This window comes from Clostridium sp. TF11-13AC, from assembly GCF_003481065.1.
GTDB classification, from domain to species: Bacteria; Bacillota; Clostridia; order Lachnospirales; family Lachnospiraceae; genus Otoolea; species Otoolea fessa.
Genome location: NZ_QUKJ01000001.1, coordinates 461371 through 576713, shown reverse-complemented (window position 1 = coordinate 576713; position 115343 = coordinate 461371). Strand labels below are relative to the sequence as shown.

The following is a 115343-nucleotide window of genomic DNA, read 5'->3' as shown; positions in this document are numbered from 1 at the left end:
AGCGGGCTGATGAGGTAACCCACCATACGGTCGAGCATACGTCTCGCCTGCTGTGCATCCACCAGATTTTCATCGATGGCACGCGGCTCTTTTAAAGATGCCTTGACGGCGTTTTTTGTAATCTCATTGAAACTGATACGGTAAACCTTTTTATCTTTCTGTTCATCCAGCTTTAATGCTTTCATCAGGTGCCAGGAGATCGCCTCTCCCTCGCGGTCCGGGTCAGTTGCAAGATAAATCTTATCTGCTTTTTTAACCTCTTTCCGCAGACGCGCCAACACATCGCCCTTTCCCCGGATGGTGATATACTTCGGCTCATATCCATGCTCTACGTCCACTCCCAGCGTACTCTTAGGGAGGTCGCGCACATGACCGCCGGAGGCGTCCACCTCATAGTTGGAACCCAAAAATTTTTTAATTGTCTTGACTTTCGCCGGAGACTCTACAATAACCAGATTTTTTGCCATAACAGACCTCTATACAATCTTCCTAACGTAATATTGATTCATTGGCTGCAGGATCAATCCCTGCATTTCCAGATTCAAAAGCGCAGTCATGCATTCCCCTGCTGTCACCCCACAGCTTTTCATGACCGCTTCCAGATGTTTCGGTTGTGAATCTAGGCAACTATACACCATTTTTTCCGACTTGGCAAGTGCATTTACTGATTTTATTGTTTTTTTACAAGAATTTTTACATTTTATATGGAATAAATCCAACACATCCTCCGGTTTCGTCACGATCCCCGCTCCCTGTGCAATCAGCCGGTTGCAGCCCTCACTGAGCGGATCGATGCGCCGTCCCGGCAGCGCAAATACCTCTTTTCCCTGCTCCAGCGCCAGATCCGCTGTAATCAGGGAGCCGCTTCTTTTTCGTGCTTCCACGACCAGCACCAGGTCGGAAAGTCCGCTGATGATCCGGTTCCGGATTGGAAAATGGGATGCCGTCGGCGGTACACCCGGTCCATATTCTGACAATATGCCGCCTTGTTCACGGATGCGCGCATGCAGCCGGATGCCGGATGGCGGATAACAGGTGTCAATCCCACAGCCCATCACGGCATACGTCAGTCCACCGCCATCCATCGCGCCCTTATGCCCCGCCTGATCGATCCCCAGCGCCATGCCGCTCACTACCTGCACGCCATTTTCTGCCAGAATCCGACCGAAATACTCTGCCTCCTGTCGTCCATACGGCGTACAGCTGCGCGCCCCGATGACTGCCGCGGATGGTTTCGCATCTTCTGGAAGCATTCCACGCACAAACAGCCACATCGGTTTATCATAGATATGCATCAGGCGCTTCGGATATGCCGCCTCACCGCACAGAATGAAACGTACCCCCTGTTCCTCCAGCCTATCGTATTCTTCCACGCGCTGTTTGAAGAGCAGAACCGCTTCCTCCAGCCCCTTTTTCACAGCTTTTCCGAGAAAGGAACATATAAACGGATCCAGTTTCTTCCTATTATATAAAACCCGCTCATAGATTCCCTCAAAACTGCCGCACGATTCATATAATTTAGCCGCCGTCACCGCGCCGATTCCATCCACTCGCGATAGCCAGTAGGCATGGATGCGCTCACGGTCGGAATACTGCATATTTTCTGTCAGAGGCACATTTTTATGCGGCGGTTCCTGTGTTTTTCCATATGGTTCCCGCATAGAAAGCTGAGCATTCTGTACATTGCTCTCTTCTTTTCCTATTTCCATATCTTTCCCCCTATATATGTCAGATCGGCTGCCTTTTACCTTCAAGAATGCCTCGGCATTCTTGCTGCGAGATGCGCGTCATGCAAAGCATGACATACTTCTTTTGCGCATCTTAAGCAATCCTGCCGGAGGCTATATCAGATGGGGGATTGGCTCCCACCACTGATACTAATTTGCTTCTCGCCACCTGAAGAGGTGGGAGTCATCTCACATCTGATATAACAATTACAACCCTTGTTAAACTTTTTATTCTTTCAATCTTTTAGACATGCTTCTTTTCAGAGGCTCCCCCAATATTTTTTTTCAAAACTCCGGAATCCAATCGCCTCCGCCAACTGCGTCCGCCCGATCTCCGCCTGTCCATCCAGATCGGCAAGTGTGCGCGCTACTTTTAAAATCTTTCCGTGTCCCCTGGCACTGATTCCCTGCTGCCGTTCGACCTTTTCCAGAAATACCGCATCTTCCCCGGATAGACGACAATACTCTTCGATCTGGCGGCGGGTCATCTGGCTGTTGTAGGAGATAGATTCGTCTGCAAACCTCTTTTCCTGTCGAGCGCGCGCCTCCATGACGCGGGCGCGCATGACAGCGGAGGAATTCCTCTGCTCTGTCTGTGGAAAACTCCCCTCATCTATACTCTTCTCTGCAGCCATCATCCCCAAATCCTGCCGCGGTACTTCCACCCCAATATCGATCCGATCTAAAAATGGTCCCGAAACGCGGTTCAAATACCGGCGAATCTGGGTTGGAGTACAACGGCATTTTCCCAAATCTGGGAAAAAACCGCATTTGCAGGGATTCATCGCCGCCGCAATCATCGTTTTTGCCGGAAATACAACCGTCTGGTTGAGACGGGAAACCGTGATGCTTCCTTCCTCCATCGGCTGACGCAGCAGATCCAAAATTTTCGGCTGAAACTCCGTTAACTCATCTAAAAAGAGGGTTCCATAACTAGCGAGTGAGATCTCCCCGGGCTTCGGATTTCGTCCTCCGCCCGCCATCGCCTGGGCGGTCGTGCTGTGATGCGGGCTGCGGAACGGACGCTGCAAAACCAGCGGTGTGTCTGGCTTCAGGAGACCGCAGATACTGTATATCTTCGAAACTTCAATGCTTTCCTCCAGCGTAAGCGGCGGCAAAATTGTCGGAATACGCCGAGCTGCCATCGTTTTTCCCGTTCCAGCCGGTCCGATATAGAGAATGTTGTGACGCCCCGCTGCTGCCGCCTCGGTTGCCTGCCGCACCAGCGGAAGTCCGACGATCTCATCAAAATCGACGTCAAATTCTTCCTGTCCCGCCTGAAACAGATCTGGTGTGAACCATTGTCCGTGAATCTGTTCCGGATGCTGCAGGCAAGCCGTCAGCGCTTTCACATCCCGGACTCCGACGATCTCGATTCCATCCACAGCCCGTCCCTCCTGTACATTCTCTTCGGATAGAAAAACCCGTTTCATTCCGCAGCGGCGCGCTTCATAGACCATCGAAAGAACACCGGTCAACGGCTTGATGCTGCCGTCCAAACCCAGTTCACCGATAAACGCCCATTGGTCCCAATCCGGTGCAGAATTATTCTCCTCATCTTCCATCCCATCCATTTCCGGGCAGGTTTCATCCGTCTTTCTTATTTTTGCCTTTTCACCCTGTTCCCACAAGCACCTCAAAATTCCTGCCGCGATCGCCAGATCACACCCCGTTCCCTCTTTCCGCACCCCGGCTGGCGATAAATTGACCGTGATCCGCTTCGGCGGCAGGCAAAACCCCGCATTCCGAAGTGCGGTCCGAACGCGCTCCTGCGCCTCCCGCACCTCCTCCGCCAGGTAGCCCACCATGACAAAACTCGGCAATCCGTTGCTCACATCAACTTCCACCGTGATCCGGTAGCCATCGATGCCACGGGTGCTGAAACTGTTTATTTTACTGAACATATATTTCCCCCTATTACTGATTTTTTTACCTTGCCTTGCATTTTTCATATCATACAGATTTAAAATTTGAATACTTTTAACGATATTTTGAATTTTTAGAATTAAACATTTATTAAAACAAACTTATCTTCTCTGAAATTGATATCATCCAAAAGAGATGGGAGTCTTCTTAACTGAGATAAAAGAAATTCTACTTGAATTTGATTTGAAATTAAGTGACTGTGAAGGTACTGAACAGTTACGAAATTAAAATAAATAGATTTGAATCATGAAATCAGATTTACCAGACCTAAAATAGATATTCACTCTTTCATTATATATAGACCTGCGGCAGAATGCAAGCCAAAACAGCTTAGAACTATGACACTAATTAATTGACATTGTGCGTACACAAAAACAAAACGCTGCCGCAAAATGCTAACATATAACATTCTGCTGCAGCTTTTTGTTTTTAATCTATCTCTTTAAATAAAATCTTCTCCCAGCTTCTCTGCCGCCGCGCGTGCAATCTGCTCCGGCGTGATCGGAAGCTCATAGAATCGTTTTCCGACTGCATTGTACACCGCATCAGCAATCGCCGGAAGCGGCGTGTTGATAACAATCTCGCCGATCGACTTTGCTCCGAACGGACCAGATGGCTCATAACTGCTCTCAAACTCAACGTTTAAATGTCCATAGTCAATCCGGGTCGGAATCTTATACTGCATCAGGGAATTTTCACGCACACCACCCTGTGCATTGCGGGTAATATTTTCCGTCAGCGCCATGCCGATTCCCTGCATCAGACCGCCCTCAACCTGCAGGCGGGACAGATTCGGATTGATCGGTGTACCGCAGTCTACCGCTGCCGCATAATTAATAACGCTGGTTTCGCCTGTCTCCATATCAATCTCAAGCTCAACCGCACCTGCCATAAACGGAGGCGGGGAAATGTGGGCGGTTCTCGACTCGGTTACCTCCAGCGGAATTTCATGCCCGTACATGGATGCCGTTGCGATATCAGCCAGAGCGATCTTCTTCGTCTCATCCCCGGCTTTTTCGGTTGTGAATACCTCTTTTCCGTCAAATTCCACTGCATCCGCCGGGACGCCCAGAAGCTCTGCGCCCAGTTTACAGATCTGCTCGCGCAGGCGCAGCGCACACCGTTCGGTCGCTTTTCCGGTCAGATAGGTCGTACTCGATGCATAAGAGCCCGAGTCATACGGGGATGAATCCGTGTCCGCGCCCAACACCGTGATTGCGTCAATTGGGCATTCCAGCACTTCCGCCGCAATCTGCGCCAAGATCGTGTCACAGCCGGTTCCCATATCTGCCGCTCCGAGCGACAATGTATAGAACCCTTCGTCGTTGACTTTGAGACGGGCACTTCCGACATCCATCGCCGTGATTGCCGATCCCTGCATCGCCATACCCATGCCGACGCTGCGGACCTTACCATTGCCCATGTCACGCACCGGATATTTGTCTTCCCAGCCGATCATCTCACGCACTTTTTTTACACAACGGTCGAGTGCGCAGCTTGTATTAACCTGATTATAATATGCTGGCATCAGATCGCCCTCTTTAACCATGTTTTTCAGGCGGATCTCAAAGCGATCCATCTGAATCTGGTCTGCCAGCTCATTGACCGCCGACTCGATCGCGAAAAGTCCCTGTGTCGCACCATAGCCACGGTACGCGCCTGCCGACATGATATTCGTATAGACAACATCGCTGATAAAGCGGAATGCTTCAACACTTCCATACAACGGGATCGATTTGTGTCCTGACAGTCCAACGGTTGTCGGTCCATGCTCGCCGTAAGCACCGGTATTGGACAATGTGTAAAGATCGATGCCGCGGATCGTGCCGTCCTTCATCGCGCCCAGACGCACATGCATCTCCATCTCATGGCGCGGCGAAGACGCCGTCTGTGCCTCCATCCGGCTATAAATCAGCTTCGACGGTTTTTTCGTCATCCAGGTAACGAATGCCGGATAGACTTCACAGACCGCCGTCTGCTTCGCACCAAAACCCCCGCCGATTCTCGGCTTGCTCACGCGCACCATCGACTTCGGGATATGAAGCGCATTTGCCACGATTCTGCGGCAGTGGAACACGATCTGCGTGGAACTTAAAATATTTAATCTTCCGTAGGTATCGATCGAACAATAGGTACGGAATGTCTCCATCATCGTCTGCTGGCACGGCTTTGTGTGGTATACATGGTCAATCACGATGTCGCAGTCCTTTAAAACCGCCTCGACATCCCCGTTGCCGCACTCATCGTGCGCGCAGAGGTTGCGCTTGTTGTCTGCGCCGACCGGAGCAAGACTCTCCCAGTTGTCCTCTGGGTGAACCAGGATCGGGTTGTCCTTTGACGTATGGAAATCCAGAACCGGCTCTAAGACTTCGTACTGTACCTTGATCAGGCGGAGTGCTTTATCGACACATTTTTCATCTTTTCCTGCTACAATCGCCACGATATCGCCCTGAAAACGGACATGGCGGTCGATCAGGAGACGGTCATACGGGCTCGCCTCCGGGTATGTCTGCCCCGCCTGTGTGTAGCGCTTTGCATCCTGCGGCACATCCTCCCAGGTATAAATTGCCTCGATGCCCGGAACTTTCATTGCGATCGCGGTGTTGATCGTTTTTACCATCGCATTCGCATACGGGGAACGCAGAAGTTTGACGATCAGGCAGTCCTGCGGCGCCAGATCATCCACGTAAACCGGCTGTCCGGTTACCAGCTGCATCGCATCTTTTTTTCGTACAGAAGTATTGACTACTCTCATTCTGCCGCCTCCTTCTGTTTTTCTCTCTTCCAGTCTAAAAATGCCAGAATGCCGCGAAGCTGTCCTTCATAACCGGAACAGCGGCACAGGTTTCCTGCCAGATATTCGCGGATTTCATCCTCCTCCGGGAACTCTTTTTCCCGGAACAGCGCCAGCGCATTCATGATAAAGCCCGGATTACAGAAGCCGCACTGTTCGGCTCCCTGATCGGCAATGAATGCGCCAAATTCTTTTGCCTCCTCCTGGAGTCCTTCCAGCGTCGTCACGCTGTGACCGTCCGCCCGCGCCGCCAGCACGGAACAGGAAAGCACTGGTTTTTCATCCAGAAATACGGTACAGAGTCCGCAGTTTGCCGTCTCGCAGCCGCGCTTGACACTGTAACAGCCCTGACTGCGTACCAGATCAATCAGAAGCGTATCCGGTTCAATCTCCGGGGAAATATTCGTTCCATTTAGAGTAATCGTTATCTGCATCATATGTGAATCTCCTATTATTCATACTGTTATACGGTCATTTTTTGTTTCATAGGAAATTACGTCCTATGAAACAAAAAACGCTCCGCGAGGATGCGCACTCGCGCGAAGCAGAAACATGTCGCAAGCGACCGCGCTCGGCGCGAGAATGTGCCAATGCACATTCTTTTTCATCCTATTTCGTTTAGCAGTCTTCCAGTACACGCACCGCCCGCTTTATCAGTACACCGGTTAAATGTTTCCGGTATTCGGCGCTGCCGCGCATATTTGAAGATGTCTGAACCTGATCACGGACCCACTTTGCAAGACAGGCTGCTTTCTTCCCGGTCTGCGCCTTGTCCTGATTTTCTCTGATATTGGCATCCGCATCTGCTTTTGTTTCAGCCTTTTGCTTTTCCTCTATAAGCGTCTGTATTGTCTCCGCTGATGCCTCGAACAACACCGCACGCCCCGGACGCGCACCGATGATAAAACGATATGCTCCATCCGCCCGTTTTGCCGCCGCACAGGTCAGCACCGGAAAATCAGTCTGCGTATTCCGCACGGACTGGTAATGATACACGGCTTTGTCTTTATGGACAATTAATTTGACTAAAATGTCCCGCCCACCGATCTGTTTTGCAAATTCCGCCAACGGCATCCGTCCGGCTTTGTAAAGTTCCACTTCGGTGTCCATCGCCAGAAACATCGTCAGGACATCTGAAAATCCAAACCTGCCATAGATACTGCCTCCGACTGTCGCCAGGTTTCGAAGCTGCACGCCAACGATATGGCGCACTGACTCGCGCATGGCACCGTCTGTGTATGCCGCCAGTCCCGGATGTTCTTCCAGCTGGCGAAGGGTAACCATCGCGCCGATCTTAAATGCATCCTCTGTCTCCTCTATCTGATCCAATCCCAGCCCTGAAATATCAATCGCGGTTCCTACATTGCCCCGGCTCATCTTCAGCCAGATCATACCGCCTATCACCCGGTTCGCTTTTTTCTGATTCAGCTCCCAGGCTTCCTCCAGGCTTTCTACCCGTTTATATTCTCGAATCATCATCATAGGTTTTTCCTCTTTTTCATCTACTTCTTACACTTCTTAAACAACAAAATTATCCATCTTTTATTATAGCACAAAACATGGTATAATTCCGTTGTTATTTTTAAAATACAACGAGGTTCCTTTTTCCAGAAAAGATTAGGAGGATTTGATAAAAACTATGAAACCATTCATCCGTACATACCTCTGCAACGACGAAAATCAGCGTTTCTTTGGCGAAGGTCCTCGTCAGCTTCTTCATGCCATCGAAGAAACCGGCTCGCTCCGCTCTGCCACCCTGTCCATGAATATGGCGTATACAAAGGCACTTCGGATTATCCGCGATGCCGAAACCACACTTGGATTTCCGCTGACCGTCCGCACCACCGGCGGAAAAGGCGGCGGAGGCAGCCAGATAACGGCGGAGGCGAGGGAGTTTCTGGCTAAGTATGAGGCATATCGGGATGCGTGTACGGAGAGTGGACAACAGTTATATGAAGATTTTTTTTGCAGGCGGAAATCTGTTTTTTTCTCTTGCGGAACACAAACGCCCTCTTTCACTTGTTTGCAAAATTCAAACGAGGTCCGTCTCGCCTGCATCATCATGGCTTCCGGTCTTGGAAAACGTTTCGGCTCAAACAAGCTCATGGCTTCGTTCAACGGCTCTCCGCTCATCCACTCGATTCTGGATGTGACCGGTTCTGTTCCTTTTTTTGCCCATCGTCTCGTTGTGACGCGCTCCCAGGAGGTTCACGATTATTGTCAGTCATTTGGGGTTCCTGTGCTTCTTCATGCACTCCCTAACCGGAACGAGGCACTTCGCCTGGGACTTACGCACCTGCTGGAAAAATGCCCTGATTTATCGGGATGTCTTTTTGCCCTAGGAGATCAGCCACTTCTGCGTCCACGGACATTGGAACGGATGTGCAGGCGCTATCTCGAATGTAAGGCACCTATTGTACAGCTCTGCAGCGTCCAAATGACGGCTTCTCCCGAACCTTCCGTCTCAACCACCGTCGGAAGCCCGATTCTCTTCGACCGGGCATATTTTGACGAACTGCTCCATCTGCCGGAAAAAGCTGGCGGAAGCCATGTTCTCCGCCAGCATCCGGACGTTGTCCAGTATGTGACTGCCGAAGTGCCGGAGGAATTGATGGATGTAGACACGCCGGAGGAGCTCAAACGCCTGGAGAATCTGGTAACAATCGAATAAAACTATAAGGACTGACATCACACATGCAGCATGATGCCAGTCCCTTTTTATCAATCTACGTATCACTTTCAGCCATACATTCCATATTTTATAGATGGATCTTATATTTTTATGTACCTATAACCTTTTTCTAATCTTCCTATTTCTTACGCCTCATCCTTCGGCAGCAGCACATTCAGGATAATCGCCATGAAAGCTGCCGGAACGATACCGGATCCGCCGAATACAAGCTGAATTGCCTCCGGCATCTTGGAAAGAATGGTTGCGTGTGCACCCATGCCGTAACCAACACCCAGTGCAACAGAGACGATGGTCAGGTTGCGTGGAGTCATCTTCTCTCTCGTGATAAGCTGAATACCGCTAACTACGATCGAGGAGAACATCATAACCGCTGCGCCTCCCAGTACCGACTGCGGCATGATCGAAACGATTGCACCCAGCTTCGGAATCAGACCGCACAGAATCAGGAATACCGCGCCGGTTGCAAGTGCCATGCGGTTGACTACCTTTGTCATCGTAACCAGACCTACGTTCTGGCTGAACGAAGTGTTCGGAAGAACACCGAACAGCGCCGCAATACTGGAACCAAGTCCATCGCAGATAACGCCGCCGGAAAGCTCTTTATCGGTCGCCTCACGGTCCATACCGCCCTCAACGACACCGGAAATATCTCCGACCGTCTCAACAGCGGTTACAATAAACATGATAAGAACCGGCAAAATTGCGCGCATATCAAAGACAATTTTAACCGGGACGATCGGCGGAATGCTGATCCAGCTCGCCTGTGCTACCTTATCCCAGTTTAATACCCATGCTTTGGTATATTCGGTTCCGTCCGCTGCAATGCCCGTGTGCGGAAGCACCAGACCCATGATGAATGCTACAGCATAACCGGCAATAATTCCGACCAGAATCGAGGAAGAACTTAAATATCCCTTCGTTCCGTGCTTCACTGCCAGAATCACAATCAGGACAAAAATAGCAAGCAGCATATTTTCCATGGAACCAAAGTCCTGCGCCGAGCTGCCGCCGCCGAAGGAATTGACGCCGACCCCGATCAATGACAGACCAATCGAAAGAACGACCGTACCTGTTACGACCGACGGGAAAAATCGGCGAAGCGGCTTTAAGAAGCATCCAAGCACACTCTCGAACAGACCGCCGATGATCGAAGCACCCATAATGGCGCCGTACGCTAAAATACCGCCGCCCATCGTAGCCGCCACGCTGTTGAATACACCGATGAAACCAGAGCTGGTTCCCATGATAATCGGAACCTTGCCGCCGACCGGACCAACCGAAAATAACTGCAGCAGCGTGATCAGTCCCGCCACCAGCATCGCATTCTGCAGAAGCTCGATCTGCAGCTGTGCCAGATCGTTTCCGCCCGTGATACCACAGGCGCCTGTGATGATCAGAAGTGGTGTCAAGTTACCGACAAACATCGCAAGCACGTGCTGCAGTCCCAGCGGAATCGCCTGTTTTAACGGCATCTTCGCCTCAAACTCATAGGCAGGTCCCGTAAATTTCTTTTCATTTTCCATAGATTTTCTCTCCCTGTACCCAATTTAAAACTACCTTTTTACACAGTTTCCAAAACATTCTCAATTATAAAAAAAAGCATATGAACTGTAAAGATTGTTTTTTCATTTGTATATTATTTTTCATTAAGTAAGTTATAAGTATTACTTATAATTTACTTACCCAGTCCACAATATCACCAAATACCTCTTCCCGGTTGATCTCATGAAACAGTTCATGCCTTGCCCCCGGATAAAGTTGCATCGCCACATTGGTACATCCGGTTTCTTGCAGATCTTCCATCGCGCGCCGCACACCGCGTCCGCCTTCTCCGACCGGGTCCTCCTCTCCCGATATCAGCAGAATCGGCAGATTTTTCGGAATTCCATCAAAGCCTCTCTTCCGCTTCAAATCCAGCATGACCTGGAAAAAATCGACGAATGCCCCATCGGTAAATAAAAACTGGCAGTATGGATCCGCCTCGTATTTTTCATCCTCCTCCGTCACGCGCGACAGCCATTGATGTTCCGTTTTTCCTTTTTCAAAATAGCGGTTATAGCTTCCAAGAACCAGCTGGTGTAGCCGCTCATTTCGTCCATTTCTTCCTTCCAGCCACGCTGCCGCTGCCACGACGGTTCCGCCCAGCCACAAAAGTGGTTCCGGCTGGCTTCCGATTCCCATGAAAATTGCGCCGTCCAGCCATTCTCCATAATGCGTGATAAAACGGCGTCCAAAAAACGAACCCATGCTGTGCCCCAGAAGAATATGCGGAATGCCCTGAAACTTGTGTTTCGCAAAACGTGCCACCTGCGCCATCGCACCGTTCACGCGGCGGACACCATTTTTCTCCGCGAACTCGCCCAATTCCCCTGGTTTTGCTGTCCGTCCATGTCCCGGATGATCGTGCCCGATGACCGCAATCCCCGCCCGGTTCATCGCCTGTGCAAATTCTTCGTATCTGCCAATGTGCTCGATCATACCGTGCGCCACCTGAATGACCGCCCACGGTGTTTCCTCCGGCTCCCAGCAAATGCCATGGATTCTGCCGCTCCCATCCTGAAATGGAATATAAAAATCTTTGCCCTGTGCCATCCTGATTTCCCCGCTTTCTAAATGCTATATCGAATTATCTCTTTCAACATTGCCTGAAATATTTTTTATTTTCCTGTTTTATTGAAGCATATAATTTTCAGATCCTTTTCATATACAGGATACCACAAAAACACTCTATTATACGATTTTCCCCCTTAAAAAAAGAATGTGCCTTGTTGTGTAATAGGGAATTCCAAGGAATTTCCTATTACACAACAAAAGCTCCATCTTTCGACGGAGCTTCTGCAGTCATACGTTTTATATATCGTATGTCATATATTCATGAATCAGTGATTCATTAGTTGTTTGTATACAGAGTAACGAGCTTGTTCAGGTACTGGTATCTAGCCTTTGCCTCTTCCTCGTTCTTTGCATCCAGCGCGCCGGCTCTATCCGGATTCTTCAGAGCCAGAGATGCGTAACGAACCTCACCCTTTAAGAATGCCTGGTAGTCACCTGTCGGTGCCTTGCTGTCCAGAGTGAACTTCTTGTCCTCTGCAGCCGGATTGTAACGGAAGTTGTGCCAGTAACCGCACTCTACCGCCAGTTTCTCCTCGGTCTGAGCCTTGTCCATACCTTTCTTGATACCGTGGTTGATACACGGAGCATATGCAATGACTAAGGACGGACCCGGATATGCCTCTGCCTCAGCGATTGCCTTAACAGTCTGAGCATAATCAGCACCCATGGAGATCTGGGCAACGTATACATAGCCGTAACTCATAGCGATGGAAGCAAGATCTTTCTTCTTCACATCTTTACCGCCTGCAGCGAACTGAGCAACCGCACCGGTCGGAGTAGCCTTGGAGGACTGTCCGCCTGTGTTGGAGTAAACCTCAGTATCGTAAACCATGATGTTGATATCCTTACCGGATGCCAGTACGTGGTCTACACCGCCGAAGCCGATATCGTAAGCCCATCCGTCACCACCGAATACCCACTGGGATTTCTTGGAGAGGAAGTCTTTATTCTTAACAATGTCTTTGCAGATATCGCAGTCGATACCTTCCAGAGCTGCTACCAGTTTATCGGTAGCTGCGCCGTTCAGAGCACCGATTCCGAACGTATCGAGCCATTCTTTGCAAGCAGCCTTAACTTCTGCAGAAGCCTGGTCAGCAGCCATAACAGCCTCAACCTTGCCCTTTAAGCCGTCACGGATAGCATTCTGTGCCAGAAGCATACCATAACCGAACTCAGCGTTATCCTCGAACAGGGAGTTATCCCAAGCCGGACCCTTTCCTTCTTTGTTCATGGTGTATGGTGTGGACGGTGAAGAGTTACCCCAGATAGAGGAGCATCCGGTTGCGTTAGCAATGTACATACGATCGCCGAACAGCTGAGTGATCAGTTTTGCGTACGGAGTCTCACCACAACCTGCACAAGCACCGGAGAACTCAAGCAGCGGCTGTTTGAACTGGCTTCCCTTAACGGTGGTCTCTTTATATTTATCAATAACATCCTGTTTGATCGGAAGTGTCTGACCGTAATCAAAGCCCTTCTGAGCTTCTACGTTCTTCTCAAGGCTTACCATGGTAAGAGCTTTCTCACCCTTCTTGCCCGGGCAAACGTTAGCACAGGAACCACATCCGGTACAATCCAGTGCGGAGACGGTCATAACGAACTTGTACTCCGGCATACCGGTTAACGGCAGAGTCTTTGTTCCTTCCGGAGCTGCTGCTGCCTCAGCCTCTGTCATAGCGATCGGACGGATAGCTGCGTGCGGGCAGACATAAGAACAGAAGTTACACTGGATACAGTTATCCGGATTCCATACCGGTACGTTAACTGCGATACCACGTTTCTCGTAAGCTGCAGAACCGGACGGAGTTGTACCATCTACATAATCGGTGAATGCAGATACCGGCAGATTGTTGCCTTCCTGAGCATTAACAGCAGCTTGAACGGTATTTACAAACTTAACAACGTCAGCTCTTCCCTCTGTTGCGTGAGTCATATCAAGACCCTCGTCAACGCCGCTCTTCCAGCTTTCCGGAACCTGAACCTCTACAACGTGCTGAGCACCTGCATCGATAGCAGCCCAGTTCTTCATAACAACGTCTTCACCCTTACGACCGTAGGTTGCCTTTGCAGCAGCCTTCATCAGTTCGATCGCTCTCTCCTCCGGAATAATATTTGCCAACTTGAAGAATGCGGACTGAAGGATGGTATTGATACGGGTCGGACCCATACCGGTCTCGATACCCAGTTTAACACCGTCGATGGTGTAGAATTTAATCTTGTGGTCAGCGATGAACTTCTTAACCTGTCCCGGTAAGTGCTGCTCCAGCTCTTCCATGTTCCACGGGCAGTTTAACAGGAATGTACCGCCGTCAACCAGTTCCTGAACCATGTTGTACTTACGGATGTAAGCCGGGTTGTGACAGGCAACGAAGTTTGCCTTGTGGATCAGGTAGGTGGATTTGATCGGTTTATGACCGAAACGAAGGTGGGACATTGTAACACCACCAGATTTCTTGGAGTCATAATCGAAGTAAGCCTGTGCGTACATATCGGTATTATCGCCGATGATCTTGATAGAGTTCTTGTTTGCACCTACAGTACCGTCGGCACCAAGACCCCAGAACTTACAGTTTACAGTTCCTTCCGGAGTGGTAACAAGCGGTGCGCCAAGCTCCAGGGAAAGGTTGGTAACATCATCTACGATACCGATGGTGAACTGCTTCTTGGTTGTGTTCTCATATACAGCTACGATCTGAGCCGGTGTGGTATCCTTGGAACCAAGTCCGTAACGACCTGTGAAGATCGGAGTCTGATCGAATTTTGTACCCTTTAATGCTGCTACTACATCAAGGTAAAGCGGCTCGCCAAGGGAACCTGGCTCTTTGGTGCGGTCTAATACGGAAATCTGCTTAACTGTATCCGGAATAGCGTCTACCAGTGCACTGGCTACGAACGGACGGTACAGGCGAACCTTTACAACGCCGACTTTCTTTCCAGCTGCTACGAGGTAATCGATCGTCTCCTCGATGGTATCGTTGACAGAACCCATTGCGATGATAACATGCTCTGCATCCGGAGCGCCATAGTAGTTGAACAGCTTGTAGTCTGTGCCAATCTTCTCATTGACCTTGTCCATGTATTCCTGAACAATCGCCGGAAGTGCATCGTAGTACGGGTTGCAAGCCTCTCTTACCTGGAAGAAGATATCCGGGTTCTGAGCAGAACCGCGCTGACACGGGTGGTTCGGGTTCAGTGCATTCTTACGGAATGCATCGATTGCATCCATATCTGCCATATCTTTCAGATCTTCATAATCCCAGGTCTCGATCTTCTGAATCTCATGGGATGTACGGAAACCATCAAAGAAGTTAATGAACGGAATCTTGCCCTTGATGGATGCCAGATGTGCAACCGGGGTTAAATCCATAACTTCCTGTACGCTGGATTCACACAGCATCGCGCAGCCTGTCTGACGGCACGCATAAATATCAGAATGGTCACCAAAGATGGATAACGCATGGCTGGCCAGTGCACGAGCAGAAACATTAAATACGCCCGGAAGCTGCTCACCTGCAATCTTGTATAAGTTCGGGATCATCAGAAGCAGACCCTGGGAAGCGGTGTACGTGGTTGTCAGCGCACCTGCTGCCAGAGATCCGTGTACTGCACCTGCTGCACCTGCCTCAGACTGCATCTCTGTAATCTGAACTGTGTGGCCGAAAATATTGGTTCTTCCGTCTGTTGCCCATTCATCGGTAGCCTCAGCCATCGGAGAAGAAGGGGTAATCGGATAGATAGCTGCCACGTCGGTGTATGCGTAAGAAGCATGCGCTGCTGCGTGGTTTCCATCCATGGTTTTCATCTTTCTTGCCATAATGAATATTCCTCCTATTGATAGTGAATGTATTCAGTAATAAATCTCCCCAAATAGATTGTCCTGGAAATTTACCTGATAATATTATAACAAATTCTCGTCAAAATGCAAATAAATTTGATTTATATCCGGTATTATTTTTCGAACAATTACAAAAAAGCTGTCTACTGTTTTTTCAGATAGTCGATAAAACCATAAAATATGAAAAAAAGCGCCGCCAGATGAAGAAAGACTCTCCATCCAGCGGTGCTTTTCATTCAAATGCCGCTTGAATGCCCTTTTATCATTCATTTTTGCAATCTATCTTACAGCACTTTCTATATTTCATCTTAGTTTTGCCTTGATTTTAATTGCTTCCAGGTCCATTTGCTTCCACAACCGGGTTCGTTTCCTCTGGCTCTGGAGTTGTCTCCTGTGGTCCTTCGTTGGATGCCGCCGCTGTCGTGGTCGGAGCTTTTGTCTCGCCGTCAGGGCTGGACGGTGCCGCTGTGGTTGTCTCATGTGCCGCTGTGCTCTCATTAGCTGCATTTGTCTCAGCTGCGGTGCTCTCTGCTGCCGCCGTTGTCTCCGTTGCGTTGGTCGCTACAGTAGCGGAACTGTTACGTTTGATTTGCGCTGCCTTTCCACGATAGCTGCTATTGTGAAAAAATTCACGACTCACTTCTTTATCATTCTCATAGGTAACCAGATCCGTGGACCAGCGGCTGCCCGGAGTCGCTGCCTTTGTCTGCACTTCCTGACCCGGCTGCAGGGAACCATCCTCGGTATAAACCGCAGACGGCGGATCAATCTCGCCTGTCTTCTCAGAAGACATACGAATCTTGACACCCTCTTTCAGAATCGGAACTCCATACAGTGCGATCGTCAGTTTTCGATCCGATGCGCTGAAGCTTGCCTTGATAGCCAGCGGATATTCCGAGTTGTTGACGAACTTGAAGTCCGGTCCGCCGTAGCTGACTGCCGCATCCTCGCCCGGTGTAACGTAGGACGGCTCGTAGCTGTGTGCGTGGCGCTCCGTACTTTTAAGCCCCGCAAATACAACCGCGTTATATAAGGTCGAAGATACCTGGCAGACGCCGCCGCCTGGCTCCTGGACAACCTCGCCATTTAAGTATGCGGTTGCCGGCTTGTAGCCTTTTTCTTCGGTTCTCGCACCGGTCGTATTGTTAAAGGAAAATTCCTGTCCTGGTTTGACAATCGTTCCGTTTAACGCTGCGACCGCCAGACGGATATTCTCGTTTCGGTTGCTGTTGGAGGTCGTCGTGGTTGTGTAGGTGGACATTGTCTTGTACTTATCCTGTACCGACGAATCCGCTGCGACTTCCTTCGTCTCTGCGGTCAGAACGGCATCAAACTCTTTCTTGTCAATCGCATCGACCATCGCCTGTGCCAGCTTGTCCTGATCGATGACAAGTCCCTTGGTGCCCTCGCTGAACTCAAACTTGCCCGTTTCCTTATTGTAACCGGAGATACCGCCGCTCTTGGCTGCCATGTTCCAGTTTCCGGCAATCAGTGCTGCCTCTGCCTTGGCATCCTCGATCATATTTTCCGTGTTGACTTCATATGTCTCACCCGGTTTCAGATCACTTGCATAGATCTCCTCGAGAAGCTGATCAACTTTATCCGCCATCAGATTGGTGACGTCGGCCTCTTTGTCCTCGTATTTGACCTTCATCTTCCAGTCAAATGAATCAAGGATCGCCTTGCGCGCCTCCTCCTGCGTCATTCCGTAAATATTGACGCCGTTGACGGTCACCGCTCCATCTGCCACGGTACTCTCCTGTACGGCATCCGATTCGGTCGCCCCGCCTGCCGCGCTGCCCCCACCGCACCCGCGGGAGGCAATCGCCGCTATCAGGATAACCGCCAGGACACCGATCACGATCAAAAGGATCTGTGTAATATCCAGACGGTTTCTTCTCTTCTTTTTATAACGCCCGGAAGTATGCCCACTCCGACCGGCTGCCGCCCGGTTCATCGCAGTATCCCGGCGTCCCGTGCTTGTGTGCGCAGCTGTACTTTTTGTATGGCTGGATGTTCCGGACGACGAACGATGCCCGGTACTGCTGTACGAACTCAGCGTTCCGCCCTCCAATCCTCTATGTTCAAAATTCCTTCCTCCTGAAGAATTTCTGTTGTACTCACTCATTTTCCATCACCTGTCCGTCTTTTCCATGAAATTTTATTATATGTGTTTATTTGAAAATATCCCTGCTACAGTATAGCACAATTCCAGGAAAAGAAAATAACATTATTCTTAAATTAACTTATAAATTTTTTTGATCCCCACAACCTTTTCCTGGTACAAATTTCCACAGCCGCTCTGTTTTTTGTATAACGCTTCTTCTTTCAAATATATCTGATGTAAACAATCATTTTTGTTCCCGTTTACACACTGGCAAACTGCAGCGGGTATCTGCCGCATACTTGACTTTTCCATCTAATGCGGGTAGTCTTACAGCAGAAGGAGGTCTGCATCTATGCAGTTAATTGATTTACACGTTCATTCTACTGCTTCGGACGGCACACTCACGCCCACCGAAGTGACAAAGCTGGCGCTCCAATGCGGTCTGACCGCCTATGCGCTGACGGATCATGATACAGTTGACGGCGTTGCGGAAGCCATGCAGGCAGCCGAGAACACCTCCCTGACTGTCATTCCCGGTGCCGAATTTTCCAGTCCTTATGAAGGAAAAGAAATCCATATTCTGGGGCTCTATCTGAACCCGCACTGCCCGGAACTTTTATCTGCACTGCGGCAGGTCCGCGAGATCCGCAACCGGCGCAATGAAGAGCTTCTCGCTTTATTTCACGCAGATGGATTTCCCATTAAATATGAAGATTTAATTCACGGAAATGAACACACTGTCATCACCCGTGCCCATTTTGCACGCGCACTGCTTGAAAAAGGCTGTGTCACTTCGGTCAGCCAGGCATTTGATAAATACCTCGGGGACGGCAAAAAATATTACCGCCCGAAGCAGATGATTGAGCCGGAGGAAGCGATCCGCCTGATCCGTGTAGCTGGCGGTTTACCAGCGCTCGCACATCCTCTCCAGTATAAACTTGGCTGGAAAAAGACCGAGCAGCTTCTCTCCTATTTAAAAGAAGCCGGAATGATGGGCATCGAGGTTTATTATTCCTCACACTCTCAATCCGACAGTCTTCATTTACGTGAAATAGCTTCCCGTCTCGGTCTGGTCTCCACCGGCGGTTCCGATTTTCACGGTGCCAACAAACCAGATATCCATCTTGGAAGCGGCTACGGCGGTCTGCGGGTTTCTGCACTGCTGCTGGACAACATAAAAGCCCGGTTACAGCAGAAAAACAGCTAAAATGCTGATTTACCCGCTCACGCTTCTATCGGTTCCGTATGTTCAGGCATTTACAATCTATATAAAAACTTCTTCATGAACCTGCTGAACAGACGTCTGTTTATATGTTTACATATGATAGAGCGCCTGCTCAATCCCTTCTTCCGAGACGGACTCCGCCAGTACAGCTTTCATTCCCGCCGCGCTGGCGGTTTTTTCTGTCTTTTCTCCGATACAGACGGCTGTAAATCCGTTCAATGTCTCCTTATCCGGCTGTAAAATATCCAGGAATCCCTGTACCGTCGATCCGCTCGTAAACGTGGCCGCATCGATCGCGCCCTCTTTTAGGAGTTCACGGATGCGCTCTGCAAGCGGCGATTCCTCCGGCGTGATCGTATCGTAAAGTGTCACATCCATATAGGATATTCCGGCAGCTTCAAATGCCTGCGTCAGTTCCGGCGAACCATGTCTGGCGCGCAGGATGCATACGCGTTCGTTCTGCTTCACCTGTTTTGCCAGCCCTTTTCCGAGATCTGCCGCATAAAAGCGCTCCGGAATATAATCTGGGTAAATGCCGTGTTCCCGGCAGACGGACGCGGTTCCCTCACCGATCACAGCAAAACGCAGATGGGAGAGGCTCCTGAAATCTTTCTGCATCCAATTCAAAAGCTCAAAGAAATATTGTGCCCCTGCCGGACTTGTGAGCACCAGCCAGTGATACGATTCCAGATTCCGAACCAGTTCATACAGTTTTTCTTTATCCGCTGTGCCAGCATCCGCTTTTTCTGATTTTTTCCAGACCGGTTTTAACTCAATCGTCGGAAATTCCAGCACCTCCGCTCCGGCATCGCGCAGATGTTCCGCCAGCTTCTGGCTGCGCTCCTTCGGGCGGGTAATCACGATCCGTTTTCCTGCCAACGGCTTTTCTTCTCTCCATGCACACGTATCAGCAAGCGCACAGACCTCCCCGATCACAAGGATGGCAGGCGCCTTGACGCCCTGACGCACACCCTCTTCCGGAAGTGTCTGCAGGGTTGCGCGGATCATTCTCTGGGACGCAAGGGTTCCGTTCATCAGAAATGCCGCCGGCGTCTCCGGTTTCATTCCCGCATTCAGAAGCCCCTCACAGATCCTCGGCGCATTCGCAACACTCATCAGAAAAATTAAGGTGCCGCCGACCCGAGCAAGTGCCTCAAAATCCAGAGCCGGCATGCCCTCCATACGATGTCCGGTAATCACATGAAACGATCCCGCCAATCCGCGGTGCGTCACCGGGATGCCAAAATATGCCGGAACTGCCAGGCTGGAGCTGATACCTGGAACCACCTCAAACGGGATCTGATGTTTCTTTAAAAATTCAGCTTCTTCGCCGCCGCGTCCAAAGACGAACGGATCCCCGCCCTTGAGGCGCACGATCGTTCCGCCCTTTTTCGCTTCCTCTAATAAAATTTCTAAGATTTCTTCCTGCTTCTTCGAATGGCGTCCACTCCGTTTACCAACGTCAATTTTCCGCGTATGCTCCGGAATCCAGCCCAGTACCGCGTCGCCTGCCAAAGCGTCGTAGACGACGGCATCCGCCTGCTCCAGAAGTTCTCTGCCGCGCAGGGTAAAAAGCCCTGCATCGCCAGGGCCCGAGCCGATAAGGTAGACTTTCCCCAGCGGAGACAGTGCAGGCTTTCCCGATAACTGTTCCGCCAATTTTCTTCCAAGCTCCGCTGCTTTCTCTGCATCGCCCTCAATGGAACCAATACGGACTTCTCCCGTTTCTTCCTTATAATAAAGACCACGTAGCTTGATTTTTCCATTTTCAAGCACCGCCGAAGCTGCCGTCGGCGACGAACATCCGCCTCCAAGCGTGGCGACAAAGCCCTGTTCTGCCCTGGTTAAAACCGCAGACTCCTCAGAGTGAACCATTTTCACAAAAGGGATCTCCCGGTCACGCCGTCCCTGGATTGCCAGAATGCCCTGTCCTGCTGACGGGATCATTTCCTCCACAGAAAAATAACGGCTGATGCGATCTGCAAATCCCAGACGAATCAGCCCCGCCGCTGCCAGAATCAGCGCATCATATCCGCTAGAATCGAGCTTTCGCAAACGCGTGTTCAGGTTGCCTCGGATCCCCTTAAATTCTGCATCCGGGAATAATCTCTGCCCCTGTAGGACGCGGCGGCGGCTGGAAGTTCCGATTACCGGGTGTGCCGGAAGCTCGGATAAGCCTTCACGCAGAACCAGCACATCGCGGCAATCTTCGCGCTCTAAAAGCGCCAGCACCGGCAGCTCCTCCGGCGGACAGAGCGGCATATCTTTTAAGGAATGAACTGTCAGCTCGCACCGCCCTTCATAAAGCGCCTGATCCAGCTCTTTTACAAACAATCCCCTGCCGCCAACCGCATCAAGTGGACGGTCAAGCACCTTGTCTCCCGTCGTTTTCATCGTGATCAATTCAAATCCTGTCTCCGGACAGACATTCTGCATCGCTGCGATCGCCATCTTTGACTGAACAACTGCCAGCGCACTGTCGCGGCTGCCTACGCGGATCCTATTTTTATCTGTCAATTTTTAATCTCCTCTATAAAATATATTAAGTATCTTCTACCTCTGCCTCCGCCAGCACGCGGCGTACTTCTTTTGCCACACGATGCGTCAATCCCGGATCCGCTCCGCCAGAAATCAATCCGGCTGTCAGTTCTCTGCCCTGGGCGATCGCCGGGAAATAAAACTCTGACTGACTTTTATCGGAAGCCATATTAAACCAGACGGAATGGTTCGACGCATCCTCCTTGATCCGTGCATCCGCCCCCGTCTGCCCGGTCGCTGCCAGCGCCATAAAAAATTTTTTTTCCTGCCAGATCGTATCACGAACTTCCTCATAGGTTTGTTCAATCAGACGGATTTTCCGTGAATCCGCCAGCTTCCGTATCTCTTCCGAAGTGTTCGGTGCAATCACCGTGATCGCTGCGCCAAATTTTTCCAGCACGCCGACCCGCCTCGATGCCACACTTCCAGCTCCCACAACCAGCACCTGCCGATCTGTCATATCTATAAAAATCGGAAAATAGGACATTTCTCTTCTCCCACTATTTTCGTTTGGTAACTGTTCAGTGCCTTCACAGTCACGCGCAATAAATCCGCAGACCTACTGAACAGTTACTTCGTTTGTTTCTATGCCACCGGAATTGAGTTCATCTCTTCAAAACCGTATTTCCGTATTATTATAAGGTTTCACGTTTTATAAATCAAGCATGAGGCAGACCTATTTTTCATTTTAGAACCTCTTTTGTTTCTGTTCACGGGTAGGCACTTTTGGAACCGAAAGTGCCGTAAGAAAACGTGGTGGCAGCAGGAATTTGCCGTATTTAAATGCGAAGCCACGGCAAATTCCGTTACTTTTTACGTATGCGTGTACAGTAACCCTCTTTTATTAATACCCGTATACGTAAAAAGTAATCCTTGTTTTGTCTTGCCAGAACGGTGCAGATTTTGTATACTTATAACACATTTAAATTCAATACAATGAGTATAAAAAGATTGACTAATACCAATAAAGGAGTTACAACGATGGAAGAATTTTACAAAGCAATCGAAGACAAGATCAAAGCTTCCGGCTATCCGGGCGAGGTAAACGGTGAGGATATCTACAACGACATCTGCGATCAGATGGAGGAAAAAGAAAATGGAACCTACCTGTTTCTCTCCAAAAAAGACAATGGCGTCGTATTTGAATACAAGGTAGACATTCTGGATGAGTCCTTCAATCTCTCCTATGTTCATATTACCGCAAATAACGACACGTTTCATATTGATTTTGACAATTAATAGACAATCTTTTCTTGGACATCCCTGTATTTTTGACATACAGGGATATTTTTTTAAGGATTTTTTTGGAAAATGTGAGCATTGCGCCCTTTATAGAGGTCTGTTATAATTATCATTGTTAAAAGATTGACGAAATTATAAACTGCACACAGGGTTGTGTGCCAATCCATGAAGGAGGGCTAACTATGAAAATCCAGAACATTTCCGATGTAAACACATTTTTTAAAGTAATTGATTCCTGCAAAGGAACCGTCGAGCTGGTTTCCCCGGAGGGCGACCGCATCAACCTGAAATCCAAGCTGTCCCAGTATCTGTCGATGGCAAATATTTTTTCCAATGGCTATATCAAAGAGCTGGAGCTGGTCGCTTATGAGAAAGAGGACTTAGACCGACTGATTAAATTTATGTATCAGGGAGAGTAAGCTCTCTTCTGAGGTGTACACGGTATGTACGTTGCCGTTGTATAAAAAAATGTTTGAATGATGCGATAGAAACTGTATAAAAAAGCTTTCTGGCTGCATGGCAGATTGGCTCTGCTGCACAGAAAGCTTTTTTCCGTTTTATGAATCTAAGTCAAACCGTTTCTCATACTTCACGCAGTAAACACGCAAACCTTCTAAACAGCTACGCTTCTATCCGCTCCAGCTCTTGAAAGACTTTTTCAATTTCTTCCCGCGACGCCCGGAATGTTCCCTGCACCATCTGGGTGCTCCCGCCGCCGCGTCCCTGCAGACGGGCGTTTAATTCTTTTCCGAATGCACGCATATCACGGCCGAGGCTTCCGGCTGTGTAGTTATAACCTGACGCATCATCGCCAGAGCACACCAGCACGGTCTCTCCTTTTTCCTGTTCCAATAGCAGATTTGCAAACTGACGCACCAGAACTGGCGTCATGCCCTGCTCAAATACAGTCAGCGCTTTCTGCCCCTGCGGATAGACGTCTGCCTGCATGGTGAGAATGCGCTGCCAGAGGCGGTTGATCTCACCGTCCTTGCGCCCGCTCTCCTCTTTCAGATGGCTGACCGCCTCCGCCGCCTTCTCCGGTTTTGCGGAAAGCAGGTTAGAGATCGTCTGCATCTGCTCCGTCTTCGCCTCAAAATTCTCCAGCGCACGGTCACCACAGAGCATGGAGAAACGCACGCCGCCCTTGTAATTCATCAGGGAAAGCACCTTGATCACGCCGATCTCTCCCGTGTAATCCACGTGTGTGCCGCAGCAGGCACAGATATCCGCCCCCGGAATCTCTACAATGCGGACCTGACCGGTCAGCTCTTTCTTGCTGCGGTAATCGATCGTTTTCAATTCCTCCTCACCCGGATATGTCACCTGTACCGGAAGATTCGCCCAGACAACCGCATTTGCCTTCTTCTCGATTTCCTTTAACTGTTCCCAGTTAAGCGGACCATTCAGATCGACCGTCACTTCATCGTGTCCCATATGAAATCCGACATTATCATATCCGTATGCGGCATGAATCAGCCCCGATATGATATGTTCTCCCGTATGTTGCTGCATGTTGGAAAAACGCTGTTCCCAGTCGATGGCCGCGTGAACGGTGCTTCCCACCTCCAGCGGAGCGTCCGTCTCATGAACAACCACGCCATGTTTCTCCTCCACATGTGTCACGTGCACTTCCCCGATCCGTCCGGTGTCCGACGGCTGTCCGCCGCCCTCCGGGTAAAATCCGGTCTGGGAAAGTTCCACCTCAAATCCGTGCTTTGCCGGACGGCAGGCGGTGACGATGGCATCAAATTCTTTTACATACGGTGTCTGATAATATAACGGTTCCATTTTCATTCCTCTTTTCATTTCGTTGTACAATGTTCTGTGACAAATCGTTATGGATAAACATCCATGTCGATCCGCCCGGTTATCTCGGTTATCTCGATTATTTCAACAAAAAATTTATAGTAAAATATTTCCGTCCTAATTTTCCTGATTTATGGAAACTGTGGCAAGCTGCCCCTCATATGATGAAGTGTATAGAAAATCTCGGAGGACATAACCATGAGTGATTTAGCGGCTACCAACTGCGGTTGCGGATGTGATAACAACGGAGGAAGCTGCGGCTGTAATTGTGGCTGTGGATGCGGCGGTTTCGGCAACAACAACTGTCTCTTCCTGATTCTGATTCTGCTGTGCTGCGGCGGATGTGGCGGCGGATGCTTTGACCACGGATGCGGCGGCAACAACTGCGACTGCCTGATCTGGATCCTGCTTCTGTGCTGCTGCTGTGGCGGCGGTGGCTTTGGCTGCTGATAAACATCCGACCATATCCAGCATATCTTTTGAGAATGCATCCATGTACATTTTAATACCGCAGATTTAACACCATCACATCTTATTTGCGCGTCAACTGATAAATCAATGCATTGCAGATCGCGGCGGCTACATTGCTGCCGCCTTTTCTGCCTCTTGCCACAATATAAGGAGTGTCCGGCAGGGATATAATCAATTCCTTGGACGGCACGACATTGACAAAGCCGACCGGCACGCCGATGATGAGCTTCGGGTGTATTTTTCCCTCCTGAATCAACTCGTACAGACGCACCAGCGCGGTCGGTGCATTCCCAACTGCAAAAATACAGTCTTTTCCCATTTCTGCCGCCTTATCCATGCTGGCAACCGCACGGGTGGTCCCGGACGCTGCCGCTTTCTTCGCGACATCCTCGTCCGCCATAAAACAGTAGACCTCACCGCCCAGCGACGCAAGCGCGCGCTTGTTGATGCCGGATTTTCCCATATTCGTATCAGTCACGATGCACGCCCCATTTTTCAGGGCTTCCAACGCCTTATCGACTGCGCCCGGTGAAAATACAAGCGAATCTGCGTACTCAAAGTCAGCTGTCGTGTGAATCACGCGTTTCACAATTGGTGCTTCTTTCTCCGGAAATGTCCGTTCCCCCAGCTCCTCGGTGATAATCTCAAAACTTTTCGCCTCGATCTCCGACGGCAATACCTGACTGAGTTCTTTCATTTTTTCATCCATCTATCTACACTCCCTTTTCCAGAATCCGGTAAATTGCTTCCATATCCAAGTACTTCCGCATCGTGTCTGCCAGCCGGTTGTACTGCTCTTCCCGGTATTTCTCATAATCAAACGATAATCCGCCGACTTCCGGCTCCATTCCTTTTTCTTTCATCAGCGCACAGACAATCGTCTCCGCCACCTCTGCCTTGTCAAAAATGCCGTGGACGTAAGTGCCGTAGAGATTGTCCCGGCAGCAGCCATCCTGTTTTTCAGTGTGGTTTCCCGCCTGTTCTTCCCTAAGTTTCAATAAACTATGATTTACGGCTTTTTCCTGCTCCTTGATCACGTTCTTAACAATATCACCGCCGACAGATGATGTCTCTCCCATATGTATTTCATATCCTTCCGCCTCCATCCCCGAAAGCCCGGAAAAGATACCGCTGACCGTCCCGAAACATCCCTTGACCTGCGTCCTGGTCTTTTCTTCCTGAAACTGTGTCTGTAACGGCAGAAGTCCCATACCGGAGATCGTACGCCCAGGCACACCCGCCTCGGTTCCTTCCTGATCTGACAGCGTCTGTCCCATCATCTGATAGCCGCCGCAGATGCCCCAGATCGGCGTTCCTCCGGCTGCTTTCTTTAAAACTGCCGCTTCCAGACCATTCTGCCGCATCCAGAGCAGATCCTCGATCGTATTCTTCGTTCCCGGAAGAACAATCAGATCCGGTCGTCCCAGCTCAGACAGGCGGCTCACATAACGCACCGAAACGCCGGGGATCGGGTCAAAGACGTTCAAGTCAGTGAAATTGGATAAACGCGGAAAGCGGATGGCTGCAATGTCGATCCATGCCTCTACATGTTTTTCAGATGACTCGTTTTCCTGTTTAAGGGTATTATTCCGCCCTGTGGATGAAAGGCGGCTGCTTAAGCTATCCTCGTCCTCGATATCCACATCCATGTACGGAACGACGCCGACCACCGGAATCTTGCATAATTTCTCGATCATCTCAACACCTGGATCCAGGATCGTCTTATCGCCGCGGAATTTGTTGATGATAAGCCCCTTTACCATCGCCTGTTCATCCGGTTCCAGAAGCGCTACCGTTCCATAGAGCTGTGCAAACACACCGCCCCGGTCGATGTCCCCGGCAAGCAGCACCGGCGCACCCGCCATGCGCGCCATTCCCATGTTCACGATATCATCCGATTTTAAGTTGATCTCCGCCGGGCTGCCGGCGCCCTCGATCACGATGATATCGTACTGTTCGGACAAGTGCTGAAACGCTTTCTTGATTTCCGGGATTAGCTGCTTTTTATACTTGAAATATTCCTTCGCGGGCATTGTGCCGATCGGGACACCGCGCACGATCACCTGAGAACCGACATCGCTGGATGGCTTTAAGAGAATCGGATTCATGTCCACCGATGGCTCACAGCCCGCCGCCTGCGCCTGCACTACCTGTGCGCGTCCCATTTCCAATCCCTCGCTGGTAATATAGGAGTTCAGCGCCATATTCTGCGATTTAAACGGCGCCACGCGGTAGCCGTCCTGCTTGAAAATCCGGCAGAGTCCCGCCGCCAGCAGGCTTTTTCCCGCATTGGACATCGTTCCCTGTATCATGATTGCTTTTGCCACGGTGAAATCCTCCTTATTTTTGAGTGTCTTACTAAATAATGGTTGCTCAGAGCTACTTAATTCGAAGCTATTTTGTGCTTAACCGAAACTATTTTTCTGCCATTTGTCCTTTCAAATGACAGAGGCTATTTTATGGGTTCGTGTAACTGTTCAGTACCTTCACAGTCACGCGCAAAAATCCATTAAAAATTGCCTACGGCAATGGGATTTTTGCCTGCTGGCCCATGTTTTCGTACGGTCAGCGCAGTAAATGCGCAGACCTACTGAACAGTTACGGGTTCGTTTTATATTACAAATTCACATTGTGTTTTTCTTCAGATTGTACCTCTTTCAAAATATTTATCAACCTTTCATTTTCTCCCCGGTTCCGCACCGCCACCCGGTAATAATGACGGTTCAGCCCTTCAAAATTCTCACAGGCGCGAATCAAAATGCCATGCTCTAAACATCCCTGTTTGTAATCGCGCGAATCCTCATCCGGCGAACGAAACAACAGATAATTTGTCTGGGACGGATAAACGATAAATCCCAGTTCTTCCAGTTTTTCCGCCAGCCGCGGACGTTCCGCCTGCAAAAATTTAACCGTCCATTCCAGCAAGTTTCCTTCTGAATGATCCGCCAGTTCCGCAAATGCCGCCACCCCGCCCGCCTGCGCTGGAGCCGAGACACTCCACGGCTGGCGGAACTTCTCGAGACATTCCCGGAGTCCGGCGTTAGGAATGATTCCATAACCCAGGCGCAGGCCTGCCATTGAGCAGATTTTTGTCAGGGCATTTAAGAGGATAACGTGATCTCCAACACCATTTAACAAATTTCCAACAAACGAACCTTCTCTCCGTGTATCCAAAAACCACTGAAAACACTCGTCCAGCATAAGCCAGGTATGTGTTTCCCGGCAGACCTCCGCCAACCTTTCCAGCTCGGTGGCTGAAATAGCGCGCCCTGTCGGGTTATTGGGATTTCCGAGAATCAAAATTTTTTCCCAGACGTTTTCACGTTTAGAGGATAAAGTTGGGACCGAATCTATCTTCGATGCATACCCGGAGCCATCGAAAAGCATGGCATACAATTCTTCCCTCGCACTCTCCAGGGAAAATCCATTTTCTTCCTTTAAATGAAGCCACCGGATCTCGCAGCCGCACATCCGAAGCGCCTGCTCATACTCCGAAAATCCCGGTGCCAGCAAAATCGCCTGTTTGGGCCGAATCGCTGAGACAACTGCATATAAAATATCCGAAGCACCATTTCCAAACACGAGCCAGTCCTCCGGAATCGGCGTGCCATCTGTCTCATAAAAAGCAGCCGCTGCACGCCGCAGCTTCCGGCATAAAGCATCCGGATATTGTTCCCAAGCAGCCGCCGATGCCATCACAGCATCACGGACAGCCTGCGGCATTCCAAGACGATTTGTATTGACTGAAAAATCTAACTCTACGGCTGCATCACCGTAAATATCGCCGCCGTGCGTGTATGGCATAGATGCTTCCTCCCTGTTGTTCCCTCTTTTTTGTGTATTCTTTATCTGGTTACTCTTTCCTTCGTTCGTTCTGTTTTTGATATTTTTATCTGTTTGATTGTTTCATTATTTGGATTTTTTTCCTTTTTTATATTCTTCTTTGTTAAAATCCCCTTATCAAAACAAAATCACGGCCCGCATCACCAGTGCCAGAAGTCCCATGATTCCCGCCGCTCCATACATCAGGCGGTTGACACGGCGGATGTCCTGCGGTTCAATCGGGTGTATCTCATCACCGATATATGGCTTCGGAACTAACTTGCCGAAATACCAGGCATCGCCCGCCAGTCGCAAGCCCAGCGCGCCGGCGCATGCCGACTCGGTCTGCGCGGAATTGGGGCTTTTGTGGTTCCGGCGATCACGCCGCCAAATACGGTAAGCATTCTTTCCGTCATATCGTAAAAGGTATGCAGATACTATCAATAAAAGCGCTGCCAGACGCGACGGAATCAGGTTTACCAGATCGTCCAGCTTTGCTGCCGCGCGTCCAAAATGCAGATATTTGTCATTTTTATATCCGACCATCGAATCCATCGTGTTGACTGCCTTGTACAGCCAGCCAAGAAGCGGACCTCCGATCGCCAGATAAAACAAAGGCGCAATCACTCCATCCGACGCATTTTCCGCTACCGTCTCAACTGCCGCCCGTGCGATCCCCGCCTCTGAAAGAGGTTTCGTATCGCGCCCGACAATCATCGACACTGCATAGCGGGCTCCCTCGGTATCTCCCGCCTCCAGCTTCCGGCAGACCGCCATGCTCTCATCCCGCAGGGAGCGCGCCGCCAGCAGATAGTAAGTCATGACCGCCTCGACTACTGTCTGAATCCAGATGCCGCCCAGATGGGAAATCCAGAGGATTGCGCCTGCCACACTGCCTGTCACAAGCAGCACCAGACACACAAAAAGAACGCCCGCGCGGCGTTCCCCCCGTTCCGTTGCATGCTTTTTTCCAGCTGGACGCAAATATTTTTCCAGCCACACAATCAGATTTCCGATCGCCCGGACCGGATGCGGCATCGAATGCGGATCACCCAGGCACAGATCCAGAAGATAACCTGCCAGAATCGCAGCTAAGTGATATCCGACCATTCTACCTTCTATCATTCCTGTCAATACTTTACTGATTGCTGTCATTTTGTCTACTCCCAACTATTCTTTTATTTGATCCGCATTCCCAGACCGCAGATAACCCGGTGCACTTCCTCCGAATATGCGGCGATCCGCTGGCAAATGCGCCCGTCTGTCTCCCGGTAATCGCGCTCAAATGCTTCCATCGGCACAATGCCGCAGCCGATTTCATCCGCCGTCACGAATGCATCCGGATTTTCCTGCATCAGGCGTTCTGCAAACACGTATGGATCGCGCCCGGCTTCCATCTCACGCCTCACAAACAGTTCAAAATGCGTGATCAGATCCGCCTGCATGATCGTCTGTTTGTCCGTTTCTAATCTCCCATCCGCGATGCGTGCCGTAACTCTACACGCTTCTGGATTTTTCGATCGATTCAGAACGGTGGATAAGTCTTTTGTTTTCCTCCGTTCCAAAGTACGTTTTTCCCACAATTTCATCGCATACGCTGTCTTTCCTTGTTCCCTGCCGCCAATTATAAAAATCATTCTGCTTTTCCTCGCTTAAAAATTCAAAAACCGCAGGCACGTACCTGCCAGCCGCATCGCCGCCAGCACCAGCACCACATTCCGCTCGCAGCTCTGCAGAAAATGCCCTGCCAGATCGCCGTTGATGCCGCCAAATTCCCGCATGGAAAAACGATAATAACAAACGAAAGTCGCAAGTACTGTTAAGGCTGCCAGAGCGCCGCGCAGATGTCCCCAGTAAATCATCCAGCTGATCGCCAACACTGCTAAAACTGCCATACTCACGCGAACAACCTTTGTCTCGGCACTTCTGGAAAATTCAGCGGCAAGCCCGTCCTTTTTCGCCTTTGGAAATGCCACCACCGAATAGCCGCTGCAGGCGCGTTCCAGCATAAGCGCCCCCGGCAGCAGCCACACATCTGCTCCCACAAGCTCAGAAACTGCCCCCGCATAGAGAAGCAGGTACAGCCCCAGACCGATGATCGCAAACGCCCCCGTATGTGGATCTTTTAAAATCGCCAGCTTTTTTTCCCGCTCGCCGTAGGAATGGCGCGCATCCGTCACATCGAGATACCCGTCCATATGGATTCCACCGGTAATCAATAGTGGAACTGCCGTCAACAGGCAGGTCTGGAACAGAACTCCAGCACCCAAAATTTCACAGAGCGCAAACGTGGCTATCTCTACCGCCCCGATCACCGCCCCGATCAGCGGAAAAAAACAAAGCGCATAGCGCATCCGCTCTTCCGTCCAGTCCATGCGCGGCATCGGAATGCGTGAATACATGGAAAATGCAATGACAAAACTTCCTATCAGATTCAATCTTCGATCCCCCTGACTCTATTCTGGCAACCATAACTTTAGCAGGCATTCCGCTCTGTTCCACTCACTGACTACCCTACATCTTTTGTCCTTTCATCGGCTGCAAAAACAGGTGTTGACACCGCAATCGGAATTCCATACACCACTTCCGTCACCGAATCCGCCATCTGTCCCAGTTCCCGGTTGATCCGTCCCAGAAGCTCTATGTACCGCTCCGATTCCAGATCATACGTCACACCGTCCGAAAAGATCTCATTCGTTACAATGATAAGGTCATGGCACTGGTTTTGCAAGCGTTTTATTCCTTGCAGAATCCGCTCTTGCGCACCATTTTCCTGAGCATAAAATTCATTGAGGACAAGATTGGACATACATTCAAGGAGAAGCACTGGTTTTTGTGCCACTCGGCAGGACTCCCAGCGCTTCAAACTATCGTTTTCCTGTTCAGCGTCCACACCAGCCGAATTGGACTCTTCGAATCTCTCCTCTAATTCTAATGTTTCTAACCCCGTATACCGCTCAATCGTCTCAAACCCTTTTGCCGCGCGCATCCGCCGATGGCGCTCCACCCGTTTTCTGCCTTCATCATCCCAAATCCGCATCGTCGCCAGATACCAGAGTGTCCCACCGTTCCTGTTCCGGCACTGCACGGCAGTCTGTTCGGCATATTCGGACTTACCGCTGCCACTGCCGCCTGTAACTATATATAACATCGTTCATTTATCCTCTTTTTCACCGAATTGCAGCAGTTTCCATGCTTTAAAAACATACGCAAAAAATGTTTTAATCCGTATATCTCATCACACCAGCGGCTTATATTCCTCTATTTCCATCTCCGCAAACGTATCCATATCCCGGTAAATGGACAGCGCCATATCCAGCAGTGGAAACAGCGCCAGCGCCCCTGTACCTTCTCCGAGTCGAAGTCCCGCCTGGATAGCCGGAGTTACTCCTATCAAATCAAGCAGCCAGATAGACGCCGGTTCCGCCGATACATGGGCTGCCAGCATATAATCCGTCGCTGCCGATGCAATTCTTCCAGCAGCTGCCGCCGCAGCTGCCGCGATAACCCCGTCAATCACAACCGGAACATGATAGATGGCACCGCCCAAAAAAGCACCTGCCATCGCCGCCAGATCGAATCCGCCTACCTTTTGCAATACCTCCATGCCATCCATGGGATCCGGGTGATGCAGTCCGATTCCACGCCGGATTGCCTCCGTTTTCCGTTTCAATCCAGCCGAATCTAAACCCGCCCCAGCTCCAGTGACAAGTTCTGGATCCTTTTGCAGCAGAACCGATGCGACCGCACTGCTGGTCGTCGTATTGCCGATCCCCATTTCACCCACTGCAGACAAGCGGTACCCCTGCTCCTTCAGCACACGCACCGCATCGATTCCCGTCAAAATGGCTGTCAACACCTCCTGGCGCGTCATCGCTGCTGCTTTTGTAAAATTGGAAGTTCCACGGCGGATTTTCCGTTCCGTTAGGGGATGAAGTTCTCCCCGATGTTCTACCTCACAGGCAATTCCCATATCGATCGGAAACACATCTGTCTCTGCCTTTTCTGCCATCAGGCAGGAACAGCTCCTCCCGCGTGTCATATTCGAAACAACTGCCGCCGTAACCTCCTGCCCGGTCTGTGATACTCCTTCTTCGACTACCCCATTATCTGCGCAAAAAATTAAAAGTGCACGCTTGGAGAAGTCTGGCACTTCCTCCCCCTGCGCTGCCGCCGCCCGCACAATATCTTCCTCCAGGACTCCCAGACTGCCAAGCGGTTTTGCCACATGCCCCCAATGCTTTTCTGCCTGCTCCCGGATTGTCTTGTCCGCTGGTACAATCTGTTTCTTAAGCTGGTCAAACCGTATTTCCAGCTCTTTTTCCGAAAAATGCCGAAAATCTTCCAGAGATTCCAATGTCTTCATATTCTCCTGCTGCATCTATATGTTCCTCCCGTTTTCGTTTCCGGCCTTTTCCATGGGTCCGTGAACGGGCGTACCCTTTCAGTCTATCGTTTACCGGTTCAAAATTCCGCCTATGATTGTACCATTGACCGGAACAATACGCAAATACAAATTTGTTCTCACACCGAAAGTACGAAAACAGTAACAAAACGACACCCCCATCCGGGCAGTGCCGTTTTTTTCAAACCCATCTTATAAAATTCTATTCCACATATCCATACAAAAAATTATACAATCTCAGGAAGCGCAATCACACTCTTCTCACGCAACCCCTTTCAACATCCACTCATACGCATCATACGCCGTCCGCAGGGAAATCTCGGCAGTCTCTAGTTCTGCTTTTTTCTGCAGATAAGACGCCTCACCCTGTAAATACGTTGCTTTATTAATCGCACCGGACTGATACTTAATCTGGGTGGCGCCGTATGTTTTTTCGGCAGACTGGTAGGCTGCCTGCGCCGCGTCGCGTTCTAGGCTTAATGCCGCTATCTCAGCGTACTGCTCATCCGCTGAGGCGCTTGCGGCGCTCTCGGCTTCCTTGATCTGCTGGTGGCGCAGCTTGCGCGCCGCATCTCCAGTTGCGGAGGATCGTCTGGCTGATTTGACACTGGAACTTGCAACGACAGCTGCCGCGCGGTCCGCATCCAGATTCATAGAAGCCAGTTCCGTTGCCGATACGGCTGGAATTTCCCCCAGCGTAATAGAAGTTCCGCTCTTTCCAAGTAAAATGGCAAGCTGGCGCAGCGCCTTATTTGCCTGATCGGTCGTGGATTGTAATGCTGTCTGGGCGCTTAACAGGTTTTTCTGAGCCTGCAGCAGATCCGTCTCCGTGCAAAGCCCCGCTGCCAGTTCCCGCTCTTTGCGATCTGCCTGCGCCTGATAGTTCTCTGCCGTCTTGGCAGCCGCCTCCACCTCGTCCTGAAGCTGCCGGCAGGTGCCCCACTGCATCTGTGCGGTCTTTACGACCTGCCAGACCGTCCGGTTTCTGGACGCACGGCTTGACGCCGAATTTAAGGAAGTGAGCGACTTTTTATACTGCTTCGCTGCCATCGACAGCGTTTGTGCATTTCGCTCATAGGTGCCGATCAGTGCCTCATCTCCGCCCGCATCTTCGAGCTCATCTGCTTTATAGTTCATATCCCGGGCACCGGAAATCATCGCATCGTAGGCTTCCTGGTAGACGGCAAGGCTGTCCTGATAACTGTAATCGGCGCTGACAGCCGTTCCATTGCCGCGCCGCACCAGCGCCTCCAGTTCCCCGTACTCTATCACAGAATCCGCGAGCTGTTCCTCCGTATAGGAGCCGGACTGGCTGGCGATCGTGTTGTCTGCGCTGTTTTCGGTTATGGTGCCATCTTCCAGCGCCGGACCATCTGCCTCGCTGTCTGAATCACTTTCTGTGCCGGAAATCAAAGGGGTTTTCGCCGCCTGCGCCGGGTTCGATACAAGAATACAAGCCGCCAGGGCAATTCCGATCGAACGACCCAATCTGCTTTTTCCGATTCGTTTCACATTATGACCGTCCAGATGCACATCCAAAGCACTTGCACCGCTTCGGTCTCTTTCTTGCCCCTTGCGCATCTTTTGCTCTGTCCCAGCTTCCGCGTTCATCCATTTTCCTTTCAGATTTCGCATCATCCGCCCACCCCTTTCTACTGCGTGGACGCCAGGCCGTCCACCGCCCACTGGTAAGCGAACTGCGCCTGGAGAAGCGACATCGTTGCCGTCTCTTTTGCCACGGATGCCGATTCATAGGAATAGGTTGCGCTCTGGTATGCGTTCTGGCTGATAAGTCCGGCTGCCAGCTTGCGGTCGTTGGTCTGTTTCGTCTTTTCTTCTAATTCAAGGCTGCGTTTTGCCTGTTCATACTGTGCCTCAGACAACTTCAGATTCTGATAAACCGACTGGACATTCGACTTGACTGCCTCCTTCCCGCTGGTCAGAGTTGTCTGGTACTGCTCTTTAAGGGTGCTTGTCATCGCATTGTTGACCTGACGTGCCAGAATCTTTAACTGATAATTATTTTCCTGTGCTTTCGCAATGTCCTCTTCGAGGTTGACCAATGCACTCATCTGTTCCTGCGGGTCCGGTAATGCACAGATTTCTACTGATGCGCCATATTTCCATCCAAGCATCTGGCACAGGGATTCCTTCGTCGATGCAATATTGCTTTCTGCCGTGGTGACAGAGGCCTGCGCCTTTAAAAGAGTCTCCTTGGCATCCAGCACATCCGTCTGGGTCGCGCTTCCGGATGAAAGCTTTAAGTTTGCCGTCTCATAGTCTTTTTCTGCCTTGGACACCTGGTTCTGCACACTCTTTAAGTTTTCCTGGGCATTCCAGTACTGGATCATCAGGTTCTGCGCCTGCTGTACCAACGATTTCTCGGTCTGCGTATACCCCCACGCCTTAACATTCGCATCATCGACGTTATTATCGCCCTGCTCGCGCATCTGAGTCGCGGAAGCCTCGCTTCTCTGTTCTGCTGCCAGTGCGGAACCATAATTCGCATCATCTGAATCCGGGTACTCGATACTGCTCTCGATCTCATCTGCCGCGTCATAATATTCCTGCGCGATCTCATTGCTGTCTTTGCCTTGATAATCCTTGTACTCGATCCGGTTCTTCTCCACTGTGCTGTTGTACTCATGGATCCGATCAGCAATCTCGTCAAATTCGAGCTTATCATCCTGCAGCGAAGCCCATTTTTCTGTGGAATATGCAAATTGCGGGCTGGCTGCCAATACCTGGACCGGCGCACCTGCCGCCAGAAAAAGCCCCAGTGAGCAGGCTACTGCACCGGCCGCCATCCGATGCTTCAGACATATTTTTTTATTTCGATTCATGTATGTCACTCCATTCCGATATATCTGATTTTAACAATTATCCTATTCTGTTTCCAATTAATCTATGTCCGGTATCTCTTCCTTCGGTTTCCGGCTCAGCAGTGCGTAATATACTGGAACCATGAAGAGCGCGACCATCACACCTGCGGTCAGACCGCCGATATCTACGATCGCCAGACCCTGTGTCGTGGAACCGCTGCTTCCGATTGCCAGTGCCATCGGAATCATCGAGAGGATGGTTGTCATACTTGTCATCAGAATCGGTCGGATACGGGTCGCACCTGCCTCGATGAGCGCTGTCCGCAGATCCATCGTGGAGCGATACTGGTTGACCGTATCCACGTAGAGAATACCGTTATTTACAACAGTTCCGACCAGAATCAGGAAGCCGAGCAGGGACGTCATACTGATGCTGACGCCGGTCAGCTTCAGTAATCCGAAGGAACCAACCAAACTGAACGGGATGGTCGTCATAACCATGATGGAAAACTTCACAGACTCAAACTGTGCCGCCATGACAACGAATACCAGGAAGACTGCAATCGCAATCGCGCGGTACAGGGAGCTGAACTCACTCTTCATCATACGGTCACGGCTGTTCTGCCCAATGCTGATTGTACCGCTTAAGTTCGGAGTAATTACCTCACTGTTGATTTGCTGCTGTACATTATCACCGGTGTAATCAGCAGAGATTGTGATCTCATATGCACCGTCGGTTCTGGAAATCGAAGCCGGACTGTCCTCAAATACGACATTTGCCACATCGGTCAGTGCCACCTTCTGTCCGTTTGTTCCCGTCAAAATAATATCTTTTATGTTATCAACTGTCTCGTACTCGCCCTCCGGATACTCAACCGTTACCGTAATGTCCTCGCCGTCAATTTTAAGTGTCGTCGCGTCGATACCACTCAACATCTGGTTGATCGTCGTTCCGATACTGGAAGCCGTGAGTCCATACGCCTTTGCCATGACTGGATCAATCTTCAGGGTAATGATCGGTGCATTATTCTCAATACTGGAATGGATGTTGATGACATCCGTTCTTGCTGTCATTTCCTTGACAATCTTATCACTAACTTCTTTTAATTCATCATACTGCGTGCCGTGAAGAATCACTTCATAGCCGCGCTGTCTTCCCATGAAGCTCATGGAAGTCGATGCCGATACGTCGATCGTACAGTTTGCAATGTTATCCATCTCTTTCTGCCACTGATCGGCTACATCGTCTGTTTTCATGGTACGGTCATCTTTCAGATAGGCACTGATCTCGCCGCTGTCTCCGTCGTAACGCAGCATGTACGAATCAATCTGGTCGCTCGCGGAAACAATCGCCTCCGCTTCTGCCAGCGCCTCCTCGATCTTTTCCTGTTTCAGCCCCGGACGCGTCTCTATGCTGACACTGACTGTACCGGTATCATCCGATGTCATCAGCTCCGTCTGCATTCCGCTCGCCAGAATTACCGTCAGTACAAGTACCAGAACCGAAAATCCCATAACCATCGCCTTGTGGTTTAACAGACGGTCCATGATGCCGCGGTACCATTTCTGTAAACGTTCAATCGGACGTCCCATCAGGGCGCGCTTCGCCTCGCTCGGTTTATAGAACAGATAACACAGCGGAACCACCGTCATCGCAGACAGCAGGGACGCTGACATACAGAACACGATCGTAAATCCCAGCGGCTTGAACATCTGTCCGGTCATACCGTTTAAGAATGCCAGCGGCAGGAATACGACACAGGTCGTAATCGTCGAACCGATGATCGAGTTAATGACAATGCCGGTTCCGTGAAGCGCTGCTGAAAAATAGCCAAGCGCCCCCTTGTCTTCCTGCTCCGCCGTTGCACGGAAACAGCTCTCCAGTACAACGATCGAGTTATCGACCATCATGCCGACGCCGAGTACCAGCGCACTCATCGTGATAACGTTCAACGAAAATCCTGCCATCGTGATCGCAATCAAGGACATCAAAATCGAAGTCGGAATGGAACTTCCGACGATCAGAGACGCCTTATAATCGCCAAAGAACAGGAAAATGATAAACATGGAGATGATAACCGCCAGAACCATTGTCTCTGCTACGTCTTTTAAGGAATCAAGAATCGTGTCAGATGTATCATTTGCAACCGTGATCGTCAGATCCGAATCATCTGCCATCAATTCTTCAATTTTCTCTTTTACAGCCGAGGACACTTCCATATCTGTGCTGTCCTGCTGCTTCTGAATCGAAACGGAGATCGTCTCCTGACCGTTGTAACGGGAAATGCCGCCCCGGTCTTTCGTTGCCTCATACACATTTGCCACATCCGACAGAGAAATAATCTGTCCTGCCGGCGTCTTGATTGGAATATCCTGCAGCTCATTTACCTGTTCTGTTTTTAAGGAGGTAGTAACGGAAAGCTCCAGGTTTCCGGCATCTGCCTCACCCGACGGGGATGCCACGTTCGCATCGTTAATCGCACTCGCAACATCCTGCATGGTCAGATTGTACTGATCCATTTTTTCAGACTGTAATTCAATGCTGACGTACTTAGAAGAACCGCCTCGCGTCTCAATGTTTGCAATTGAAGAAATTCGCTCTAATTCAGGTACTATCTTCTGATCCACATAATCGTAAAGGTTTGTCTGCGTCTTATGTGCAATCGAAAGCATCATACTGTCTCCTTGATTGGAGTTCATCGACATAACGCTCGGTTCCACATCATCCGGCAGCTCCCGCTGGATATTGTCCAGTTTCTGCTTTAAGTTGTCATACGCCTCATCCATATCGGTGCCGTAATCGTACTGAAGCATGATCATCGAACGTCCATCGCTCGATTCGGAGGTAACCGTGTCCACACCTTCCAGCGTACCGATCGCATCCTCGATCGGTTCGGTTACCAGCTCGCTGATATCCTCCGGTCCTGCGCCTGAATAATTTGCCATGATAATCAGCATTGGCGTCTCCATATCCGGCATCTGCTCCAGCTTTGCCGAAAAGACCGATGAAATACCGAATACAACCAGACACAACAGAGCCATGACAGTAGTAACCGGATGTTTCAGGATATATTTCGTTACTCCCATGTCTTACATTCCTCCTGTCCTACTGTTTCTGTCCATTTTTTGCATCTTTCGGAGCACCTGCATCACCCGCAGGCTGATCGTTTCCGCCATCTGCCGAAGCGCCCGCTTTCTGTCCATTTTCAGACCCTGCCAGGGCATCAGCTTTCTGGTTTCCAGCTTCATCCGCTGCTGCCGCATCTGTTTCTTCACCCTTTAAGTTAACGGTTGAACCCTCATAAAGCTGGGAACTCCATGTACTAATGACGAGATCATCGGCCGTCAGCCCGGACTTGATTTCCGCCAGCTCCGTATTATAAAGCCCCACTTCGACTTCCACTTTATGTACCGTTCCATCCTGGTAAACATAGACATTTCCAACGCCGTTATCATAGTAGATTGCATCTACCGGCACGGTCATGACATTCTCTGCATGCTCAGAAGTTACTGTTACCTTGACATTACTTCCCGTTGAAAGGCTGTTCGCCTCCGGCAGCTCTGCCTTTATCTTAAACAGACCGTTGCTCTCGTCCGCCATGCTGCTGACATCGGTAATCACACCATCATAAGTCGTTCCATCTTTTACAATCGTCATCGCGTCGCCCTGATTTAAGTTGCTCATAACACGCTCGGATACGTAGAACGATACCCGTTTATCTCCCTCACCGGAGATAACGCAGAGCTGCGTCTGCTGGTTGACATGATCATATACATCAATATCCATCGTCTCAATCTTGCCGGAGATCGGTGCGGTCACGGAACTGTATTCCACCTGACGGTCGTAGTTTAATTTTGCCGATTCATAATTTAACTGTGCCGTCTTCGCCTGGTTCTGATACTGCTCCCATTCCTGATCAGAAATATCTCCTCCCTGATAAAGAAGCTGCATACGGCTTAAATTGCTCTGTGCCTCGGTCAGGTTAACAGAGGCGGAGTCCATCGCATTTTTCGCCGTCTCAACCTGTTCGGTATTGATCGTACAGAGAAGCTGACCCGCTGTCACCATATCACCGACGCTGACGTTGACACCCGTCACATCGCCGGATGCCTTCGCATAGACATAGACAACGTCCGATGCCTCGACAGTACCGGATGTGCTGGTTGTCCGCTCAATCGTTCCGCTCTTTGGATTCTCAGCCGCAACCGTCGCCACATTGTCCATCTGCGTGTCCTGCATACCGCCTGGACCGCCCGGACCGCCGCCGGAACCTCCTTTGCTGCCACCCTTGAAACGCATAAAAAGCGCCGCAAGTACGATCAGCACCACCACCGCAATGATGGCTGTTTTCTTTTTATTCTGCTTTACCGTTTCCATCAGAGAAGATAGTTTACTCATTTCGCATATTCCTTTCTGGTTTTTCCTAATTGTCCCTAGTATAACATCCCATTTTTAAACGAGTTTCAACTAAATATAAACTGAATGTAAACGAACCGTGAAAAAAATGTGTTGCACCGTTCACAATCAGTTTAAACTTATGTGGTATAATATGAGCACTTAGTGAGGTCTTTTCGAACTTAGTGCGAGTCATACCTAAGTCCTTAATGAAGCCGAGCCGAAGGTGAGAGCTGAATTTAGTACTTATGGTATACTATGAGTATTTATGATATTACATCTTTTTAATTGAATTATAGGGAGGATTTACGGATATGTTTCACATTCTCGTGGTAGAAGATGATGCGAAACTGCGTTCCCTGTTCTGCACGGTACTCACCAACAATGGTTATCTGGCGCTTCCGGCAGAAAGCGGCGAAAAAGCATTATCTCTTTTAGATTCTGAATATGTAGATCTCATTATTTCGGATATTATGATGTCCGGAATGGACGGATATGAACTGATTGATCACCTGCGGACGAGTGGATTTACGATGCCGATCCTGATTATCACCGCCAAAGAGCGCTTCGAAGACAAGCAGCGCGGCTTTCAGGCAGGCACGGATGACTACATGGTGAAGCCGATCGATGTCAATGAGATGGTTCTGCGGGTTGGCGCCCTGCTCAAACGCGCCAAGATCGCGACGGAGCATCGGATTGTCTGCCAAAATACGATTCTCGACTACGATGCACTGACGGTCACGGCCAACGGGCAGGAGACACTTCTGCCGCAGAAAGAATTTTACCTTCTATATAAATTACTTTCTTATCCAAATAAGATTTTCACGAGGCAGCAGCTCATGGACGAAATCTGGGGGCTTGACTCGACAACCGACGAACGGACGGTCGATGTGCATGTCAACCGGCTGCGCGAACGGTTTAAAAACTGCGATGATTTTATCATCATGACCGTGCGGGGTCTCGGCTATAAGGCGGTGAAAACAGAAGTATGATCAGCAAAAACTTTACCAAATATTTCCAGATTCCACTCTACTGGCTGACCCTCCTGGTCTTTTTCTTCCTGGTGTCCTCGTTGATGCCGATGCTGACCGGATATTTTGTCTCGCTGCTCACAAGCGGAACAGATAAACACGAAGTTTTTCGGATTTTCGGTCCGAATTTTCCGAGTCTGATGTCATTTTTGAGCAGCCTTGCATTCAGTATCGCGCTGTCGCTGTTCCTCTGGTCGAAAATTCTCTGCCCCATCGGTTCCATAAGCCTTGCCGCTAAGCAGGTAGCAGACGGAGACTTTTCTGTTCATGTGCCAGATTCGAAGTCTTTGCAGGCGATCTGTGAACTAACCTACAATTTTAACCGTATGGTGCAGGAGTTAAACAGCATCGAATCGCTGCGAAATGATTTTGTGACCACGGTTTCCCATGAGTTCAAGACACCGCTCGCCGCCATCGAGGGCTATGCGACATTGCTGCAGGATCCATCTCTCTCAGAGGCGGACCGGAATGAATACACGCGCATCATCATCGACAGCACGCGCCAGCTCACCACGATGACCGGCAACATTCTTCTGCTTTCCCGCCTGGAAAAGCAGGAGATCGTGACCGGCCGCACGACGTTCAGCCTCGACGAACAAATCCGGCAGGCGATTCTTCTGCTGGAACCGCTCTGGGAGAAAAAGCATCTGAATCTCGACATTGATTTGACGGCGTGCAAATTTTACGGCAACTGTGAGATGCTGCAGCAGGTCTGGATCAATCTCCTGCAAAATGCCATCAAATTCACCCCGGCTGGCGGTATGCTTTCTGCCAAACTCGTTATCACAGGAGATAAGGTGCGTGTCTCCATCCGCGATACCGGCGTCGGCATGGATGACGCCACGATGAAACGGATCTTTGAAAAATTTTACAGCAGGAACTCGGATCCCAATGAAAAGGGCAACGGGCTGGGACTTTCCATCACGAAACGGATCATCGACCTGATGCACGGTACCATCGAGGTATCCAGCCAGGTGGACGAGGGTAGCTGCTTTACAGTGATTCTGCCACTTGAAAAAGCATAGAATCTCATCGGCAAAACATATTGTACCCGACAATCATCAGAGAAATGGCGATGCTGACCCATAGAAAATTCTTTGGGAAAATGAGCACCAGGGTCATGCCAAATCCCATTGAAAAAAGGACTAAACCAAATAAACGCTTCATAGAATGATACCTCTCTGAAATGTCTGTTTTCAAAAGAAGTTAAATAGCAGGCGATCATTGCCAGAGACATCTGACATTCGATCGTGTGCTATGATCATTCTATGAAGCGTTTTGATTTTAATTTCTTTATTTCTTCTCTTCCATCTCGCCCGCCATTTTCTCAGCTGTCTGCATCGTCTCCGCATCGATCGGTCCGGTGCTTCCGCCGACAAATTTATTGACGAGATCCGGTGCCATGTCGAGAACCTTGGTCAATGCATCCTGATGCTTGATATTGACCACTTTCGTCATGCCATTCTGAATGACCAGCACCGCGCTCGGCGTCATCTTGGCGCTCATGCCGCCCGCATTCTTCTCTTTCGCCGACTGACCAAACGCGCCCGCCGCCATGCCGCAGGTTACATCCACGAGTGGAAGTATAATCGCATCGCCAACTGTCACCGGCTCTCCCACGACTGTCTTCGTCGTGACGAACTCATCCATACCCTGAAATAATGCACCGATTGTCGATGCAAACTGATTGTCTGCCATATTATCTTCCTCCTCGGTTTCTATATTTATAAACCTGTGTCCGTACATTCTTATCCATCCAGATCCGAAGCGCCATCAATGCCAGCACGCCAATCTGGACTCTGCCCCGGAACGAAAGCTCCCCGTCCAGCGCATTTGCATCCATGACCGGAGTCAAATCAATCTTCTTTCCGTAAACTGGATACAAAAAAGCCGCCACACTCAAAATTTGTCCCATCAAATAAGGATCCTCCACGCCAAACGTAACCTGCCCGGACAGCTTTCTGGGAAATATATGCCGCAGAACTCGCATGAGCTGGCGTTTGATCAGGCGAAATGACTTCTGATTTTCTTCATTTTCTATAAATGCAAGGACGGATTGGCGTTTGTGCTCCAGGTTGTTGATTCGGGTAAGCAGCTTTGAGAGGGATTGCCGCAGGGCGCTCCATTTTTGTTTGAACCAGCTAATGATTCTATGAAGGAACGATTCACGCTTTTCCTGGCTGGGATTTGATTTTAATTCATTCTTTGCCCGATGCGTTTTTCCTTCTGCCTCTGACACTCCCGCCTCCTTCACATCTGGAAATGCATCTGCATTCTTCACAGCTTGAGACATTTCCGCCTCCCTCTGCGCACTCCGTCTCTTCACCGCCTCCTCCAGCAGCCTGGCAGTTTCCTCCGCTTTCTCGATCGCGGCGTCTGTCTTCTCCGATGCTGCTTCCGCCCGCAAAATCAGTTCACCGGTGTCTAAATCATCATCCTCTGTTTTCTCCTGCGCATTTACAAATTCCAGCTCATCCGAATCCGCTGCCTGCGTGCCTTCCCGCACACTCCTAGATTCCGTATCTTTCTCTTCACTCTCACTCCCGAAAATCCGGAATCCAAACAACTTAACCGTATATCGAAGCCCATTTTCATAAGCAATCCGCAACGACACCGCATGAAGCAGCCAATGGATATGCAGATGCACACAAAAATCCTTGATACTGTGGTAGCTTCCGTTCCCCCGGTATCGAATCGGGACAAATAAAACCGCCATCAGGCACAGAAACAACAGTCCCAGAATGACAAGAAGCAGGATTCCGAGTATTTTCAAGATTATGAACAAAATATGCAGCAATCCATCCCCTCCCACTTCTTATTCTTTCATTGACAAATTCATGTATCAGCTCCGTATCATATGATGTTGGGGTCAAAAGACATTTTCAGTCCAAAAAATCTTCATCAAAGGCTACAAAATACTTACCTCTTTTTCCTCAGCCTGTCTTCCTTCTCTCTCAGATACGTCTTCACATCAAATCCACCCGTCTCGCGGTACGTTTCATCCACAATCCGCCCCACCGTCTCCACGGCATCCTGGTAGCTCGCGCCGACCCCTACGATCAGCAGATCCGCCTGCTCCCGGTAATAATTCTGCCGGAGCACATAGGCAGGCTGGATATCAAGCAGGTTGTGTCCGCCTGAGGCAGGCGTGATCACGTGAACGCCCGGCTGTAGCTTTCCGAGGCGGAGTTTCTGTAGAATCGAAAAACGATGCTTTTTAGCAGTTTCTCCCAGATACAGATATTTATACCAAATCATCGTCCCCGCCTCCTAAAAAAGGAGAGCCTGATCCATGGCGCTCTAAAAACAGCACGTTTCCGGCTATTTCTCCCCGCCTGTCAGCTCTCCCTCCTTTACATGATCAATCTTTTTTATAATTCTTAATAATCGACCGTCTCAGCAGATCCAGCGCCTGAATCACCGTCTGCTCACGCACCTTCTCGCGGTTTCCGCGGAAATGGTATTCCTCTACTTTGACTTTATCCTTCATATAACATGCGATATAGACGAGTCCCACCGGTTTCTCCTCGGTTCCGCCGTCCGGTCCGGCGATGCCGGTCACAGCGATACAGGCATCCGCATCCGTCGTAAATACACCGCCTGCAGCCATCTCACGCGCCGTCTGTTCGCTGACCGCGCCGTATTTTTTCAGGGTCGCCTTACTGACGCCCAGGATCTTTTTCTTTGCCTTGTTGGAATACGTCACGTATCCCTCGTTAAAGACCTCTGAGGCCCCCGGCACGTTGACGATGCGTCCGGCGATCAGACCGCCTGTGCAGGACTCTGCGGTTGTCACAGTCAGGTCGTATTTCTTTAAGAGGCGAACAACGACATCCTCCAGATTCTCATGCTCATCCGTCGTGTAAACCGCATTACCGAACCGTTTCTTAATCTCTTTGATAACCGGTTTTAACAGCTGTTTTGCCGCGTCTTCGCTCTCGGCTCTCGCGGTCACGCGCAAATGTACTTCTTTCGTCTTTGCATAGGTCGCAATCGTCGGGTTCGTCTGCTGGTCGATGAGGTCGAGAAGCATCTCCTCCACCTTGCTCTCCCCGTATCCGCAGATTTTGAGCATCTGGGAATAGATCACACAGTCAGATCGTTTCTGAATATAAGCACAAACCTGATCTTCCACCATCGGATACAGTTCGTTCGGCGGTCCCGGAAGAAGAATCGCGGTCTTACCGTTTTTCTCCAGGGCAAGTCCTGGAGCTGTGCCGTTTGTGTTGGAAAATACCACCGCGCCCTCCGGCACCAGCGCCTGACGCCAGTTGCTATCCGGAATATCGGTGCGCTTGCGCTGCCGGTACCAGTCCTCCAGATGTGCCCGCACCTCCGGATCCTCGACTAACGGCATTCCCATCAGCTCCGCGCAGACATCCTTCGTGATATCATCCTCCGTCGGTCCCAGACCGCCGCCGATGATAACGAGATCGGCTCTTGAGAGCGCCGTCCGGAAGACTTCTGTCATGCGCTCCCGGTTGTCCCCTACCGTCGTCTGGTAATAGACGTTAAGCCCCAGCTTTGCACACGTTTCCGATAAATACTGCGCATTGGTATTGACGATATTGCCAAGCAGCAGCTCTGTTCCTACCGAGATCAGTTCGACTATCATATCAGATACTCCCTTCTGTCAGTATTTTATGATTCTTGTAAATATAATCAACAAGTGACACAATCGTCAGCAGCAGCGCGATCCAGACACAGATCGTCGTGACAAACGCAAGCGCCGGAATATCCAGAATCAATAACACCACCGATACCATCTGAAACGTCGTCTTAAATTTGCCCCAATAGCTGGCGGCGATGACAACTCCGTTGTCCGAGGCGATCAGACGGAATCCGCTGATGATAAACTCCCGGCTGATGATGACGATAACCATCCAGGCTGGAAGCGCGTTCAGCTCGATCAGACAGATGAGCGCCGAGCACACTAAGAGCTTGTCCGCGAGCGGATCCATAAATTTTCCAAAGTTCGTAACCAGATTGTACTTTCTGGCAATCTTTCCATCCAGAAGATCGGTCAGGCTGGCTATGATAAACAGTGCCAGTGCAATCATACGGAAGGTACGGTTTTCACCATTCTGCCAGAGAAGAAAAAACACAAAAAACGGAATCATGATGACGCGAAGCGTCGTAAGCTTATTCGGTAAATTCATCAGCCAACTCTCCTATCAAATCATATTCGAGTGCTCCCGTTACGCGGACACGGCAGAAATCGCCGGACATCAGCGGAACATCCGCATTGACAAAAATCAAACCATCTACGTTCGGCGCGTCCTTATAGGTACGTCCCACGAAAGCATTCTCGTCTGCCACTTTTCCCTCGATCATAACCTCAAGCACACGGTCTTTCATATCCTCGGCTTTCTCAAAGGCAATCTCCTGCTGCAGCTCCATGATCTCGTCGCGGCGGTCTTCCTTGACCTCCTGCGGTACCTGATCCGGATATCCGGCTGCCGGTGTGTCCTCTTCTGCAGAGTATGCAAACACGCCCAAGCGGTCAAATTCCATCTCATCGACGAACCGCATCAGTTCCTCATGATCCTCCTGTGTCTCACCCGGGAAACCGGAAATTAAGGTCGTGCGGAGTGCAATATCTGGGATCTCTTCCCGCAGATGCGCGATCCGCTCCCGAAGCTCCGCCTGATTCGTGCGGCGTCCCATCCGCTTGAGAACGGCATCGCTCGCGTGCTGGATCGGAATATCCAGGTAATGACAGACTTTTTCTTCCGTCTTGATCGCCTGAATCAACTCCTCGGTGATCTCCTCCGGATAACAGTACTGGATACGGATCCATTCGATTCCATCGATCTGTGCCAGTTCATGTAAAAGTTTCGGCAGGGTCTTCTCTCCATACAAATCCACGCCGTAAAGCGTCGTCTCCTGTGCGACAAGAATCAGTTCCTTCACACCCTGATCCGCAAGCTCCTTTGCCTCTGCGAGAAGCTGCTCCATCGGCACACTGCGGTACGGTCCACGCAGGGACGGGATAATACAATAGGTACACCGTTTGTTACAGCCCTCGGAAATCTTTAAAAAAGCATAATGTCCGCCGGTCGTCACCAGACGTTTGCTCCGCATCTTCGTCTCCGGAAGTTCGGACAAATCGTGGAAATCAGATACCCTCTCACCCTTCAGCGCCTCCGCCAGCACCTTGCTGACCTCATCATAGCTGGTCGTACCGAGAATACCGTCCACCTCCGGCACCTCCTGCAGGATCTCTTCCTTGTAACGCTGTGCCATACAGCCGCTGACTAAGAGCGCCTTGCAGGTTCCGCTCTTTTTGTACTCTGCCATCTCTAAGATGGTGTTGACACTCTCCTCCTTGGCATCGTTGATAAAGCAGCAGGTATTGACCAGAATGACATCTGCCTCCTGCTCGTCATCGGTAAACGTGTACCCGTCCTGGCTCAGCGAACCCAGCATACGCTCTGCATCAACCAGGTTTTTATCGCAGCCAAGGGATATACAAAGTAATTTCATTCAATTCTCTCCTAATACCATATTTAAAAAATTTCTGTAACCATAATCGATTTGAACCGTCACAAAAATTCTATATCGTAACTGTTCAGTACCTTCACAGTCACGCGCAAAAATCCATTAAAAATTGCCTACGGCAATGGGATTTTTGCCTGCTGGCCCATGTTTTCGTACGGTCAGCGCAGTAAATGCGCAGACCTACTGAACAGTTACTCTATATCTAAGAAAAGACCATCTCCATGTACATAATGAACACGGGACGGTCTTCTGTCACCTTTTAGACCTCTTCCTCCGGGGAATCGTTCTCTGCTACAATTTTAACCTTAGAATGGTACAGCTCGTCGATCGCGATCGAAAGCGGTTTTCTTCCATTCTCAATGACCAGTGCCTCATCACCGGCGATCAGCTGTCTTGCACGCTTTGCAGTCGCAATTACGATGGAGTAACGGCTCTGAATCAGCGGTTCTTTCCCCGGCTCAGCCTCTTTGTTTACAACATTAATTAAGTCAAGATATGACGGACGCAGCATCATAATACATCTTTCTCCTTTCAGAATTGCTTCATCTCTTCTTTTATTTTTTCAATCAAAGTCTTGTGATTTTCTGTTCTGGCATGCATCGCCTGAATCAGTGCGTGCATTTCTTCTACACAGCGGTCTACCTCATCATTCACCAGAATGAAATCGTAGTCATCCATCTGCTTGGACTCCTCTGCTGCTCTCGAAAGCCGTGCGGCAATCTTCTCCGGTGTCTCGGTTCCACGACCTGCCAGCCGGTTTCTAAGCTCCCCGGCACTCGGCGGCGTGACAAAAATGAGAACTGCCTCCGGGAATTTCTTCTTGATTTTCAGGGCACCCTGAATCTCAATCTCCAAAAGAACATCCTTGCCCGCTTTCAGGTTGGAAAACACATACTCCTTCGGTGTGCCGTAATAGTTTCCGACATACTGGGCGTATTCGACCAGCTCATCGTGTTCGATCATCTGTTCGAACTCTTCCCGGGTCTTAAAGAAATACTCTCTTCCATCAACCTCGCCCTCGCGCGGTGCGCGGGTGGTCGCGGAGATGGAAAGGGCATAATTGTCATACCGCTCCAGCAATGCACGCATCAATGTTCCCTTGCCTGCCCCTGAAAATCCGGATATAACTGCCAGTACTCCCTGATTATCCATATATTTCGCCTGCTTTCTAAATTCTATCTATTATTACAATATTTCATATTCTCCGTATTTTCACCGCCAACGGCAGCTTTCCGTGAATACCTCTTCCAGCATGATCGGCTATTCAATATTCTGAATCTGCTCTCTGACTTTCTCGATCTCTGTCTTGAGTGCAATCGCACAATCGGAAACCTCCAGATCGTTTGCCTTGGAAAGAATCGTATTCGCCTCGCGGTTCATCTCCTGTGCAATGAAATCCAGCTTACGTCCAACGCTTCCGCCCGCCGTCAGCTCCTTGCGGGTCGCCTCAATGTGGCTTCTCAGGCGGACCGTCTCCTCATCGGTGCAGATCTTATCTGCAAAAATCACAACCTCTGCCGCAATCCGGCCTTCATCGACGCTGCTTCCTTCCAGAAGCTCTTTCACCTTATCTTCCAGTTTCGCCCGGTATTCTTCCACGATCTTCGGGGAACGTTCTTCAATCTGATCGACCAGCGTTACCATATAGTCCAGCTTGCCAAGCAGATCCTGCTTCAGATTCTCACCCTCGCGTGTGCGTGTCTCGACAAATTTCTCTGCCGCCTCGCCGATCGCCTTTTCGAGAATCTGCCACATATGCTCCTCGTCCTCCGGCGCCTGCTCCATCGTAAAGACCTCCGGACACCGTGCAAGACGCATCACCGTCGCGTCATTCGGAATTCCAAGCTCGTCCGCCATCTGACGGAAATAATCCATATACTCGCCGGCCAGGGAACGATTGTACTTTAAGGACATCTTCTCATCCGTATAATCTTCATAGGAAATAAAGACATCTACCTTTCCCCGCTGAATGTATTTCTTGAGCTGCGCGCGAATCGCCGCCTCAAAGTAATTAAATTTCTTCGGCATCTTAATGCTGAGATCCAGGTAACGGTGGTTTACCGCCTTCATCTCCACAGAAATCTTATATTCATCCGTTGCCATCTCGCATCGGCCAAATCCAGTCATACTTTTAAGCATAGTGACGCCTCTCTCTTTCATCCATAGATAATGGTATTATAATGCAAATCGCCGCAAGCGTCAACCGAATTTAAAAGTGATTGTTTTTCGTGTCTTCTTTCATTATAATAGTAGATACTACACAAATAAAGGAGCACCAAAACCATGGCATTTGACGGAATTGTAATCGCAAACCTGGTTAAGGAGTTTAGTGACGCGCTTACCGGCGGCAAGATCGCAAAGATCACGCAGACCGAGCGCGATGAACTTCTTTTTACCATAAAGAACTTCCGGGAGACGAAACGACTTCTTCTCTCGGTCAACGCAAGTCTTCCGCTGGCATATCTGACGGATACCAACAAGCAGGGACCGATGACTGCCCCGAATTTCTGCATGCTGCTTCGCAAGCACATCGGAAGCGGACGCATCGTGTCGGTCAGCCAGCCGGGTCTGGAACGCTGTATTCATTTTGAGATCGAACATCTGGACGAGATGGGTGACCTCTGCCGCAAGCTGCTTATCGTCGAACTGATGGGAAAATACAGCAATATCATTTTCTGCAGCCCTGACGGCACGATCCTCGACAGTATCAAACATATCTCCGTGCAGGTCAGCTCCGTGCGCGAGGTTCTGCCGGGACGGCAATATTTCCTCCCGCAGACGGTCGCGAAGCAGGATCCGCTGACTGCATCTGCCGATGATTTCGCCTCCATTCTGGCACAGTCACCGGCACCGGCAGGAAAAGCCATTTACACGAATTTCACCGGTATCAGCCCGGTCATGGCAGAAGAATTCTGCTATGAGGCATCGATCGATGCCGACCGCCCCGCATCGGAACTGAATGAGCTGGAGCGCACGCACCTCGGGCACACGCTGGAACTGGCAATGGAATCCATCAAAAATGGACAGTTCTCGCCCTGCATCGTATACCGTGAAGATGAACCAATGGAATTTGCCGCTCTCCCATTGGCCTCGTTCCCGCCGGAATATCAGGTCGAACACTTTGATTCGATCAGTAAAGTGCTGGAGACCTACTATGCGTCCAAGAACGTCATCACACGAATCCGCCAGAAATCCTCGGATCTGCGCCGGATCGTCCAGACTGCCCTGGAGCGCAATTATAAAAAATACGATTTGCAGCAGAAACAGTTAAAGGACACCGAAAAACGGGATAAATACAAGCTCTACGGCGAGCTGTTAAACACCTACGGTTATGAGCTGACCGGCGGCGAAAAAGAACTTGTCTGCACGAACTACTACACAGGAAAAGAGGTCAAGATCCCGCTTGACCCGCAGCTGACCGCCCGCGAAAATTCGCAGAAGTATTTTGACAAATATGGAAAACTCAAACGTACTTTCGAGGCTCAGAGCCAGCTCATTGAGGAGACGAAGCAGGAGATCGAGCACCTCGAATCCATCAGTACCTCCCTCGATATTGCCTTAAAGGAGGAAGATCTGACCCAGATCAAGCAGGAGCTGACGGAATATGGCTTCATCAAAAAGCACGGTCCGGCTGGAAAGAAAGTGAAAATCACAAGCCGCCCATTCCACTACCTTTCCTCCGACGGATTCCATATCTACGTCGGCAAAAACAACTACCAGAATGAGGAGCTGACCTTCAAGATCGCGACTGGAAATGACTGGTGGTTCCACGCAAAAGGAATCCCGGGTTCCCATGTCATTGTGAAATCCGAAGGAAAAGAGCTTCCGGACCGCACCTTCGAGGAAGCTGCCGGGCTGGCTGCCTACTATTCCAAGGGACGGGAAAATGAAAAAGTTGAGATCGATTATGTACAGAAAAAGCAGGTCAAAAAAGTAGCGGGCGCTGCTCCGGGATTTGTGATTTATCATACGAATTATTCGATGATGGCGACGCCGTCGAATCAGCTGGAAGAACTGCCATCATAATGCCGCCTGAAAAAAGACAATGTCTATATTTCTGCAATTCACAATGAGTCCAGTAAAAAACGCCACAGGCACACAACCCATGGCGTTTTTTTACTGGACTCAAATGAACTTAGCGAATCTCGCTCTTACCACCCATATACGGACGCAAAACCTCCGGAATGCGGACAGAACCGTCTGCCTGCAGGTTGTTCTCTAAGAATGCGATCAGCATACGCGGCGGAGCTACTACAGTGTTGTTCAAGGTGTGTGCAAAGTATTTGCCGTCTTTGCCGTTGACACGGATCTTCAGACGTCTTGCCTGTGCATCACCTAAGTTGGAGCAGCTTCCAACCTCGAAATATTTCTTCTGACGCGGGGACCATGCCTCTACATCAACGGATTTTACTTTCAGATCAGCCAGGTCTCCGGAGCAGCACTCCAGAGTACGAACCGGAATATCCATGGAACGGAACAGGTCCACGGTGTTCTTCCACAGTTTGTCATACCACATCTTGCTGTCTTCCGGTTTGCAGACTACGATCATTTCCTGTTTCTCAAACTGGTGGATGCGGTATACGCCTCTCTCCTCGATGCCGTGAGCGCCCTTCTCTTTACGGAAACACGGAGAATAGCTGGTCAGTGTCTTCGGAAGCTCTTCCTCTGGAACTACGGTATCAATGAATTTACCGATCATAGAGTGCTCGCTGGTACCGATCAGGTAGAGATCCTCGCCCTCGATCTTGTACATCATCGCATCCATCTCATCGAAACTCATAACGCCGGTTACAACATTGCTGCGGATCATGAACGGCGGGATACAGTAGGTAAATCCACGGTCAATCATGAAATCTCTTGCATATGCGATAACAGCAGAATGAAGTCTTGCGATATCGCCCATCAGGTAATAGAAACCATTTCCAGCTACCTTTCTGGCACTGTCCAGATCGATGCCGTTAAATTTCTCCATAATCTCGGTGTGGTACGGGATCTCAAAATCCGGTACAACCGGCTCGCCGAAGCGCTCGATCTCTACGTTCTCGCTGTCGTCTTTACCGATCGGAACACTCGGATCAATGATGTTCGGGATGGTCATCATAATCTTTAAGATGCGCTCGCCAAGATCCTTCTCCTGCTCTTCCAGCTCAGACAGGCGGGCAGACTGCTCTGCTACCTGTTTCTTCAGCTCTTCTGCTTCCTCTTTCTTTCCCTGCCCCATCAGAGCACCGATCTGTTTTGCAATCTTGTTCTTGTTCGCACGCAGATCATCTGCTTCCTTCTTCGCTGCACGGTTCTTGGCATCCAGCTCAATTACCTCATCTACCAGCGGAAGTTTCTTGTCCTGGAACTTATTTTTAATATTCTGCTTTACAATGTCAGGATTTTCTCTGACGAATTTAAGATCTAACATATCTTCCTCCTACTGTTATGCAATTAACTGCACGAAAACTAGTTATAATTATACTACAACTTTGTACGAATGAAAAGCCCTGTTTCAAGAGTTCCTCTGTTCGTTACTGTTCACGCATACGTGAACAGTAACGGAATTTGCCGTGGCTTCGCATTTAAATACGGCAAATTCCTGCTGCCACCACGTTTTCTTACGGCACTTTCGGTTCCAAAAGTGCCTACCCGTGAACTGTAACCTCTGTTCTTCTTGATACAAAACAGGATAGACTGCCCATTATATTTAACTCAACTTCGTCAAATAGGACAGACACGCCTCCAGGCACAGTCCGTCCTGCTCCGGGGCACCAAGTTCTTCTGTCTTTTCCACACATTTTTTTGTAAAAGCTGCCGCCCGTCTGACGGCTTCCTCCATCGGCACACCTCGCACCATGCTGGCACCGATGACTGCTGCAAAGACATCCCCGGTTCCGTGGTAATTGCCCGCCACAAATTTAGTTGCATGAAAGACCGGATCCTTGCCGCGCTCATGGATCACGTTGAGGATCTGTTTGCCCTTGACCACGCCTGTCAAAATGACTGACCGCGCGCCCAAAAGGTGAAGCTTCCAGGTCAGATCTGAGAGCTTGCGCTTACTCCATCCATTTTCCTGATACAGCGTGTCCGTCAGGGCACAGGCCTCAGTCAGATTTGGCGTGACAACGTCCGCATACTGCATCAGCTCCCGCATCGCCTCGATCAGCTCCTCGTCACAGACGCTGTAGAGATGTCCGTGGTCGCCCATCGTCGGATCTACCAAAACCTGCGTATTTTCCCGTTTGAAATCCCGGATAAAATCTGCCACGATCGACGCCTGTCTGGCAGAACCTAAGAATCCAGTCATGATTCCGTCCATCTCAAATCCCATCTTCCGCCACGGCTCCAGGTATGCCTCCATCCGATCGGTATAATCATCCATATAGCATTCCGGATATCCCGCGTGATTGGACAGCACCGCCGTCACCACCGGACAGCACTGTACCTTGAGGGCGCTGATAACCGGCATCGCCGCCGTCAGCGAACAGCGCCCGTAGCCTGACAGGTCATTTAAAACCGCTATTTTCTTCTGAATTCCTTCCATGTATAATTTTTCCTCATTTTCTTAATTTTATGATACCAGGGTCAAAAGGTCAGAAGTTCGACGCAAGCTTGCTTGCAGGAGCATTTTTGACCTTGGAACCCGCCAAAAATATGAGTAAGTAGCCATTTTTCAAAGAAAAATGAGCGAATTACGAATGTTTTTGAAGATTGCGGGAGCATATAGTGCGGAGCAATCTGGTATCAGAGGGGTCAAAACGTCTTTTGACCCCAACATCATTTTAAGCAACTTTATAATCTAACATATTCTCGCGGCAGATACGACTGCCTGCAGCATGATTCTGGTTTCTACAAGCGTGTATCTATACATTTGTGTTTCATAAGCCGCACACTCCAATGACGCAACAAGGAGACTGCGCCCGGACAGATGTTTTTCCCATTCTGCCCAACCACAGTCTCCTGTATGTATTTCATTTTAATTCTTCTCGACTGAGATAAATTGCCTTATGCTCTCGCTTCTACAGACAATGCATCCAGAAAACCTGCCTTGCGGAGTGCCGGACGAACTGCCATATATATAACAACAGACGCAATCGTAGATGTCACCGCATTGATCGAAGTCGCTGCGATATTCCATGCAAGTGTGAGCTCTGCCGCCGGTTTACCAATGATCCAGAGTTTATAATAATATCCGATCAGCGGATCTGCAATGACGTTGAATAAAAGACCTGCCACCGCTGCTGCAATCGTAAAACCAAGGATGTGGTTCTTATCGGTGCTCCGGTCAATCTTGCCCAGACGATGTGCTACGAATCCGGCGATCAGTCCGATGCAGAGTTTGCAGATAAATGTCTTCGGTGCATATACAATATAAACCGGATCGAGAAGGTCACCTATCGTCATGCCGATAGCACCTCCCAAACCGCCGTAAAAGCCGCCGACTAAGAGTGCCCCGATGACACAGACTGCATTTCCCAGATGAATGGAAGTTGCATCGCCGCCCGGAAGTGTGATCTTCACCTGTCCGTATGTAAATACGACATAGGAGAGAGCTGCCAGCAGACCGACCATCGCGATCTTGTAAGCCTGATTTGATTTGTTTGCCATGATGTTTCATCCTCCCTTGTTATTGGACTCATCATAGCACAATCTTGTCCCCTGAAAAACATACAGTTTTTATCATTTTAAACAGGTCAGTTTTAACTTGCCACTTTTTTATCCGAATTAATCATGTGCCTCCACGCACAAAAGGACGCCTCTCTCCAGCTCCAGAATGCCCTCTTCCCGTTTGAGTTCATTGCTGATGCAGAGACTCGTCCCCAGCCCGATCGTCCGCCGCTGGAGCGGGTATTTAAATCCCCGCAGCGTCAGTCCCTCGACAGTCTCGGTCATCGGCAGGAACGAAATGTATTTTCCATACACCTCTTCCCGGTGAAATACCTTATGCCCGCCCAGAAGATACAGGCGGTTGCGGGCATCATAAATATTCACTTCCATTCCCTGGCAGAAAAACTGATACATCAGCTGGATATTGCCGATGGCGTGATCCATACGGCCGCCCAGCGCCCCCAGGATATCAACTGCCTCACAGCCCTGGCGCGCCGCCGTCAAAAGCGCCAGCTCCGTATCCGTCTCATCCTTCTCCGGTTTATGGATCTCAAATTCGATGTCCGGCTGGTTCTGATATTCTTCCAGAACCTTTTTATCCACCGTGTCCAGATCGCCGACCACCGCATTCGGAGAAATATGCAGCGGGCGCAGAACCTCCAGCCCCGCATCTGCCGCAATTACATAGTCATACGAGCGCTGTGAGAGAAAATCTTTCGCAAACGCAATATCAATCGTTCCGCCTGTCACAATCAAACAACGCTTCATCTTCATCATCCCTGTTCAAATTCCTGAAAAATATTTAAAAATGTTTTTACATTCCCAGCCGGGTTTCCCTTAAATACGGCGCTTCCCGCCACAATCACATCGGCTCCTGCCTCTAATACCGTCCGCACATTGTCCGGCGTGATTCCTCCGTCCACCTCAATGCGGGTGGAAAGTCCCCTCTCGCTGCACATTGCGCGCAGCTTCTTGATTTTTTCTACCGTATATGGAATAAATTTCTGACCGCCAAATCCCGGGTTGACCGTCATCAGAAGAACCATGTCCACCTCCGGCAAAATAACATCCAGTGTCTCGACCGGGGTCGCCGGATTTAACGCTACACCTGTTTGCAGCCCTGCCTCACGGATCTGCGCGATCGTGCGGTCCAGATGAAGACAGGCTTCCTGATGCACACAGATCAGATCCGCCCCCGCTTTTTTGATATCCTCTACATAACGTCCCGGTTCTTCCACCATCATGTGTACGTCAAACACACGATCCGTCACCGGGCGCAGGCTCTTAATTACCGGCATTCCAAAGGAGATACTCGGCACAAACGCGCCATCCATCACATCCAGATGGATGTACTGTGCGCCTGCCTTGTCCACCTCAGCGACCTGCTCTCCCAGCTTCGTAAAATCTGCCCCCAGAATCGAAGGTGATAATATAATCATGGTTCTTTCCTCCCATTTTTTGTATAATATCCTCAACGGCTGCTTCTGCCGTATTTCTTTTTCTCTTTTAATTCCTGATACATCAAACGGTAATTGTCATACCGGCTCTGCCCGATCTTATGCTCCTGCACCGCCGTCTTGACGCCGCATTCGCGCTCGCCAATGTGGACACAGCCTAAGAAACGGCATTCATCCTCATATGCCTCAAATTCCGGGAAAAAGTCCTTGAGCGCCTCCGGCTCCAGATCCTCGATATAGAGAGAACTGAATCCCGGCGTATCCATCATATAGGTGCTCTCTTCCACGAAAAACAGTTCTGAATGGCGCGTCGTATGTTTGCCCCGGCGGATCTTCTCACTGATACCGCCCGTTTCCATCTGTGCCTCCGGCTGGATAAAGTTCGTGATCGACGATTTTCCGACACCCGAAGGTCCTGCTAAGACCGTTGTTTTCCCAATGATCAACCGATGAAACTCCTCCAGCCCTGATTTTTCGTAGGTGCTGATAAAATGCACCGGATAGCCCGCCGGTTCATAGATCGCACGCAGCTTCTCCTGCTCGGCTGCATCGACCAGATCGATCTTGTTGAAACAGATGCTGACCGGAACTTCCTGCCGTTCCATCATGACAAGGAAGCGGTCGAGAAGGTTTAAATTTGGCATCGGATCGGTGATGGCAAAAACCACCACCGCCTGATCAACATTTGAAACCGCCGGGCGGATCAGACGGTTTTTACGAGGAAGGATCTCATCGAGATTGCCTGTCGCCTTCTCCTCATCGAGAACACTGATCTCCACGTCATCGCCTACCAGCGGCTTGATGCCGCGATTTCGGAAAATTCCCTTTGCACGGCATTCATATACCTTTCCAATACCGTCGTGTACATAATAGAAACCGCCGATCCCTTTAATTATCTTTCCCTGCATACCTGTACCTTACAACTACCTCTTATTAATTATCTGAAACTTCCACAAATTCAAGCTGATACGTTTTTAGAACCCGATCGTTCGTCAGATCGAGGATCTGCAGCTCGCCTGTCTGCACACCGTCCGCTCCCTCGATATTATAATGAATCGGAAGCGTGATATCGCCGCCGATCTCCCTCGGTTCCATGACCGTCTTAGTCACAGTATTGCCGGCAATCGTCTGCTTCATCACAATACTGACGCGGATATGCGTATCTCCGGAACTTGGTCCAAACAGTTCACTCATCTGGAATTCATCGTTGATCGCCGCCACATAGCGGGTTCCTTTTCCCAGACTGACTGTATAGCCAATGGCACTTCCCTCCGGTGTATCTGTTTTCTCCAGGACATCCTGACTGATGATCTTGCCCTTTGCCACTTCTGAACTCTTCGCTTCCTTGCGCTCGCCAAGCCCTAATCCGACCGCTTCCAGAACAACTTTTGCATTTTCCTCTGAAAGCCCTGTAATCCTCGGCATCGGTACCGTCGGTACGTCCGGACCTGTGCTGACATACAGCGTCACCGTGCCGCCTGGATCCACGCTGGACGGGCTGTACCGGATCACTATACCGGAGGCAACCGTATCGCTGCTCTCTTTCTGCACTACTACGGTCAGTTTATTTTCTTCTGCCAGAAGCGTCTCTGCATCCTCGCCGGACATCTCTTCCAGTCCAAGTTTCGTCAAATCTATTGCCTCATTGCCTTCTCCGATCGTGACGATAACTTCCGTCTGTTTCGAGACAACCGTGCCGCTGGCAATACTCTGACCGATGACCTTCCCCTTTTCAGAGGTTTCCGACTTTGCATATTCATAACGGATTTTCAACGACTGCTTTTCCAATGCTGTCTTCGCCTCATCCTCCGTCATGCCGTCCAGCGGCGGAACCCTGCACTCCGTTGATTCCAGACTCTTGCTCTCAGACGCCTCCGAAGAAGCTTCAACGGTCGTCTTCGGATGCTTCTGACTACCAGATCCCAGATTAAAGATGCCTGTCAACTTCGCAGCAATGACAATCACAACCACCACAATCAATACGGCTGCACCGATTCCAATCATCGTAAGCAGGCGCTCCATCTGCGGATTGACATCCTCGCTGTCTTCTTCTATACGGCGTCCCTTCCGTCTACGGTCTGGGCGCCTTGAGGTTTCTTCCTCATAGACATCCGTCTCTTCTTCCTGCCAACCTTCTATCTCGTTCTCCGACGGTTCCGGCTCTTTCCAGACTACCTCACCACGTTCATTTTCTGTCGGAACCGGTCCGGTCTTTTCACTCACTGCCGGATGTTCCATCGTCTGTTCCAGATTTCGATTTCTCTGTACCTCCATCTGGCGGTTCAGTTCCTCTGCCCCGCGCACGACTGTCGGGGAATTCTCATCAAATTCCGGTTCTTTTTTCAGGAAATCATCGTTTGGATCCACCAGCGCATGGCGCAGATCCGCGATCAGCTCATACGCATTCTGGTAACGGCGTTCCGGCTTTTTTTGGGTACATTTTAAAATAATGCGGTCCAGGCTTGCCGACACCTCCGGGTTGATGCGGCTCGGCGGCTGCACCGGTTCTTCCAAATGCGCCAGTGCCACTGAAACCGGGTTATCCCCGTCAAACGGAAGTTTTCCTGTTAGCATCTCATACATCGTGATTCCCAGTGAATACAGATCGCTTCGTCCGTCGCTATAATTTCCTTTTGCCTGCTCCGGCGAGATATAATGCACGGAACCGACCGCATTGACCCCGATCGTCTGGGACGATACAGCTCTGGCAATACCGAAATCCGCCACCTTCACCTTGCCGTCACGCGAGATAATCATATTCTGCGGTTTGATGTCCCGGTGCACAATATGCTGGTCATGTGCCGCTGCCAGCCCCTGCGCTACCTGGATGGCAATTCCAATCGTTTCTTTGACGCCCAGATGACCTTTCTTGAGAATGTAGCTTTTCAGCGTGATTCCCTCGATGAGTTCCATGACGATATAATGAAGACTGCCCTCATCCACAACGTCATAAACACTCACAATATTTGGATGGGAAAGCCCTGCCGCCGCCTGCGCCTCCATCTTGAATTTGCTGACGAAATTCGCATCCTGGCTGTACTCATCCTTTAAAACCTTGATCGCCACCAGACGGTTCAGAGTGTGGCATTTTGCCTGATACACCTCTGACATGCCGCCCGTACCAATCAGTGAGAGGATCTCATAGCGATCCTGCAGATAAGTTCCCGGTTTCAGCATCATGATTCTCTCACCTCCTTGATCTGCGGGTCAATCAATATGACCGCGATATTATCTTTCCCGCCGTTCTGGTTTGCGAGCGCCGTGAGCGCCCTTGCCTTGGTGTCCAGGGTTCCCGGCAGAAGCACCATCCGGTAAATTGCTGAATTATCCACCATATTGGTTAACCCGTCCGAACACAGCAGTACGTAATCGCCCGGGTTCAGTGAAACCTCAAAGAAATCCGGCTCCACATGCCCACCGATCCCGACCGCGCGGGTAATGATATTTTTCTTCATCTCATATTCCCGGCTGCCGCGGCTCATCTGTCCCAGCGAGACCATCGCCTCCACGTAGGAATGATCCCGGGTAATCTGATGAATGCCGGAGCGCTCAATCCGGTAGAGACGGCTGTCCCCCACGTTTGCCACATAGAGTGTATTTCCCTGAATTGAAGCCGCTACCAGCGTTGTTCCCATGCCGGCAAGCTCCTCGCGCTCACAGGAAAGGGTATAAAGTTCCTGATTGACTGCCTCGATCCCCTTTCGAAGCGCCGCGACCGGCTCATTCTCACCACTCTCTTTGATATATTCCGGCATATGCTCGATCAGATAGCGCGAAGCAAAATCTCCCGCCTGATGACCGCCCATTCCGTCCGCCACGACAAACAGGTTGGAAAGTTCTCCCACCGGCTCCGTGCTGGCAAACTGAGCATCCTGATTGACCTTACGCGTTTTTCCGATATCCGTCAGTGCGTATGCTTTCATTTGACTGCCGCACCTTCTTTCTCCTGCTCTTTATCCATATAGCTCTTCCGGAGCTGTCCGCAGGCACCGTCTATGTCGCGCCCCATCTCGCGCCGGATTGTCACATTGATTCCCTTAGATTCCAGACATCCCTTAAATGCTTCGATTGCTTTCCGTCCCGACTGTACATAAGAGCGCTCCTTGATCGGATTGACCGGAATCAGATTCACATGCCCATGCTGATCCTGAATCAGCGCCGCCAGCTCGCGCGCCTCGTCCAGATTGTCATTGACTCCCTGCACCAGGCTGTACTCAAACGTCATGCGGCGTCCCGTTTTTTCAAAATAGTAATGACAGGCCGCCAATACATCCTTTAACGCATATGTACGCGCGATCGGCATCAGGCTCTTCCGCACCTCGTCATTCGGCGCATGCAGAGAAAGTGCCAGCGTGATGGTCAGTCCCTGATCTGCCAGCTCCCGGATCTTCGGAACCAGCCCACAGGTGGAAACCGTCACATTCCGCTGACTGATATGCAGTCCGCCTTCCTCCGTCAAAAGATGGATAAAGCGGATCAGGTTATCGTAATTGTCCAGCGGTTCACCCGATCCCATCACAACCACGTTGGAAACGCGTTCGCCTGTATCGCGCTGAATCTGATAAATCTGGTCCAGCATCTCCGACGGGCGCAGGTTCCGTTCCAGGCCGTCCAGGGTCGAAGCACAGAAACGGCAGCCCATCCGACACCCCACCTGCGAGGAAATACAAACGGAATTTCCATGCTTATAACGCATCAGGACACTCTCGATGACATTGCCGTCCGCGAGGCGGAACAGGTACTTGCGTGTTCCATCGATCTGCGAAATCTGCACCCGTACCTTTTCCAGTGATACATACTCGCACGCGTCCTGCAGCTTCTGCCGGAGCGCCTTGGAAAGGTTTGTCATATCGTCAAAGGAAGATGCCAGTTTTTCATGCATCCACTGATAGATCTGGGCGGTCCGGAATGGTTTTTCGCCCAGACTCACCAAAAAGGCACGCAGTTCCTCCTGCGTCATTGATTTTATATCCTGCTTTTCCATATCGGACTGCCTCCCTCTCTCCTATATGCACTCTCGGAGTCTTTCCTGTATTCATACACTGTTCCGTCCAGTTATCCTTTTCTTTTCATCACAGAGATGAAAAATCCATCACACGGATGAACGCCCGGATAGAGCTGGATGTATCCCTCTTTCAGGCTGTCTTCCTGAAAATCAATCCCCAGACGACCACTGATATCAACCGGCTCAAATGGATATTCGTTTAAAAACCATGCCCGGTTTTCATCATTTTCCAGACGGTTGACCGTGCAGGTGCTGTAAACCAGCACTCCACCCGGCTTCACGTACTGCCAGACCACCGACAGCATCTGCCGCTGCAATGCAGCCAGGTCCCGGATTCCGTCCATTGAAGCGTTGTATTTGATATCCGGCTTGCGTCCGATAATGCCAAGTCCTGAACACGGCAGATCAGCAATGACCACATCCGCTTTCTGCTCCATCGAAGCATCGAATTCACACGCATTCCAGGCGCAGGCAGAGACGTTTGTACAGCCGCTGCGGGCAATATTCTCCTTGATCAGAGATACCTTGTAATCACTCACATCCCGGATCTCAACCTGTCCAGTTCCGTGCAGCAGATCCGCCGCATGAAGCCCTTTTCCACCCGGTGCCCCACAGACATCGAGTACAAAATCACCCTCTTTAATACCCGCCGCATCACCTGCCAGCGACGAACTCAGGTCCTGAATCCGGATTAGTCCTTCGCGGAACGCATCCAGACTCTCTGGATAGTCCACTCCCGTCAGACGGTAAACGCCGCTTCCCGTCGCTGTCTCCTCTGCCGTCACGCCCTGGGCGGACAGGGAGGCAAGAATCTCTTCTTTCCCTGCACGGCTCTCGGCAAACCGCACCATAAACGGACGTTTCTCCAGACCAGCCTGTGCCATCCTGTGCGTCGTCTCTGCCCCATAGTTTTCCTCCCAGAGAGATAAAATCCAGTCCGGCATTGAATACCGCACTGAATCATCCGGGAAGGTCAGTTTGCCTTTTCCACGCACCACAGAACGCAGCACACCATTTACAAAGCCGGAAAGTCCGGAAAATCCGCGTTTTTTCGCAAGGCGCACCGCCTCATTGCACGCCGCCGAATCCGGTACACGGTCCATATAATAAATCTGGTACACGCTCATCCGCAGAAGTGTGCGGATAAACGGTTTCATCTTATGAACTTTTGTTTTGGAATATGCGTTGATAATATAATCAATCTGGATTTTATACTCCACCGTCCCGTCCACAATCCGTTTTAAAAACGAGCGGTCTGATTTTTCCAGATACTGATATTTAGAAAGAGCCTGAAAAAGGGCCAGATGTGTATACTGTCCCTTTTCCAGAATCTCGGTCAAAATTTCGACCGCTATTTCACGCAGCGCAGTTCCATCAGTCATCGCGTCGTCCTCCAAATAATATAATCAGACGCAGAAGCTGTAAAATCGAACCAGCCGCCGCTGCCACATACGTCAGTGCCGCCGCACCAAGCACCTGTTTGGTATATCCAACTTCTTCCCCGCGAAGAATCCCTGTTGAATCAAGCAGACGTACCGCACGCGCGGATGCATTGAACTCAACCGGAAGCGTCACCAGCTGGAACAGCACCGACAAGGAAAATAAAAGAATTCCAAGTGAAACGATCGGAGATCCCATGCCGCCGATCAGGACACCAATCAGGATCATAGGCCAGGAAAGCTGTGCGCCGATGTTGACCACCGGCACCATTGAACCGCGCAGGCGCAGCGGAACATACTCAGATGCATCCTGCATCGCATGTCCGCACTCATGCGCCGCAACACCGATCGCCGCGACCGAAGTAGAACCATATACACTCTCAGATAAATTCACAGTCTTGGTCCGCGGATCATAGTGGTCGGTCAGACTGCCTGCCACCTGGCGGATCTGGACATCATAGATGCCCTGTGAATTTAAAAGCTGTCTCGCCGCCTCGGCTCCCGTCATGCCAGTCATGCTCCGGACTCTTGAAAACCGCGCGTAGGTGCTTTTCACCTTCGCAGATGCCCCTAATGACAGAAATACACCAATTAATACCAGAATCATCGTCGGATCAAACATACTGTAATATCCATATCCGTATCCGTACATATCACTCCAACTCCTTTCAAACGCCTGGCTGCCTGTAGCAGTTCAGTTCCTGCTGAAGCATTCATTTTATCCGAGCTTTACTCCCGTTTCCACCGGATATCCGCGTAAAAATGCCGCCGTATCCATCCGCTTCTTGCCTTCCAGCTGAAGTTCCCGGATCGTGAGAAGCCCTTTGCCGGTCTGGACAGAGAATGCATCTTTACCGACACGTACCACCTGTCCGAATGTCTCCGGTGACGGCCTTCCCGCCGCATCTTCCTCGACATCCGCCGACCAGATTTTCAGGGTTTTTCCTTCAAATTTTGTATAAGCGCTCGGCCATGGATTTAAGCCGCGGATCAGGCGCTCAATCACTGCCGCATCCATCGACCAGTCGATCTGCCCCATCGACTTATCGAGCATTGTCACATGGGTTGCCTCTGCCTCATCTTGTTTAACCGGATGCAGGATTCCCGCCTCCGCTTTCTCAAGCGTGGAAAGAATCAGCTTTCCTCCCGCAAGGCTCAAGCGGTCAAACAGGCTGCCGCCTGTCTCTTTCGGATCCAGGCGTACTTCCACGGTATCCAGGATATCTCCGGTGTCCAGACCGACATCCATCTGCATCGTCGTCACACCGCTGACCTCATCGCCATTGATGACCGCCCACTGGATCGGAGCTGCCCCACGGTATTTTGGCAGAAGCGACGCATGGATGTTGATACAGCCGTATTTCGGCAGGTTCAGAATCCGCTCCGGCAGAATCTGGCCAAATGCAATCACGACGATCACGTCCGGCTGAATCTTCGTCAATTCCTCAAAAAATGCCTCATCCTTGCGGACGCGCACCGGCTGATACACCGGGATTCCATATTCCAGCGCTTTTTCCTTGACAGGCGGCATTGCCATCGCCTTGCCGCGTCCCTTCGGCTTATCTGGCTGTGTCACCACCGCCGCTACTTCATGCCGGCTCTGATAGAGCGCTTCCAGTGTCGGAACCGCAAAATCCGGTGTTCCCATAAATACGATCTTCATATCTGCCTGTCACCCCACTCTTGTTTCTCTCTCATTCTGGCAATGTGCTTTATTCTTCCTCTGCCGCTACATCCTCTAACGGACCTTCTACCAATTCCACATACAGATGTCCGTGCAGATGATCGCACTCATGGCAGATCGCACGTGCCAGGAAATCATCTGCTTCCAGGACAAACTCTTCCATTTTTTCGTTCAGCGCGCGTACCTTTACGTGGCTCGGACGGGTTACCAGACCAGCCTTGCCCGGAACGCTTAAGCAGCCTTCCTGACCAGTCTGGCTGCCGGACATTTCCTCGATGACCGGATTGATCAGGACATACTGGTTGCCGTCCTCCACGTCGATTACTACGATCTGTTTGCGGATACCGACCTGCGGTGCTGCCAGACCTACGCCGCCGGCTGAATACATCGTGTCAAACATATCCTCTATCAGTTCAAGTGTGTGATCGGTTACCTCCGTCACTGCCTTACACTCTTTTTTCAGTACCTCATCGCCAATAGTTCTAATTGACCGGATTGCCATTTTATACACTCTTCCTCTCTATGATATATCGTATTGAATCTGGACCGCCTGCCATTTTGTATCTGCGGCAGCCAGGGTTTCAATCTGACCCCTGATTTGATCCAGTATAGCACATTTTTCACACTTTATATATAAAATTTTTCTGTAGATGTCATTAACTTTGTATACCGGTGCCGGAACCGGACCGATACACTCGGCACTTTCGCGCAGCCGCCGCGCCGCCATTTCCGCACATTCATCCAGCACCACCTCATCGCCGCAGGCAAAATAAACCGCAGCCATCTGGCAGACTGGTGGATAATGAAGCAGCCTCCGGTAATTGATCTCATGGCTGTAAAACAGCTCATAATTCTGCGCCGCTGCCGCCTGCACGGCATAGTGTTCCGGCCGGTACGTCTGGATGACCACATCGCCGGGCTTCCCGGCGCGTCCCGCTCTGCCAGCCGCCTGCGTCAGAAGCTGGAACGTCCGCTCCGCGCTGCGGTAATCCGGCGTATTTAAGGAAAGATCCGCCGCCAGGATTCCGACCAGCGTCACTCCCGGAAAATCATGCCCTTTTACAATCATCTGCGTGCCGATCAGGATATCTGCCTCACGATTTGCAAATGCCTCCAGAATCGCTTCATGTCCGCCTTTTTTTGCCGTTGTATCCGCATCCATCCGCAGGATCCTCGCATCCGGAAACCGAATTTTCGTAAATTCTTCCATCTTCTGCGTTCCGGCCCCAAACCCGGCAATATACGGTGATCCGCAGGACGGACACTGCTTCATCAGTGGAATCGTATAGCCGCAGTAATGACAGACCAGACGGTTCTTCCCGTGTAGTGTCAGGGAAACATCACAATGCGGACAGGTCACCGCCTTTCCGCAGGAACGACAGGAAACAAAATTGGAATAGCCGCGCCGGTTCATAAAAAGCATCGTCTGCTCGCCACGTGCGAGTCTCTCTGTCAACATTGCATCCAATGACCGGCTGAACACCGATTTATTGCCTGCCTGCATCTCCGCACGCATATCAGCGATCTGTACCTTCGGCAGGATACTTCCCGCCACTGCCCGGTGATGCAGGGGCAGAAGCACATATTCGCCATTCTGAGCCCGCAGATACGATTCCAGAGAAGGAGTCGCTGAGCCCAAGACCAGCGAAGCCCCGGAAAGCCGGGCGCGCTCCGCCGCTACTTCCCTTGCATGATAGCGCGGCATCGTCTCGCTCTTATAGGCGCCCTCATGTTCCTCGTCGATCAGAATCAGTCCCAGATTGGAAAATGGGGCAAACAGCGCCGACCGCGGTCCGATCATCACGGAAACCTCGCCCCGCGCCGCCCGTTCCCACTGATCATAGCGTTCTCCTGCAGAGAGACGGGAATTCAGAATCGCGATCTGATCGCCGAATCGCCGGTAAAACCGCATCACCGTCTGATATGTCAGCGAAATTTCCGGGATCAGCAGAATCACCTGCTTTCCATCCCGCAGGACACGCGCCATCAGCTCCATGTAGACTTCTGTCTTTCCACTTCCCGTAACGCCGTGAATCAGATACGTTTCACGTTTCCCCGTCTCATAATCCTCACAAAAACGGTCAACCGCCGCCTGCTGCTCTTCATTGAGGCGCACGGTCTGTCCGGCTGGACGCGGCAGTTTTGCATGGTTTAACCCGCGTTCCTCACGGGAAACTTTCACTGAAAGCTGTCCCTGTTCCTCCATCGGGCGGATCGCCGCCAGGGTCAGGTCAAGCTCCCGTCGGGCAAATTCCATCGGAATATCCAGATTGTCCCGGAATGCCTCAAGGAGCCGCACCCGCGCCTTATAATGCCGCTTCTGTGCCGCCAGGATTGCCGCTTCCAGCTCTTCCTGGTTTAAAAGACAATGCAGCGTCTTTTTCTCGCGCGGTTTTATCTTTTCCTTGACGGGAAGTACGGTTTTGAGCGTCTGGTTCATCGTCGCGCCATAACGTTCCCGCATCCACCACGCCAGACGGATAAGCTGAGATTGCACCGACATACTGCCCGGTGCGATCCCAGCTATCTCCTTGATGCGGGATGGGTCATACTCCGCCGTATTTCCCATTCCCACCACATATCCAGTCCGAAGTGAATTACCCTTTCCAAACGGTACCGTCACGCACGTTCCCGCCGTAATCTCCTCCGCCAGATGCGTCGGAATCCGGTACTGAAACGGGCGATCCACCTTCTCATGGGATATATCTATAATAATATCCGCGTATTGATACGCCATGATTCCTTCTCTTTCTATTTCTAATTCAAGTCGAACGTCCGTGAGACTTGGCGCGTGATTCTGGTCAGCGAAGCTGACATATTCTTTACAGAATCACTATGCATCCTCGCGGAGCGTTTATCTCAGTCGGAGAATGGACTCCCACTGAGACAAACTTGCTATTACTTACCACCTGAAGAGGTGGGAGTCTTCTCGACTGAGATAAACCTCGCTGCCGTCTCCCCCAGCTTCATACTGTTGGAACCCTTGAACAGGACTGCATCTCCCTCACCGATTTGTGCATCCAGCCAGTCAAGCATATCTTCTTTTTCGTCCTCTTCAAACGAAACGACATGCAGATCCGGTTTGACTTTCTTTGCTCCCTCGGCGATCGCCTGCGCCAGTTCGCCATATACAACCAGGATATCGACCGGTTTTTCCGCCAGAAACGCACCAACTTCACGGTGGAACTGAATCGTATTCTCTCCCAGTTCCTTCATATCTGCCAGAACCGCAATTCTGCGTCCTGCCGGCAGGGAAGAAAGCACACCTATCGCCGCTTTCATCGAATCCGGGCTTGCATTGTAGGTATCGTCCACGATCGTATAACCATTTTTATGATAAATCTGCTGACGGTTCTTGAACCCGCCAAATTCAAGCAGCTTTTCCGCTGCATCGGCAAGCGGCACACCGTAGGCATCCGCAACCGCCAGGGCAGCCAGCGCATTCATGACATTGTGCTCGCCCATAACAGTCAGCTTCACCGGGACGCGCACCTCGCCGTGTACCATCGTAAAGGACGGAAATCCATCCGGATATGAAAGATCCTCGGCGCGGTAGTCGTTATCTGCTCCAAGTCCATAACGGACGGTATGGCAGCCTGCTTTTGCATGCACGGTGGAAAGCATATCATTATCTCCATTTACAAACAGGATTCCGCCTGCCTTCATACCGTCCTGGATATGCAGCTTTTCTTTTAAGATATTCTCGCGGGAGCCCAGATTCTCAATATGCGTCACACCGATATTCGTCATGACTGCCGAATCCACCGCCGCAATCTCCGCGATCACCGCCATCTCGCCCGGCTCACTCATTCCCAGTTCCAGCACGCCGATCTCATCATTCTCAGAAATCTCCGAGATCGTGAGCGGCACACCGATCTGGCTGTTGTGGTTTGCCGGTGTCTTGAATGTCTTATATTTCGCTGAAAGCGCCGCCGCCACCATTTCGCGCGTCGTCGTCTTTCCCACGCTGCCGGTGATACCAACTAACGGGATAGAAAGGCGTGCCCGCAGGCAGCGTCCGATCGTCTGCAATGCCAGTTTCGTATCTTTCACCTGGATCAGCGCGCCGTGAAAGCCCTCCGGTGCCGCCTCATGCTCCGAAGTCAGTGCGGCTGCCGCCCCATTGTCCATCGCCTGAACCAGGAAACGATGCGCGTCTGATTTCTCCCCGATCAGCGGAACAAACAGATCCGCCCCGCGCATACTCCGGGAATCAATGCTGATGTGTTTTAACTCTGTATCTGCATCTCCGCAGAGCAGTGTTCCCGACACTGCTTCCACGATATGTCTGACTGTAATATGGTCCATATTTTGCCTCCAAATTGATTACATATGCAGCTTCTTCACCGTCTCCTGCACTACTTCCCGATCAAGGAAATGATAGCGCACGCCCTCGATCTCCTGATAATCCTCATGCCCTTTTCCGATGATCGCGATGATATCGCCATCCTCCGCATGGGACAAGCTGTACTCAATCGCTTCGCGGCGATCCGGGATTTCAACGTATTTGCCGTCGGTTTTTGCAAGTCCGACCTTGATATCTGCCAGAATATCTTCCACTTTCTCAAAGCGGGAATTATCCGCCGTGATGATCGACAGATCTGCCAGCTTTCCGCCAATCTCTCCCATCGAGTACCGGCGATCGCGCGCCCGGTTGCCGCCGCATCCGAAGACGCAGACGAGACGCTTCGGCTTGTAGTCGCGCAGCGTCAGAAGAAGACTTTCCATGCTGACCGCATTGTGGGCGTAGTCAACGATCACGGTGCACTTTGCTGATTTATATACAATCTCCATCCGTCCATCGACCTGGATATGTTCCAGCGCATGGCAGACTTTCTCCTTCGGCAGATCAAAGAAGCTGCACACGCCCGCTGCCGCCAGCGCATTGTCCACGTTAAATTTGCCCGGAATGCCGACACGCAGATCGCTCTCATATCGTCCATGCGTCTGAAATTCGACGCCCACGAAATCATGTTCGCGTACATAGTGAATGTCATCCGCTGTAAAATCAGCCGCCTGTTCCAATGAAAAGGTCAGGATCTCTGCTGTCGCCCCTTCTACGATCGCATCAAAGTTCGGATCATCGCGGTTGACCAGCGCTGTCCGACAGTTTTTCAAAAGCTGCTTTTTGTAGTAAAGATATTCTTCAAAACTTGCATGTTCATTCGGGCCAATATGATCATTGGAAATATTCAGGAAAATTCCATAATCAAAGAAAAGTCCATCTACCCGGTGCATCAGGTAGCTTTGGGAAGAAACCTCCATCACGATGTAACGGCAGCCCGCTTCCACCATTTTTGCAAAATATTCTTGCAAAATGTAGGATTCCGGCGTCGTATTTTTGGTCGGATAATGATTCTCACCGATCACAGCGCCGTTCGTTCCGATGAGACCCGTCTTCTGTCCGGCTGCCTCCAGAATCGCCTTGATCATATAAGTGGTAGTCGTCTTTCCCTTCGTGCCGGTCACACCGATCGCCGTCATCTTCCGCGCCGGATAATCAAAACGTGCCGCCGAAAGAAGCGATAGCGCGTTCCGTCCATTCTTCACTTGAATGACCGTCACGTTCTCAGGTGCCTCAACCGGATGCTCGACCACCAGAACCGGCGCGCCCTTTTCAACCACATCCGGGATAAAGGTATGCGAATCGACGTTTGCCCCGCGCATACACACAAACACCGTCCCCGGCGCCGCCTTTCTTGAATCGTAGACCACCTCGTCAACCTCCGTCTCCAGGCTGCCCTGCAATAATGTATACGGCAATTCTTTCAGCCAGCTTTTAAGCTTCATAGGATACCTCCTGATTTTGATATTTTATAATGATTCCGCTTTTTAATATCCTTCTTCCATCATGTTTTCAAACTGCTCCATGCTCATCAGCACCTTACGCGGCTTCGTGCCTTCTTCCTCACCGACCACGCCTGCATCTGCAAGCTGATCCATGATACGCGCGGCACGGTTGAAGCCAATCTTAAACATACGCTGCAGCATGCCGATGGATGCTTTGTCTTTCTCAATAATAAATTTACCTGCCTGTGCAAAATAGGCATCGCGCTCACCGCCGCCAAAGCCCACATCCATCGCCGTCGAACGGATCTTGGACTCAACCTCGGCGCTGTACTCTGCGGTCAGCCCCTCCTGTTTCAAAAATCCGACCACATCCGAAACCTCATTGTCGGACACAAACGCGCCCTGTACACGCTGCGGTTTCTGATAACCCGACGGATAGAACAGCATATCGCCCTTTCCGAGCAGTTTCTCCGCGCCGTTCATATCAATAATGGTACGGGAATCCACTCCAGAAGAGACGGAAAAAGCAATTCTCGACGGAATATTTGCCTTGATCACACCGGTGATGACATTGACCGATGGTCGCTGCGTCGCAATCACCAGATGAATGCCCGCTGCACGCGCCAGCTGTGCCAGACGGCAGATCGAATCTTCTACTTCGCCCGGCGCTACCATCATCAAATCGGCAAGCTCATCCACGATAATGATGATCTGGGGCAGTTTCTCCGGTTTCTTCGGATCGTCGATATCCGCAATCGACGCAACCTTGGCATTGAAACCCTTAAGATCGCGCACACCGTATTTTGCAAACTTCTGGTAACGGTCGGTCATCTCTGCCACCGCCCAGTTGAGGGCTCCGGATGCCTTTTTCGGGTCGGTCACAACCGGAATCAAAAGATGCGGAATACCGTTGTATACACTTAACTCTACCACCTTTGGATCGATCATGATGAGCTTGACCTCGCTCGGCTTTGCTTTATAAATCACACTCATGATCAGCGTATTGATGCAGACTGATTTACCCGATCCGGTCGCACCCGCGATCAGAAGATGCGGCATCTTCGCAATGTCGCTGACAACCGTCTGACCTGCGATATCTTTTCCGACCGCGAATGCCAGCCGGGACGGATATTTCTTAAATGTCTCCGACTCCAGCAGATCGCGCAGCAGAACCACATGGTTCTCCTTGTTCGGAACCTCGATACCGACTGCCGCCTTGCCAGGAATCGGCGCCTCGATACGGATGTCCGCCGCTGCCAGATTTAACTTGATATCATCCGCCAGCGCTACAATCTTGCTGACCTTGACACCCTGCTCCGGGTGAAGCTCATAGCGGGTAACCGTCGGTCCACAGCTGATGTTTGTAACCGTCACACCCACGCCAAAGTTCTGGAGCGTCTGCTGCAGCTTGATCGCCGTCTCCCGGTACTCCTGATCCGAGAAATCGGTCTGTCCCGTGCCACGTTTTAAAAGCGTCAATGGCGGGAATATGTATTCTTTCTGGATCTTCTTTTCTTCCTCTTCCTTGCGCTCGATCTGCTCTGGAACCGTTAGTTCCTCAACTGGAAGTGCTTTTCGTTCTTCCCGTTTCTGCTCCAGTTTTTTCTGTATCGCCTCTGTATCTGTCTCGATCACCTTTCCGGATGCAGTCACGACCGTTTTGGAATCCTCCGGGACAAAGAAACTGCCCTTTGCCTCGCCCCGTTCCGATTCCAGCGTCTTATAATAGCCATCAATTGGCTCGGAATCTGTTTCCCCAGATATAGGTCCGTTCCCTTCATTCTCATTTTCCATCGAAACGGTTTCCCACTCGTCTTCCGATGGTTCAAAGACATCCTGATGCCCTAAATCTGTATGAACCTCCTCCGCGGTCAAACCGGAAACCGCCTCCGCAGCCGGTCTCTCCCGTGTCTCTACCGGATAATAGCCTGGACCTTTCTGACTCTCGCCGCCGGCAAATTCTTCCATCGTCCGGGTATCACGGCGTACATACAGGCGTTTCAGTAACTGGTCGCCCGCACTGTCCTCTGTCTCTGCAGGCTCCTCCGCAAATTCTGTCTCTCTTACCGCCCGCGCCGTCTCGCGCTCCGCTTCTTCCTGAAGCTGGGATTCTGAACCAGCGTATGTATATGGATCCTGCTCCGATTCCACTGGTTCTTCTTCGTACTCCACCGGATCTTCTTCATACTCCACCGGTTCCGGTTCTACCGCTCCGCCGCCGTGAAATATCTGACCGCGAAATACATCTGCCGGATTCTTCTTCTCTACTCCCTGTCCGGAATCCTGTGCCAGATTTTTTCCCTCTGCCGGAACATCGGTCCAATCATCATAAGCCGCTGTCTCATCCTGCAAGTTTTCCTGTCTTCCATGCATCTCACGGAATTCCTCCGGTGCGTCCTCCGGTCCCAGCACGGTTCCCTCCGGGACTCCTTCCGAGAAATTCCGCATCACTGGCAGCTCGGTCAGCTTGGCGCCCTCAAGATCAACGCCACGGACCCGCTGTTCCTCCCGCAGACGGCGTTTTTCTTCCTTTTTCTCCTCATGTATCTCACGGCGGCGGCTCATATCTTCTTTCGCATACTCATACGCCCTTCCGCTGCCCTGTTTAACGAAGTTTACCAGGGAACGCTCCGTAATGCACACAGCACCGAGTGCCAAAAGCACCAGCAGAATCAGAACTGCTCCGATCGTTCCCACTGTTCCGCACAACAGCAGCATCAGAATGCCACCGATAAAGCCGCCTCCACCTGCCTGCGCGTAATAATCGCCCAGATTCCAGTCCAGATGCTGACCGCCTCCCATGAGAAGCTGGGAAAGTCCGCAAAGTGCCAGAAGCACCTCGCCAACCGCCACCAACTTGGCTACGGCTTTCTGGTTGCCTCGGTTTGAAAGATAAAAACAAGTTCCCATAAATAAAAGGAATGGCACCAGATACCCCATCACGCCGAATACGCCAAGCAGAGTCGATCGCAGAAAACTTCCGACAAAGCCGCAAAGCCCGAAATTGCTCAAAAACAAAAGTACCGATATTGCAAATGATACAATAATCGCCACTTCCGTTCCCATAAATGCCCCTGTACCACTTTTCTCCACCGGCTCCGGCGCCTGGCTGGCGCGGCTTCGGCTTCCTGTTCCTTTCGCGGTGCCTTTTCCGGACGAAGCTTTCTTCTTCCCCCCACTCTTTTTCTCGTTCAGCGTCTCCTCCGCTTTCTTCGCCGCAGGGGACTTTCTGGATCGCCCGGCTTTTTTCTCTGTCCCAGCTGTTTCCCCGGCACGCTCTGTACTCTGTCTTTTCCTGCTTGTATCTGCCACCTGTCTCATGCCTCCAATATTTCCCATGTATCTGCGGTTCCTCCTGTTTCACAAAATACAGCCTCCCGCAGACTGCTTTTCTCATTTTACATTCTTATTATCTCATTCAGTATACCCAAATTCAGGAAAAAAAGCAACGCTTTCCTAAAATTTTCGCACGTATGTTCTACTTTCTTTTCAGATTTTCACTAAAATCCGTCTTCGTCATCCGGTCGTGTGCATCTATTTCCTGTTTCTTCCCATCGATCGCCCGGTTCAGCCATGCAAGCGCTTCCCGGATCCCGCCGCATTCATCGATCAGTCCCTCCTGGACCGCCTCCCCGCCAACCAGGACCGTTCCCAGATCTTTTGTCATCATCTCCGTATTGAGCATCAGGCTCCGGAGGCGCTCATAGGAGATCTGACTGTGTCCGGACACAAAGCTTAAAATACGATCCTGAATCATTTCAAAATAATCATACGTCTGCACGGCACCGATCACCATCCCCGTCATCCGTACCGGATGTACCATCATCGTCCCGGTCGGGACAATAAAAGAGTGATCGACCGCCACTGCGAGCGGCACACCGATCGAATGGCTGTCCCCGATGACCAGTGAAACGGTCGGTTTGCTGAGCGAAGCAATCATCTCCGCCAGTGCCAGTCCACAGCTTACATCGCCGCCCACCGTGTTAATCAGGACTAAAACTCCCTCCGTCTCACCGCTCTCCTCGATCTCCGCCAGCTTAGGCAGAATATGCTCATATTTCGTCGTTTTCGTATTGCCGGACAAATTTTCATGTCCCTCTATCTCTCCGATGATCGAGATTAATTCAATGTGATTGCCATTCTTTCCCGTAATATCCGTCTGTCCATTTTCACGCTTCTGAATCGGATCCTCCTGCGCCTGTTCCCGGTTTTCTCCCGCCTTATCTGCCTGCTTGTCCCACGCTTCATTTTCCCATTCCCTGTTTTCACGATTTGCCCGAATCATATTTTCCTCTTTTCTGCGCTCTTTTCATCTTACACGCGGATTCAATGTTTTTTCTCAACTGCCTAATTCATTCTTAGTATTCTGTCTTCCTATTATCTTTATTCACTGAAACCGCTTTTTATACAAACAAGGATGTACCTTGGCTCATTCGGGCGTCTCGCACGGTCACTTGCGACATGTTTCTGCTTCGCGCGAGTGCGCATCCCCGCGGAGCGTTTTTTATTTCATAGGACACAATTTCCTATGAAACAGAAAAAGAGAGCTGGGAAAAGCTGCCTTTTCTCCCTGCTCTCTTTCAAATAATTTTTATTAACTTTTCATGAAATTAATCGCCCAATACGTTGACGATCTTCGCCGGGGTACGATAATTCCAGGTGGAAATCTTGATACCGGACCTTGCATTCGACGCATGGCACACGCGTCCGCCGCCAATATAGAGTGCTACATGATTGATTGTTCCGCCGCTGTTTGTATAGAAGATCAGATCGCCCGGACGCATCTGGGAGGAACTGATACTTCTTCCTGCTCCCGCCTGGGAACCCGAATGATGCGGCAGGCTGACACCAAAATGCGCCATAACCGACATCGTAAATCCAGAACAGTCCGCACCGTTTGTCAAGCTTGTACCGCCCCATACATATGGATTTCCAAGGAACTGGGTCGCGTAGTTTGCGATCTGCGCACGCTTGGAGGAGCCGCTTGAAGATGCTTTCTGGCTGCCAGAACCACCTTTACTGCTGCTCTTGCTTCCAGAGCCTCCCTGGCTGCTCGCCGCCTTGGTCTCAGGCTCCGGTGTCTCCTCAACCGGTGTAAACTCGATCGCCTCATTTAACGCATACCGCACATCGACAAATTCAGTCGCTACATAGGCACTCGTCTCATCCAGTGCAATCTGCACCCAGCCATCCTGCTGGCTCATAACCGTATACCGCTCGCTGTTGGAAATCTGCGTCCAGATCGGCGCGTCCGTGTTGGGTTCCGTACGGGCATTTAGACGGTCTGTCGATACAATCGCCATCAGCTGTGCAACCTGCAGTGCCTCCTGCTTCGCCGCATCTCCTGTCAGGATAAATTCAGATTTAACATAGCCGGTAACCGGACCGGACTTGATCTTGTACCAGCCGCCATCCTCTGTCGTTTCCAAAATCTCACCACCGGACTTGCTTGTCATCTTACCGATGATCTTCGCATCTTCCTTCGGCTCCACACGGATATTTAAGTAGTTATTGACATTGGAAATACCCAGATTGTCATACATGTTGAGAACCATCGTCCGCAGATCCAGCTTACGCGCCTCATTTAACGCATAGCGCACATCCGCATAATCCGCTGAAATATAGCCCCCGCTGATCTGAATCCAGCCGTCCTGCTCGCTGACAATGGAATAACGCTCATTTTTCAGTGCCTGTTCCAGCACCTGCGCATCCTCACTCGGCTCACTCCGGATATTCAGCTTGTCAGTCGTGATGACCGCCATCTTCTTGACCAGCTCAAATGCCTCTGTTTTTGCCGCCTCGCCGGTCTGTACAAATTCTGAACTGATGTAGCCCTCCAGACCGCCGGAAGATATCTGATACCAGCCTTCCTGGGAATCGTCCAGAATCTCGCACGCACTGCCGCCCATCAGTTTGCCAATGACATCGGAGGTTGTACTGGCGCTCTCACGCATATTAAGATAACCAGATACATCCACAATACCCAGATTCTGGTAGGACTCGACTACATTTTTCTTTTCTTCGTCCTCTTTTGCCTGTTCCTCATCCTCCGGCAGCGTCTCTCCGATCACGGTTTCCTGCACCTCTGCCTCGGATGCCGATGCCACCCGGGCGTTTCCAGAACCTCCGAACGTGCCGCCCTGTGCCAGCTTCACGATGATAACCAGAGCCAGCACCACAATGACAGCACAGCCTCCGATCATGAACCAGTGCATCGGATCTTTGCCATTTCGTCTCTGACGTACTTTCTGCAGGCGTTCTTTATAATCTTCTGTCTTTTGCTCTTCCATCTTATCCTCTCCCTATCAGTCTCCCAGCATATTGACAATCCGGTACGGATTCCGGTAATTCCAGGTAGAAATCTTGATGCCGCTTCTCCGGCTCGCCGCATGGACGATCTGACCATTGCCAATGTACATCGCCACATGGTTGACCGTTCCCTTGCGATTCGTATAGAAAATCAGATCGCCCGGACGCATCTTCGAAGAATCAATCTTCGTACCCGTCCGCGCCTGTTCCCGGGACACCCGCGGCAGGGACACGCCCGCCACATGGCTGTATACATATTTTGTAAAACCAGAACAGTCCACACCCGAATGCGGGTCATTACCGCCCCAGACATAACGGTTTCCGACAAACTGAAGGGCATAATTGACAATCTGGGTCCGCAAGGATTCTTTTTCTTTTAATGGGGTAAATGGGATCGCCTCCGGCAATGCATAACGCACATCTACGAAATCAGTCGCCACATACGCACTCGTCGTATCGAGCGCAATCTCGACCCAGCCATCCTGCTGGCTTATAACGTCGTAACGCTCATTGTTAGAGATCTGCGTCCAGATCGGCGCATCCGTGCTCGGCTCCGTGCGGGCATTCAGGCGGTCGGTTGAAACGATCGCCATCAGTTCTGCAACCTCCATCGCCTCCTGCTTCGCCGCATCTCCTGTCAGGATATACTCCGCCTTCACATATCCAGTGACGGGACCCGACTGGATCTTATACCAGCCGCCGTCCTCGCTCGTCTCCAGAATCTCTCCGGCAGACTTGCTCGTCATCTTACCGATGATATTTCCATCCTCACTTGGCTGATCGCGCACATTCAAGTAATTATCCACACTGGAAATACCTAGATTTTTGTATAAATTCAGCACCATCGAACGCATATCCAGCTTCCGCGCCTCATTGAGTGCGTATTTGATCTCTGCATAATCCGTGGAAATATAACCGCTCGAAATCTGAATCCAGCCATTCTCCGGCTCACCCTCGACCACATAGCGCTCATTTTTCAATGCCTGACCGACAACCTCAGACTCCGTGTTCGGCTCTTTTCGGATGTTCAGGGAGTCTGCCGTGATGAGCGCCCGCTTTTCAACCAGTTCCAACGCTTTTTTCTTCGCCTCATCCCCGGTCAGAACAAACTCTGAGCTGATATAACCGGAAATACCGCCAGATTCGACCTGATACCAGCCCTCTGTTGAATCATCCACGATCTCACACGCACTGTCGCCCATCAGCTTGCCGATGATGTTGCCATCCGTGCTCGCCGTCTCACGCATATTCAGATAACCGGACACCTGCACGATACCCAAATTTTTATAGGAAGCTACCACTGCTTCTTTCTCTTTGATCTCCTCCGCTCTGGACTCTTCGGATGCCTCGTCCTTCGAAAGCTCTGATGCTGTCGCCGCCCCATTCTTTGCAGTTCCGGCTCCCGCCTGACGGCTGAGCAGGGACTTGCCTGCAAATGCTGCAACTGCAAGAGCAATCACCACCCCTGCTGCTATCACTCCGAAGCGCAGATTCTGACTCTTATCTTCGCCCTGGCGCCTGCGCGAATGTCCCGCGGATTCCCGGACCGGATTTGGTGTCTGATCCTGAGCTGGCTCTGATTCCTGACTCTGAACTGCTTCCGGCTCTTGAATCCGCTCCGCCGCTGGCACCTGTTCTGACTCCTGCGTTTCTTTTTTGTTTTCTTCTTCTAACATATGGATCGCTCCTGATTTTTCTTGAAATTATGACTTAATATCTTAAACGTAATTTTTATTTTATCATATTCGTAGGGAATTGCCAAGGAAGGATGTGGAGGAAAAAATGAATTTTCTATGAATGAATTATTACAGAAGTGTTAAGTTGTATATAAACGGTTAAGTCGTGAAAGGGGGAATTAGTTGGAAATATGGGAGAGGAGAATGCCCTCCGACCGCTCGCGCCGCCGGAGGGCATTCTTTCTCACTTATAGTCGTGGTTTTTAATTTGTTGACCCACTTTTCATTCCGTATACTTTTTGTCTGTTATCGGTTATTGATTTTATTCAAGTCGAACGTCCGTGAGACTTGGCGCGTGATTCTGGTCAGCGAAGCTGACATATTCCTATCAGAATCACTGCGCATCCTCGCGGAGCGTTTATCTCAGTCGGAGAATGGACTCCCACTGAGACAAATTTGCTATTACTCACCACCTGAAGAGGTGGGAGTCTTCTCGACTGAGATAAAACCCTTCAAATCTTATACCCCCTGCTTATTTGGCAAGCATCATACGATCATTCGCAAATTCTTCTCCGCTTACCTTTTCAAATCTCTCTAACAGGTCTTCTACCTGCAGATTCTTCTTCTCTTCCCCTGCTACATCGTAGATAATCCGACCTTCGTGCATCATAATCAGACGGTTGCCGATCTGAATCGCATCTTTCATGTTATGGGTAACCATAAGCGCGGTCAGATTTTGTTCGTCTACGATCTTTTCGGTAAGATCGAGGACTTTGCGGGCTGTTTTAGGATCGAGGGCGGCGGTGTGTTCGTCTAAGAGAAGGAGCTTTGGCTTCTGGAGAGTTGCCATCAGAAGGGTGAGCGCCTGGCGCTGTCCGCCGGAGAGTAAACCCACTTTGCTGGTCATACGGGTCTGAAGCCCCAGATCGAGCTGTGCCAATGCCTCACGGTAGAAGTCCTTTTCATTCTTTTTGATGCCCCAGCCGAGTCCTCTGGATTTGCCGCGGCGCAGTGCCATGGCAAGGTTTTCCTGTATCTCCATATTGGCGGCGGTGCCGCGCATCGGATCCTGGAAGACTCTGCCGATATATTTAGCGCGTTTGTATTCTGGTTCTCTGGATATGTTTACGCCGTCGATCTCGATTTTACCGGAATCGATCGGATATACGCCTGCGATCATATTTAACATAGTGGATTTTCCAGCACCGTTTCCGCCGATGATCGTCACGAAATCGCCCGGTGCCAGGTGTAAGTTGATACCGTTTAAGGCTTTTTTCTCATTAACAGTTCCTTTATTAAAAGTTTTCTTTACATTTGTTATCGTCAGCATTACTCCTCGCCCCCTTCTGAATAATCTTTTCTCAGCCGATATTTAGCGAGTGCTACCGGAATACAGAGTGCCAGTGCTACAATGACAGCAGAGAGCAGCTTCATGTCGTTTGCATCCATACCCATGCGGAGTACAACCGCACGGATCACAAAGTAAATGACCGAACCGACAACCACGGAGGTCAGTTTCCAATAAAAAGAGGTCAATCGTCCCATCAGGACTTCGCCGATGACGATCGCCGCCAGACCAATGACGATCGCACCCGTACCACTTCCAACATCACCATATTTCTGGCTCTGGCAGACGAGTGCGCCGGAGAGAGCGACCAGGCCGTTGCTAACCATCAGGGATAAAAGCTTCGCCATACGAGTGTCCACGCCCAGCGCACGCACCATATCCTCGTTGTTACCGGTTGCACGCATCGCACTTCCGATCTCGGTTCCGAAGAACCAATAAAGAAACAGAATAGCCGCCACCGCCAGCACAATTCCAACGATCATCGATGCCTGTGCCTGAGTCATCCCGAAGGAAGTAGCCAGACCACTGATAAGTGTCTTGACTTTCAGAAGCGGCAGATTGCTCTTTCCTCCCATGATCCGGAGGTTGATCGACCAGAGGGAAATCTGGGTCAGAATTCCTGCCAGAATCGCTGGTATCTCAAATACAGTATGAAGAATACCCGTTACCGCACCAGCCACGACACCGGCTGCCACTGCAACTAAAAGTGCCAGCACCGGATTTACTCCTTTGTTGACTACCAGGACTGCACAAACGCAGGCACCCAGCGCGAAACTTCCGTCTACCGTCATATCCGCGATATTCATCAGGCGGAATGTAATGTAAACTCCCAATACCATGATTCCCCAAAGAACGCCCTGTGCGACCGCGCCCTGCAGGGATACTAATAAACCGCTCAAACTTTTACCTCCCCGTGTTTCGTATTTTCTTCACCTGATTAACTGTAAAGACTGCCAGATCGGCATATTTATTATATGCTTCTGATCTGACAGTCCATCTCATTTGAAGTTTAGATCTTTCTGGTACTCTTTATTTCTCGAGTCCAGATACATCGATTCCCAGCGTCTGCGCTGTCTCTTCATTGACACTCAGCTCGCACTTGGAAGCGTCCAGATAGCCGATCGGCATCTTAGAAATATCGGCGCCCTCAGTCAGAATTTTAACGGCCTGCTCACCGGTCATGTAGCCTAACTGGTAGTAATCAATACCGTAAGTAGCAAGACCGCCTGCATCTACCATGCCCTTCTCGCCGCAGATAACCGGAAGTTTATTCTCATTTGTTACCATCGTTACGGTCGCCATACCAGCTGCGATCATGTTGTCGGTCGGTGTGTATACGCAGTCTACATTGCCAACCATAGATTCTACAACGGTAGGAATCTCATTGGAATTGGAAACGGTGTAATCTTCATACTCAATACCGGCTGTGTCGAGTGCTTCTTTCGCCATATCAATCTGAAGAACGGAGTTTGCCTCCGCGCTGCAATACAGAAGTCCGACCTTCTTTACATCTGGAATAATCTGCTGCATCAGGTCAATCTGCTCTTTAACCGGAGTCAGATCAGAAGTACCCGATACGTTGCCGCCCGGAACCTCGTTGCTCTCTACCAGACCGGAAGCCGCCGGATCGGTAACAGCGCTGACAAGAATCGGAATCGAATCCGTCACACCTGCAACTGCCTGTGCTGCCGGGGTTGCGATTGCAAAAATCAAATCATCTTTATCGTTGACCAGTTTCTCTGCGATCGTCTGGCATGCAGACTGCTCGCCAGCTGCATTCTGCTGGTCGATCTCGTATTTGATGCCTGCATCGTCCAGCGCTGCCACGAAGCCCTCATTGGTCTTATCCAGTGCCACATGCTGGGTCAGCTGTAATACGCCAATCTTATAAGTCTCGCCGTCTGCTGTCTGCTCTGCCTCTTTGCTTTCTTCTCCGTCTGCGGACTCCGCTGCTGTCGTGTCCGTACTTGCTGTCTGTCCTCCGCAGGCTGCCAGGGATGCCGCCATCGCGCCAGCCAGCATCAGGGCTGCTAATTTCTTTGTCTTTCTCATAATATCATCCTCCTGAACCTTTTCAACGTATGTAACAGATTTTCCTCTTATGCATCAAACCATGATTTGTTTTTCACTTTAAAGAGCTGAACTGTTACGCTTTAAAGCAATCATACTACAAACTCCAAAAAGAGTCAACCTAAAATTCTGCTATTTTATAGGGAATTCAGGTTGACTCTTTTTTATTTTGCTTCCGCAATCTGCAGTTTCACCGTAAACGTTGAACCTTTTCCGACTTCCGACTCTACCTTCACGCTTCCATGATAAAAATTCACGATATGCTTGACGATCGAAAGACCAAGCCCGGTGCCGCCCTGTTTGCGGCTGCGCCCTTTATCCACCCGGTAAAACCGCTCAAAAATACGGCTCTGGCTCTCCGCCGGGATGCCGACGCCGGTGTCGCGGACCGTCAGTATCATATCCGCGCCCCAGTGCTTGACCTGCACCCAGATTTCGCCGCCCTCGTTGTTATACTTGACCGCGTTTGTCAACAGATTGTTAAACAGCTCCTGCATCTGGCGCAGATCGGCACGAATTGTGAAATTCTCGCACTCTTTATGGACTGTGATGCCGCGCGACGCCGCCTGCGCGGCAATCGAAGACAGGCTGTCCTCCAGCAGTTCCACCGTGCGGATTGTCACAATATCTGCTTTCGCACCGCGCGATTCCAGACGGGAGATCATCAAAATATCATCCACCAGGTTCGTCATCCGCATTGCCTCTTTTTTTATGCGTCCCAGAAAATCATGTGCCGTGTCCAGATCCTGTGCCATGCCGCTTTCCAAAAGCTCGACATAACCGCGGATCGAAGTGATCGGTGTTTTCAGCTCATGCGATGCATTGCTGAAAAACTCCTGCCGAATCTGTTTTTCTTTCTCAATGCGCTCCAGATATTTCTTCATATTCCGGGACATCCGCGTCGTCGTGTCCGCGATGACATTGATCTCCTCATACGGGCATTTTTCAAACTGAAAACGCGTGTAGTCGTCATCCATCCGCACCATTTCGCTGGAAATTTCCTGCAAAGGACGCGTGATTGACTGGGAAAACCGTTCCGCCTCCATTGCCGATGCAAAAAAAGCTATTCCAAAGCTCAAAAAAGCGGCCGGAATCAACATCAGGATATATTCACCCAAACCGGTTGAACAGGCAGAAAGGCGCAGTATGTATTTGCCGTCCGATGAACGGATCGCCGCGTACGCCATCTGCATTCCTAACGTTCCGGAGCGCCGCACCGAATATCCATAGCCCGTCGCCAGCGCATCCTTCACTTCCTTGCGCTCCAGATGATTTTCCATCTGATTCACCTGCGCTACTTCCGTATCAGCCACCACCGTGCCATCCATCCGGATCAGCGTATAACGGCTATTATTGTCGTTCGTAAGGTCGCTCAAATCCATCAGCTGTTCTTCCACATTTCCCGTATAATCCAACATACGGTCAACGGATTCCAATGCAAAATGCATGTCCTCCCTTGACCGTTTGAGCAATACACTGCTGGTAACCACCAGAGCGATAAATGTATTCAGAACCAGCGCCAGGAATAACAGATGAATAAATTTCGTCAAAATCGCTTTTCGCATCGTTTCATCACTTTCCCGCTTCTTTTTCCTTTAAAAACCGATAGCCCACGCCGCGCACTGTCTTGATCTGGGCTCCGGCGTCATGCAGCTTCTGCCGGAGTGTCTTGATGTGCATATCCAGCGTTCTCGTCTCCCCATCATAGTCATAGCCCCAGATATGGTCGAGAAGCTCGTCGCGCGTCACCACCCGGTTGATATGTTCCATGAGATATGTTAAAAGTTCAAATTCTTTGAGCGTCAGCTCCGTCCGGTCGCCGCAGGCAATCACCTCTCGCGTCTCCCGGTTGATGCTGACTTCACCGATCGTCAGGCTGGAAACCTCCTCTTTTGCAGGTTCCACCCGCTTTAAAAGGTTTCTGACGCGCGCCGAAAGCTCCAGAATACCGAAGGGTTTCGTCATGTAGTCGTCAGCACCGTTGTCAAGTCCCTGTACAATATCCATCTCACGATCCTTTGCCGTCAGCATCAGGACCGGGGCTGCGGAAAAGTCCGGCATCTCCCGGATCTTGCGGATCGCCGCCATGCCGTCCATCCCCGGCAGCATCCAGTCGAATACAAACATCGCCGGATACTCCCGCTGCGCCTCCCTGCCTCTCCGAAGCAGGGCCGAAAGGCTGTCAAGCGCTTCCTCTGCCGTCTCAAATCCGCTGGCGCAGTAACCGAAGTTTTCCAGTGCCACGCAGATCAGATTCCGGATATTTTCATCATCCTCAATCACATATATCCGATATTTCATTACTGCATCTCTTCCTTTACGTAGCCAGCTACATTCTTGGCATGATCCGCGATTCTCTCATAATTTGCCAGTGCATCCAGGAAGATAACACCGCCCTCAATCTTGCATTCTCCATTGGAAAGACGGTTCATATGGCTCTCGCGCATCTCCTCCTCCATATTGTCAACCTCTTCCTCCCAGCGGGCAGTCTGACGTACTTTCTGCATGTCATGCGCCTGACGCGCCTCCACGGACGCCTCGACCGATTTAAGCGTTGCATCTGCAATCGTCCGCAGCTCTTTCAGCGCCAGATCCGAGAAATCAATATTCACATTCTCAATCCGTTTCTTGGCAAGCTCTGCTAAGTTTTCACAGTGGTCACCGACACGTTCAAGATCACCGATTGTATAATACATATTCTTAACAAGAAGATGCTGTTCATCATTTAAGGAGAGGTTGTTGATCTTTAAGAGATATTCGGTCAGCATTTTCTCCATGCGGTCGATGGTCTCTTCATTTTCAAATACCTGTTCACAGAAATTATCATCTGCATCTACTAAGGCTGCTGTCGCTATTTTTAAGTTGGCAACCGCTACCTTACCCATGTTGACAACCTCGTTGCACGCCGTCTCAATCGCAAAGGACGGAGTTTCGAGGATACGGTCGTCTAAGTGACGGATCATCTCGGTCTCGACACTGTTTGCCGACCACTCTTTCTCTGTCTCCTTCGGCTTCGGAACAATCACATCCGATGCCTTTACCAGGAAACCAGCAAACGGGAACATAATGCAGGTGTTGACAACGTTAAATATCGTATGGAAAATCGAAATTCCCACACTGTCCGCACGCGTCATCGCAAGCTCCGGATTCATCATAAACACGATGTATAAAGCGACGCCAAATACAACTGCACCCGTCACATTGAACAGAAGGTGAATGACCGCCGCACGCTTTGCCGTACGGGTCGTACCGATACAGGATAACAGCGCGGTCGCACAGGTACCGATGTTCTGTCCCAATGTAATAAAGACTGCTGACTGCCAGTTTACCATGCCGTTGATCGCCAGCATCTGTAAAATACCGACGGACGCGGAACTACTCTGGATGATTGCGGTAACTGCCAGACCGACTAAAATACCTAAAAGTGGATTCTGTCCCAGTACCCGGAAGGACTCGGAGAAGATCGGCGCATCCCGGTACGGCTCAATCGAACCGGACATGAAAGAAAGACCGATAAACAGGAGTGCAAAACCGATCAGGACTTCGGCACCCTCTTTTTTCTTGTGGCTCTTCGCAAACATCGTGATGAATGCGCCGATACCGAAGAGAACCGGTGCAAAGAACTCTGGCTTTAACACCTCGCCCCACTCACTCATCGACACAATCCAGCTCGTCACAGTCGTACCAATGTTGGCACCCATGATGATGCCGGTCGCCTGCAGAAGATTGATAATTCCGGCATTTACGAAACCAACGACCATAACCGTCGTCGCGGAACTACTCTGAATGATCGCGGTAACGCCCGCGCCCACCAGCACGCCCAGCAGGCGGTTCGAAGTCAGGATCTCAAGCACACGTTGTAAACGGTTGCCCGCAAACTTCTGCAGACCATCCGCCATCGACTCCATTCCATACAGGAACATTCCCAGTCCTCCAATGAACTGAAAGAGTGTTCCCAAAGTACTAATAGACATACATATTCTCCCATCATCTTTTGATCTTTACACATAGTATGTCTTCACTATATCAAATAAATGTAAAAATAACCAGCAGGAAATGTAAAATCTGTGTAAAATCTGATATTCGCAACACTGTACTGCCTGAATGAGAGGATGGTTACAGGACAGCCCGGTACCAATCCTATAGTGCCGGGTTTCGAAAGCCATCTTCCACAAACCGCCCGCTCGCAAACATCGCCTGAACAGCAGCCCGGTAGTCAGACAGCTTCTGTGCCTTCTTAATCTTCTTCAATTCTTTTTCACATCCCGGAAAATGGCACTGGAAATAGTACCAGAGTTCCTTCATTTTAAACAAAGTATTCCGGTCGCCGGACATGATTTCTGCATAACCGGTCAGGAGGCGATCGTGGAACTGCTGGAAAGATTGGAGATGATTCGAGGATGGCAGATTCCGCACCTCTCCAAAAATCCACGGGCTCGCAACCGCACCGCGCCCAAACATCAGTGCGGCTAATTTCATTTTTTTCTGCGTTTTACCGCTATCAGATGCTTCATCTTGTCCTACAATTTCTTTCATAAGTGCAGACGCATCCGCCGCCGAAAAAAGATTTCCATTATAGCTGACCGGGCAGCGGCTCTGCTCCAGCGCATACGCAAATGACTCCATCCGTATTTTCCCCTTATAATAGTCCTCGCGCACTCTCGGGTGTACAATCAGTTCTTCCAGCGGATAATGATTATAGATTGCGAGCAGGCGTGGAAATTCAGACGCTTCTTTCATGCCGATCCGGGTTTTGATCGACAAACGCACCGGCTTTCCATCCGCAGCGTGGATTTTTTCCAATCCGTTGCAGACTTCCTCCAGAAACAAGCTCAAATCTTCCGGCTCGGCTAAAAATCCCGCGCCCTTTTTCTTCGTAACCACCGTCCCCGACGGACAGCCCAGGTTCAGATTAACCGTCCTATATCCATACTCCGCCAGTTCCTCGCAAACCCACAGAAAATCTTCCGCCGAATGCGTCAGAATCTGCGGGATCAGGCATAATCCCTGATTATGCTCTGGAAGAATATCGTTCCTTTCCCTGGATGTCAGCTTATGGCTGGAACCTGGTGCAATGAACGGACTGTAATACCGGTCAACGCCCCCATAAATGACTGCATGCGCCTGCCGGAATACGTATCCCGTGATTCCCTCCATTGGTGCAAAATCTAATTTTACACTCCTTGCATCGTTCGCGCTTATACGATTCTCGCCCACTTTTAATGCCTCTGGCTGAATCATTTTCTTCACGCTTCATTTCCTCCCAGTGATATGATATAGATCGGATTCTGCCCTTTCATCAAATGACTGGAACCAATCTTCTCCGCTTTTGCAATCTGCATGGACAGAATCTCCGCCTCTATCCCGCGCTCTTTCAGGTAACTCATAAGCACTGTCAGAGACTCCAGCGCAATCAGGTTGATCACAATTCGGATATCTGGGTTCAAGCGGAACAATTCATCCAGAATCTCGCGCATCTGTCCGGTTGTTCCCCCGATAAATGCCCGATCCGGTCGGTGAACACTTACCTGTGCAAATGTCTCCGGCGCCTTTCCCGGCACGATCGTGACCGCCTCTGTTCTGGCTTTCTCACAATTTGCCCGGATCAGATCAACCGCCTCTTCCTTATATTCAAACGCACACACATGAATCCCCGGACAGCTTACCGCCGCTTCCACACTGACAGAACCCGTTCCCGCGCCAATGTCCCAGAACTCACAGTCCTCATACAATTCCAGCTTGGACAATGACACGGTCCGCACCTCACTCTTCGTCATCGGGACCTTGCCCCGGATAAACCATTCATCTCGCATTTGGTACTCCCCATTTTCTAAATTCTCATATAAATTCACTCAATTGGTATATTTTTGCTGACTCCCTTTGGCACATTCATCCAGCCATTTTCGCAAAAAATCTGGACAGGATGCATAATAGAGATGCGGAAATCCGCCAATCTGTCCTCCCTTTTCATGGATGCAGCGCCAGCTTCGGTTTCCGGTCGGTTTGACTGCCTCCCAGTCGGTGCCCGGATCTTCGCTCTCCCAGTAATGGAACTCATGCCCGTGAATTTCCTGACCGGATGAGGTCAGCAGACGCACATAGCCAAACCGGCGCAGGCGGTTCGTCCGGTAAGCGTCAAATGGATAAACGCCAGCCATTTCCCAGTGTTTTCCATCGCTTCCTTCAAGAGTACGGTGTAAATATAAAAATCCACCGCATTCCGCCAGAAACGGCATTCCCGCCGCAATCGACCGCCGGATACTCTCACGCATCGCCGCGTTCTTTGCCAGCTCCCGTGCATAATTCTCCGGATAACCGCCGCCAAATAAAAGCCCATCCACTCTGTCCGGGATTTTTTTATCCCTCAGTGGACTGAAATAAACCAGCTCCGCACCCATCTGTTCCAGAAGGCGGAAATTTTCCTGATAGTAGAAGCAGAATGCCTCGTCACGAGCAACACCGATGCGGACGCGCGAGGTGACTTTTTGCTCTTGACATGCTGGGAATTTCGCTATACTTTCCGCCTCCATTGATTCGTTTTCTGCTTTTTCTTTCTCTTTGTTTTCTATCCTCAATGGCAGCATCCCCGCTACTTCCAGCACCCGATCCACCGCAATCGACTTCTCCATCTGATCTGCCAATCGCCCGATCCGCTCGCGCAGCCGATCGATCTCGCCCGGCAGAAAAAGTCCCAGATGGCGGCTTTCCATGCGGTATTCCTCGGATTCCGGCAGATAACCAAGCACCGGAAGCCCCGACGCCTCTTCCACGGCTGCTGCCAGCCGCTCATAATACATCGAAGAAACCCGGTTCAAAATCACTCCGGCAATATGGCTTTTTTTCCGGAAATGCAAAAATCCAGATGCCATTGCTGCCGCCGACAACGATGCGCCCTTACAGTCCAGCACCAGAATCGCCGGCGTGTCTGTGATCTCTGCAATCTCCCAGCTGCTGGCGGACGTTTCTGTTCCGCCCAAGCCGTCATAATAGCCCATGACACCCTCTAAAACTGCAATTCCCGCCTGTTCTTCCCGCACTGCATCCACCAAAACCTTCCGCACGCCTTCCGCCGGCAGAAAAAAGCTATCGAGATTTCGCCCGGGAATGCCGAGCACATAGCGGTGAAACATTGGATCGATATAGTCCGGTCCACATTTGCACGCGATCGGATTCAGACCGCGGCGGCGAAGGATTTCAAGCAGTCCGCAGGTCAAAAGAGTTTTTCCACTGCCGCTTTTGGGGGCGGCAAGCATGATGCGTGGACATGCTCTGACAGAAGCCTCATGTGGCAAAAGTTTATCTGCATCATTTTTATATGATTCTGTTACTCGAACATCGGATGGCATTTTTTCTGACACCATTTTCTGTTCATATATCAACTTCTCTACATTTTTTGTTTCTGTATTGTTACCATCTGTAATCTTTTCCTCTTCGTTCTGCCCACGCTTTATTTCATCCGTGACTTCCAGCAGCATCAAGCTCAAATCCGCAAATTCCAATTTTTTCATTTCTTCCGCGGTTCCGCTCCGGATCTGCTCTTCCGGGTACGATAAGTTTTCACCAACCGTCACCTGTACATTTCCATATCCCGCCTGTGTCAGACGTTCACAAAACTGTCCAGCTCCATTTTTGCCGCCCATGAGGATAAACGCACGCTTAGCCGGTTCTTCTGGATCACACAGACGTTTCATCACCCGATCGACAGACAATTCTCTTCCATGTGCGGAATAAATCGCCGCATCTTCCCAGTGCGTCCCCAGGCGTGCCGCCAGATAACTGACACAGGATGTACCCGGATAGACGGTAAATGGATAACCAGCTTCCCGCAGCCGCTCTGCCATCCTGGATGCCCCGCTGAAAAAGCCGGTATCACCCGAATACAGGATGACCGCCTGCTTCCATTCCGGGTGCTTCGATACAATCTGTATCACATCGTCAGGAAGATATGCTTTATAGCACTTCGTTTCTTTTTCCACCGCAGCCGCTGATTCCTGTCTGTTTTCAGCTTTTCCTTCCTTGCTAATCAGCAAATCATTCTGCAGCGCTCTCTCCGCGGATTCCAGCATACGCCCCGCGCCAATCAAGGCGTCACTCTCTCGAATTGCCCGAAGGACTTCCCCTGTCATCTGGGACGGCTGTCCCATGCCAATTCCCGCCAGAATCAAATGTGTTTTTAACTCTCCAACATTCCCCTCATCCGCCTTCTTCAGCACCTCCATTGCCTCTTCCAGCGAAATACCATCCTCCTCCGGTCTGCGGATCACAACCACTCTGGTTCCATTTTCACGCGCCGCTTCCACCTTTTCCTGAAATCCGCCCGCACGCCCGGAATCTTTCGTCAATAGCCACTCCGCTTTTGTCTGTCGGAGAAATAGCGTATTCATTTCGGTGGAAAAAGGTCCCTGCATCGCAATCAGATGGCTGCCAGTTATCCCCAATTTTTCACATTTCTTCAAAACATTCGAAGTTGGAAGCACTCTCGCATACACCCGTTTTTGATAATCTGGTATCTGGCACAGGGCTTCCAGTTCTTTACTGCCGGTTGTGGCAAAAATCACGCCGGAAACAGAAGAAAGAAATGACACTGCCTCCTGAATGGAATCAACCTCGACCCAATCACGTGCTTTGTTTTGTTCGCCCTCTGCGCGCAGGCACCGTTCCAGGCGGACACCGGTCCGTCCGCACGCTTCCTGGATTTCTTCTGAAACAAGTCTGGCATGCGGATGTGTTGCATCGATCACAAGATGAATCCCCTGGTTTCGGATAAATTCTTCCATCTGGTAACGATCCATCCGTCCACGTAAGACTTTTATCACTGAGGATGCCTGAACCGTTTTCAAGTTTTTCTTTGCAAGGCAAGTATTGTGGTTCAAATCTGGATTCCCTGCATTCCCAGATTCCATCAGCTCCTCCTGCAAAAGCTCCTCTCCATACTCCGAAGCCACGCTGACCCACGCCTCAATCTTTTCCCGGCTACAATATTCCGCCAGCAGGCGCCCTTCTGTCGTTCCTCCAAATATCCATATTTTACACATCGCGGTATCCCCTCGGTGTCACCAGACATCCATTTAACATCTGCGTTTCCTTATTTCCAATAAATACGGTCGTAAACATATCCACCGGCGTCTTTTCCAGTTCTGCCAGTGTCAGAAGGTGCACCGCCTCGCCCTCGCGGCCAATATTCTGTACATATCCGCAGGCAGTCTCACCACTTTTATACTCTAAAAGAATCCGGCAGGCACGCTCCAGATAATCGTGGCGTTTCCGGCTGGATGGATTGTAGAGGCAGATAATAAAATCCGCTTCCGCCGCTGCACGCAGCCTTTTTTCGATCACTTCCATCGGCGTCAGAAGGTCACTCAGGCTGATCACCGCAAAATCATGTCCCAACGGTGCACCGAGAATGGCTCCGCCTCCCAGCGCTGCCGTCACTCCTGGAATTACTTCCACGTTCACATCCGGGTACGCCTCTGCCATCTGCAACACCAGCCCCGCCATGCCATAGACGCCGCTGTCCCCACTGCAGATCATTGCTGTTTTCCGACCATCCTGCGCCGCTTTTAATGCCATCTCACAGCGTTCCTTTTCCTGGCGCATCGGCGTTGTCAGAAATTCCGCCTGTGGATAAAATTCTTTTACCAGGTCCACGTATACCGTATAACCGATGATCACCTGGCTTTCCCGCAAAATGCGGTCTGCCCGGACCGTCATCTGTTCTCTCGCCCCCGGTCCAATTCCGATCACGTATAATTTTTTTTCTTCCACTGCTGCCTCCTTACTTGCTCCGATGCCGGAACCGCTACTGCTGCCGTCACACCGTTAAACGCCATTTTCTGTACTCTCAGATCAATCGCAGGCAGATTTTTCTCATCCATCTCCCGTTCCCGGTAAATCCGGCGCACCCCCATGACGGCTGCACGCTCACAAACATTTCCTACCCCTACTGTCTTCCGCACAAACGGCGATTCTGCAAACTTCGTACCGGCACTTTCCAGCTCTTCCGGGGTAAAACTCCACAGTTCCACATCCCACTCCTTCGCAAGCGCCAGAAATGCCATCTCATTTTTCTTCCGATCTACCGTTGCAATCGCCCGCACCGCACTTTTATCAATCATCGCCCGAGAAAGTGCCACTCTTGCCATCTCCCGGACAGCATTCAGGGAGGAATCCCGGCGGCATCCCATTCCAAGAACAACCGTTCGCGGATACAGGCGCAGAAGTTCCGGCGTACCTGATTCATTTTCCGACTCATAACTTTGCTCTTTCTTCTGCTCACTTTTCTGCCCAGGCGATCCTATATCGGATTTTCCGACAGACATATCTATCTCAGCCGCCTTCGCCGAATCGCCGGTTTCCACTGCCACTACCGCCGCTGCTTTGGCTGCATCCCGCTGTTCCTTCTTCTCCTGCAGCCCAATCACCATATCCCGGCGCACCAGAGACGCTGGGGCATTTTTCGGGCATCCGCCCTGTTTCAGCGTCACATAGATGTTTTCCTTCTGCCATACGCCCGGAGTAATCTCTGCCGGAACGATTCCATCTACTGGATAATCACTGAAAAAGCCAATTTTTTCACCTCGCAGCTCCGCCGCAGAGATTTGTTTCGCCAGTTCCCGGTCACTGATTACCAGCTCATTTTCCGCTGCAAATACATCAACTGCAAATGCCTGCCGCAGATCCGTTGCCGTCGTAATTACCGGTTCTGCCCCCAGAATCTGCGCCGCTGCCTCTGCCAGTTCATTGCATCCGCCCACATGTCCAGACAAAATCGGGATCGCATAACGCCCCTGCTCATCGATCACCAGCACCGCCGGATCTTTCAGCTTATCCTGCACCCACGGCGCAATCAAACGGACTGCAATCCCCGCCGCCCCGACAAACAAAATTGCTTCCTTCTCCTGAAATGCTTCCTTGACCACCTGTTTCAGCGGTTTCGAATGTTCGGATCCTGTATAATCTAAAAAGTCAAACGCCTCTTCCATCTGCTGGCTTAATTTCTCCAGCAGGCGCGTCGCCGTCTCTTTTCCCTGTGCAGTAAAGCAAATGCAGATACCGTTCCTGACCCGAAGTTTCAACTGCTCCATTTATAACAATCCCTTTCTATTACTCATATACAAAACCATCCGTCCCCTGACGGAATTCAGTTGTGAATTCTGGCGCATATAAACGTGAGCGCTCGTATCCCGCCTGGGCAGTCACATCCCCGACGATAATCAGAGCTGTTTTTTTGATATTTTCCTGCTCTGCCGCCTCTGCAAGCGTGGCAACCGTGCAGACAACCCGCTTTTCATCCGGCCAGGTCGCTTTGTACACGATCGCCGCTGGCGTGTCCGCCTCATATCCGCCCTTTATCAGCTCTTCCGAAAGCTTCTTCAGCATTCCCGTGCTTAAAAATATAACCATAGTCGCATGATGCGCTGCAAACGACGCGATGCTCTCCCGCTCCGGCACCGGCGTCCGCCCCGCCATCCGGGTGATAATCACGCTCTGCGAAACGCCCGGCAAGGTATATTCCAGATTCAATGCAGATGCCGCGCCGCAGAAAGAGCTGACGCCCGGACATACCTTATAAGAGATATTTAACTTGTCCAGCTCGTCCATCTGTTCCCGGATCGCACCATACACGCAGGGGTCGCCCGTGTGAAGCCGCACCGTCATCTTACCCGTCGATTCCGCTTCTTGGATCTTTTCGACTACTTCTTCCAGCGTCATTTTCGCACTGTCATAGACAACGGCTGATTCTTTTTTATAATCCAAAAGCTCTGGATTGACCAGAGAACCTGCGTAAATAATCTGGTCTGCCTGATTCAAAAGGCGTGCTCCCCGCACTGTGATTAAATCTGGCGCTCCCGAACCTGCTCCGACGAAATATACCATATATGTGATTTCTCCTTTTTTATTTAATATTCGAATCTCAACTTTTCGTAATTTATGATTCTTCTATCTATCATTACTTCCATGCCTCTCTCCATCTCCAGCAGCTCCCGCACATATGCATCCGCCCCAGCTGTCCGCGCCATCAGTCCATAATTGCTCGAAAATAGCATTACCTCCGTCTGAACGCCGCTCTCTTCTTCCAATACCGCTTTGACCTGATTCGCTACCTGCTCCATGACCTGTTTCAGATATCCATGTTCATATAGGAAATCTGCCGCTTCCTCAGTCGTATTCATCGGCAGCAGGGCATCTGCCTCCGGAAATCCAACGGTCCGCGCGCATGCAGACAAAATCTCCATCCGTCTGTCACCATACCGGGAATGTGTATTCATCACACCACCTGCCACTTTGACCAGTTTTCCAACATGCCCTGCCAAAAGCGCCTGGTGAATTCCTTCCTGTGAAAGCATTTTAAAGCTGGTCCCGATAAAATTACTGCACTTGATGAAATTTTCCATCGAAAGCCCGGTTTCTTCTTTTAAAAATCGTTCTCCATAATTGCCTGGCGCCACTGCCAGCAGCGAAACATCCTCCTGAGCGTGCACCCGGATATCCAGCCGGATCGTCTCAACCAATGCTGCCTCACTCATCGGGTTCACAATCCCAGTTGTTCCAAGCACCGAGATACCACCGATGATCCCCAGATGCGGGTTAAACGTTTTCTCCGCCAGCTCCCGCCCGGCAGGGATAGAAATCTCAATCCGCAAAGGTAACTCCGGCATGCCCGCCTCCCGGCGTGCCAGAGCCGCCTCCCGTAAAATAGCCGTCCGCGGTACCGGGTTGATCGCGTAATGCCCCACCGGACACGAAAGACCGTCCCGCGTCACCATGCCGATGCCCTCGCCGCCGGTTACCTCAATTCCCGGATACGCCGGGTCTGTGTAACCGCTTTCAGTTATGCTATCATGACAAGCCAGGACGGCCCGTGCACAAACCAATGTCCCATTCGTCACATCCGGATCGTCACCGGAGTCCTTCTGTACACCGCATACTGCACTATCTTCCTCCCGCTCTGCCCGGACAATCGGCAGAATCGCCCGGACGCCGGAAGGTGTCACTGTCTCTGCCGCCGCAGGTGCTTCCCCTGTGCAGAGAAACAACACCGCCGCCCGCGTACACGCCGCCGCGCAGGTTCCGGTCGTAAATCCGGTTCGAAGTTCCTTTTTTTCATCTGTCTGTTTCTTTTCCGTCTCCATCTGCCTCCCTGTATGCCATTTTCTGCCTGAAGATTCTTCTGTCCATTATAGGAGATTTACACCCGACTTTCAACTTATTACTATTTATCTTTATTTAAAATTCCAGTAACAATCCCTCATTTTTCCCTTGCACTTTCCTCAACTGTGCGGTACAATACGGAATATAAATAAGTAGATTTAATTACATATTCAAGAAATAGTTATTATAAACGTGCAAGGACAGCTAACATGTAAATATAAAAAACCGGAAAGATCTTCTCTTTCCGGCATTTTAAGTCTCACACACTTTAAAACAATACAGTTTTAAACAACAACGTGAAACATTATTGGGTACGGACAACCAGATGAGCATTGACATACTCCCAGGAGTATGTGCCCGCTTTGCCGCCGTCCTCAATGAAAAATGGAGTTACCATCTTGTAGCCTTCATCCATCATCATGGTTGCAGCTTCCAGACATGATTCCTCTTCGTTTTCAAAATCAACATTAATGCATGGATTCTCTTCCATGGAAGGATTGTCCTCATTCGGATCTAAATGTGCAATTGCGTACTGCATATGAATTCTCCTTTTCCTATGATACTGAGAGTCTGAAAACTCCCTGCCACTCATTATAACTATCTTTCAATCAAGCGTCAAGCACCTGCGGGCGCACCTTTACTATATAAAATTTTGAGGTGAAAACATGAACACAATTATCAATTTAATCGAAAAAACCTACTATTTCCTCTGGGGTGACTGGATTCATCTGCCGCTTCCTGGCGGAACAACCATCAACCTGCCGCTTCTGGTTCTTCTGCTCGTCCCGACCGGTATCTTCTGTACTATCCAGACGCGGTTCCTGCAGATCCGAATGCTTCCGGATATGCTGCGCGCGCTGCTGGAAAAGGCCGAAACCGGACACAAAGGTGGCTCTCTCTCCGCACTCCAGGCACTGATCGTGTCAACTGCGACCCGCGTTGGTATGGGAAATCTTGTCGGTATCGTTGCCGCTCTCTCCGCCGGAGGCGCCGGTGCGTTGTTCTGGATGTGGGTAACCGCGCTGCTCGGTTCGGCAACCGCTTTCATCGAGGCGACCTTAGCCCAGCTTCACAAACAGCCGGATCCGCTCTACGGCGGTTACCGCGGCGGTCCTGCTTACTACATTCACGACTGGATCAACAGCAAACGCCAGAAACAGGGAACGCCGGTTTCGAAGAAAAATCTTCTCTCCGTGCTGTTTGCGCTCTCCGGTCTGATCTGCTGGTGCGGTATCAGCCAGGTCATCAGTAATTCCGTGACCTCTTCTTTTAAGAATGCATTCTGCATCCCGCCGATCTACTCATGCCTGTTTTTAGTTCTCCTTGCGGCAGTCATCGTTCTTCGGAAAAATGCCTCCGTCAGGGTTCTGGATCTGCTGGTTCCGATCATGGCAGGCATTTACATTATCCTGACCCTGTTTTTAATTATCGTGAACTTCCGCCAGCTTCCAGGCGTTTTTGCCCGCGTTTTTGAGGAAGCACTCGGTCTGCGCCAGGCAATCGCAGGCGGCTTCGGCGCCGTATTGATGAACGGTGTCAAACGGGGACTTTTCTCCAATGAAGCAGGAAGCGGTTCCGCCCCGTGTGCGGCAGCAACGGCAGAAACCTCCCATCCTGCCAAAGTCGGACTGATGCAGGCGATGGGCGTTTTCATCGACACGCTTCTCTGCACCTGCACAGCCATGATCATGCTGCTGGTCCCGGCTGATAAAATCTCCGGTCTGGAGGGCATGGATCTGCTGCAGGCGGCGATGAGCTGGCATTTCGGGGAATTAGGCGTCATTTTCATAGCCGTGATCCTGTGGCTGTTCAGCTTCACGACCTTCATCGGCATCCTCTTCTATGCCCGCTCCAATGTGAGCTACCTCTTCGGAGACACCTGGGCCGCCCAGACGGCGTACAAGATTCTCGCCCTGATCATGATGTTTGTCGGCGGACTGACTGCCTACACCTTTGTCTGGGATCTCGGTGATGTCGGTGTCGGTCTGATGACCGTCTTCAACCTGATCGCGCTGATTCCGATGTCGAAAGAAGCACTTGTAAGCCTGCGGGATTATGAGGCAAAATATAAGAAATCATAGCCACTTTATTTCGAAATAAAAAGGGCGTGTGAAAAAACTTTCTTTTTTTCACACGCCCTTTTTCATTAATGATGGAACAGACGGATTCCCGTAAATGCCATTACAATGCCATATTTATTGCAAACCTCGATTACATTGTCATCACGAACCGATCCGCCCGGCTGTGCGATGTACTGAACGCCGCTCTTGTGCGCGCGCTCAATGTTGTCGCCAAATGGGAAGAATGCATCAGAACCGATGGTTACACCCTTCATGCCATCCAGCCATGCGCGTTTTTCCTCACGGGTAAATACCGGCGGTTTTACCTTGAAAATTTTCTGCCATGCGCCCTCTTCCAGCACATCCATATATTCTTCTCCGATATAAACATCGATCGCATTGTCGCGGTCTGCACGCTTGATTCCATCCACAAACTGAAGATTTAACACCTGCGGAGATTGGCGCAGATACCAGTTGTCGGCTTTCTGACCTGCCAGACGGGTACAATGTACACGGGACTGCTGACCTGCGCCGATACCGATCGCCTGTCCGTCCTTCACGTAGCAGACAGAGTTGGACTGTGTATATTTCAGGGTAATCAAAGATACGATCATGTCGATCTTCGCGTTATCCGGCAGCTCTTTATTCTCAGTCACGATATTCTCCAGCAGCTCACGGTTGATTGCCAGATTATTTCTACCCTGCTCAAAGGTCACGCCAAATACCTGTTTGCGCTCCACCGGAGCCGGTACATAATCCGGATCGATTTCAATGACATTGTACTTGCCATTTTTCTTTGATTCCAGAATCTCCAGCGCCTCCTTGGTATATCCCGGAGCAATCACGCCATCCGATACTTCTCTCTTGATGATGCGCGCCGTATCTGCATCGCAGACATCCGACAGAGAAATAAAATCGCCGAAGGAAGACATGCGGTCTGCACCTCGTGCTCTGGCATATGCACACGCAAGCGGAGATAAGTCTCCCATATCATCGACCCAGTAAATCTTACGCATCGTCTCGTCTAACGGAAGTCCTACCGCTGCACCTGCCGGAGAAACGTGCTTAAAAGAAGTTGCCGCCGGAAGCCCGGTTGCCTCTTTCAGTTCTCTTACCAGCTGCCAGCCATTGAACGCATCCAGGAAATTGATATATCCCGGTTTGCCGCAAAGTACCTTGATCGGAAGCTCACTGCCGTCCGCCATAAAAATGCGGGACGGTTTCTGGTTCGGGTTGCATCCATATTTTAACTCAAGTTCGTTCATCTTCATTCCTCCTGTATACCCATTTAAACGCATGATTCAAATGCTGTTTCAAGTCGAACGTCCGTGAGACTTGGCGCGTGATTCTGGTCAGCGAAGCTGACATATTCTTTACAGAATCACTGCGCATCCTCGCGGAGCGTTTATCTCTGACCTGTTTTCATTTTCAGACGGTTTTTGACTTTTTTTAACTATTTTCCAGTCTGTTCCTACTTATTTTTATTAATGATCTTCGTCTGTGTCTCTCTGGTCGCAATATCAATATAGCGCACAAACAGAGATACCTTATTATCCGGGTTCAGATTCTCCCAGAGTGTCGCTGCAAACTCATCCAGGCTGTCCGGAATCTCGATCTTTTTCGGCTCACCCTCGAAGCTCGGAAGCGGATTGCCGTCGTGCATATAGGTGTGGATGAAATGTCCCTCGCCTGCAACCGGCTTCTCATACGCATATGTATAACGATGGCAGGAATCCGGATTGCCGTCGTTGGATTTCAGAATCGACAGCGCATAGTTGTAACCGCCATCCTCGATATGCAGGATACCGGAAATACGAGGTGTGTAGTTCGGCGCATCCGGCTCGAACTCGCGGCTTCTGAGGGACTGCTCAAAGGTCATCTGGCGATCCATTCCCTCATAAATCGTATCAGTCTGATCGCCGTTGGTCACGATCGTTTTATTTCCCAGCACACGGACCGGTGCATAGATAATCAGACTCGGATCTTCCAGCTTCGCCGGGTCAAATGCCTGTGTGCGGATGCCCTCACCTTCTTCTACAAACACACGGTTGCGGCTGTTCTCGCTTCTTCCCATGATAAAGTATGCCGTAACCGCCTTCTTTCCGTCCGGCGTCCGTCCAATGATAATTCCGCGTCCCGGATAAGAATTGTTTTTCAGTTCCTCTGCTATCGATACAGTCTTCATAATGGCAAAGCTTCCTCCTTCATTGTTGTGCAATAATTCACTACTTTATATTTTACCACATTCTATTCTCATTTCCAGTTAGATTTATTGATTTGTTTTCAGAAGTATTGCTTATATATAATACTGGTATTATTTTTTATTCTAATAAACATATAAAAGCACCTGCATTCTTTTACAAATGCTCTGCACTACTTCATGACAAACCGCTCTTTTACCGAGTTACTGTTCACGCATACGTGCCCAGTAACGGAATTTGCCGTGGCTTCGCATTTAAATACGGCAAATTCCTGCTGCCACCACGTTTTCTTACGGCACTTTCAGTTCCAAAAGTGCCTACCCCGGAACAGTAACTTTACCGATGCTTTTTAACAAAATACATCATAAAACAGACTGTTCAATCTGTACAATTCGGTGTATAATTAAAGAAAATATGCCATCAGGGCGATACATTTCACATATGTATACAGATTTTGGGAAATGACGGCATGAAGATAGCACAAAATTCGCAAGCGGTCTGCGCTATGCACCGTTACGAAAAAACGTTCATCATCAAAATTCAAGAAAAGGCAGGTTATGAATATGAAAAATGTAACAATTCTCGACCACCCGTTGATTCAGCACAAGATCTCGCTCCTCCGCAACAAGAACACCGGAACCAACGAATTCCGTTCCCTGACCGATGAGATTGCGATGCTGATGGGCTATGAAGCGCTTCGCGATCTTCCGCTGGAAGATCAGGAAGTAGAAACTCCGATCGAAACCTGCAGCACTCCGATGCTGGCTGGTAAAAAACTTGCCGTTGTCCCGATTTTACGTGCCGGTCTCGGTATGGTAAATGGTATTCTGGCACTCGTTCCGTCCGCAAAGGTTGGTCACATCGGACTCTACCGCGACGAGACAACCCATGAGCCGCACGAATACTACTGCAAGCTGCCAACCCCGATCGAACTGCGTACCATCGTTGTCACCGACCCGATGCTGGCAACCGGCGGTTCCGCAGTGGAGGCAATCGACTTTATCAAAGCACGCGGCGGAAAGAACATCAAATTCATGGCAATCATCGCTGCTCCGGAAGGATTAAAGAGACTGCATGAGGCACATCCGGATGTCCAGATCTATGTCGGTCATGTCGATCGCTGCCTGAATGAAAACGCTTACATCTGCCCAGGTCTGGGGGATGCAGGGGATCGGATTTTTGGTACGAAATAAATCAGAGTTGCCAACCTTCTCGGCATATCAGCAGACGACCTTCTCGTAGACAGTCTGACACACTCGGCTTCCACTGCCGATTCCGAGATTCACCGTCTGCTTTTGGACTGCAACACACTTGAGCAGGAGATTCTCACCCGAATGGTAAAGGAACTGAAAGCGATTTTATACGGATTGGGAGTATGATTTTGTAACCCGTTGACCACATAACACAAAAACCCGCATAAGCCACAACTGCACTTCGGAGCATGCCGGGGTGCTGTCTGTGGTTCATGCGGGATGAGGCAAAAAAAGAAGCCCACCAGCGTACTATGTAGGATTTACACGGTACTCCAGTGGGCAAATCTTTATTTTAACAGATCTGATAAACTATATTCACCTTTAGGAATATTTGCGGTTCTACGGTACTCTTTTATTGCATTAACTAATGTCAGTGGATTACTAAAATAATCTTTTACAAAATCATACGATTTCACATTATGCATACGAAGATCTGATTTACAGAATTCACTCGGTTTCTTTCCTGAACGCTTAAATCGCTCATAAGCTCCTTCGCTATGAATAATCAGCATCTCTATCTCCGGAGCAGTAATAACATTGATCACATCAACCTTCTTCTCATAGGCTTTGCTAAGCCTAAACTCTTCTCTCCGAGAGTCAAGAATCCTTATAACAGAAATCTGATCTTTAAATCCTTTACGTAAGAAGCGTTCCTCAAATGTCTTAGCACTCCTGCAGCGAATAACATTTTCTTCAAGCATATCTTCTCTTGTAAAAATCAAAAGATTATTATCCACTAGAACATCAATAATTGCAGCTTCTGCTGATCCTTCACATACACACGCTATATATGGTGCTAACTTCATCCTACCGCCCCCTTATTTAATTGAAGCGGCCAGATTTTTCTTCAAACGCATATATGCTTCATACGCTGGAGTTGTTCCTTCCAGAAATCCGCTTTGATATGCATCGCTCTTCTTAATGTCATTGCGCTTTAGAATATAGCTCAAGTTTTCCACTGTAATGCCATTTCGATTTCTTACGATACAAATTCCATCATTTCGGTCATATTCATCCAGCAGTTCCGGATAATGCGTTGTAAAAATCAGCGTTCCGCCTCTCTTGTTAAGTCGGCTATCCATGAAGAAACGCATCAGAGTCGTTACAATTTCTTTATTAAAATGATTTTCAATTTCATCTACCAGAAGGTATCCTCCAGATTGAAGAACCTCTTTCACCATCGAAAATGTAATAATGCCCTTAATTGTACCAGAAGACAAATACTGCTCAAGATCTACCGCATTATTCAAGATAATCTCATCTTCATCTCTAAATTTCAGATGAATAAATGTTTTTCCTTCCGCCTGCTCAAAACATAGCTTCTCGATAGTCGGGTCAAGAAAAGTAATTACTTCCAGCGGAATATCTTCTGTAAAAGGCAAAACATTCACATTCGTATATGAAAGAAGGCTAAACACCTCAACGGTGTCATTTACCTTTTTATTATGAGCGATAATAAAGCTGACATCATCTGAAAGGTAAGCTTCATTACTATTACGTGTGTCAACAGGCTCTATTCCATCGAAATCCGTCAAATATTTTTTCGACTTAACGCCTGCAATCGGCTTTTCCCATAGTCTTTCAGACAAGATTGAATACACATACTCGCCTGTCTTTGCCTTTTTCGCTGTAATCACGGTTTCAAGACAGCAGATATATTTGCGCTTATCATAAAAGTATGTGCGAATCGCAGCTTTCTCTGACCCTCCAAGAATGGTTTTTGCCTCCACATGATTGATTGGCTCATTCTTTATAATGTTCAGTGCTAAATTTATGACTTTCAGCACAGAGGTTTTGCCAGAAGCATTGATTCCAATAAACGCACATGCAGAATGAAGGTAATAGTTGTCAATCAGATTATACAGATTATTCCTGTCATCTTCACTCACACGCTGCTGAGTGTAAAAGCAAATATCCATGTCTTCCTTAAACAACGGAAGCCCTTGTGCTGTAATACGAAGTATTTTCATGTACCACTCTCCCTTTCAAAAACGGATTTCACGTTTTTATTTTTCATCAAGTTCATTATACTCTATTTCCCAGAAATTATCAACGCATTTCTCGTTTTTATTTTCTGTATTTCAAACTCCGATACGCATCCAGCACGAACTCCAAAAACTGGGGACTCATCTGCTCCAACATGCTCTTTCCATCCACATTCCCCAACATGGTCACACCCGCTTTTGACAGGTCATCTTCTCTCTTCCCCAACTCGTCTGCCACGGCCGCATCAATGAACGCCGCGAACTTTGCTCCGTCAACATTGCTTTGTACCGGCATCGGTGCACTTGACGAATAAAAATGAAATAGAGGAATTGCTCAGAATACGGGCAGAAGATAATAACTGACCAGCGCCCCAATGTGTATCACACACAGCGAGGGCTTTTTTGAACTCCAGAAGTTCATTTTATTTCCGTTACAAACTATATACTTCCATCATAAGCCGTATCCCGACTTTCAGACCTTCCTCAAAAGCAGTCTTCTCCCATGCACAGCACACTGTTCCCTGCCGGTCCATAATCTTCTCCCAGAGGGGAATCTTTATCTCCGACATAGTCATCTACGAGCCTATTCATACCTTCCAAGCCACGCAGCCACTCTTCCAGTTCCTTTTCCTTGACCTTTGCGGTTTTCCCGGCAACTGTGTTTTTCTCTACTGGATTATTCTCCGTGTAATGTTCGTAGATCAGATCAAGCAGATTCTCCACTGGCGGATAATACTCTGGTTCCGTTTTCCTCAAATACTCCTCCAGCATTTTCTTCAATTTTTCTATAATGCTACCATCCTTCCCAACTGAGATTCACATCCTCAGTTATGGCACATATTACCGTAGACTTCTGTACATAGCAACCTATTTTTTGCGGTTTTTCGGATGCCCCATCTTCTCCTTTACTTCATCCGGCACATCGATCAGCCCGAACCGATAGAATATCCCATAAATGTAAGTCACGCCCCGGATATCGCCCAAAGCTTTCGGGCGGTCTACCACTTCTCCTTTAATATTCTTCAGCGCCAGCAGCACTGAACTCCACGCTAGACTTTTACTCTTCTCCTGGCGGTCGATCCACAGCTCTTTTGTGTACTCACCGTTCCTGCCTTTTTTAATTTCGTAAGAGAATGGCAATCCAGAGTATGTTTTAAATCCTACCCCGGCATAGGACACAACCATGCCCCAGAAGTTTTCTTCTGTCGGATCACCCCTCCACCGCTTCATTGCTCTGTATCTCCGCTGCCGCTCTGCTCCGACACTGATCTTCCCTTTTTCTGCTGTGCTTGGGAAGTACACACCTTTCCGATATGGCAGGTACGAGGTGGCGGAGGCTTTGGAAAGTTTCAGAGTGTTTGCAGTTGAGAGTATGGAGGTTTTGTAGTCTTGTGTTTCACGGTATTCTTGAAAGGTAGCTTGCACCTTCTCCGCCACTTCAGATTCATACACACCGGCCGTGATGAGCAGCTTTCTTACTTTGATTGGATTTAATCCCAGTTCTTCGCCGATGGCCTGCAAGGACATCTCAGAATCATAAAGTGCCACAGCACTTTCCATCTGCTCTTTCAGATTTTTCCCAGCATCGTACTCTGGCTTCAACTTCTTCCGGCCACCGCCTGGTTTTCTTGTTTTCTTCATTTTACTCATGCAGCTCCAACGGCAGTCCGTCCGGGTCATGGAAGAAAGTCATCTTCTTGCCGGTGTAATCATCCACACGAATTGGCTCACATTCAATTCCTACCTCTGCCAACTCATTCACTGTCTGCTCCACGCTCTCCACACAAAATGCAAAGTGACGCAGCCCACAGGCCTCCGGGCGGTTCACACGCTTCGGCGGGTTTTCTTCTGCAAAAATCTCCAGCTCTATGTGTTCGTTAACACGCAGATCCAGCTTCCAGTCTTTACGCTCTGGGCGATAGTTTTCTCTGATGACAGAGAATCCCAGCTTGTTCACATAGAAATCCTTAGCTGCTTCGTAGTCAGATACGATGATTGCAATATGATGTATTTTTGATAAATTCATTTTATGTCACACTCCATTTCTTTTATTTCCGTTATAAACTATATAGCGACCTTCAAAAAAACCGTGTGCGCTTTCCAGCTCCCGGAGGAGCCTGTGTTCCTCACACGGCATTTATTTTCTCTTGGATTCTTGTTTTATTTCAGTTTTTCCAGAATCTCATCAGCGCTCATACCGCTGGCTAATAATCTCTTAACCACACTCTCGGCTTCAGCCTTCTTAGCTTCTTCAGCAGCCTTAGCATCTGCCTTTGCCTTCTTCGCTTCCAGGGATGCCACTTCTTTTTCGACCTTCTTCAAAGCAGTCTTCTTCTCCTTCAAATCAGCCTTCAAAGTGTCAATGTTAGCGGTGATGGAAGCGATCTCAGTATTTAGAGATGCAACAGTCTCCTGCTTCTCTGCGATCTGAGATGCGTAGTCTTTGGTGGTATTGATTTTGGGACGGTTTTTGCTACCTTTGGTTCTGGGCATAGGTGATAACCTCTTTCTTTTTTTAATGTTTTAAGTATAGCACTGCAGAAATATTATTTCAACTTAGCGAGAATATCATCAGCACTTACACCATCTGACAGCATCTTTTCAATCACATCGTCTATCTCAGATTTCTTTGCTTGTTCCGCTTCTTGTTTCTCTGCTAATGCCTTTTCCTCAGCTTTTATTCTATCTTCTTCCTCTTTATTTTGAATTTCTTGTAGCTTTTGCTTCTGTTCAACAATCAAATTATCGATTACTTCAAGAAAACTATTTGCATGTGCCTCAGATATTGGTAAAGATTCAACTCGGCATTTATCCAAAATCTGCAATACACGCCGTTTTAAGGTTTGAAATCCCTCTTCTGGCAACTTAATCTTATAGTCCTGTGTGCATATATTAACCTGCCACATTCTCTTAAAGTAATCTACAAAGCTACTTTTTTCTGCATTTGTCACCTTTTCGAACCCATCCGCTGTGGCCTCGGCCATCTCGACATCAAACATATCAAACCGCTTATTCTGCGTTTGAGCCAGGGCATTCAAGGGTTTTTTCTTCATCAAGCTCACATAAAGAGCTTTGTTCTTTTCAAACATCAATGTGTTGGAACTCAAAAATTCATTAATTATTTTATATGCATTCCATTCTTCCGGCAAAAATAAATCCTTATTGTCATCACCAATAATCATACGGTGGCGTGGTTGCTCTTCTCCAGTATGAATCATTTTCTCAATCTGCTTATGAATCCCATCGCAAATTTTTTCCCACTTAATGTCTGGAAGCTGAATATTATACTTTCTAGCCCAACAACTATTGTACAGCAAATTCACATAATCATTTAACTCCAATGTGCCAGTATATGCTTCTTCCAAAAGTATCGGGTATCCGTCTCTTATATCAACTTCATCTAAATCTAAAAGTCTATTCATTCGCACTTTTTCTTCCGGGGTAATAGCTTTGTCTCTATTTATGACATAATCAAATTCTGCATCAAGAGTATCTTTCGCCCACTCTCCATGCCAAATCCATTGCTTAATTCCACCCGTAATGAATTTATCATCATAAAATCCAGGGTAAAGTATAGACACCTTTTCATCAGAAAAAAGCGTTCCATATCGTGCACTTTCTGGAATCAATCCCGCCCGGAAACACAATACATATGAAAAATATGTAAAAAGCCATTTTTCTCTATTATCAATATGCTTTTCATTAAGTAATATATATATTCTTTTAAAATCTTGAATTGCGCATTTAAGGCTTCGGATGTTATGCGGTCTATGTTTAAGCAACTCCTGAATTTTGTCTTTTTCACTTTCGAGTTCTGCCCTTGAATTTCCAGAATATTTCTTTGAGATCAACTGTTCTAGTGGTATTCCTTCTACTGATGCACCTGAAAAAATAGAACTAATAATTTCCTTATATTTTACAAGGAGTGCTTTGTATTCTTGAGAAACCACATCATCATCCTTACACTCTATACTATCAATTACATTAGAAACCACTGAAGAGTAATCCGGTACATAATGTATCGTTCTTTGGATAATTTTTTCCTTTATTTCACTATACTTAATTTTATCTTTTTCACTTGACTGTATTTTTTCCTCATTTGCCACTACGATTGTATTAATATGAAGATTTTCACAATAATCGTTGATACAGCCTAATAAATCAGACGTTGGAATATCAGTACGCTCCAAATCATCAAATATCAAGATTACTCTTTTATCTCCCATTTTAGGTTCGACTTTTACGAAATCAATAGCATTAAAAGATAATACTCCACTCACAATGCTTTTCCAAGGCTCTGGAAGGTGTTCAGCACCTTTATCCGCAACTGTCTTAAAAACTTCAGTATACTTTTGAGCCTTTTCAACCCATCCAGACGCTGGAGTATTTAATTCAGCTACGGTTCTAAGCCAACATTGCTTTACTTCTTTCTTTACCTCTTCTATCGACGCCATGCCAAATAGACTCACACGCAAAAACACACATTTATCCTTTAGCACATTTGATAAACTATTATTTAATAAATATGTTTTTCCACATCCCCACTCACCAGTGAGCATCAGTGCTCCCACAGGTTGTGGTTCATCACAGTAATATTTCAGTTCTTCTAAAGTATCCATATCGTAGCTCCTATGAGGTCAATCGCTCATTCTTCACATCTCAGCCGATTATCGAATTCCTGATTCTTAGATCGTTGCCTGCTGCCCACCACGGAGAGGTGTGTGATTATCAGAGCAGCGTAGGGAGCTACCGCTCCCAGTATATCACAATTTCATCCAATTTTACAGATGCTTTCTTGCCTTCATCACTGCACAATACATCAATCCGCCAATCATTCCACCTACTGTATTATAGAAGATGTCTGATAGCTGAAACGTACCTAGACGGAGCAATAACTGCAACATCTCAATGCTCACCGAAAAGATAAATGCTATCTTCCCGCTTTGCCACAGGATCTTCTTCCAACCGTTTCCTATCTTTTCTTCGAATGTCCACATCACTACGGCAGAAAACGGCACCATCATGATCACATTCTCAATACACTCCGTTGTCAGCTTCTGTTCGCCGTTCACTGTCTCCCAGATGCCCCAGCCGCCCATGACATCGGATAAAGGATTCATCCACAGCTGACGGTTTAACAGAGTTCGGAACATAATAAGTGAAGTCACAAAGGCCAGGAAGAATAGTTTCCGAAAGAACACACTCTCCTTGAATTTCTGATACCATGTCACTATGGCACTCTTCCAACCTTTGCCTGCTGCGGTAGGCTCATACGCATACAGGTAGAAAAACATAGCAAGAAAAGAAAGCAAGAGTGAGAATCCAAACGGCTCATACAAAGCAATCAGGATGTTTGTGAGGATCTTTCCGAGTAAATCAATCGTTTCTTTCATCGTCATTTACAGATCACTGAACAAGTCAGCCTTGTACACACCATTCTCCAGCATCTCCTTGAAGCTGTCCTTTACAGCTGCGACATCCTCATGATAGGTCATGCCATACCATGTATCATTGGTTTTCAGAACCTTTACGGACATCCTGCCTTGCTCTAATAGCTCACCGATGAAGATAGGGATTAGATATTCTGCCTTCATAGGATTGCCGGGTACTTCTTTCCCAAAGAACTCTTTGAAGCCTTCTTCCAGCACACCCAGGAAATCAGGAGTTAATCCCCACATATTCATAGAAACAAGTGAATTAGCGTCGATCACCACACCATCTGCCTCTGCTCCAACAGCAGTTTTTACGATGTTCTTGGTCTCCATAACCTCTGTCAGGTTATGCTCCTCATCCATCTTGCAGACACCACGGGTTACACCGCCATAATCGGACAGAGTATTCTTCAGAACAAATCCCGCCATGCAGGACTCGCCGCCATTCACCAGATACTCATGAACAGCCTTGAATCCTTCTTTACCATAGTAGTCATCTGCATTGATAACTATAAACGGAGTCTTCAGCAATTCGTTAGCTGCCAGTACCGCCTGACCGGTTCCCCAAGGTTTTGTACGACCTTCCGGAAGTTCTCCTGGAATATCGTTAATATCCTGGAAAGCGTAATCTACAGTTACATTATGAGATGAGCAGATAGATGCAATACGGTCACCAATGACCTCTTTGAACTCCTTCTTGATATCCTTACGGATGATAAATACTACATGGTTGAAGCCAGCCTCAATCGCATCATGAATTGAGTAGTCCATGATGATATGGTTCGCATCATCCACCGGCTCTAACTGTTTAATTCCTGTTCCGAAGCGGCTGCCGATACCAGCTGCCATGATAAGTAATGTTGTTTTTATCATTCACTTTCCCCTCATACTGTTTATGTTTAACGCCGTACTAGCTTTATGCGATATATCGTGTTATCTATGTTTTTGTTCTCCTAGCGCTATTGAATATCAACATCCTATCAGGTTTTGAGTTTAAGTGGAAAAAAAATAATTTTGTTATTAATGTGTCCCACTTATAATTCTTTAATTTTTTTAGCAGGAACTCCACCGTAAAGACAATCACTTTCGCAATCTTTTGTCACAACAGAACCTGCTGCAATAACAACGCCATTACCAATAGTAACCCCTGGCATAATCAATGAATTTGCGCCAATCCAACAACCGTCGCCAACAATTATAGGCTTTGGATGATACATACCTGCCCTGCGCTCAGAATCGGCCACATCATGATCACTATTCATAAATGTTACATTCATTGCGATGTTGCATTTATTTCCAATAACAATATCTGCACCTAAATCAAACCAGCATTCATAATTAACAAATGTACCCCCCCCCATTTTCAAATGGCCTTTTCCCAGTCCCAAATAACATCTTGGCTTTATTTCACAATCCGCTGGAATTTCCGCACCATATAAACGATAAATTTTCATTCTTAACCGTCTATGACATAATACTCCGGCCGCAATTGAATTCAAAATAAAATCCTTAATTATTCCCTTCATCCTCATATGCTCCTTATCTATTTTCTTGCAAAACTTTTTTTAGGTAGTTCATAATAGTATCACGCTTAACAACAGCCATCACTATAGCAATACCAATCAACATATATTTTAACCACAGGATACTATTTACAGCCATTATTGCGAATCCACCGATTATAACCCCTATGGACAATATTAAAATAAATTTAATATCATAAATCTGAATTCCGTCAAGTAGTTCCTTGCACACTTTCTTATAAAACAAATAGTGAACAAAGCAAAAAAATAAGTAGCAAAAAAATGTTGTATATGCCGCTGCTTGATATCCGAAAATATTAATAAAAATATAGTTCAGTATCAAATTTAAAACTGCGCAAAAGATAGATGGAATAACAACTGTAAGCTTTCTCTCATAATATTCTTGAAGTCTTGCAAATAGCTGAAACAGGTAATTAAAAAATACACCTATACAAATCGGCACAATAACAGTAGCACTTTCAATGTATTTTTTTCCTCCAAAAATCAGAACCACTTCTTTGCTAAACAGCATCAAACATCCTAACATTATTGCCACAAACAATAAGACTTGATTAGCTACATTTGATAAACGCTCAAAATTTTTTGCTTTAATTTGTTGATATTGATACGGAGCAAATGATGAATTCAGAGCTCCTGTTATTAAATTAATTAGCGATCCTACTGAATAAGAAACACTATATATTGCCACATCGCGTGCGCCACTCATATAATTTATCATCAATTTATCGGAACTTTGTAATACAAACTCTGACAAGTAATGCGGCAGCAAACTAACACAAAAAACCAATGCAAATGACCACATTTTTTTATTATAAACTGTATAGTTGTGCTTAAATATTGATATATATATTCCCAATCCAATAATCGCAGTTACTATGCTTTGTGGAACTAGCCGACCTTCAGCAGTATCAGATACGAAAAGTACACACAATACTCCTAATAAAGACGAAACCGCAGTGAGAAGGATCGTAACTATAATCAGACTTCGATATTCATATGTATACCTTTTATAAACTTGCCAACAGTGAATGCCTGCTTGGGCAATAAAAGTCGCAAATAGGCATATAACCAAGGTTTTTGACATTTGCATCCATCTGGATATCTGATCTACAAAAGCTAAAGACACAATAAACCATACTAGTGTAAGAATTAAACTAAGTCCGCTTACTGCTGATAAAACTTGTTCTTTATTGTCATATTTGACATAGAGGTTCATCATTGCCTTATATAAAGATAATGTAGTGATTAAAATCAAGACATTCTGCCACGATGTAAAAGTTGACACCAGACCGTACTGTTCTTCCGACAATACTCTGGTAAATATTGGTGTCGTTATCATGGTGATACCACGTTGCATGAAATTGCAAATGGTAAACCAAAAGCCAGCCTTTACCGGCAATGACATATTTTTATATTTCTTCTGAAATGTTTTCCATATATTACTAACTCTATTCACGGTCATGTGGGCTACCTTCTTCACATCTTTTCCTTTAAGAAAATTTGTAGTTCCTCCGGTGTCCCAAGAACATGAACTTTATCAGAATCTACAATGCTGATAGTAACATCCATGCCCTTCTCAATCATATAATTATAAAGAGGTGCGATATATTTTTCATTTTTTTCCATGTGCCTGTCATCCACATAGTATTCTTGATATAAATCTTCATAAAGTTTGGCCGAAGAAAAATAATATGCTCCTAAGGTGCAGTTGTCAGAAATTCTCACTTTCTCCCGCACTTCTATGACTTTTCCAGCATTGTCAAGTTTTGCAAAACTCCAGTGGTCACCTTCTGCATGGAAGCATGGGATATGTCCATCTCCCGAAATATCCTCATATTTCATTTCACCAGGCTCAACATAAGTGTCAATATTGTAAACCACAATTGCATCATTTAGATTACAATAAGGAATTGCCAACATACATGTAGTTGCCTGCCCATCTGTCATATGATCAATTTCCACAATTTTCACATCATGGATTCCGTATCTCGCGCAATGTTCTTTTATAAACGCCTCTGCTTCATCTTCTTTTCTTACCACAAACACATATCTGCTTACAATTTTGTTATATCCAATCAAACTATCCATTGACCAATCAAAAAGTGTTCTCCCTTTTGCGTCAATCATATATTTAGGACAGTTATATCCTACCTTGCGGAATCGACTGCCTAAACCAGCCATCGTGATAATTATAGTCATGCCCATATTTTATTCCTCCATCAGTAAAATCTTCATTGATACTACTTAGTTGCTCCGTTCCCTCGATTTATTACAAATTTCATTCAATTCGTCTACAGAACAATTAAGGAATTCATCTGGCCTTACAGTTCGATCATCAACATAAAATCCCATATGTCCTGGCCATGGTTTCCCATATAAAATTTCATCGTATGGAATTTCCCATTTATCTAGCCATGAAAGCAACACTTTTGCCGTGCTTTTATTTATCAATCCCATATTTCCATTGTAGGAATTCATGTTTCTAGATGTAAAAAGAATAATTTTAGCTCCGTGATCATGGTAAAATCTTAATTTTTCTACCATTTCCTTATAAGGAACTAAGTCTTCATACTTTTCATTCTTTTTTTTAATCGGACACAATGTGCCGTCTATATCAAAGACAAATGAATATTCATCAAACATTCTTTTTTTCTCCTATCTGTATATCAATTACTCTGTTTAGAATTTCCAATCCAGTGCCAAGCATAACCATTTGATGCCTAATGCTCTCGCCATGAAGCGGAATCATACTCAAGAAAAGCAAGGCCTCAATCAATTCAATTTTTTTTAAATCACTATCAATTTCTGCAGCAAATGTACTCAAAAATACCTTATACAAGTTAAATTCCCTTTTTCGATCCTGAATACGGTAATTAATACACGCTCTCTCCGAATTGTAATCAAGGTCAAAAAGATCTTTTATAATGAAATCATATTTTCCATCCACACTATGGAACAGTTTTGCGAGTTCATAACGAAAATCACCAAAAATATCGTAGGTGCCAAACTTTCCTCGCGGATCAATCACTTTAATAAACGAAAAGTTTGAATCCACCATAATATTTGCAAAACATAAATCTCCATGAATGATATTAAAAGTATCTACATCATACAGCATCTCAGGTATCGCCTTTTCCAGTGCTATGATAATTTCATTTAAAGGTAGATACTTTTTTCCATTCACTTCTATTGGTGACTCAAAAAAAGCTAAAAATCGTCCATCCTTTTTCATTTTTTCAAAACGCTGCAAAGTTTTTGTCAGGTACATTTCTTCTAATGCAGAGTGGATATTAGTATCCTTCACCGTGTAGCGTTTAAAATCATCACACACAAAACGAATTCGATTAAAAATGTCAATCCACTGCTGTAATGTCAAATCGCCATAGAGGAACAGCTCGTGGACAGTATGATATGCATAGTATTCCATAGAAACATATGGATTAACATACGATGTCGAATAATCAAAAATTCTGGGTCTGACATACTCAACGTCTGCTGGCAATTTTAAATACCATTTAATCTCCCCAATAAACTTATCCTTATCATCGCTTGTCTTTTTCAGAATGCCACGGTTTTTATCAATTGTAATATGGTTGAATTCTCTAGCACGTACCTCTAGTTTTGAATTATAGTACTTATCCTCATGGCCAATATCGAACCAGTTATTCGCCAGTACTGCTTTCATGGGATACTTTTTACTATACTCCTGTAAAGCATAATAAAAGGTACTCATCTGTAATGATTCTTGTTCAAAGGCCATTTCTAGGCATCTTCTAAAATAGACAGCATCAGTAAATTGAAATACACCAACAAATAGCTTCTTCTTTATTTCTTCCTTTACAGGTTCTTTATCATAAATCTGTACAATGGTACCGCCTTTTTCATCAAAATATGTCCAAGTATCAGACATATAGTCTTCCTGGCAAAAAAAAGCATTTCCCTTGATTCCTGTAACGCTATCTAAGACAATTGTATCTGCAAAATTAATAATAACTGTACCTACAGCATCTTTTAATCCAAAGTAAATAGTATGCCCTAAATCACTTAATTCTGGAAGAATCTTAATATTCACTTTTTTTCCAAGATAATTCTTCAACCTTCTTTGTACTTTATCTGCATTTTCATAACATATAATATCAATAGAATTCGTCTTTTCTTTATACTGTTCATACAAATAATCAAAAGTAATTCTCTGATTTATTGGGTAAATGATTGCCGGAAGTTTTCCTAATTTTTGGAGCTCTTCTGGAACCACTTTAGCAGATGGTATTATTAGCCTCATCAGATTTTTCCTCCCTTATATCTTCAAATTAAGTTTGTCACAGGTCTGCATATAATATTTTTCAAATTCTGGCTTGTATTTAAAAAATCCCTGATTGAGCAACAGCCAGTTCTGAAAAGTCCAATTATATTGCAGATATAAATCTGTATTGTCATTTTTACTATATGTTCGAAAAAGTTTACTTTCATTATATCTATCGTATTTCGGCCAAAACAATCCTATATCATCCCAAGAAACTGTAATTAGATAATTGCTAACAAAATCCCAGTACCCCCTCACTGTATCTTCCAAATTCTCTGTAATATATTTTTTGATATAATTTTTTACAATTTTAATTTCTGGTGCAGTAATATTATAATAATCTCCAATTCTTGGATTACTACTTAATAAATCTCTCAACCATATTCTTCGCTCGTCTTTTGTTCTATTTGGGCTTACATCCAACTCTATGTCAAAAAGATTTCTGATATCTTGTACCGTTCCAAAATACAAGAAATCCGCAATGAAATACGGAATAAACATTCCTCCACCAACTGTTGTTTGGACTGCTATAATTCGTTCCTTCTGTTTTGCACTGTCAACTTCTTGCTTTATTGGAAACTGATCTATTAATGTTTTAAAATATTCCAGCATGTGCGGTTTGTAAATCCGCTGATCTGAGCGTGTCTTTAAAATATACTTAGCACCTGCATCATCTGCACATTGAATGCCGCCTTTTGTGGAAACAATTTGGAAATTCATATTTCCCAGTCCAAAGATGCCCGGTGCTGCATTTAACACTATATCCGCTCCAGCTGTCTTTAGACTATCAATTTCACTCTTATTAGAATCATTCCATGTAGAAACAATGACCTTACATCCGGGATAGTAACGTTTGTAAAGTTTAACCGTATTTAAGGTAAAATGATTATCTAAAATTAGCGGTCCCTGTATCACGATTGCGACATCGCTCATGTTTGAGAGCATCCCTGAATGCACAATCAAATTTTCTGCCGAACCTGATCTTTTTCTATAAGAACAGTAATCTCCTGTTTCTTTTTCATAAGACATACAGCAATCCCGCATTAAAATATCTGCATAATGTCTATCTTTTTTTGTTACAATTGAAAA

The 115343-nt window shown here is 48.9% G+C and carries 96 protein-coding genes (2 of these 96 only partly in view); 10 read left to right on the top strand and 86 right to left on the bottom strand.

The window, feature by feature from the left end:
- From topA to DXD12_RS02420, 6 genes are all read right to left on the bottom strand, one after another.
- Positions 1–467, bottom strand: partial view of a type I DNA topoisomerase gene (topA, locus tag DXD12_RS02450; protein WP_106999929.1) — the 5' end (the start) only. The gene continues 1603 nt to the left of window position 1, outside the view; only the first 467 of its 2070 coding nucleotides appear in the window; it begins with the start codon at positions 465–467; its stop codon lies off the left edge, out of view.
- A gap of 9 nt (positions 468–476) precedes the next feature.
- Positions 477–1709: a DNA-processing protein DprA gene (gene dprA / locus DXD12_RS02445; protein WP_243105332.1), complete on the bottom strand. Its 1233-nt coding sequence runs from the start codon at positions 1707–1709 to the stop codon at positions 477–479.
- Positions 1710–1987: 278 nt separating this feature from the next.
- Positions 1988–3631 (bottom strand): YifB family Mg chelatase-like AAA ATPase, encoded by a 1644-nt coding sequence (locus DXD12_RS02435; RefSeq protein WP_106999930.1) that lies wholly within the window; start codon positions 3629–3631, stop codon positions 1988–1990.
- Positions 3632–4095: 464 nt separating this feature from the next.
- A complete protein-coding gene (locus DXD12_RS02430) occupies positions 4096–6408 on the bottom strand; it encodes a molybdopterin cofactor-binding domain-containing protein (protein ID WP_118468604.1) in 2313 nt (770 codons plus the stop codon).
- Positions 6405–6881, bottom strand: coding sequence for a (2Fe-2S)-binding protein (locus DXD12_RS02425; RefSeq protein ID WP_118637530.1), 477 nt, complete (start codon positions 6879–6881; stop codon positions 6405–6407). Before DXD12_RS02425 ends, DXD12_RS02430 begins: the two co-directional genes overlap by 4 nt.
- Positions 6882–7065: 184 nt before the next feature.
- On the bottom strand, positions 7066–7929 hold the full coding sequence (locus DXD12_RS02420; protein WP_118637246.1) for an FAD binding domain-containing protein: 864 nt from the start codon (positions 7927–7929) through the stop codon (positions 7066–7068).
- Between the two features lie 157 nt (positions 7930–8086).
- On the opposite strand from DXD12_RS02420, the gene DXD12_RS15520 reads away from it, so the two are divergent.
- On the top strand, positions 8087–9118 hold the full coding sequence (locus tag DXD12_RS15520) for an NTP transferase domain-containing protein (protein WP_243105331.1): 1032 nt from the start codon (positions 8087–8089) through the stop codon (positions 9116–9118).
- 146 nt (positions 9119–9264) lie between these two features.
- Here DXD12_RS15520 and DXD12_RS02405 read toward each other — a convergent pair whose 3' ends face one another.
- The 4 genes from DXD12_RS02405 to DXD12_RS02390 all read right to left on the bottom strand — a co-directional run bounded on the left by DXD12_RS02405 (position 9265) and on the right by DXD12_RS02390 (position 17715).
- Positions 9265–10662: a nucleobase:cation symporter-2 family protein gene (locus tag DXD12_RS02405; RefSeq protein WP_118637244.1), complete on the bottom strand. Its 1398-nt coding sequence runs from the start codon at positions 10660–10662 to the stop codon at positions 9265–9267.
- Between the two features lie 145 nt (positions 10663–10807).
- On the bottom strand, positions 10808–11731 hold the full coding sequence (locus tag DXD12_RS02400; protein WP_118637242.1) for an alpha/beta hydrolase: 924 nt from the start codon (positions 11729–11731) through the stop codon (positions 10808–10810).
- Positions 11732–12029: 298 nt separating this feature from the next.
- Positions 12030–15566 (bottom strand): pyruvate:ferredoxin (flavodoxin) oxidoreductase, encoded by a 3537-nt coding sequence (gene nifJ / locus DXD12_RS02395; RefSeq protein WP_118637240.1) that lies wholly within the window; start codon positions 15564–15566, stop codon positions 12030–12032.
- Between the two features lie 346 nt (positions 15567–15912).
- Positions 15913–17715 (bottom strand): VanW family protein, encoded by a 1803-nt coding sequence (locus DXD12_RS02390; RefSeq protein ID WP_181357145.1) that lies wholly within the window; start codon positions 17713–17715, stop codon positions 15913–15915.
- A gap of 331 nt (positions 17716–18046) precedes the next feature.
- On the opposite strand from DXD12_RS02390, the gene DXD12_RS02385 reads away from it, so the two are divergent.
- On the top strand, positions 18047–18901 hold the full coding sequence (locus tag DXD12_RS02385; RefSeq protein WP_118637238.1) for a PHP domain-containing protein: 855 nt from the start codon (positions 18047–18049) through the stop codon (positions 18899–18901).
- Positions 18902–19009: 108 nt separating this feature from the next.
- Here DXD12_RS02385 and hemC read toward each other — a convergent pair whose 3' ends face one another.
- Entirely contained in the window at positions 19010–21436 is a 2427-nt protein-coding gene (gene hemC / locus DXD12_RS02380) for a hydroxymethylbilane synthase (protein ID WP_243105330.1), read from the bottom strand.
- 25 nt (positions 21437–21461) lie between these two features.
- Positions 21462–21944, bottom strand: a complete 483-nt coding sequence (locus DXD12_RS02375; RefSeq protein ID WP_118637236.1) for an NAD(P)-dependent oxidoreductase — start codon at positions 21942–21944, stop codon at positions 21462–21464.
- A gap of 494 nt (positions 21945–22438) precedes the next feature.
- Here DXD12_RS02375 and DXD12_RS02370 point away from each other — a divergent pair, with 494 nt between their 5' ends.
- Complete coding sequence (locus DXD12_RS02370; RefSeq protein ID WP_022359554.1) at positions 22439–22696, top strand: hypothetical protein; 258 nt, start codon at positions 22439–22441, stop codon at positions 22694–22696.
- Between the two features lie 185 nt (positions 22697–22881).
- On the top strand, positions 22882–23118 hold the full coding sequence (locus tag DXD12_RS02365; RefSeq protein WP_022359553.1) for a hypothetical protein: 237 nt from the start codon (positions 22882–22884) through the stop codon (positions 23116–23118).
- 202 nt (positions 23119–23320) lie between these two features.
- Here the strand turns inward: DXD12_RS02365 and DXD12_RS02360 are convergent, their stop codons facing one another.
- Positions 23321–24487, bottom strand: a complete 1167-nt coding sequence (locus DXD12_RS02360; protein WP_118637234.1) for an alanyl-tRNA editing protein — start codon at positions 24485–24487, stop codon at positions 23321–23323.
- Positions 24488–24703: 216 nt separating this feature from the next.
- Between DXD12_RS02360 and DXD12_RS02355 the strand changes: the two genes are divergently transcribed.
- A complete protein-coding gene (locus DXD12_RS02355) occupies positions 24704–24955 on the top strand; it encodes a hypothetical protein (RefSeq protein WP_022359551.1) in 252 nt (83 codons plus the stop codon).
- Between the two features lie 82 nt (positions 24956–25037).
- Here DXD12_RS02355 and DXD12_RS02350 read toward each other — a convergent pair whose 3' ends face one another.
- The 12 genes from DXD12_RS02350 to DXD12_RS02295 form a co-directional block, all read right to left on the bottom strand.
- Positions 25038–25673: a precorrin-8X methylmutase gene (locus DXD12_RS02350; RefSeq protein WP_118637526.1), complete on the bottom strand. Its 636-nt coding sequence runs from the start codon at positions 25671–25673 to the stop codon at positions 25038–25040.
- Positions 25674–25689: 16 nt separating this feature from the next.
- Positions 25690–27303 carry a cobyric acid synthase gene (locus tag DXD12_RS02345; RefSeq protein WP_118637232.1) on the bottom strand — a complete coding sequence of 538 codons (1614 nt, stop codon included), beginning with the start codon at positions 27301–27303 and terminating at the stop codon, positions 25690–25692.
- A 289-nt stretch (positions 27304–27592) separates the two neighbouring features.
- The gene (locus DXD12_RS02340) at positions 27593–28780 is read right to left on the bottom strand and encodes an aminotransferase class I/II-fold pyridoxal phosphate-dependent enzyme (RefSeq protein WP_118637230.1); all 1188 of its coding nucleotides are present in this window, start codon (positions 28778–28780) and stop codon (positions 27593–27595) included.
- Positions 28781–28936: 156 nt separating this feature from the next.
- Positions 28937–29953, bottom strand: a complete 1017-nt coding sequence (gene cbiB / locus DXD12_RS02335) for an adenosylcobinamide-phosphate synthase CbiB (RefSeq protein ID WP_243105329.1) — start codon at positions 29951–29953, stop codon at positions 28937–28939.
- A gap of 23 nt (positions 29954–29976) precedes the next feature.
- The gene (locus DXD12_RS02330; RefSeq protein ID WP_117795490.1) at positions 29977–30435 is read right to left on the bottom strand and encodes a bifunctional adenosylcobinamide kinase/adenosylcobinamide-phosphate guanylyltransferase; all 459 of its coding nucleotides are present in this window, start codon (positions 30433–30435) and stop codon (positions 29977–29979) included.
- Positions 30436–30450: 15 nt separating this feature from the next.
- A complete protein-coding gene (locus DXD12_RS02325) occupies positions 30451–31236 on the bottom strand; it encodes an adenosylcobinamide-GDP ribazoletransferase (RefSeq protein WP_118637226.1) in 786 nt (261 codons plus the stop codon).
- 71 nt (positions 31237–31307) lie between these two features.
- On the bottom strand, positions 31308–31949 hold the full coding sequence (locus DXD12_RS02320) for a bifunctional adenosylcobinamide kinase/adenosylcobinamide-phosphate guanylyltransferase (RefSeq protein ID WP_118637224.1): 642 nt from the start codon (positions 31947–31949) through the stop codon (positions 31308–31310).
- 87 nt (positions 31950–32036) lie between these two features.
- The gene (gene cobT, locus DXD12_RS02315; protein ID WP_118637222.1) at positions 32037–33179 is read right to left on the bottom strand and encodes a nicotinate-nucleotide--dimethylbenzimidazole phosphoribosyltransferase; all 1143 of its coding nucleotides are present in this window, start codon (positions 33177–33179) and stop codon (positions 32037–32039) included.
- A gap of 285 nt (positions 33180–33464) precedes the next feature.
- The gene (locus DXD12_RS02310) at positions 33465–34841 is read right to left on the bottom strand and encodes a TolC family protein (protein ID WP_118637220.1); all 1377 of its coding nucleotides are present in this window, start codon (positions 34839–34841) and stop codon (positions 33465–33467) included.
- 14 nt (positions 34842–34855) lie between these two features.
- Positions 34856–36046 carry a TolC family protein gene (locus DXD12_RS02305; RefSeq protein ID WP_118637218.1) on the bottom strand — a complete coding sequence of 397 codons (1191 nt, stop codon included), beginning with the start codon at positions 36044–36046 and terminating at the stop codon, positions 34856–34858.
- Between the two features lie 57 nt (positions 36047–36103).
- Positions 36104–39112: an efflux RND transporter permease subunit gene (locus tag DXD12_RS02300; RefSeq protein ID WP_118637216.1), complete on the bottom strand. Its 3009-nt coding sequence runs from the start codon at positions 39110–39112 to the stop codon at positions 36104–36106.
- Positions 39113–39131: 19 nt separating this feature from the next.
- Positions 39132–40424, bottom strand: coding sequence for an efflux RND transporter periplasmic adaptor subunit (locus tag DXD12_RS02295; RefSeq protein ID WP_106999949.1), 1293 nt, complete (start codon positions 40422–40424; stop codon positions 39132–39134).
- 311 nt (positions 40425–40735) lie between these two features.
- On the opposite strand from DXD12_RS02295, the gene DXD12_RS02290 reads away from it, so the two are divergent.
- Both DXD12_RS02290 and DXD12_RS02285 read left to right on the top strand, forming a co-directional pair.
- Positions 40736–41413: a response regulator transcription factor gene (locus DXD12_RS02290; protein ID WP_106999950.1), complete on the top strand. Its 678-nt coding sequence runs from the start codon at positions 40736–40738 to the stop codon at positions 41411–41413.
- The gene (locus DXD12_RS02285) at positions 41410–42477 is read left to right on the top strand and encodes a HAMP domain-containing sensor histidine kinase (RefSeq protein WP_106999951.1); all 1068 of its coding nucleotides are present in this window, start codon (positions 41410–41412) and stop codon (positions 42475–42477) included. Before DXD12_RS02290 ends, DXD12_RS02285 begins: the two co-directional genes overlap by 4 nt.
- Before the next feature lie 268 nt (positions 42478–42745).
- On the opposite strand, the gene DXD12_RS02280 is transcribed toward DXD12_RS02285, so the two are convergent.
- From DXD12_RS02280 to DXD12_RS02240, 9 genes are all read right to left on the bottom strand, one after another.
- Complete coding sequence (locus tag DXD12_RS02280; protein WP_022360264.1) at positions 42746–43150, bottom strand: GerW family sporulation protein; 405 nt, start codon at positions 43148–43150, stop codon at positions 42746–42748.
- 1 nt (position 43151) lies between these two features.
- Entirely contained in the window at positions 43152–44249 is a 1098-nt protein-coding gene (locus tag DXD12_RS02275; protein WP_106999952.1) for a hypothetical protein, read from the bottom strand.
- A 122-nt stretch (positions 44250–44371) separates the two neighbouring features.
- Entirely contained in the window at positions 44372–44710 is a 339-nt protein-coding gene (locus tag DXD12_RS02270) for a hypothetical protein (protein ID WP_106999953.1), read from the bottom strand.
- 103 nt (positions 44711–44813) lie between these two features.
- Positions 44814–46067, bottom strand: a complete 1254-nt coding sequence (locus tag DXD12_RS02265; protein WP_106999954.1) for a competence/damage-inducible protein A — start codon at positions 46065–46067, stop codon at positions 44814–44816.
- 1 nt (position 46068) lies between these two features.
- Complete coding sequence (gene pgsA, locus DXD12_RS02260) at positions 46069–46611, bottom strand: CDP-diacylglycerol--glycerol-3-phosphate 3-phosphatidyltransferase (protein ID WP_106999955.1); 543 nt, start codon at positions 46609–46611, stop codon at positions 46069–46071.
- Positions 46595–47938, bottom strand: coding sequence for a 30S ribosomal protein S12 methylthiotransferase RimO (gene rimO, locus DXD12_RS02255; protein WP_118293188.1), 1344 nt, complete (start codon positions 47936–47938; stop codon positions 46595–46597). The genes pgsA and rimO overlap by 17 nt, the downstream gene beginning before the upstream one ends.
- 274 nt (positions 47939–48212) lie before the next feature.
- Positions 48213–48467: a DNA-directed RNA polymerase subunit omega gene (gene rpoZ, locus DXD12_RS02250; RefSeq protein ID WP_022360270.1), complete on the bottom strand. Its 255-nt coding sequence runs from the start codon at positions 48465–48467 to the stop codon at positions 48213–48215.
- Positions 48468–48484: 17 nt separating this feature from the next.
- On the bottom strand, positions 48485–49105 hold the full coding sequence (gene gmk / locus DXD12_RS02245; RefSeq protein ID WP_022360271.1) for a guanylate kinase: 621 nt from the start codon (positions 49103–49105) through the stop codon (positions 48485–48487).
- 108 nt (positions 49106–49213) lie between these two features.
- A complete protein-coding gene (locus DXD12_RS02240; protein WP_118468641.1) occupies positions 49214–50092 on the bottom strand; it encodes a YicC/YloC family endoribonuclease in 879 nt (292 codons plus the stop codon).
- Positions 50093–50236: 144 nt separating this feature from the next.
- Here DXD12_RS02240 and DXD12_RS02235 point away from each other — a divergent pair, with 144 nt between their 5' ends.
- Complete coding sequence (locus DXD12_RS02235; protein WP_118637214.1) at positions 50237–51979, top strand: NFACT RNA binding domain-containing protein; 1743 nt, start codon at positions 50237–50239, stop codon at positions 51977–51979.
- Between the two features lie 109 nt (positions 51980–52088).
- Here the strand turns inward: DXD12_RS02235 and serS are convergent, their stop codons facing one another.
- From serS to DXD12_RS02065, 34 genes are all read right to left on the bottom strand, one after another.
- Positions 52089–53366, bottom strand: coding sequence for a serine--tRNA ligase (gene serS, locus DXD12_RS02230; protein WP_118637212.1), 1278 nt, complete (start codon positions 53364–53366; stop codon positions 52089–52091).
- Positions 53367–53645: 279 nt separating this feature from the next.
- Positions 53646–54482 (bottom strand): pyridoxamine kinase, encoded by an 837-nt coding sequence (locus DXD12_RS02225; protein WP_118637210.1) that lies wholly within the window; start codon positions 54480–54482, stop codon positions 53646–53648.
- 461 nt (positions 54483–54943) lie between these two features.
- On the bottom strand, positions 54944–55546 hold the full coding sequence (locus DXD12_RS02220) for an ECF transporter S component (protein ID WP_022360276.1): 603 nt from the start codon (positions 55544–55546) through the stop codon (positions 54944–54946).
- A 117-nt stretch (positions 55547–55663) separates the two neighbouring features.
- Positions 55664–56314, bottom strand: coding sequence for a thiamine diphosphokinase (locus DXD12_RS02215; protein ID WP_107000407.1), 651 nt, complete (start codon positions 56312–56314; stop codon positions 55664–55666).
- Between the two features lie 5 nt (positions 56315–56319).
- On the bottom strand, positions 56320–56985 hold the full coding sequence (gene rpe, locus DXD12_RS02210) for a ribulose-phosphate 3-epimerase (RefSeq protein ID WP_022360278.1): 666 nt from the start codon (positions 56983–56985) through the stop codon (positions 56320–56322).
- Between the two features lie 32 nt (positions 56986–57017).
- The gene (rsgA, locus tag DXD12_RS02205; RefSeq protein WP_106999960.1) at positions 57018–57911 is read right to left on the bottom strand and encodes a ribosome small subunit-dependent GTPase A; all 894 of its coding nucleotides are present in this window, start codon (positions 57909–57911) and stop codon (positions 57018–57020) included.
- 25 nt (positions 57912–57936) lie between these two features.
- Entirely contained in the window at positions 57937–60183 is a 2247-nt protein-coding gene (pknB, locus tag DXD12_RS02200) for a Stk1 family PASTA domain-containing Ser/Thr kinase (RefSeq protein WP_118637208.1), read from the bottom strand.
- Entirely contained in the window at positions 60180–60926 is a 747-nt protein-coding gene (locus tag DXD12_RS02195; protein ID WP_118637206.1) for a Stp1/IreP family PP2C-type Ser/Thr phosphatase, read from the bottom strand. The genes pknB and DXD12_RS02195 overlap by 4 nt, the downstream gene beginning before the upstream one ends.
- The gene (gene rlmN, locus DXD12_RS02190; RefSeq protein ID WP_118637204.1) at positions 60923–61987 is read right to left on the bottom strand and encodes a 23S rRNA (adenine(2503)-C(2))-methyltransferase RlmN; all 1065 of its coding nucleotides are present in this window, start codon (positions 61985–61987) and stop codon (positions 60923–60925) included. The genes DXD12_RS02195 and rlmN overlap by 4 nt, the downstream gene beginning before the upstream one ends.
- A 71-nt stretch (positions 61988–62058) precedes the next feature.
- The gene (gene rsmB / locus DXD12_RS02185; protein ID WP_118637202.1) at positions 62059–63390 is read right to left on the bottom strand and encodes a 16S rRNA (cytosine(967)-C(5))-methyltransferase RsmB; all 1332 of its coding nucleotides are present in this window, start codon (positions 63388–63390) and stop codon (positions 62059–62061) included.
- A complete protein-coding gene (locus DXD12_RS02180) occupies positions 63383–64099 on the bottom strand; it encodes a zinc metallopeptidase (RefSeq protein ID WP_118482174.1) in 717 nt (238 codons plus the stop codon). The genes rsmB and DXD12_RS02180 overlap by 8 nt, the downstream gene beginning before the upstream one ends.
- A gap of 66 nt (positions 64100–64165) precedes the next feature.
- On the bottom strand, positions 64166–65110 hold the full coding sequence (gene fmt, locus DXD12_RS02175; RefSeq protein ID WP_106999965.1) for a methionyl-tRNA formyltransferase: 945 nt from the start codon (positions 65108–65110) through the stop codon (positions 64166–64168).
- A 49-nt stretch (positions 65111–65159) separates the two neighbouring features.
- A complete protein-coding gene (gene def, locus DXD12_RS02170) occupies positions 65160–65633 on the bottom strand; it encodes a peptide deformylase (RefSeq protein WP_022358693.1) in 474 nt (157 codons plus the stop codon).
- 18 nt (positions 65634–65651) lie between these two features.
- On the bottom strand, positions 65652–67868 hold the full coding sequence (priA, locus tag DXD12_RS02165) for a primosomal protein N' (protein WP_182457003.1): 2217 nt from the start codon (positions 67866–67868) through the stop codon (positions 65652–65654).
- A gap of 161 nt (positions 67869–68029) precedes the next feature.
- Complete coding sequence (murF, locus tag DXD12_RS02160) at positions 68030–69439, bottom strand: UDP-N-acetylmuramoyl-tripeptide--D-alanyl-D-alanine ligase (RefSeq protein ID WP_117795534.1); 1410 nt, start codon at positions 69437–69439, stop codon at positions 68030–68032.
- An 18-nt stretch (positions 69440–69457) separates the two neighbouring features.
- On the bottom strand, positions 69458–70921 hold the full coding sequence (locus tag DXD12_RS02155) for a UDP-N-acetylmuramoyl-L-alanyl-D-glutamate--2,6-diaminopimelate ligase (RefSeq protein WP_118637198.1): 1464 nt from the start codon (positions 70919–70921) through the stop codon (positions 69458–69460).
- 42 nt (positions 70922–70963) lie between these two features.
- Positions 70964–74260 carry a DNA translocase FtsK gene (locus DXD12_RS02150; RefSeq protein ID WP_243105328.1) on the bottom strand — a complete coding sequence of 1099 codons (3297 nt, stop codon included), beginning with the start codon at positions 74258–74260 and terminating at the stop codon, positions 70964–70966.
- A 139-nt stretch (positions 74261–74399) separates the two neighbouring features.
- Entirely contained in the window at positions 74400–75206 is an 807-nt protein-coding gene (locus DXD12_RS02145; protein WP_118628492.1) for an ATP-dependent Clp protease proteolytic subunit, read from the bottom strand.
- A 325-nt stretch (positions 75207–75531) separates the two neighbouring features.
- Positions 75532–77211, bottom strand: coding sequence for an SH3 domain-containing protein (locus DXD12_RS02140; protein WP_118628493.1), 1680 nt, complete (start codon positions 77209–77211; stop codon positions 75532–75534).
- Positions 77212–77226: 15 nt separating this feature from the next.
- Positions 77227–78906 carry a C40 family peptidase gene (locus tag DXD12_RS02135; protein WP_118637196.1) on the bottom strand — a complete coding sequence of 560 codons (1680 nt, stop codon included), beginning with the start codon at positions 78904–78906 and terminating at the stop codon, positions 77227–77229.
- A 532-nt stretch (positions 78907–79438) separates the two neighbouring features.
- The gene (locus tag DXD12_RS02130; RefSeq protein ID WP_117795542.1) at positions 79439–80236 is read right to left on the bottom strand and encodes an ABC transporter ATP-binding protein; all 798 of its coding nucleotides are present in this window, start codon (positions 80234–80236) and stop codon (positions 79439–79441) included.
- Positions 80236–81153 (bottom strand): ABC transporter permease, encoded by a 918-nt coding sequence (locus DXD12_RS02125; protein ID WP_117795544.1) that lies wholly within the window; start codon positions 81151–81153, stop codon positions 80236–80238. The genes DXD12_RS02130 and DXD12_RS02125 overlap by 1 nt, the downstream gene beginning before the upstream one ends.
- 130 nt (positions 81154–81283) lie before the next feature.
- Positions 81284–82306: an ABC transporter substrate-binding protein gene (locus tag DXD12_RS02120; RefSeq protein ID WP_106999973.1), complete on the bottom strand. Its 1023-nt coding sequence runs from the start codon at positions 82304–82306 to the stop codon at positions 81284–81286.
- Between the two features lie 182 nt (positions 82307–82488).
- Entirely contained in the window at positions 82489–83889 is a 1401-nt protein-coding gene (locus DXD12_RS02115) for an ATP-binding protein (RefSeq protein ID WP_118637194.1), read from the bottom strand.
- Positions 83890–83896: 7 nt separating this feature from the next.
- Positions 83897–84625, bottom strand: a complete 729-nt coding sequence (locus DXD12_RS02110) for a response regulator transcription factor (protein WP_118472683.1) — start codon at positions 84623–84625, stop codon at positions 83897–83899.
- Complete coding sequence (locus tag DXD12_RS02105) at positions 84625–86298, bottom strand: Na/Pi cotransporter family protein (protein WP_022358706.1); 1674 nt, start codon at positions 86296–86298, stop codon at positions 84625–84627. The genes DXD12_RS02110 and DXD12_RS02105 overlap by 1 nt, the downstream gene beginning before the upstream one ends.
- A 166-nt stretch (positions 86299–86464) precedes the next feature.
- On the bottom strand, positions 86465–87565 hold the full coding sequence (locus DXD12_RS02100; protein WP_118522663.1) for a tRNA-dihydrouridine synthase family protein: 1101 nt from the start codon (positions 87563–87565) through the stop codon (positions 86465–86467).
- 5 nt (positions 87566–87570) lie between these two features.
- Positions 87571–88137: a precorrin-6Y C5,15-methyltransferase (decarboxylating) subunit CbiT gene (cbiT, locus tag DXD12_RS02095; protein WP_106999977.1), complete on the bottom strand. Its 567-nt coding sequence runs from the start codon at positions 88135–88137 to the stop codon at positions 87571–87573.
- Between the two features lie 39 nt (positions 88138–88176).
- A complete protein-coding gene (locus DXD12_RS02090; protein ID WP_106999978.1) occupies positions 88177–91359 on the bottom strand; it encodes a cobyrinate a,c-diamide synthase in 3183 nt (1060 codons plus the stop codon).
- Entirely contained in the window at positions 91352–92035 is a 684-nt protein-coding gene (gene cobJ / locus DXD12_RS02085) for a precorrin-3B C(17)-methyltransferase (protein ID WP_117795792.1), read from the bottom strand. The genes DXD12_RS02090 and cobJ overlap by 8 nt, the downstream gene beginning before the upstream one ends.
- A gap of 29 nt (positions 92036–92064) precedes the next feature.
- The gene (locus DXD12_RS02080) at positions 92065–93408 is read right to left on the bottom strand and encodes a cobalamin biosynthesis protein (RefSeq protein WP_118637192.1); all 1344 of its coding nucleotides are present in this window, start codon (positions 93406–93408) and stop codon (positions 92065–92067) included.
- Between the two features lie 19 nt (positions 93409–93427).
- Positions 93428–94201, bottom strand: a complete 774-nt coding sequence (gene cobM / locus DXD12_RS02075) for a precorrin-4 C(11)-methyltransferase (protein WP_118637190.1) — start codon at positions 94199–94201, stop codon at positions 93428–93430.
- Between the two features lie 23 nt (positions 94202–94224).
- Positions 94225–95457 carry a cobalt-precorrin-5B (C(1))-methyltransferase CbiD gene (gene cbiD / locus DXD12_RS02070; RefSeq protein ID WP_118637188.1) on the bottom strand — a complete coding sequence of 411 codons (1233 nt, stop codon included), beginning with the start codon at positions 95455–95457 and terminating at the stop codon, positions 94225–94227.
- A 323-nt stretch (positions 95458–95780) separates the two neighbouring features.
- The gene (locus DXD12_RS02065) at positions 95781–96014 is read right to left on the bottom strand and encodes a hypothetical protein (protein ID WP_118637186.1); all 234 of its coding nucleotides are present in this window, start codon (positions 96012–96014) and stop codon (positions 95781–95783) included.
- A 127-nt stretch (positions 96015–96141) separates the two neighbouring features.
- Here DXD12_RS02065 and DXD12_RS02060 point away from each other — a divergent pair, with 127 nt between their 5' ends.
- Positions 96142–97557 carry an alanine/glycine:cation symporter family protein gene (locus DXD12_RS02060; RefSeq protein ID WP_118637184.1) on the top strand — a complete coding sequence of 472 codons (1416 nt, stop codon included), beginning with the start codon at positions 96142–96144 and terminating at the stop codon, positions 97555–97557.
- A gap of 65 nt (positions 97558–97622) precedes the next feature.
- Here the strand turns inward: DXD12_RS02060 and DXD12_RS02055 are convergent, their stop codons facing one another.
- Positions 97623–98801 (bottom strand): phosphoribosylaminoimidazolecarboxamide formyltransferase, encoded by a 1179-nt coding sequence (locus DXD12_RS02055; protein ID WP_106999982.1) that lies wholly within the window; start codon positions 98799–98801, stop codon positions 97623–97625.
- Positions 98802–99007: 206 nt separating this feature from the next.
- Positions 99008–99721 carry an IMP cyclohydrolase gene (locus DXD12_RS02050; protein ID WP_117795557.1) on the bottom strand — a complete coding sequence of 238 codons (714 nt, stop codon included), beginning with the start codon at positions 99719–99721 and terminating at the stop codon, positions 99008–99010.
- Between the two features lie 579 nt (positions 99722–100300).
- Here DXD12_RS02050 and upp point away from each other — a divergent pair.
- Positions 100301–100930: a uracil phosphoribosyltransferase gene (gene upp / locus DXD12_RS02045; protein WP_022358719.1), complete on the top strand. Its 630-nt coding sequence runs from the start codon at positions 100301–100303 to the stop codon at positions 100928–100930.
- Between the two features lie 347 nt (positions 100931–101277).
- Here the strand turns inward: upp and DXD12_RS02040 are convergent, their stop codons facing one another.
- From DXD12_RS02040 to DXD12_RS01965, 16 genes are all read right to left on the bottom strand, one after another.
- Complete coding sequence (locus DXD12_RS02040) at positions 101278–101796, bottom strand: hypothetical protein (protein ID WP_118472690.1); 519 nt, start codon at positions 101794–101796, stop codon at positions 101278–101280.
- 12 nt (positions 101797–101808) lie between these two features.
- Positions 101809–102960, bottom strand: a complete 1152-nt coding sequence (locus tag DXD12_RS02035) for an AAA family ATPase (protein WP_118490806.1) — start codon at positions 102958–102960, stop codon at positions 101809–101811.
- 97 nt (positions 102961–103057) lie between these two features.
- Positions 103058–103270 (bottom strand): hypothetical protein, encoded by a 213-nt coding sequence (locus DXD12_RS02030; protein ID WP_118637182.1) that lies wholly within the window; start codon positions 103268–103270, stop codon positions 103058–103060.
- Between the two features lie 188 nt (positions 103271–103458).
- A complete protein-coding gene (locus DXD12_RS02025; RefSeq protein WP_147353135.1) occupies positions 103459–103731 on the bottom strand; it encodes a hypothetical protein in 273 nt (90 codons plus the stop codon).
- Between the two features lie 111 nt (positions 103732–103842).
- Positions 103843–104616, bottom strand: a complete 774-nt coding sequence (locus DXD12_RS15515) for a hypothetical protein (RefSeq protein ID WP_243105327.1) — start codon at positions 104614–104616, stop codon at positions 103843–103845.
- A 1-nt stretch (position 104617) separates the two neighbouring features.
- Complete coding sequence (locus DXD12_RS02015; RefSeq protein WP_118490802.1) at positions 104618–105001, bottom strand: VOC family protein; 384 nt, start codon at positions 104999–105001, stop codon at positions 104618–104620.
- 134 nt (positions 105002–105135) lie between these two features.
- Complete coding sequence (locus DXD12_RS02010) at positions 105136–105468, bottom strand: hypothetical protein (protein WP_118637180.1); 333 nt, start codon at positions 105466–105468, stop codon at positions 105136–105138.
- A gap of 53 nt (positions 105469–105521) precedes the next feature.
- Positions 105522–107594 (bottom strand): P-loop NTPase fold protein, encoded by a 2073-nt coding sequence (locus DXD12_RS02005; protein WP_118637178.1) that lies wholly within the window; start codon positions 107592–107594, stop codon positions 105522–105524.
- A gap of 162 nt (positions 107595–107756) precedes the next feature.
- On the bottom strand, positions 107757–108374 hold the full coding sequence (locus DXD12_RS02000) for a VanZ family protein (RefSeq protein ID WP_347561354.1): 618 nt from the start codon (positions 108372–108374) through the stop codon (positions 107757–107759).
- Positions 108375–109280, bottom strand: a complete 906-nt coding sequence (locus DXD12_RS01995) for a sugar phosphate nucleotidyltransferase (protein ID WP_333563186.1) — start codon at positions 109278–109280, stop codon at positions 108375–108377.
- Between the two features lie 161 nt (positions 109281–109441).
- Positions 109442–109933, bottom strand: a complete 492-nt coding sequence (locus DXD12_RS01990) for an acyltransferase (RefSeq protein ID WP_207665258.1) — start codon at positions 109931–109933, stop codon at positions 109442–109444.
- A 13-nt stretch (positions 109934–109946) separates the two neighbouring features.
- Complete coding sequence (locus DXD12_RS01985) at positions 109947–111413, bottom strand: oligosaccharide flippase family protein (protein WP_118637176.1); 1467 nt, start codon at positions 111411–111413, stop codon at positions 109947–109949.
- 14 nt (positions 111414–111427) lie between these two features.
- The gene (locus tag DXD12_RS01980) at positions 111428–112156 is read right to left on the bottom strand and encodes a glycosyltransferase family 2 protein (RefSeq protein ID WP_333563187.1); all 729 of its coding nucleotides are present in this window, start codon (positions 112154–112156) and stop codon (positions 111428–111430) included.
- A gap of 39 nt (positions 112157–112195) precedes the next feature.
- A complete protein-coding gene (locus DXD12_RS01975) occupies positions 112196–112594 on the bottom strand; it encodes a capsular biosynthesis protein (protein WP_118490792.1) in 399 nt (132 codons plus the stop codon).
- On the bottom strand, positions 112587–114233 hold the full coding sequence (locus tag DXD12_RS01970; RefSeq protein WP_118637174.1) for a capsular biosynthesis protein: 1647 nt from the start codon (positions 114231–114233) through the stop codon (positions 112587–112589). The genes DXD12_RS01975 and DXD12_RS01970 overlap by 8 nt, the downstream gene beginning before the upstream one ends.
- Before the next feature lie 15 nt (positions 114234–114248).
- On the bottom strand, positions 114249–115343 hold the 3' portion of the coding sequence (locus DXD12_RS01965; protein ID WP_118637172.1) for a WavE lipopolysaccharide synthesis family protein. 42 nt of this gene lie beyond the right edge of the window; only the last 1095 of its 1137 coding nucleotides appear in the window; the start codon falls outside the window, past its right edge; it ends in the stop codon at positions 114249–114251.

Coding starts and splice junctions, on each gene's coding strand:
- DXD12_RS02310 (WP_118637220.1), bottom strand. CDS start 34,841: ATGATGCGAAATCTGAAAGGAAAATGGATGAACGCGGAAGCTGGGACA.
- DXD12_RS02145 (WP_118628492.1), bottom strand. CDS start 75,206: ATGATTCGGGCAAATCGTGAAAACAGGGAATGGGAAAATGAAGCGTGG.
- DXD12_RS02355 (WP_022359551.1), top strand. CDS start 24,704: ATGAGTGATTTAGCGGCTACCAACTGCGGTTGCGGATGTGATAACAAC.
- DXD12_RS01980 (WP_333563187.1), bottom strand. CDS start 112,156: ATGGGCATGACTATAATTATCACGATGGCTGGTTTAGGCAGTCGATTC.
- DXD12_RS02035 (WP_118490806.1), bottom strand. CDS start 102,960: ATGAAAATACTTCGTATTACAGCACAAGGGCTTCCGTTGTTTAAGGAA.
- DXD12_RS01995 (WP_333563186.1), bottom strand. CDS start 109,280: ATGATAAAAACAACATTACTTATCATGGCAGCTGGTATCGGCAGCCGC.
- priA (WP_182457003.1), bottom strand. CDS start 67,868: ATGGCGTATCAATACGCGGATATTATTATAGATATATCCCATGAGAAG.
- DXD12_RS02180 (WP_118482174.1), bottom strand. CDS start 64,099: ATGTACGGATACGGATATGGATATTACAGTATGTTTGATCCGACGATG.
- cobM (WP_118637190.1), bottom strand. CDS start 94,201: ATGGTATATTTCGTCGGAGCAGGTTCGGGAGCGCCAGATTTAATCACA.
- DXD12_RS02365 (WP_022359553.1), top strand. CDS start 22,882: ATGAAAATCCAGAACATTTCCGATGTAAACACATTTTTTAAAGTAATT.
- DXD12_RS02140 (WP_118628493.1), bottom strand. CDS start 77,211: ATGGAAGAGCAAAAGACAGAAGATTATAAAGAACGCCTGCAGAAAGTA.
- cbiB (WP_243105329.1), bottom strand. CDS start 29,953: ATGACAGCAATCAGTAAAGTATTGACAGGAATGATAGAAGGTAGAATG.
- DXD12_RS02110 (WP_118472683.1), bottom strand. CDS start 84,625: ATGAAATATCGGATATATGTGATTGAGGATGATGAAAATATCCGGAAT.
- DXD12_RS02435 (WP_106999930.1), bottom strand. CDS start 3,631: ATGTTCAGTAAAATAAACAGTTTCAGCACCCGTGGCATCGATGGCTAC.
- fmt (WP_106999965.1), bottom strand. CDS start 65,110: ATGAAGATCGTATTTATGGGAACACCGGATTTTGCGGTTCCGACACTG.
- rpoZ (WP_022360270.1), bottom strand. CDS start 48,467: ATGATGCTGCGTCCGTCATATCTTGACTTAATTAATGTTGTAAACAAA.
- DXD12_RS02270 (WP_106999953.1), bottom strand. CDS start 44,710: ATGATTTGGTATAAATATCTGTATCTGGGAGAAACTGCTAAAAAGCAT.
- DXD12_RS02120 (WP_106999973.1), bottom strand. CDS start 82,306: ATGAGAAAGACAAAGAAATTAGCAGCCCTGATGCTGGCTGGCGCGATG.
- DXD12_RS02285 (WP_106999951.1), top strand. CDS start 41,410: ATGATCAGCAAAAACTTTACCAAATATTTCCAGATTCCACTCTACTGG.
- DXD12_RS02215 (WP_107000407.1), bottom strand. CDS start 56,314: ATGAAGCGTTGTTTGATTGTGACAGGCGGAACGATTGATATTGCGTTT.
- DXD12_RS01985 (WP_118637176.1), bottom strand. CDS start 111,413: ATGACCGTGAATAGAGTTAGTAATATATGGAAAACATTTCAGAAGAAA.
- rsmB (WP_118637202.1), bottom strand. CDS start 63,390: ATGACTGATGGAACTGCGCTGCGTGAAATAGCGGTCGAAATTTTGACC.
- DXD12_RS02360 (WP_118637234.1), bottom strand. CDS start 24,487: ATGGAACCGTTATATTATCAGACACCGTATGTAAAAGAATTTGATGCC.
- DXD12_RS02290 (WP_106999950.1), top strand. CDS start 40,736: ATGTTTCACATTCTCGTGGTAGAAGATGATGCGAAACTGCGTTCCCTG.
- DXD12_RS02340 (WP_118637230.1), bottom strand. CDS start 28,780: ATGCCATACACGCACGGCGGCGATATTTACGGTGATGCAGCCGTAGAG.
- DXD12_RS02040 (WP_118472690.1), bottom strand. CDS start 101,796: ATGAAGTTAGCACCATATATAGCGTGTGTATGTGAAGGATCAGCAGAA.
- cbiT (WP_106999977.1), bottom strand. CDS start 88,137: ATGCGAGATGAATGGTTTATCCGGGGCAAGGTCCCGATGACGAAGAGT.
- DXD12_RS02015 (WP_118490802.1), bottom strand. CDS start 105,001: ATGAATTTATCAAAAATACATCATATTGCAATCATCGTATCTGACTAC.
- DXD12_RS02010 (WP_118637180.1), bottom strand. CDS start 105,468: ATGCCCAGAACCAAAGGTAGCAAAAACCGTCCCAAAATCAATACCACC.
- DXD12_RS02065 (WP_118637186.1), bottom strand. CDS start 96,014: ATGCAGTACGCAATTGCACATTTAGATCCGAATGAGGACAATCCTTCC.
- DXD12_RS02300 (WP_118637216.1), bottom strand. CDS start 39,112: ATGGGAGTAACGAAATATATCCTGAAACATCCGGTTACTACTGTCATG.
- DXD12_RS02225 (WP_118637210.1), bottom strand. CDS start 54,482: ATGGAAGGAATTCAGAAGAAAATAGCGGTTTTAAATGACCTGTCAGGC.
- DXD12_RS02220 (WP_022360276.1), bottom strand. CDS start 55,546: ATGGCAAACAAATCAAATCAGGCTTACAAGATCGCGATGGTCGGTCTG.
- DXD12_RS02265 (WP_106999954.1), bottom strand. CDS start 46,067: ATGATAGTCGAACTGATCTCGGTAGGAACAGAGCTGCTGCTTGGCAAT.
- DXD12_RS02060 (WP_118637184.1), top strand. CDS start 96,142: ATGAACACAATTATCAATTTAATCGAAAAAACCTACTATTTCCTCTGG.
- DXD12_RS02090 (WP_106999978.1), bottom strand. CDS start 91,359: ATGTGTAAAATATGGATATTTGGAGGAACGACAGAAGGGCGCCTGCTG.
- DXD12_RS01970 (WP_118637174.1), bottom strand. CDS start 114,233: ATGAGGCTAATAATACCATCTGCTAAAGTGGTTCCAGAAGAGCTCCAA.
- DXD12_RS01975 (WP_118490792.1), bottom strand. CDS start 112,594: ATGTTTGATGAATATTCATTTGTCTTTGATATAGACGGCACATTGTGT.
- DXD12_RS02105 (WP_022358706.1), bottom strand. CDS start 86,298: ATGTCTATTAGTACTTTGGGAACACTCTTTCAGTTCATTGGAGGACTG.
- DXD12_RS02305 (WP_118637218.1), bottom strand. CDS start 36,046: ATGAATCGAAATAAAAAAATATGTCTGAAGCATCGGATGGCGGCCGGT.
- DXD12_RS02135 (WP_118637196.1), bottom strand. CDS start 78,906: ATGTTAGAAGAAGAAAACAAAAAAGAAACGCAGGAGTCAGAACAGGTG.
- murF (WP_117795534.1), bottom strand. CDS start 69,439: ATGGACCATATTACAGTCAGACATATCGTGGAAGCAGTGTCGGGAACA.
- DXD12_RS02115 (WP_118637194.1), bottom strand. CDS start 83,889: ATGCGAAAAGCGATTTTGACGAAATTTATTCATCTGTTATTCCTGGCG.
- DXD12_RS02385 (WP_118637238.1), top strand. CDS start 18,047: ATGCAGTTAATTGATTTACACGTTCATTCTACTGCTTCGGACGGCACA.
- dprA (WP_243105332.1), bottom strand. CDS start 1,709: ATGGAAATAGGAAAAGAAGAGAGCAATGTACAGAATGCTCAGCTTTCT.
- DXD12_RS02055 (WP_106999982.1), bottom strand. CDS start 98,801: ATGAACGAACTTGAGTTAAAATATGGATGCAACCCGAACCAGAAACCG.
- DXD12_RS15515 (WP_243105327.1), bottom strand. CDS start 104,616: ATGAAGAAAACAAGAAAACCAGGCGGTGGCCGGAAGAAGTTGAAGCCA.
- DXD12_RS02400 (WP_118637242.1), bottom strand. CDS start 11,731: ATGGCACAGGGCAAAGATTTTTATATTCCATTTCAGGATGGGAGCGGC.
- rimO (WP_118293188.1), bottom strand. CDS start 47,938: ATGAAATTACTTTGTATATCCCTTGGCTGCGATAAAAACCTGGTTGAT.
- DXD12_RS02405 (WP_118637244.1), bottom strand. CDS start 10,662: ATGGAAAATGAAAAGAAATTTACGGGACCTGCCTATGAGTTTGAGGCG.
- DXD12_RS02240 (WP_118468641.1), bottom strand. CDS start 50,092: ATGCTTAAAAGTATGACTGGATTTGGCCGATGCGAGATGGCAACGGAT.
- rlmN (WP_118637204.1), bottom strand. CDS start 61,987: ATGGAAAAGCAGGATATAAAATCAATGACGCAGGAGGAACTGCGTGCC.
- DXD12_RS02155 (WP_118637198.1), bottom strand. CDS start 70,921: ATGAAGCTTAAAAGCTGGCTGAAAGAATTGCCGTATACATTATTGCAG.
- DXD12_RS02280 (WP_022360264.1), bottom strand. CDS start 43,150: ATGGCAGACAATCAGTTTGCATCGACAATCGGTGCATTATTTCAGGGT.
- nifJ (WP_118637240.1), bottom strand. CDS start 15,566: ATGGCAAGAAAGATGAAAACCATGGATGGAAACCACGCAGCAGCGCAT.
- cobJ (WP_117795792.1), bottom strand. CDS start 92,035: ATGACGGTCCGGGCAGACCGCATTTTGCGGGAAAGCCAGGTGATCATC.
- rsgA (WP_106999960.1), bottom strand. CDS start 57,911: ATGCAGGGAAAGATAATTAAAGGGATCGGCGGTTTCTATTATGTACAC.
- pknB (WP_118637208.1), bottom strand. CDS start 60,183: ATGATGCTGAAACCGGGAACTTATCTGCAGGATCGCTATGAGATCCTC.
- DXD12_RS02000 (WP_347561354.1), bottom strand. CDS start 108,374: ATGACGATGAAAGAAACGATTGATTTACTCGGAAAGATCCTCACAAAC.
- DXD12_RS02030 (WP_118637182.1), bottom strand. CDS start 103,270: ATGCCGGTACAAAGCAATGTTGACGGAGCAAAGTTCGCGGCGTTCATT.
- DXD12_RS02050 (WP_117795557.1), bottom strand. CDS start 99,721: ATGAAGACTGTATCGATAGCAGAGGAACTGAAAAACAATTCTTATCCG.
- DXD12_RS02425 (WP_118637530.1), bottom strand. CDS start 6,881: ATGCAGATAACGATTACTCTAAATGGAACGAATATTTCCCCGGAGATT.
- upp (WP_022358719.1), top strand. CDS start 100,301: ATGAAAAATGTAACAATTCTCGACCACCCGTTGATTCAGCACAAGATC.
- DXD12_RS02295 (WP_106999949.1), bottom strand. CDS start 40,424: ATGAGTAAACTATCTTCTCTGATGGAAACGGTAAAGCAGAATAAAAAG.
- pgsA (WP_106999955.1), bottom strand. CDS start 46,611: ATGAATTTACCGAATAAGCTTACGACGCTTCGCGTCATCATGATTCCG.
- serS (WP_118637212.1), bottom strand. CDS start 53,366: ATGTTAGATCTTAAATTCGTCAGAGAAAATCCTGACATTGTAAAGCAG.
- DXD12_RS15520 (WP_243105331.1), top strand. CDS start 8,087: ATGAAACCATTCATCCGTACATACCTCTGCAACGACGAAAATCAGCGT.
- DXD12_RS02420 (WP_118637246.1), bottom strand. CDS start 7,929: ATGATGATGATTCGAGAATATAAACGGGTAGAAAGCCTGGAGGAAGCC.
- DXD12_RS02320 (WP_118637224.1), bottom strand. CDS start 31,949: ATGTTATATATAGTTACAGGCGGCAGTGGCAGCGGTAAGTCCGAATAT.
- DXD12_RS02150 (WP_243105328.1), bottom strand. CDS start 74,260: ATGGGAAATATTGGAGGCATGAGACAGGTGGCAGATACAAGCAGGAAA.
- rpe (WP_022360278.1), bottom strand. CDS start 56,985: ATGATTATATTATCACCTTCGATTCTGGGGGCAGATTTTACGAAGCTG.
- cbiD (WP_118637188.1), bottom strand. CDS start 95,457: ATGGAGACGGAAAAGAAACAGACAGATGAAAAAAAGGAACTTCGAACC.
- DXD12_RS02195 (WP_118637206.1), bottom strand. CDS start 60,926: ATGAAAGCATACGCACTGACGGATATCGGAAAAACGCGTAAGGTCAAT.
- DXD12_RS02005 (WP_118637178.1), bottom strand. CDS start 107,594: ATGGATACTTTAGAAGAACTGAAATATTACTGTGATGAACCACAACCT.
- DXD12_RS02350 (WP_118637526.1), bottom strand. CDS start 25,673: ATGAAAGAACTCAGTCAGGTATTGCCGTCGGAGATCGAGGCGAAAAGT.
- DXD12_RS02430 (WP_118468604.1), bottom strand. CDS start 6,408: ATGAGAGTAGTCAATACTTCTGTACGAAAAAAAGATGCGATGCAGCTG.
- cobT (WP_118637222.1), bottom strand. CDS start 33,179: ATGCAGCAGGAGAATATGAAGACATTGGAATCTCTGGAAGATTTTCGG.
- DXD12_RS02130 (WP_117795542.1), bottom strand. CDS start 80,236: ATGCTGACGATAACAAATGTAAAGAAAACTTTTAATAAAGGAACTGTT.
- DXD12_RS02100 (WP_118522663.1), bottom strand. CDS start 87,565: ATGATTCAGCCAGAGGCATTAAAAGTGGGCGAGAATCGTATAAGCGCG.
- DXD12_RS02235 (WP_118637214.1), top strand. CDS start 50,237: ATGGCATTTGACGGAATTGTAATCGCAAACCTGGTTAAGGAGTTTAGT.
- DXD12_RS01990 (WP_207665258.1), bottom strand. CDS start 109,933: ATGAAGGGAATAATTAAGGATTTTATTTTGAATTCAATTGCGGCCGGA.
- DXD12_RS02390 (WP_181357145.1), bottom strand. CDS start 17,715: ATGAGTGAGTACAACAGAAATTCTTCAGGAGGAAGGAATTTTGAACAT.
- DXD12_RS02080 (WP_118637192.1), bottom strand. CDS start 93,408: ATGGAGCAGTTGAAACTTCGGGTCAGGAACGGTATCTGCATTTGCTTT.
- DXD12_RS02375 (WP_118637236.1), bottom strand. CDS start 21,944: ATGTCCTATTTTCCGATTTTTATAGATATGACAGATCGGCAGGTGCTG.
- DXD12_RS02330 (WP_117795490.1), bottom strand. CDS start 30,435: ATGATTTTTATAATTGGCGGCAGGGAACAAGGAAAGACAGCGTATGCG.
- DXD12_RS02370 (WP_022359554.1), top strand. CDS start 22,439: ATGGAAGAATTTTACAAAGCAATCGAAGACAAGATCAAAGCTTCCGGC.
- gmk (WP_022360271.1), bottom strand. CDS start 49,105: ATGGATAATCAGGGAGTACTGGCAGTTATATCCGGATTTTCAGGGGCA.
- def (WP_022358693.1), bottom strand. CDS start 65,633: ATGGCAATCCGGTCAATTAGAACTATTGGCGATGAGGTACTGAAAAAA.